Here is a 115343-nt window from a genome sequence, read left to right as displayed (position 1 = left end):
CGCGCCACGCCCCGCAAGTACGCCGCGGTGCCCAGGTGCTGGGCGCAGTCGTCGACGATGCTGACCAGCCGCACCGCCGCCGTCACCGGCGGGTCCCACGCCGCGTCGACGATCCGCGCGAGCTCGTCGCCCGTGACCGTCTCGACATAGCGCAGTGTCAGCTCGTGCACGTCCCGGTAGTACCCCGAGAGAAGTTCGGCGGGCGCGTGGACGCGCGCCGCCTCGTCAGCAGACTGCCCGTATCCCGTTGCGTCCGTTGGAAGATCGAGAGCGAATCGGGCCGCCCAGCCTTGCGCGGTCCAGACCTGCTCGACGCCGGCCACGTCGGCCACCTGCGCGTCCTGTACACGGGCGCTGTGCCAGACCAGCCACGCGATCGAGTTGGCGTGAGGCGCCGGCCGGAAGTCGGCCACGTCGGGCTCGAGACCCGAGGTGACGGCCTCGGCGTGTTCGACGAGGCGAGTGAATGCGTCACGGAGCAGCTCTCGGGAGGACATGCCCCGACGGTACGCCTTCTTCTATCACTTGACATTCATATGAGTAGCTGGTGTTATGAATCGGTGGACGCATTCGCCGTGATCGCCGACCCCACTCGGCGCCGGATCCTCGACTCACTGCGTGCCGAGCCGGCGGACGTGGGAACGCTCGTCTCCACCCTCGGGATCTCCCAGTCGCTCGCCTCGAAACACCTGGGCGTGCTGCGAGAGGCCGGCGCGGTCGACGTCGAGGTGGCCGGTAAGCGCCGCGTCTACCACCTCGCCGAGGACCCGCTACCCGCCGTGCTCGCGTGGGTCACGCCCTACGCACGCCAGTGGTCCATGCGCCTGGACCACCTGTCCACCCTCATCGACGCCGAAGCCAAGGAGCAGCAATGACTCTCGACACCACACTCGAAGACCGCGACGGCACCTGGGTGCTCACCCTCCGTCGCGCATTCGCCCATCCTGCCGAGACGGTCTGGCCGTGGCTCACTGCACCCGATCGCCTGGCGCAGTGGTCACCGGCGGTGCCGGACACCGCTTTCGACACGGTCGGGCCTCGCAGGGTGCGCGAGAACCCAGACGACGAGACGATCTCCGGCGACGTGCTCGCGATCGAACCTCCGCATGAACTCGTGCACCGCTGGGGCGACGACGTACTGCGCTGGCGACTCGAGGACGGCGCCGACGGCTGTGTCCTCACGCTAGAGCACTCCACCGCGCGGCGGGACATGCTGCCGAGTTTCGGTGCGGGATGGCAGATCTGTCTCGACGCGCTGGACCGCGGGCTGGCCGGCAACCCGAGCCGCGCGGTCGGCGTCGACGCCCTCGGCCACGGCTGGGAACAACTGCGCGACGAGTACGCGGTCCTGCTCGGGGTCCGGCCCGGCACTGCGGCGCACCGTGGGGCATCCTGATGACATGGAATTCCGTGTCTTCGTCGAACCCCAGCAGGGCGCAACCTACAACGACCAGCTCGCCGTCGCCCGGACCGCGGAGGCGGCCGGCTACGGGGCGTTCTTCCGTTCCGACCACTATGCAGCGATGAACACCGAGGGCCTCCCCGGCCCGACCGATTCGTGGGTCACCCTCGGCGGCATCGCACGCGAGACATCCACGATCCGCCTCGGCACCCTGGTCACGTCGGCGACCTTCCGGTTCCCGGGTCCGCTCGCGATCTCAGTCGCCGAGGTGGATCAGATGTCCGGTGGCCGTGTGGAACTCGGTCTAGGCGCCGGTTGGTTCGAGCGGGAGCACGCCGCGTATGCGATCCCGTTCCCCGATGTCAAGACGCGCTTCGACCGGTTCGAGGAGACCCTGCGGATCGTGGTCGGGCTGTGGGAGACGCCGGTGGGTTCGACGTTCGACTTCCCCGGTGAACACCTCACCGTCACCGACTCGCCCGCGCTGCCCAAGCCTGTGCAGACTCCGCGTCCGCCGATCGTGCTGGGCGGTGCCGCGAAGAAGCGCGGCGCCGCACTCGCCGCCGAACTCGCCGACGAGTTCAACGTCCCGTTCGTCCCGGCCGACGAGGCCCGCGCCGCATTCGGACGCATCGACGCCGCGTGCGAGGCGCGCGGCCGGGATCCGAGGTCGATCGTGCGGTCGGCTGCGCTGGTCCTGTGCGCCGGTCCCGACGAGCCGACCATCGCCCGCCGCGCCGCGGCCATCGGCCGCGAGGTGAGCGAGCTGCGAGAGAACGGCCTCGCCGGCTCGGCGGCGGAGATCGTGGACAAGCTCGGCGCCTACGCCGATGCGGGGGTCACCCGCGTGTACTTGCAGATCCTCGACCAGTCCGACCTCGAGCACATCGAGTGGGTCGCGGCCGAGGTCATGCCCCAGCTGTAGCCGACGGCGGTCCAGATCTCGGCTGGAGCGGGTGGGCATCGCCCCCACAGCGATGCCCACCCGCTCCGGCCGTGATCCGGGCACACGGTCTATCCCTGCGCCGTGGGCAGCACGATCATCGAGGCCACATTGACGTTCGCGGGAAGCGAGGTACTCCACACGACGGCGTCTCCGATCGCCGACGCGGGAATCGGTGGATTATCGATGGTGAACTGCCGCAGAAACTCTCGAGCGTCCGGGTCGGACATGTGGTCGCCCAGCTCGGATTCGGTCATGCCCGGCTCGATCGCGTGCACCCGGACGCCACGGGGCCCGAACTCGGCGCGCAGATTGGTCGTGAGGTGCGTGACCGCCGCCTTGGTCGCCGTGTACACCGCGTAGCCCGGCAACACCATGTGCGCGCCGATGGAGCTGGTGAGCACGAGGTCCGCCGGACCGTGTGCGGCCGCCGTCGTCAAGTCGCCGATCGTCGCGCGGGCGGTATTGAGCAGACCGGTCACATTGACCCCGACCATCCGATCCCATTCGCCGACGTCGGCGGTGTCGAAGGGCGCGGCCAGCATCGCTCCCGCGTTGGCGAACACGAGATCGAATGTTCCGACCTGCGCCCGGAGCTCGCCCACGGCGGCGGCGAGGGCAGCCCGATCGGTGACATCCGCGGCGGCATAGGCACCGTCGACCTCCCGTGCGACCGACGCGATTCGGTCGGCGCGGCGCCCGATGAGCGCGACGCGGGCGCCCGCGGCGGCGAGGGCGGCGGCGGTCGCGGCGCCGATACCCGTTCCGGCGCCGGTGATGAGTGCTGTGCGGTTCTCCAGATTCGTCATGCGGACAACGATCGCGGGCGACGGCGCACACAGACAGACCGCGCCGCTCACGGGTAGTCGCACTACCTGGCTGGCCCTGCCGCTCTCGGTACGGTGGTGCATGTGGAGAACCAGCTGGGTGAATTCCTGCGCGCACGCCGCGAACGCGTGGACCCCGCGTCACTCGGGCTGCGCACCATGGGCGTTCGCCGCACGCCCGGGCTACGACGCGAAGAGGTCGCGGCGCAGGCGGGTATCAGCGTCGAGTATCTGGTCCGCCTCGAACGCGGGCGCGACCGCAGGCCGTCTCCCGCCGTCGTCGCCGCACTCGTGGACGTGCTGCAGTTGGACGCCCACGGTGCCGCGCACCTCGCCAGGCTCGCGGAGCTCCCACCCGACCGCGGCGGCGACGTCGTCGACGAGATCGCGCCCGTGCTGCGGCGACTCATCGACTCGTGGCCCAATCCCACCATCGTCACCAACTCGCTGTTGGACCTGATCGGCACCAACGCATCGGGGGAGGAACTGCACCGCGGCATCGGACTGGAGGTCGGCGACAACATGGCGAGGTCGCTGTTCCTCGATCCCCAGGCACGCGAGGTCTTTCTGGACTACGAGACGGTGACGACGGAGACCGTCGGGAACCTGCGCGCACTGTCGGGTTCGAATCCGTCGCATCCGCGCCTGATGGCGCTGGTGGGTGAGCTCTCAGTGCGCAGCGAACTGTTCGCGCGACTGTGGGGCGGCGGCGAGGTCCAGGGAAAGACCAACGGGCACAAGGTGATCGCCCACCCGGACCTCGGCGTGTTGGAGCTCGAGTGGTCGACGCTGGAGGTCGCTGCGGCGCCGGGGCAGCTCGTCGTCGCCTACCAGGCGGCGGCCGGTACCGCGTCCGAGCGCGCGCTGGAGCGACTCGCAGCACAGGCCGTCGCCCGCCCGCGGGCCGTCCGCGAGAAGTGACGGCGCGCAGGTCGCTGCGAAACGGATCCGGCCCGCCCCTCGTCGCGGGGCGGGCCGGATCGTCTCGGTCGGTGCGGAGCCGGGTTAGAAGCCCATGTCTCCCATGCCGCCGGTCGGGTCCGCGGGAGCCGCGGCCTTCTCCGGCTTGTCGGCGACCACGGCCTCGGTGGTGAGGAACAGTGCGGCGATCGACGCGGCATTCTGCAGCGCCGAGCGCGTCACCTTCACCGGGTCGTTGATGCCGGCGGCCAGCAGGTCCTCGTACTCGCCGGTGGCGGCGTTGAGGCCGGTGCCGGCCGGGCTGTTGCGCACCTTCTCGGCGACGACGCCGGGCTCGAGGCCCGCGTTCACCGCGATCTGCTTCACCGGGGCGTCGAGCGCGACCTTGACGATATTCGCACCCGTGGCCTCGTCGCCCTCGAGGGACAGGCCCTCGAAGACCTTGCCCGACTGAGCGAGAGCGACGCCACCACCGGCGACGATGCCCTCCTCGACCGCAGCCTTCGCATTGCGGACGGCGTCCTCGATGCGGTGCTTGCGCTCCTTGAGCTCGACCTCGGTCGCGGCACCGGCCTTGATGACGGCGACGCCGCCGGCCAGCTTCGCGAGACGCTCCTGCAGCTTCTCGCGGTCGTAGTCCGAGTCGCTGTTCTCGATCTCGGCACGGATCTGCGCGACACGGCCGGCGATGGCCTCCTGCGAGCCGGCGCCCTCGACGATGGTGGTCTCGTCCTTGGTGACGACGACCTTGCGCGCCTGGCCCAGCAGCTCGAGACCAGCGGTCTCCAGCGAGAGGCCGACCTCCTCGGAGATGACCTCGCCACCGGTGAGGATGGCCATGTCGGCCAGCATCGCCTTGCGGCGATCACCGAAGCCGGGCGCCTTGATCGCGACCGACTTGAAGGTGCCGCGGATCTTGTTCACCACGAGGGTCGACAGAGCCTCCCCGTCGACGTCCTCGGCGATGATCGCGAGCGGCTTGCCGGACTGGATGACCTTCTCCAGCAGCGGCAGCAGGTCCTTGACGGTCGAGATCTTGCTCGACACCAGCAGGACGTAGGCGTCCTCGAGCACGGCCTCCTGACGCTCGGCGTCGGTGGCGAAGTAACCCGAGATGAAGCCCTTGTCGAAGCGCATACCCTCGGTGAGCTCCAGGCTCAGGCCGAAGGTCTGAGCCTCCTCGACGGTGATGACGCCTTCCTTGCCGACCTTGTCCATGGCCTCGGCGATGAGCTCGCCGATGGCGGGGTCGCCGGCGGAGATGCCGGCCGTGGCCGCGATCTGCTCCTTGGTCTCGACCTCCTTGGCGGACTTGAGCAGCGACTCGGTGACCGCATCGACGGCCTTCTCGATGCCGCGCTTGAGGCCGAGCGGGTTGGCACCGGCCGCAACGTTACGCAGGCCCTCGCGCACGAGCGCCTGCGCCAGGACGGTAGCGGTGGTGGTGCCGTCGCCAGCGACGTCGTCGGTCTTCTTGGCGACCTCCTTGACGAGCTCGGCACCGATCTTCTCGTACGGGTCGTCCAGCTCGATCTCCTTGGCGATGGACACACCATCGTTGGTGATCGTGGGGGCGCCCCACTTCTTCTCGAGGACGACGTTGCGACCCTTGGGGCCCAGCGTCACCTTGACAGCATCGGCGAGGGCGTTCAGGCCCCGCTCGAGACCACGGCGGGCCTCTTCGTCGAACGCGATGATCTTGGCCATTGCGAAGTGATTCCTCCAGTTAGGACCGGGTAGGCCCATAATTTGGACACGTCTGTCTAGGTCGAATCGGTGCCCGCGACGGACGACCCGGCGTGTCACCCCCGCGTGTAGCGGAGGGCCCGGCCTCACCTTCCCGACCTAGCACTCACATAGATCGAGTGCTAGGTCCGTTTTAGCACTCACGCATGGCGAGTGCAAGGTGTGATCGTGGCGCGGGCTACATGGCGCTACTATCCAGGCATGGCTAGCCCTGTACTGGAGTCCACCATCGTCATCGACGCGCCCGCCGAGAAGGTCTGGAAGGTCGTCTCCGACCTGCAGGCGATGAGCAAGCGCAGCCCGCAGTGCCGCAAGGTCATCGTGCGCGGCGGCGATATCGGCCTCGGCACCAAGATGATCAACGTCAACCGTAAGGGCTGGCGCGTGTGGCCCACCAATACCGTCGTCACCGCGTTCGACGAGAACGAGAAGGTCGCTTTCCGCGTCGTCGAGAACAACACGACCTGGAGCTACACCCTCGTGCCCGACGGCGATCGCACCACCGTCGTCGAGCGGCGCGAGGCCCCGAACGGCAAGACCTCGGCGGCGAGCGCGTTCCTCATCTCCACTCTCATGGGTGGAACCGAGCCCTTCGAGCGCGAACTGCTGGTCGGGATGAAGCAGACCCTGGCCGCGATCAAGACGGAGGCCGAGGCGGACTAACCACTACGGGGGCGTCAAGACCGTCATTTGGCGCCTTTGAAGATCAGGTACTCCGCGGACGTCGCCTGGATCGCCTCCTCCTGCTGGTTGGTGCTGTACTCGGACATGTACCGACCCACGGCGAGTAGGCAGTAGATCGCGTGCTGGTCGAGGTTCGAATAGAGTTTGATGTTCATACAACGCGCGTCCGGCACGCCCGGCACCGCGATCGCCTTGACCTCCGCGTAGGAATCTCGAGCCTCCGCCATGAAACGGTCCCGCAGCAACGCGGCACCCGTCGCGTCGCGGGCACGGTAGACCTGGTTGGCGCCGTAGCCGACGATATCCACGCCTGCATCCGTGAACGCCTTCAGATCCGTGGTCAAGTGGTCCTGGTCCCAGATCGCGGCCTTCGCGGACGCCCACCCGTCACGGTCGCCGTTGCTCGGCGGCAGGGTGAGGGATGCGATCCCGTCCTTATCCGACGGCAGGGTCGTGAACTCGTCGACAGGCGTCGGGGCGAACCCGTCGACGGCCTTGGTGAGTGGATCCAGGTATCCGGCGATCTGATTCGGCGTGGCCTCCGTGTAGAACCCGATCACGTACTGCTTGTGCGCCACGAACGCGACCGTCTCCTTACCGGAACTCCCCCAGTCCTGCGTGTACGCGGTCGACGAGCCGTACCCGGGGACGGTGGTGGGGATCTTGGCCGGGTTGTCCTTGTTCGACGACGGTGTCATAAGCCGATTGTCGGTAGCCGCCGCCGTGGCTGCCTGTTCGCTCGGCATGCGCAGGAGCGCGACGGTGGCGCCTCGCACGTTCTTCGACGACGTCGCCGGAGCGGGCTTGGAGTCGTTCGCGCCGACCATCGCCCCGACCTCGCGCCCCGCGAACACCGGCGCGACCTCGCTGCCGAAAATGCTGCCCACCGACGCCTCCCCCGATTCGAGTGCCCCCACGCCACTGTGGCCGTGGTACTGGAACGTGGGATCCAACGTCGTCAGCGGCGGGAACAGCTCGGTCATCCGCCTGCCCTCCTGCATCTTGCCGGTGGCCTCGGTGCTGGCCGGGATCACCCGCTTCTCCGTGGCGAACGAGCCCGTCCTGAGCATCGAGGCGAGCCCGCTGGGATCGGCCTCGGGGGTGCCGGTCACCGTCGTCGCGCACCCCGCGAGGAGCGCACACGACGACACGACCGCCAGAATCTTCCGCATGGTCACCCAGCCTTCTTCAGAATCAGATAACCGGCGGCGGTGGCCTGCTTCGCCTCCGTCGGCTGTATCGCCTGGTACTCGGCGAGGTAGCGCCCCACGGCCACCACACACAGCGAGAAGCCGTCGCTATCGGTCTTGATCGCAAGACAACGACTTCCGGGCACGCCGGGCACGTTGCTCTCTTCGGAGCTCGCGTAGTAGCCCTTGAATTCGGTGATGAACCTGTCCCCGAGCAGCACCGCGCCTGCCGCATCCCTAGCGCGGTAGACGTTGCTGCCACCCATGCCGACGAGATCGACCCCCGCATCGGCGAAATCCTTGGCGGCCGCATCGGTATTCGCCATGAAATGCAACTGGCCGCGCTGCGTCGACCACCCGTACTCCGACGGAACCCGCGCCGCGGAGTACTTGCTGGGGAGCGTGCGGGTCTCGATGCCGTCCCTGTCCGGTGGAAGGGTCGTGAGCCTGTCGTCGGCGGTCGGGGTGAAGCCGTCGAGGGCCTCGGTCTGGCGCCGCAGGAAGTCCTGCACCGCACCGGCTTTCGCGCTTCCGCTCCACACCACAACGACGAAACGCCCGTGCTGCGCAAGTGCAACTGTGCGAGTCCTGCCGGAGTCGGTCTTGGTGAACGCCTTCGCATTCGGGAAGCCGTCGACGGTTACCGGAATCTTGGGCGGCGACGTGTATCCGAACTGTGTGCCGTCGGATCCGAGGACGCGCGGATCGGCGACTGCCTTCGCCGCGTCGGCCTCCGAGGCCATACGAACGACACCCCCGATCAGTTCGTGGAAGTCGAGGCCCTTGGCTCCCGGCGCCTGGTCCCGCGCATCGACGGTCACGCCGAACTGCATCGCCGACAGCGCCGCGCCGACGCCGCTACCGAACGCAGACGCCAGGCCGTCGCCGGTCACGACAGACATCCCCTGCATGTACTTCATCGCCGGGTCGACGTCCGAGAGCGTCGGGATCACCTCGAGCATGCGCCGCGTCTCGAGCACCTTGCCCTCAGCTTCCGACGGTGCCGCGATCGTCCTCGGGGACGTGGGGAACGAGCCGGTGTCCAGGGCGGCATCGACGGCACTCCGGTCCGCGATCGGGGTACCGGTCACCGTCGCCGTGCATCCCGTGAGCGTGAGGAGGCACAGCGCTACACCCGCCAGCAGCTCCGTGCGCACCGTCACGCCTTGCTGAGTATGAGGTACGCGGCGGAGGTCGCCTGCTTGGCCTCGGCCTGCTGGATCGCCCCGTACTCGGCCATGTAGCGGCCGACGGGGACGACGCAGTAGTTGGTGGTACGGAGCACCGTCTTCCATGTCACGCACCGTGCCCCGGGCACGCCGCCGACGTTGTACTCGGTGGCACCGGTGTAATACGACTTCGACTCGGTGATGAAACGGTCGGCGAGCAGTTTCGCGCCCGCGGCGTCCTTGGCCCGGTACACGTTGTTGCCGCCCACCCCGATGACGTCGACGCCCGCGTCCGCGAAGTCCTTCTGCCCGTCGGTGATGCTGGTCTGTGCCGCTACGAGACCACGCGCCGTAGACCACCCGTAGGTGTCGAACGACGCCCGCTCGGGCGCGAGAGTCAAGGCCCCGACGCCGTCCCTGTCGACCGGGAGCGAGGTCAGCTTGTCGTCGGCGGTCGGCGTGAAACCGTCCAGGGCCTTGACCTGTCGCCCGAGGAAGTCGTCGACGGCCGCGGTCTTCAGGCCGCGTGTGTAGACGACGATGACGAATCTTCCGTGGGCGAGGACGGCCATCGTCTGGGACGAGTCGCTGCTGGTCTGCGTGAACGCCTTCGCGCCGGCGGTGCTGACCGGGACGGGCACCTTAGGCGGCTGCGTCACCCCGAACTGCGGATCGTCGGTGGCCATGACGCGCGGATCAGCGACCGCGCTGGTCGCGTCGGCATCGGATCTCATGCGGACGACGGCGGTGTACAGATCCTTCTTCGGCAACCCCGTCTGGCTCGGCGACTGATCCTTCACGTCCACGGTGATCCCGAGCTGCATGCCGGACAGCGCGTTGCCGATCCCGCTGCCGAAGCCCATCTTCATGCCGACCGCGGTCGCCGAAGCGACCCCGTTGGTCCACTTCAGACTCGGATCGATCTCCGTACCCAACGGGACGATCTCGAGCATCCGCCGCGCCTCCAGCGCCCTCGCCTGCGCCTCCGTGGGCGGGTCGATCGTGCGCTTGGACGTGCTGAACGAGCCCGTGTCCAGCATGGCCTTCAAAGCATTCATATCGGCGACGGGGTTGCCGGCGACGGTGGTCGCACACCCGGTCAGCATCAGTGCCGCGGCCCCCACCGCAGCGAACGACGTCGAACGACGCATCGAACCTCCCCTATGAGTTCCCGTACCCAACCTAGCGGTGCGGCCGCACGTGTGCGAGCACATGCACCGAAATCACGTGAGGCCCCACACCCTCATGAGCAGGCCCGGGAGGTCGCCGACGCCGTCGACGACGTAATCGGGCACGAGGCCGAATTCGTCGCTCTCCACCGCGTCGAGGGCGGCCTGGCGGAACTTGCCGGTGCGCACGAGGACTCCGCGCATGCCCGCGACCTGCCCGGCGAGGACATCCGCGCGCACGTCGTCTCCGACCATCACCACCGCCGACGGGTCGAGCCCCATCAAGTCGGCCGCGGTGCGGAATCCGACGGGCGACGGCTTCCCGATCACGGTCGGAGTCACGCCGGTCGCGCGGCACAGCCCCTCCAGATACAGCCCGGTGTCTATCCGCTGGCCCTGAGCGGTCGCCCACGCCATCGAGCGGTGCATGGCGACGACCGGGACGCCGGCCAACAGGAACTCGAACACGCGACTCAACGCGTCATGCGTGAACGCGGGCCCGGCGCCGCCGAGCACCACCACGTCCGGATCCGCGTCGACGGTCTCGAACCCGTCCCCGAGATCGTCTTCGGGCCCGTCGGTGAGCACGTGCACGCGACGCCCCCCATACCGGGTGCGCAGGTACTCGCCGGTCAGCCGCGCAGCGGTGACGATCTCCGACACGTCGACGTCCAGACCCGCTGCGCCGAGCGCCTGCGCGATCTGCGCGGCGGTCTTCGACGTCGTGTTGGTGAGGAACGCGCGCCGTACCCCCTGCTCACGCACCCACGCGAGCGTCTCCGCGCCGCCGGGCAGCGGCTCCCACGAGGTGACCAGCACCCCGTCGATGTCGAAGAGCACTCCCCGCTCTCGCCTGTCCCGTCCGAACGCCATACCAGTGAAAATAGACCCGCCGCGTTAGCAGCAGGTTTCACACCCGGACACCTCGCTTTCACCGTATGGGGGCCGGTCGTACGGGTCGTTTCATGCCCGCCGGCGGCCTGGCAAGCTGATACGCATGGAGACAGCAGCCGTACGCGAGGCCGTGTCCGGTCTCATGGCCACAGCCCGGGACCGGCTGGCAGCACTGGTCGCATACCCGTCGGTGCACGATTCGGCGGAGTTCGGCCCGCGGCCGGCCACCGACGCCGCGACGTGGGTCGCGGGAGCGTTCGCGGACGCGGGCGTGGAGAACGTCGAGCGGATCCTCACGTCCGACGGCTCGGTGGCCGTACTGGGCCATACGCCGGCCCCGCCCGGCCGGCCGACGGTGCTGCTGTACAGCCACTACGACGTCCAGCCTCCGGGCCCCGCGGACGAGTGGGCGTCGGACGCGTTCACACTCACCACGCGCCGCGGACCCGATGGCGCCGAGCGCTGGTACGGACGCGGATCCGCCGATTGCAAGGGCAACGTCGTAGCCCACCTGACCGCGCTCGACGCAGTGCGCGCAACGTCCGGTCTCGGAGTGGGCGTGCGACTGATCGTCGAGGGCTCCGAGGAGGCGGGGGGCGAGGGCCTGGAACACCTGGTGGCCGAGCGTCCCGACATCGCACAGGCCGACCTGATCCTTATCGGCGACACCGGCAATGTCGAGGTCGGCGTCCCCACACTCACTACCGCGCTGCGCGGGGTCGTCAACATCGAGGTCGCGGTGTCCACCGGCACCACCGCTCTGCACTCCGGCATGTTCGGCGGAGCCGCGCCGGATGCCCTCGCATCCCTCGTCGCGCTGCTCGCCACCCTGCGGGATGCCAACGGGAACACCACGATCGACGGTCTGGACGCCTCCGGAAGATGGACCGGGGCAGCCTATGACGACGCCCGCTTCCGCGCCGATGCACAGGTACACGAAGGCACGTCGGTGTTGGGGTCGGGCACCATCGCCGACCAGCTCTGGGCGCGGCCCGCGGTCACGGTCATCGGCCTGGACGCGCCCGCCACCGCGACCGCGGCGGCGGCCATCCAGCCGCGTGCAGCAGCGCTGCTGAACCTGCGCGTGCCGCCCGGCGTGGACCCGCGTGCCGCAGGCGACCTGCTCGCCGAGCACCTCCGCGCACACGCTCCGTGGGGCGCACACGTGACGGTCACCGAGGAGGCCGCGGGCGAGCCGTTCGCCGCCGCGACCGATGGGCCCGGCTACGGCGCGCTGCGGGAGGCACTGGCGGAGGCCTTCGGAGCCGATGTAGTGACCAGCGGCCAGGGCGGCTCGATCCCGCTGTGCACCGCGCTGCGCACAGCCGCACCGCATGCGGAGATCGCCCTGCTCGGGGTAGAGGAACCGCGGTGCCGGATCCACGCGCCCAACGAATCCGTCGACCCGCGCGAGCTCGAACGGATCGCGCTCGCCGAGGCCCTGCTACTCACGCGGCTGGCGGAGCCGGGCACCGCGGAGACCGAGCGCGCGGGTGCGTAGATGATCCCGGTAGACGCGCATCGCGCCACCGTCGCCGCCCTGGTGCCGCCGCCCGGCACGGAGGACGTACCCCTCACAGCGGCCGTGGGCCGGGTGCTCGCGAGTGATGTCACGGCGCCGATCCCGTTGCCGCCCTTCACGAATTCGGCGATGGACGGCTTCGCGGTGCGTGCCGCCGAGGCCACGGCGGAAGCGACGCTGCCCGTCGTGGCCGACATCCCGGCCGGTCGCACCGACTCGCTCACGCTGACACCCGGGACCGCGCACCGCATCATGACCGGCGCGATGCTGCCCGACGGTGCCGACGCGATCGTGCCCGTCGAGGCCACCGACAGTCCGCGGGGCGCGAGCGCACCGCCGGCTACGGTGACCTTCACGGAGTCCGCTACCGAGGGCCGGTTCCTGCGCCACGCGGGCTCCGACGTCGCGGCGGGCGATGTCGCTCTGGCGGCGGGCACCGTCGTCGGACCCGCGCAGGTCGGCCTCGCATCCGCGCTGGGGCTGGCCACCGTCCCCGCACGCACGCGCCCACACGTCCTCGTGCTGTCCACGGGATCTGAGCTCGTCGCGCCCGGAGAGCCGTTGCCCCACGGCCGCATCTACGAATCGAACTCGGTGATGCTGGCCGCCGCAGTCACGGCCGCGGGCGCGACCGCCGAGGTGCTGCGGTTCGTGCCCGACGACCCGGCCCACCTGCGCCGCGAGCTGGGCGAGCGACTGGACGCCGACGGCCCGGCCCCCGTCGACCTCGTCGTGACCAGCGGCGGGGTCAGCGCGGGTGCCTACGAGGTGGTCAGGGAGGCTCTGGCCGATCGCGATTTCGGCGAGGTCGAGTTCGTCAAGGTCGCGATGCAACCGGGGATGCCGCAGGGCGCCGGCCATGTACTGTCACCAGGCGGCCGCCGCGTCCCCATCGTCACGCTCCCGGGGAACCCCGTCAGCGCGCTCGTATCGTTCGAGGTCTTCCTGCGCCCGCCGCTGCGCGCGGCGCTCGGCCTGCCCGATCGGCCGTCTCGCACAGCGGAACTGGGCTCCGGCATACGTTCCATCCCTGGTAAGCGGCAGTTTGTCCGGGCCAGGCTCACGCCGGAGGACCGAAACCGTAACGAATCGGTGATTCCAGTCGGTGAACACGGCTCTCATTACCTACGCTGGATGGCGTCGGCGGACTGCCTTATCGACATCGCGCCCCAGGTTGTAGCACTCGACCCGGGCACGGTCGTCACCGTCATTCCCCTCGCCGACTGACGTAGACGGAGGTTTCGACATGCTCACATCGGCAGATACCGTTCTCCTCGCCAGCGGCGGAGTCGACAAGGTCGGGTGGATCGCCTGGATCATCATCGGCGGTCTCGCAGGGTGGATCGCCAGCAAGTTCATGGGTACGGACGCCCAGCAGGGCGTTCTGCTCAACATCGTGGTCGGCATCGTGGGTGGCCTGCTCGGCGGCTTCCTGCTCAAGCTGATCGGAGTGGACGTCGCCGGCGGCGGCTACTTCTTCACGTTCATCACAGCGGTGGTGGGAGCGTGCATCCTGCTCTTCATCGTGAAGCTGGTCACGGGTTCGCGGGCCAAGCGTTGACGTAGGCCACGGCCCTATGCCGCTTCGGCGGGGTTGCTGTCACAATGAGTGCCGACTTTGCACGCAGTGAGAGGACCCCGCCGAAGTGGCACGCCGCCCCAAACCGCCGGTCGACGGCCACCTGACCGAGCACTCGACCGGTCTCGAGCACATCGTCGAGTTGGTGCGCCACACGGTGCCGCCTATGCACGCCGCGGGCGTTCCGTTCGTCGCCGCGCCCCTCGCGGTCGCGGTCGTCGGCCACCGCCGCCGGTGGATCCGGGTCCCGGCTCTGGCCGCCTCCGCCGCCTGCGCCACGTTCTTCCGGCACCCGCGCCGCGTGCCCCCTTCCGCACCGGGCCGCGCAGTAGCCCCCGCCGACGGCGAGGTGACCCTCGTCGACACCCACGTCCCGCCCGCCGAGCTCGGCCTCGGCGACCTACCGCTCCCCCGCGTCTCGATCTTCCTCAGCGTCTTCGACGCGCACGTGCAACGCGCGCCGCTTGCGGGCACCGTCGAACTGGTCCAGCACCGCCCCGGCTCGTTCCTCTCCGCCGACCTGCCCGAGGCCAGCGACCGCAACGAGCGCACCTCCGTGCGGCTGCAGACCGAGCACGGCCCGATCGGCGTCGTACAGATCGCGGGCCTCGTCGCACGCCGCATCCGCACCGACTGCGCCCCCGGGGACGCTCTGGCGCTCGGCGAGACCTACGGCATCATCCGGTTCGGCTCCCGCGTCGACACCTACTTCCCCCAGGGGACCACCCTCGAGGCGTGGCCCGGTCAGCGCTCCGTCGCGGCCGAGACCGTGATCGCGCGGCTCACGTGAGAGCTGAGCCCGAGCCGCGCCCCATCGGCGTACTCATGCTGCCGTCGATCCTGACGATCGGCGCGGTGTGTGCCGGCCTGACCGGCGTCCGGTTCTCGGCGACGGGCAACATCGACGCCGCGGTCGCGCTCGTGGCGTTCGCAGCCATCCTGGACGGCCTCGACGGCCGCATAGCGCGGCTGCTCGGCGCGTCCACCAAGATCGGTGCCGAACTCGACTCCCTCGCCGACGTCATCAACTTCGGCGTGACGCCGGCACTGATCCTGTACTTCACGGTGCTCGGCCACTCACCCATCGGCTGGATCGCGTGCCTGATCTTCGTGGTCGCGATGGTGCTGCGGCTCGCGCGCTTCAACGTGCTCGACGACGATCCCACGGCCCCCGCCTATACCAAGGACTTCTTCGTCGGCGTCCCCGCGCCCGCGGGAGCGCTGCTGGCCCTCGCGCCGCTCGCGCTGCAGCAGCAGCTCGGTCGTGGCTGGTGGGTCTCCGTGAGCGCCGTCGTGGTCTGGACACTGATCATCGGGGCGCTCACGGTCTCCCGCATCCCCACGTCGAGCTTCAAGAGCATGACCGTGCAGCCCGCCAAGGCGGCCGGGGTGCTGGTGGTGACCGGAGCGTTCGCGGCGCTGCTGCTCACCTACCCCTACGTGGCGCTGCTCGCGGTGGTGTCCCTGTACCTCCTGCACATCCCGTTCGCCTGGCGCTCCAAGCGGTGGGTCGAGGCGCGCCCCGCGGCTTGGGAGACGAAGCCGGCCGAGCGCCGCGCCATGCGGCGCCAACAGCGCCGGGTCCTACCGCGCCGCACCACACCGGTGCGGCGGTCGTCGTCCGCGCGCCTCGGCCTGCGCCGCCCGCCTGCGCGCCACAACGAGCACAACGAGACCGACGAGCTCTGACGCTGTCCTAGGCTGGTCCGCGTGCCGCAGCTGTCGCTCACCGTCCGCCTCCACGCATCCGCGCTCGAGACGCGGCGCGGCGTGGTCCGTATCCACCCCGAGGCCCTAGCCGCGTTGGGTCTGCGCGAATGGGACGGGGTGGAGCTGATCGGCGCCCGCCGGACCGCCGCCGTCGTGGCCGCAGCACGGGACATCCCGCCCGGCATCGCACTCCTCGACGACGTCACCATCACCAACTGCGGGTTGCGCGAGGACTCGACGGTCGCGGTCACCCCGGCGACGGTGTACGGCGCGCGCACCGTCCGGCTCCGCGGATCGAAGCTCGCGTCCGCCGCGCTCGACTCCGTGACCCTGCGGCAGGCACTGCTGGGCAAGGTGGTCGTCGCCGGAGACGCGGTCTCGCTGCTCCCCCGCGACCTCGGCCCCGGCACGTCCAGCGCGACGACATCGACGGCGCTCTCCCGCCTCGTCGGAGTCGGCTGGACGACGGAGCTGCTCACCGTGACCTCCGTCGACCCGGCACCCGGGCCCGTCTCGATCCAGCCGAACACCGCTGTGCTGTGGGCGGATTCAGGCGAGGCGCCCGAGACGGCCGCGCACTCCGCGCCACTCGTGGTCGCCGCCGATCCCGCTCCCGGGACCGCCCGGTCCGGGCCGGGATCGACGCCCCGTCGGGTCGAGGACCTGGTCGGCGTGGATGCGCAGGCCGCGCGACTCACCGAGTGGCTGACGCTCGCGCTCGACGAGCCCGAGTTGCTCAGCCGGCTCGGCGCATCCGGGCAGCTGGGCGTGCTGATCCTCGGACCCACCGGCGGCGGCAAGGCGACGCTCGCGCGGTCCGTGGCCGCGGGCCGCCACCTGACCGAGCTCGACGGTGCCTTCACCGGCGCGCTCGAGCCGCAGACGCGCCTCGCGCGCGTCCGTGACGCGGTGTCGCGCGCGCAGGCAGAGCCGGGCGTGCTACTCATCCGTGACATCGAGGCTCTGCTCCCCGCCGAACGCGAGCCGGTGTCGACCATGATCCTCGAGGCCCTTCGCTCGGCCGTCGCAACGCCGCGACTCGCGCTGCTGGTGACGGCGTCGAACCAGGACGATGTGGATCCGCGGCTGCGCGAGCCCGATCTGGCGGATCGCACGGTGACCGTGGACCTCCCGGACGCGAAGGCGCGCGAGGGGCTGCTCCGCCTGTTACTGGCAGACGTACCGACCGAGGGGCTCGACCTGCACGAGATCGCCCTTCGTGCACCGGGATTCGTGGCAGCCGATCTAGCTGCACTGTGCCGGGAGGCGGCTCTGCGGGCCGCCGCGCGCGCTGCCGGAGAACAGGACTCCGAGCCCAGCCTGACGCAGTCCGACCTCGACGGTGCCCTGACGGTGATCCGCCCGGTATCACGCTCCACCGAGGTGTCGGTGGGCGCGATAACCCTCGACGACGTCGGCGACATGGCAGAGACCAAGCAGGCGCTCACCGAGGCGGTCCTGTGGCCGCTGCGGCACCCCGACACCTTCGCGAGGCTCGGCGTGGAACCGCCGCGCGGCGTCCTGCTGTACGGCCCGCCGGGCTGCGGCAAGACGTTCGTGGTGCGCGCGCTCGCGGCATCCGGGCAGCTGTCGGTGCACTCCGTCAAGGGCGCGGAGCTGATGAACAAGTGGGTCGGCGAATCGGAGCGCGCGGTGCGCGACCTGTTCGGCCGGGCACGGGCCACCGCACCGTCCCTCGTGTTCCTAGACGAGGTGGACGCGCTCGCGCCGCGCCGCGGGCAGGGGACCGACTCGGGCGTCGGGGACAAGGTGGTGGCCGCCCTGCTGACCGAGCTCGACGGTGCCGAGCCGCTCCGCGACGTCGTCGTGCTGGGAGCCACCAACCGGCCGGACCTGATCGATCCCGCGCTGCTCCGGCCGGGCCGTCTCGAGCGCCCGATCTTCGTGCCGCCGCCGGACGCGGAGGCCCGCGCCGAGATCCTGCGGACCGCGTCCCGCAACATCCCCCTGGACGAGGTCGACCTGGATGCGCTCGCCACCGAACTCGACGGCTACTCGGCCGCGGACTGCGGAGCCCTGCTGCGCGAGGCCGCGCTCACCGCGATGCGCCGCGACATCGACGCGGCCACCGTGACCGCGGCCGACGTCGAGGCCGCGCGAAAAGTGGTACGACCGTCCCTGGACCCGCGGCAGGTCGCCGACCTGGCGGCGTACGCGGAACGGCGGTGACCGCAGAAACCCCGGCGTCGCGCGCCTGCGTGGACGCAGGCTCCACCGAGGCGCGGGAGAGCGCTGTTTCTACGAGTCACCGATGTGCGCGACGCCGGATCAGGGTTCGGATATCGTCCAGCACCGCCTCCCAGTCGTGGACGACATCGAAGTACGTCAGCCGGAGCGTGATGTAGCCGCCCATGGTCGACATCCGATCGCGGCGACGATCATCCGCATAGGCGTTCCGATCGGTGTGGTGGGCGCGGCTGTCGCACTCGATGATCAGCCGGTTCCCGACCAGGATGTCCACCGTGCCCACGCCGTGCAGGTACACCTGGATGTCGAGGTGGATTCCCTCGGATCGCAGGCGCAGCCGAACCATGGTCTCGGTTCCGGAATCGGCCCGCCCGTCACAGCGGGCCAACGACTTCGCGGCGGGCAGCCCGGGCAGCCACTCGACGAGCTGATCCATGGTGGCGAGCCGCATGTTCAGCACCGAATCGCACAACACGATGAAGTCCTCGGGTGGACGGCAGCGCGCGGCGGCCCGGAGCGCATCAGGCAGCGGGTCGCAGGCTGCGCGGATCGGAGCATGCGGAACCGGGCACCACACCACCCCCTTGCGGGCGTCGGCGTAGCGCGTCCGCCGGGCGTGGACGCCGTACCCCTCCGGCACCCACACCCCACGCAGTCTCAGCGCGGACACACAGGTCAGCGCGCCGCCCGCTGCGACCGCCGCGATCAGGTCGTCCGGCGGCGAACCACCCGCGTACCAGCCACGGCGGATCCGCCGCAGTCCGTACACCTCCGGGCGGCCGTCCAGCCCTGCGGCGCGGAGATCCCGCGCACGCACCACCCCGGAACCGGCGCGCAGCAGCCGCTCCACGTCATACATCGATACCCCCGTACCAATCCCCGGTACGGGTGATATCACGCGATCGCGGCGACTGTCACCACCGTCCGCAGAAACCCCCACGGCGCAGGCCGGTATAGACGCACAGTCCACGAAGCCGCGTCACAGCGCTGGTTTTGCGGCTACTCCTTGCTCACCTGATAGTTGACGGCGTTGGGAACGCCGTTCGACTCGCTGCCGGGGGCGACCGCGGTGACGGAGACGAAGTAGCCGTGACCGGTGACCTGGAGGGTGCGGGTACCGCTCTCATCACCCTCGCTGCTGACGGCGAATCCACCGTCCACGAGCTTCTTCCGCGCAGCGGCGAAACCATTGACGTCCGCCTGCACGGTCACCGAGTAGACGTCGGTGCCGTCCTGCGAGCGCTTCGACGCAGCGATCAGCGAGCCCTCGACCAGCGGCACGTGGCCGGAGGGGAATCCGTCGGGAAGCGACACCGTCGCGGGCGCGGACGAGGGCTGGGAATCGCCCCCGCACGCGGCTGTTCCGGCGACGAGCGCCGCCCCCAGCATCGTCGCGGCGACTGCTCGCCGCACCGTCGGGCCTACGGTCACGTGCACCTTCCTCGGTGTTCCTTCTCTGCCGGTAGGATGTCCAGAGTCGACACCCCGCCCTCAAGCAGACGGAGTGCCCTTTGCTCATTGTCCTTATTTGCCTGTCCCTGGCGACCCTAGCCGCACCCGTCTTGACGAGCCTCCTCGGCGCGCGGGCGTTCCTCGGCTTGGCGCTGGTACCCGCGGGCGGCCTGGTGTGGGTGTTCACCCAGTGGCCGACCGCGGGCGGTCCCGTTCGCACCGAGCGCCTGCCGTGGGCGCCGCCGCTGCACATGGACCTGGACCTGCGGCTGACCCCGCTGGCGGCGATCATGTCGGTGCTCGTGCTCGGGATCGGTGCCGCGATCCTCGTGTACTGCGCGGGCTACTTCGCACACAGCAACTCCCGTAAACTGCCGGTCTTCGCCGCCGAGCTGGTGGCCTTCATGGCCGCCATGTTCGGCCTCGTGACCAGTGACAACACGCTCCTCATGTACACGTTCTGGGAGCTCACGTCGGTTTTGTCGTTCCTCCTCGTCGGCTATTACGCAGAGCGCGCCACCAGCCGTCGCGCGGCGACCCAGGCCCTGCTCGTGACGACGCTCGGCGGGCTCGCGATGCTCGTCGGGCTGATCGCACTCGGCGAGCATTACCACACCTATCTGCTGTCGGAGACGATCGCGCGCGCCTCGAGCGGCTCGATCACGATCGGCGTCGAGGTCGCGGTCGCGCTCATCCTCCTGGGCGCGCTGTCGAAATCCGCGATCGTGCCGTTCCACTTCTGGCTGCCCGGCGCGATGGCGGCACCGACACCGGTATCCGGCTACCTGCACGCCGCGGCCATGGTGAAGGCCGGCGTATTCCTGGTCGGCGTCCTGGCACCCGCGTTCGCCGACCTCGATGCGTGGCGAGTTCTGGTGCTCGGACTCGGCCTGTTCTCGATGCTGCTGGCCGGGTGGCGCGCACTGCGCGAGTTCGATCTCAAGCTGATCCTCGCGTTCGGCACCGTCAGCCAACTCGGCTTCCTCATGGTCCTGATGGGCGTGGGCGGACGGGACGTCGCGCTCGCGGCCACCGCGATGCTGATCGCGCACGCGCTGTTCAAGGCGACGCTGTTCATGGTGGTCGGCATCGTCGACCACGCGACCGGGACGCGTGACATCCGCCGCCTCTCCCGCCTCGGGCGGGCGCAACCCGTGCTCGCGCTGATCGCGGCGGTCGCGGCCGCGTCGATGGCCGGCCTACCGCCGCTGGCCGGCTTCGTCGGCAAGGAGGCCGCGCTCGAGACGCTGATGCATGCGCACTCGAGCCCGTCCTGGGTCCCGACGGTGCTCGTCGCGGGCGTGGCCATCGGCTCGGTCCTGACGATGGCCTACAGCATCCGCTTCCTGTGGGGCGCATTCGGCGACAAGGGACAGGCGCGGCCGTCGAGCGCCGTCGCCGGCATGCACGCACCCGATGCCGGATTCCTCGCCGCGCCCGCGTTCCTCGCCCTGTGCTGCCTTGCGGTCGGGCTCGCGGCGAGACCCCTCGACCGCCTGCTCAGCGTCTACGCCGACGCCGAATTCCCCGCGTCCGCCCACCCCTATCACCTGGCCCTGTGGCACGGCGTGAACACACCGCTCGCGCTCACGGCGGCGATCGTGGTGCTCGGCATCGCGATCGCGCAACCGGAGAGCCTGCTGCAACGGCTGCGTCGCAAGGACAGCCCCTTGCTGGGCAACGCCGACCGCCTGTACGACGCCGCGCTGCGCGCGGCCGACTGGCTGTCGCTGCGCATGACGCAGGGCACGCAGCGTGGTTCGCTGCCCCTGACCCAGGCCACGATCCTGGTCACGCTCGTGGCGCTGCCGGTCGCCGTACTCGCTGCGGGCACCCGCGCGCATGGCGACGTACACGCGCGCCTGAACCTCGCATTCGCTCCTATCGCGCTGGTCATGTGCGCCGCGGCGCTCACGGCCACGGTGTTGCGCAACCGCCTGGCGACGGTCCTCGTCGTAGGCGTTACCGGCTACGGCTGCGGCATGGTCTTCGCGCTCTACGGGGCACCCGACCTCGCACTCACCCAGTTCCTCGTCGAGACGGTGACGCTGGTGGTCTTCGTCCTGGTGCTGCGGAAGCTGCCGCCCGAGGCGCCGATATTCGGCAACCGGCCCACCCGCGCAGCCCGGGCGCTACTCGGCGTCGCCGTGGCGCTGATGGCGATCGGCGTCGGGATCGCCGCCCGCATCGCCCGCACCGCACCGTCGGTCGCGGACCGTCTGCCGGGTCAGGCGTACGAGTTCGGGTACGGCCACAACACCGTCAACGTGATCCTGGTGGACATCCGCGCGTGGGACACGTTCGGCGAGGTCTCCGTGTTGCTCGTCGCGGCGACCGGGGTGGCGTCGCTGGTCTTCCGCAACCGCCGCTTCGGCTCGGCGCCCCGCGTCGCGGACGTGGCCGAGCGGGTCGACGTACCCGCCGACTCCGGGACCACCTGGCTACGCGGCAGCGTGCTGCGCGACCCCCGGCACCGCTCGCTGGTGCTCGAGGTGACGTCGCGGCTCGTGTTCCCGACGATCATGGTCCTGTCGCTGTACTTCTTCTTCGCCGGCCACAACAACCCGGGCGGCGGCTTCGCGGGCGGCCTCACCGCGGGTCTCGCGCTGGTGCTGCGCTATCTCGCCGGTGGGCGATACGAGATCGGCGAGACCATCCCGCTCGACGCGGGCAAGATCCTCGGCACGGGCCTCCTGCTGTCGGCGAGCGGTGCCGTCGTCTCGCTGCTTCTCGGCGCGCCCGCACTGTCCTCCACGACCCTCTCGCTGGACCTGCCGGTGTTCGGCCACGTCAAGCTCGTGACCGTGCTGATCTTCGACGCCGGGGTCTACCTCATCGTCGTGGGCCTCGTGCTCGACGTGTTGCGCAGCCTCGGCGCACGGCTCGACCTCGAAGGGCCCGCCGGCTCGGCCACGTCGGCGATCCCCGTGCAACGCGCGACCGGCCCGCTGAACCCGGGAGGCCGCGCATGATCGTCGATATCGGCCTGTATCTCGCAATAGGGGTGCTGCTCGCGACGGGTGTCTACCTGCTGCTCGACCGCAGCCTGACCAGGATGCTCATGGGCCTGATCCTCGCGGGCAACGGCGCGAACCTGCTCCTGCTGACCCTCGCGTCGCCACCCGGTCACCCGCCGATAGAGGGCTTCTTCTCGTTCGGCCGGGACTCGGCAGCAGATCCTCTCGCGCAGGCGATGATCCTCACCGCGATCGTTATCACGATGGGCATGTCGGCGTTCATCCTGGCGCTGGCGTACCGCTCTTTCACCATCAACACCGACGACGAGGTGGACGACGATCCCGAGGACACCAAGGTCCTCGAGCGCGACGCCGACCGGGCCGACGAGGATCCGGACTTCGACGCGTCGGACGACCCCGTCACCGGGTTGCCGTCGGCGGCGGGCGACGCTTTCGGGCCCGACGGACATCGGCTCAGCCCGGAAGAGCTGCGCCAGGCGCGGGTCGACGCGCTGGACACGGGCGCGGTGCCCGTGCACGACGTGAATGCCGACGATGAGAGGGGGGACCGATGAACGCCGACGTCATGCGAGGCCTCATCCCCCTCCCGATGGTGATTCCCATCGTCGCCGCCGCGTGCACGCTGATCCTCGGCCGCCACCCGCGACTGCAGCGCATGGTGTCGATGGTGTCGCTGACGGTGCTGGTCGGGGTGTCGGCGCTGATGCTGCACTTCACGCACTACCACGGCACCGTCGCGCTGCATGTGGGCGGCTGGGGTGACCGCGACGGCCACGGCAGCCCACTCGGTATCACGCTGGTCGTCGACCAGCTGTCGGCCCTCATGCTGCTGGTGTCGACGGTGGTGATCCTCGCGGTCCTCGCGTACTCGGTCGGACAGGGTATCCGCGACGGCAACCAGGACCAGCCCGTCTCGATCTACTTCCCGACGTACCTGGTGCTCACGGCCGGCGTCTGCAACGCGTTCGTGGCCGGCGATCTGTTCAACCTGTTCGTATCGTTCGAGATCCTGCTCGCGGCGTCGTTCGTGCTGCTCACCGTGGGCGGCAGCGCGGACCGGGTGCGGGCCGGTGTCTCATACGTCATGGTGTCGATGGTGTCCTCGCTGGTGTTCCTGCTGGGCATCGCGTACGCGTACTCGGCGACGGGGACGCTCAACCTCGCCGATATGGCGGTCAAGCTCGCCGACGTCCCGTCCGGCACGCGGAACACCCTGTTCGCGGTGCTGCTGGTGGCGTTCGGGATCAAGGCAGCGGTGTTCCCGCTGTCCACGTGGCTCCCCGACTCGTATCCGACGGCGCCCGCACCCGTCACCGCGGTGTTCGCCGGCCTGCTGACCAAGGTCGGTGTGTACGCCATCATCCGGGTGCACACGCTGCTGTTCCCCGGCGGTTCGCTGGACGACGTGCTGATGATCGCGGCCCTCTTGACGATGATCGTGGGCATCCTCGGTGCCATCGCCCAGACGGACATCAAGCGCCTGCTGTCGTTCACACTGGTCAGCCATATCGGCTACATGATCTTCGGGATAGCCCTGTCCACGCCGCTGGGGCTGTCGTCGTCCATCTACTACGTGGCGCACCACATCCTCGTGCAGACGACGTTGTTCCTGGTGGTGGGACTGATAGAACGGCAGGCCGGCGCGGCGACGCTGCGCCGGCTCGGCGGGCTCGCCGCCGTCAGTCCCCTGCTCGCGCTCCTGTTCTTCCTGCCGGCGCTCAACCTGGGCGGCATCCCGCCGTTCTCGGGATTCGTCGGGAAGGTCGGGCTGCTGCAGGCGGGCGCGGAGAAGGGATCGATGCTCGCGTGGGTCCTCGTCGCGGGCGGGGTGATCACCAGCCTGCTCACGCTCTACGCGGTCGCGCGGGTGTGGACCAAGGCGTTCTGGCGGGCTCGTGCCGACGCGCCCGAGGGGCTCGCGGGCGCGCGTCCGGAGGCGCTACTCGACGACGCCGACGTCATCGAGTACGACGACCGCGAGGACCCGGGCCGGATGCCCGTAGGCATGGTCGTCCCGACGACCGCCCTGCTCGTCGCGGGGCTGCTCGTCGCCCTGTTCGCCGGGCCGATGTTCACCGTGACCGACCGCGCCGCCGAACAGCTGATCGGTCGGGACGACTACGTCCACGCCGTCCTCGGGGTGGACTATGCGGGCGCACGGAACAGGTTGGCGGGTGCGGAGGCCGGGCACGCGGCAGCCGGGGCGCCCGGGCACGACTCGGTCGGCCACGGAGCGGGGGGTTCGCATGGCTAGGCGGATCGTCGAGCGAGTCTTCCCCGACTGGCGTGATGGGCGCGCGATCGCGCTCAAACTCGCGCAGGTCGTGTGGCTCACCGTCGTGTGGATGATGCTCTGGGGCACGCTGTCGGTCGCGAATGCGGTCGCGGGCGCGGGTGTCGCGCTGTTGATCCTGGCCGTCCTGCCTCTGCCGCCGGTCCCCGTCGAGGGCCGCCTCCACGTACTGTCCCTGCTCAGGCTCCTCGCGGTGTTCACGGTGTTGATGCTGCGGTCGTCGCTACAGGTCGCGTGGTTCGCGATCCGGCCGTCTCCCCCACCGCTGTCGGCGGTGTTACGCGCCAAGGTGACGGTGAAATCGGACCTCGTGCTCACCCTGCTGGTGGACGCGATGAATCTGGTGCCCGGAACCGTGGTCCTGGACGTGGACGCCGAGCGGCGCCTGCTGTACGTGCACGTCATCGACGTCGGGACCGAGAAGGGCGTGCGCGGCTTCTACCGCGACACCGCGCTCATGGAGAAGCTCTTCGTGGCGGCGTTCGAGCGCGATACCGAGTGGCATCCGAGCCCGATGCACGGTATCGACGACGAATACCACCACGTGACCGCCGAGCAGCGCACGCACGTCGGCGAGCCCCGGCACGTCGCGGAGCCCGAGCACCACTCCCGCGGGAAGGAGAAGCCGTGACCGTCGTGTACACCGTCACCGCCGCGATCCTGGTGGTCGCCGCACTGGTCACCACCTACCGGCTGCTGGACGGGCCGAGCACCCTGGACCGGGTCGTCGCCGTCGACACGCTCGTCGCGATCGCCATGGCGGGTCTCGCCGTCTGGGCCGCGTTCAGCCAGAACTCGACGGTGGTGCCCGGCATCGTGGCGCTGTCCCTCATCGGATTCGTGGGCTCCACGTCGGTAGCCCGCTTCCGTGTGCCCGACCAACCGGGGAAGGACCAGACCGGTGGCGGATGGACGTCCCTGGGCCGAGGCGACTCCGGAGGTCGGCGGTGATCGCCGACGTCTGCACCGCCGTCTTGATGCTGAGCGGCGCGATGCTCGCGCTGACCGCCGCCGTCGGGATCGTGCGCTTCCCCGACACGCTGACCCGTATGCACGCCGCGGCGAAGCCACAGACCCTGGGGTTGATGCTCTGCCTCGGCGGCGCGGGGATCAAGCTGGCACATGAGGCCGACGTCTGGATGCTGCTCCTGGCGGGGCTTTTCACGCTCGTCACGGCCCCGGTCGTCGCGCACCGCGTGGGTCGCGTCGCCTACCAGGAGCAGCGCCTACACGATGCCACCATCGATCCCGACGACATGGAGACCGGCGCCCGCGACTGAACGGCACGCGCGGATCCCGGTCCGCTCCAGCAGATCTCGCAGTATCGCGATGCGCTCTCGGCGCGAGACCGTCCCCGCGAACAGCGCCGCTACGGCCCGACGCGCTACGGGCCGTCAGGGATGACGAGCTCGCCCGTCACCTGGCGGACCACGTCGCGGTAGACCTCCGGGCTGCACACTCCGCCGGCGACCGCGCGCTGACGTTGGTATGCGCCGCCCCGCCGAGGGATGTCGAGGACTCCGGCGAGCTCGCGTTCGCAGCCCAGCCGCTGCGCGACCGGACCGAGGGTCTCGATCAGCTCGGCGAGATCGTCGGTCATGAGGCGCTCGGTGTTGTCGGCGTCGAGGATCACGATAGCGTCGAGGCCGTAGCGCGCCGCGCGCCACTTGTTCTCCTGCACATGCCAGGGCTGAAGCTCGACGAGCTCCTCGCCCGCGTCGAGCCGCGAGTCCAGCCACACGATCAGGCAGTGGATCAGGGCGACGAGCGCCTCGAGTTCGGCGAAGTTCGATACCCCGTCGCAGACCCGCACCTCGATGGTGCCCAGGTGGCAGGCGGGCCGGATGTCCCAGCGGATCTCGTTGAGCTGGTCGATGATCCCGGTGGTCTTCTGATCGTGGACGAACCGCTCGAACTCCGACCACTCGTGGAAGTGGAACGGCAGGCCGGCCGTGGGCAGCTGCTGGAACATCATCGCGCGCGTGCTGGCGTAGCCGGTGTCGTGGCCGCCCCACATAGGCGAACTCGCCGACAGCGCGAGCAGGTGCGGGTAGTAGGTGAGCAGGCCCGAGATGAGGGGCAGCACCTTGTCCCGGTGGTTCACACCCACGTGAACGTGCACGCCCCAGATGAGCATCTGTCGCCCCCACCACTGGGTGCGGGCGATGAGTTCGTCATAGCGCGGCGAATCGGTCAACGCCTGCGCGGTCCACTGCGCGAACGGGTGGGTGCCGGCCCCGAACAGGTCGACTCCCATCTCGTCTGCGACGCCGCGCACCACGCGCAGAGAATCGGCGAGGTCGGCCATCGCGCCCGCGGTGGTGTCGCAGACGCCGGTCACGATCTCGATGGTGTTCTGCAACAGCTCGGAGTGCACCTGAGCCGTCACGCGCTCCTCGGCACGTACGCCGTCGAACAGTTCCGCCGCGCGTCCCGCCAGATCACCCGTCTCGCGGTCTACCAGCGCGAGCTCCCACTCGACCCCGAGCGTGGGCCTCGCGGACGCCTCGAATTCGACGGGCTCGACCCCGCTGGCGATGGCTACCCGGCCTTGATCACGCCGCAGGCGATGCGCGCCCCGGCGTCCCCGGTGTCCATAGTCGACTGGTCCGGCACCGGCTGACCGGGCGTGATGTTGGCGTACTTGGTGGCCGGGACGTTCCCGAAGTTATCGGGATCCGCATGGACCATGATCGACGTTCCGGCGCCCGAAGTCAGGTCCGAGACCTTGAACGCGCTGGTGGTGGTCACGGTCTCACCGGTGCCGTTGGAGTTGACATAGATCGAGACGAGATCGCCGCTGGCCGGGTGCCCGGTGTGACCGCTGACCTGGAAGTGGCTACCGGCGGATAGGAATGCGCCGGGCGCCCCGCCCGAAGGCGCCGTCGAGGGCGCCTCGCACTTGCCGACCGAGTGGACGTGCAGGCCGTGGAAGCCCGCGGGCAACCCGGTGACCTTGACGTCGACGACGACCACGCCGTCCTTCTCGGTGAACGTCGCCGTGCCCGCGGAAGAGCCGTCGGCCTTCTTGAGCGGTGCAGTGGCCGCTTGGGACCTACCCCCGGACTCGGTGCCACCGCCCGAACCGTCGCTCTCACCGTGGCCGCCCTCGGCCTTCTCCCCGATCGGCGCGTCCGAGGGCACCTTGTTGCCGGAGACGACGACGGGGGCGTCCTTCTTCACATCCGACGCCTGCTCATCGGCCGCACACCCCGCGAGTCCGACGACCGCGAGCGCTAGGGCGGGCAGGACCAGAGCACGGGACCGGGACATACGCTTCGTCATCGACGACTCCTTCACGCTGCGGCTGAGATCGAGCTCATCATATTCGGCGCCCTCGTGCCCGTGCGCGCCCGGTTCGCCTGGCAACGCGTTCGCCCCTACTTGGCGACGACGACCACCAGGCCGCCCGCGCACTCGTCCATACCCTCGGGACGTGCGGCGGTCGCGGCGTCGGGTTTGAACGCGGCGGCCGCGCTCTTGGCCGCATCCTCCTGGCCGTCGCCGAAGTAGACGGTGGTGGCCTTGGGGCTCGGCCGACCGCGCCACGGCTGCGGCGCGCCCTTCACGTCGACCTTCGCCTTCTCGAGCGCCGCGACTGCCTCCTTGGCGTCCGCCGACGCGCCGGACTCTGCGAACACGCAGGCAGCGGGGGTGGCCGGTGCCGCGGAGGATTCGGCGCCACTCGGCGCCGCAGCCGACGACAACTTCGCGGCCTGCGCATCCAGCGCCGCGTTGGCGCTGTCGTTGCGCGTCATGAACTCGTGCGTGCCGAGCGCCGCGAAGGCGATGGCGAAGAACACGAGGATCATGATGACCGCCCGGACGGGGATCGCGCGCTGACGTTGCTGTGCACTCACGCCCTGCACCCTATATGTGTCGGGAGATATCAGGACGGCTCGAAGCCGAGCTTGCGAGCGGCGCGCGCCTTCTGGCGGCTCGTCCGCACGCGGCGCAGCCGCTTGACCAGCATCGGGTCGAATGCGAGCGCCTCGGAGCTGTCGACGAGAGTGTTGAGTACCTGGTAGTAGCGCGTCGCCGAGAGTCCGAAGAGCTCCTTGATGGCGTCCTCCTTGGCGCCCGCGTACTTCCACCACTGCCGCTCGAACGCGAGGATATCCTTGTCGCGCCTGGTCAAACCGTCTTCGATGGTGTCGTGATCGGGCTGCGCGTCGTTCTGCGCGGCCGTCGCGCCCTCCATGCGTTCCCCTTCGCATTCGAAATGACAAGCGTGTGATTCGAGATGATCTAACCACGCAGCGGCCGCTCGGGCGTTGTAGACATGCCTTAAATTGGTCGCCATGGCCATCCTCCCCATCTGCATCGTCGGCGAGCCCGTCCTGCACCGAGCCACGAAACCCGTCGAGCTCGACGCCGACCGTCGGCCGAGCGCCGAGGTCGTGACGCTGCTGGACGACATGTTCGAGACGATGGACCGCGCGAACGGCGTAGGACTCGCCGGGAATCAGGTGGGCCACGACCTCCGTCTCTTCGTCTACGACTGCCCCGATGAGGAGATCCGCGAGCGCCGACGCGGAGAGGTCATCAATCCCGTACTGGAGACGAGCGAGATCCCCGAGACCATGCCGGACCCGGACGACGAGGAGGGCTGCCTCTCCGTCCCGGGCGAGCAGTACCCGACGGGGCGCGCCGACTGGGCCCGCGTCACCGGCACCGACCGCGACGGCAACCCGGTCGAGATCGAGGGACACGGGTTCTTCGCACGCATGCTGCAGCACGAGACCGGGCATCTGGACGGCTTCCTCTACGTCGACGTCCTTATCGGACGCAACGCGCGGAAGGCGAAGAAGGCGATCAAGAAGAACGGCTGGGGCGTCCCCGGCCTCACCTGGACGCCCGGCACCGTCGAAGACCCCTTCGGCCACGACGCCGAGTAGCCACGATGACCGAGCCCTCGGTAGGCGACCGGGTCGTGGTCCGGCGTCTGTTGCCGTCGGGGCAGGCCACGGACGTCATCGGCACGCTCGAGGCGGACGGCGACCCGCTCGTGGTGGTACGCGAGGGTTCACGGGTCCCGATCCCACGGGCGGATGTGGTGGCGTACAAGGCGATTCCCGCGCGCCCGATCCGGAACCGCGATATCCGCGCGCTGACGCGTGCGCAGGCCCGCTCATGGGCTTCCACGGAGCGTGCCGAGATCGACGGCTGGCTGTGCCGGTCCGGCGGCGGGCTGCCCGGCGGCCGGGCCAACTCCGCCGCTCCGCTCGAGCCGGTCGACTCACTGGAGGGCCCGCGCGCCTGGTACGCCGACCGAGGCATTCCGCTGCAGGTGCAGTGGGTGGACCGGCTGATGCCCGGCCCGCGGCCCGAGCTCGAGCGGCCGTCGGGGGTCTTCGTGGTCGACCCGCGCGCGATCGCCGCTCGGAGCGAACGGGTCTCGTGGGACGACGGTCCACCCGAGGCGTGGCTCGCACTGCAGTCCGGGGCGGCGACGTCGGCGGCATGGGTGTCATCGGTGCTCGGCTCGGTCGCGTTCGGCTCGCTCACCGTCGGCGGTGCCACAGCTGCTGTGGCACGCCTGTCGCTGACGCGCGACGGAGACACGCCCGACGACGGCCTGCTGTGGTCCGGCATCGGATCGCTCGTTGTCGGGGAGAGCTTTCGAAGGCAAGGCCTCGCAACGGAACTCGTGCGCGACCTCGCCAGGGAGGCGTTGTCCCGCGGTGCCGACCGCTGTTTTCTCGAGGTCCTCGACACCAACGCACCCGCTCGCGCCATGTACACCGCCCTGGGCTTCACCCAGCATCACACCTACGGCTACCGGCTCGTACCGTGACCGCCTTCAGAAGCCGTGTGGCATGCCGCCGCAGGGCGCAGCGGCGGCGCCCGGCTTGATTTGTCTCCCGCGCGCCTCGAAGATGGTGCGGGTGACCGACGGTGCGCTAGACAAGAATTCGCCCGCGCCGCGAGGGCGCCGGACGGGCACTCGGGGCATGCCACGGTCGGCCCGCGAAGACGAGATCCTCACGGCCGCAGTGTCGGAGTTCGCTGCCGCGACGTACGCCGGGGCGCAGGTGACCGGAATCGCGGCCAGGGCACAGGTGTCGAAAGCACTCGTGCTCGGATACTTCGGTTCCAAGGAGAAGCTGTACATCGCGTGCGTCGAGAAGGCCGGGCCGATCGTCTTCGACGCGGTGCAGGCGGGACTCGACGCGAGTACGCGAGATCGAGCCGCCGACGGCGAAGGTGCGGATTCGGTGTTCAGCCGAGCCGCCGGTGCCGTCGCCACATCGCTGTTCGACGCGCTCGAGGGACGGACCGGCCTGTGGGCGCTGCTGCACGACCGCACCGTGCCGCACGGCGAGGCGCGGTCCACGGCGCGCGCGCATCGGCAGCGACTGCGTGCACAGGCGAGCGGCGGCGTCGCAGACGTCCTCCGCCCGGCGGGGATGACCGATCCGCTCGACCACAGCGCCGCAACGCTGGTGTGGGAGAACATCGTCACCGCACTCATGGAGTGGTGGCGCCGAAACCCCGGCGAGCCCGCCGAGGCCATGGGCCGGCGGGCACATCGCATCTTCGTCGCCCTCGCCTACCGACCGGGCTGACGCCCGGCGCCCACTATCGGGCCTATGAAGCGTTGGCCGCCGCGACAAGCTCCTGATACTGGGGGTAGCGCGAGATGAATCTCCGGACGTATGTGCAGACCGGGATGATCCGGCGGCCGCGGGCCGCGGCATCGTCGAGCACCCCCTGCACCAGCGCACGCCCGAAGCCTTGCTGGCCGAACTTCTCCATCACCACGGTGTGCAGCAGGATCACGTCTCCATGATCGGTGATCTCGTATCCCTCGACACCGATCAATTCGTCGCCCGACCAGACCTCGAACCGGTCCCGGACCGGGTTGTCGAAGAGCCGAAGCGGCTCGTCCAGCTCGAGGGTCGGCGGCGGAACCTCTACCGACTGCACCATGAAAGCACCTCCTGTGATCCGTGTCACGCCCACCGTACCCCGGCCCGCCCCGCATGGACGCGCCGAGCGCGAACCCGCCCCATCCTTCTCGAGGCGTACAGTTCGGACATGCTCCTCGTCGCAAACGGACTTGCGCGGACATTCGGAAGACATCAGGCGGTCACCGATGCGACCGTCGCCCTCACCGCGGGACGCGTGACCGGCCTGGTGGGGCCCAACGGAGCCGGCAAGACGACGCTCCTGCTCATGCTCGCCGGGCTGCTCAGGCCGACGTCGGGCACGCTCGAACTCGACGGCGCCCCGCCCGACCCGACGGCGTTACGCGCCCGCGTCGGCTGGATGCCCGACGTCTTCGGCACCTGGGACACCCTCACGCCGGTCGAGATCCTCCGCACGTTCGGACGCCTCTACGGTCTGTCCCCGGACGCGGCCCGCGCCCGCGCGGCCGAGTTGCTCGAGGACGTCCACCTGGCCGAGTACGCCGCGCGCCCAGCGCAGGAGTTGTCCCGCGGGCAGAAGCAGAGGCTCGGGTACGCGCGGGCACGGGTGCACACACCGTCGGTCCTGCTACTCGACGAGCCCGCGTCCGGGATGGACCCCCGGTCGCGTCGGGAGCTACGAGACTCGTTGCGCGCCTTCGCCGGACAGGGCGGCGCAGTGCTCGTCAGCTCGCACATCCTGTCGGAGCTCACCGAGATGGTGGACGATGTGGTGATGATGACCGGCGGCCGCACCAGCGCCCCGCCGGACGCCACGGCCCGCACGTGGCGGGTCCGGTTGGTCGGCGAACTCGCGCCGAAGACCATGCCGTTCCCCTCCGAGGTCGCCGCCGCCGCCTACCTCTCAGAACAGATCACTGCGGGCGCGCGGGTCGCGGAGTTCACCCCCACCTCCGCGCTGGAGGACTCGTATCTCGCACTGGAGGCCGATCGCACATGAGGGCATGGTGGGGAGCCGTCGGGATCGTCGTCGGGTTGGAACTGCGCCAGCGCACCCGCGCCACACGGTGGAAAGTGATGCTGGCGGTCGTGTTCGCGGTCGTGAGTCTGGTCGTGTTCGGAACGATGTGGTTCGCGATGTCGCAATCCCATATCGGTTCGGACGCCTACGACGACTGGGCTATCAACCTCTACTTCATAGTGCTCGGATTCGTCGGATTCCTGGGGCTCGTGATCGCGCCGACGATGACCGCCACCGCCATCAACGGGGACCGCAAGGACGCGACGCTCGCGCTGGTGCAGGCCACGCCGATCAGTGCCGCACAACTAGCGGTCGGGAAGCTGCTCGGGGCCTGGGCGGCGTCCACGGCGCTGCTCGCCGTATCGCTGCCATATCTGGTCTGGGCGGTGGTCGAGGCACCGTATCCGGTGTTGGACTCGATCCTCGGCATAGTCGTGGTTGCGCTCCTGTTCGGCTGCTGCTGCGGAATCGGGTTGGGCTACTCGGCGCTCACCGCGCGACCGGTCGGGTCGTCCGCACTCACGTACCTGACGATGCTGTTCCTGCTCGGCGGTCTACCGATCGTCGTCGCGCTGCTCACCCCCGCCACGAGGGACCAGGTCACGGCGATCCGCCCCACCTGGACCGCGCGGAGCAACGACAGCGCCGGATGCGTGGAGCGGGCGAGGCAGGTCACCGTCGAGCACACGGAACGGATCGCGTGGCTGATGGCACCCAACCCCGCGGTGGTCCTCGCCGACGCCGCCGCACATCGCGACCCGGGAGTGGCGATGTGGGCTCGGAGCGTGAGCTACACACCGCACGACGATCGCCCGGCGTCCCCGACCGGGCTCGGCGAGCTCGCGCGCGAGTACTCGCGTCTGCGTACGGGCCCGAACCCCGACCAGAACGCCCGCTGCGTCGTAGTCGACGGCCAGACGTCATGGTCCAGTTCGACGGCCTATGACGACGCGTACGACGGCAAGGGCCTCCACCTAGGCGACACCTGGTACCGCGGCCTGATCGTGGACCTGCTGATCGGCGGGATCGGAGTCGGGTTCGCGATCCGCCGGCTCCGCGTTCCGGCCGCCCGCCTGCCACGCGGCGTGCGTATCGCGTAGCCGGTGCCGCTCCACCGCGGGACACGACCGGCCGGTGTGCGTTACCCTCGATGACGCAAGCCACACGGGAGCTCGTCGCACGAGCTGAGAGGACACCTGGAGCGGGTGTCGACCGTACGAACCTGTCCGGGTAATGCCGGCGTAGGGAGCAAGGAGTCCCACTATGTCTCTATCGTCCGAATCCGTTGTCTCCGAGGTCACCTGCGGCCCGATCGAAGGGTCGAGCAAGCAGTACGTCGACGTCGACGGCATGCGGGTGCCTTTCCGGCGCATCGCGCTCACCAACGGTGATCATCACGACGTGTACGACACGTCCGGCCCGTACACGCAGTACGCATCGGCCACAGAGGCCCACGACCTGCAGGCGGGCCTACCGAAGACCCGAGACGATTGGACCCATCCGTCTGAAATCGACGGTGCATCCACCCAATTGGCCTGGGCGCGTTCCGGTCTCATCACGCCGGAGATGCGCTATATCGCAGCTCGCGAGGGATTCTCGCCGGAGTTCGTGCGTGACGAGGTCGCCGCCGGACGCGCAGTGATACCCGCCAACCACCGGCACCCCGAATGCGAGCCGATGATCATCGGAAAGGCCTTCGCGGTCAAGGTGAATGCGAATATCGGCAATTCCGCGGTCAGCAGCTCCATCGCCGAGGAGGTGGAGAAGATGGTGTGGGCGACCCGGTGGGGTGCCGACACGATCATGGATCTGTCGACCGGCAAGGACATACATGAGACCCGCGAGTGGATCATGCGCAACTCGCCGGTGCCCGTCGGAACCGTACCCATCTACCAGGCACTGGAGAAGGTCAAGGGCGATCCCACCAGGCTCACATGGGAGATGTACCGGGACACCGTGATCGAGCAGTGTGAGCAGGGTGTGGACTACATGACCGTGCACGCCGGCGTCCTGCTGCGCTACGTGCCACTGGCGGCGAACCGGGTCACGGGCATCGTCAGCCGCGGCGGCTCGATCATGGCCGCGTGGTGCCTCGCGCATCACCAGGAATCGTTCCTGTACACCCACTTCCGCGAGCTGTGCGAGATCCTGCGCAGGTACGACGTGACGTTCTCCCTGGGCGACGGGCTACGCCCCGGCTCCATAGCGGACGCCAACGACGAAGCCCAGTTCGCGGAGCTGCGCACCCTCGGCGAGCTCACCAAGATCGCGAAGTCCTATGGCGTGCAGGTGATGATCGAGGGACCAGGCCACATCCCGATGCATAAGATCGTGGAGAACGTCCAGCTCGAGGAGGAGCTGTGCGAGGAGGCTCCGTTCTACACGCTCGGCCCACTCGCGACCGACATCGCGCCCGCCTACGACCACATCACGTCCGCGATCGGCGCCGCCATGATCGCTCAGGCCGGAACGGCGATGCTCTGCTACGTCACGCCCAAAGAGCATCTCGGCCTGCCGAACCGGGACGACGTCAAAGTCGGCGTCATCACCTACAAGATCGCCGCACACTCCGCGGATCTCGCCAAGGGGCACCCCGGCGCGCAGGCCCGCGACGACGAATTGTCCAAGGCGCGCTTCGAGTTCCGCTGGGTCGATCAGTTCAATCTCTCGCTCGATCCGGACACGGCGCGCGAGTACCACGACGAGACGTTGCCCGCCGAGCCTGCGAAGACCGCGCATTTCTGCTCGATGTGTGGGCCGAAGTTCTGCTCGATGCGGATCAGCGCCGACGTCCGGGCGTACGCCGAGGAGCACAACCTGGTGACGCAGGAGGACATCGACCGTCAGCTGGCCGCCGAGATGGCCCACAAGTCAGACGAGTTCGTCGCCGGGGGCGGCCAGGTGTACGTGCCGCTGGAGACGGTGACCGCCGGCCGGAGCGAATGACCGAAGCTGCCGTGGTCCGGGAGGTCCCGGCACCGTCGGGCCTACCCGGCGCGGTGCGGGGAGATACGCCGCACCGCGTACTTACCATCGCCGGATCGGATTCCGGTGGCGGAGCGGGTATCCAGGCCGACATGCGTACGTTCGCGATGCTCGGCGTCCACGCGTGCGTTGCGGTCACGGCGGTGACGGTGCAGAACAGCATCGGCGTCTCGGGCTTCGTCGAGATGGAACCGTCGGTGGTCACTGCGCAGATCCGCAGCGTCGCAGGAGACATCGGCATCGAAGCGGCGAAGACCGGCATGCTGGCGTCGACCGGGATCATCGAGGCGGTGGCCGCCGCCGCCGACGATGCGCGGATCGGCAGAGCCTTCGACACTCCCCTGGTGGTCGACCCCGTGGCCGCGTCGATGCACGGCGACTCGCTGCTCGCCGCCGAGGCTCTCGACGCTGTGCGCACCGTGCTGATCCCGCGCGCCACCGTCGTCACTCCGAACCTCGACGAGGTCCGGCTCATCACCGGCCTGGACGTAAACGACGGGGCCTCCCAACGTGATGCCGCGCACGCACTACTCGACCTCGGTGCGCGCTGGGCGCTCGTGAAGGGTGGCCACCTCCGCTCATCGCGGGACAGCCCGGACCTGCTCTCGGACGGACGCGATCACATCGAGCTCAGGACGCAGCGGGTGGGCACCCCGCACGACCACGGTGCAGGCGATACCCTGGCCGCCGCGATCACGGCCGCGCTGTCCCACGGTGTGTCGGTGCCCCGAGCCGTTGCATTCGCCAAGGCGTGGGTCACCGAGGGTCTGCGCTGGGCGTACCCGCTCGGCGCCGGTCACGGCCCCGTCAACCCGCTGTGGCGCGTCAGCGCGCCGTAGCGTCCCGGAGATCCCGGCGACGGGCCTCGGGCCGGTGCTACGTCATGCCGCGGTGCGCACGGTCAGGACACTCGGGCCTCTGAGGTTGATCCGGCGGTTCCACTGCATGTCGACCGGCTCGGCCGTCGGGAATCGACGTACGAACTCCACAAGCGCGCACCGGGCCTCCGCGCGGGCGAGAGCCGCGCCGAGACAGTGGTGTACACCGGCGCCGAACGACAGGTGGCGCCGCGCGTCGAGTCGATCGAGACACAGCACGCCGGCGTCGGGACCCCACACCTCGGGGTCGCGGTTGGCAGATGCGATCGATCCGATCACGAAGGATCCCGGCGGGATCTCCCGATCGGCGACAGCCAAGGGTTCGACTGTGATGCGCCGCATGAGGTGCACGGAGGGTGCGTACCGCAGGATCTCCTCGACGGCGTTCGGGGCCGCCTCCGGCCGCCGACGCAACCAGCCCGCCTGCTCGGGATGCTCGAGCAGCGTCGCGATCCCGCCCGCGATGAGGTTCGCCGTCGTCTCGTGCCCGGCGATGTACAGGAACATCACCTGCGCCACCAGTTCGGACCCACTGAGAACGCCATCGTCGCTCGCATCGATCATGCGGGTCAGCAGGTCGTCGCCCCGGTTCGCCCGCTTTCGGGCCACCATCTCCGCGGTCGTGTCCGTCAGCGTGTCGTTCGCATCGCGGATGCGTGCCTGCAGGGTCGGGTCCGACGACGGCTCCAGGCCCAGTACGAGCACGGCGATCAGGTCGCGCATGCGATCGGATGCCACCGGAGGCACGCCGAGGATCTCGGAGATCAGCGTGAACGGGAGCGGGAAGGCCAGTTCTGCGATCACGTCGGCGGTGTCGACTGCCTGGATCCGGTCCAGAGCCTCCGCCACCAACTCGCCGATCCGGGCCGCGCGAGCCGCGACCGCCCGGGTGGTGAACGCCGCCGCCGCGACACCCCTCAGGCGATCGTGTTCCGGCACATCGCGATCCAGCATCGACAGACCCGACATCATCCTGTTCGCCGTGCCGAGCGTGCGGCTGTCGCTCTTGAAGTCGGGGATGTGCCGCAGGTTCCGCTCATCGACCGAGTGTCCCGATCGCTGCAGCGCCGCAACGTCGGCATACCTGGTCAGCACCCAGAACCCCTGCGGATGCCGGTACGCCGGTGTCGTCGCTCGCATCGCGGCGTACGACGGGTGCGGGTCGAACGCGAATCCGGCGCCGAATACGTCCGGGGTGCAGCGGCCGTCGGATCGGGTCTCCGTCATCCGCGGTCCTGTGGTATCCGCACATTGCGGAACGTGGCGAGTCCGGTCGCGCACACGCGCCCGGACTCGTCGAGCAGGTCCGCCGCGGCCACCGAGACCGTCTTACCGCTCGATACGACGCGGCCGCGAGCGATCACCTCGTCGCCGCCGACCGGGGCCACGAGCTTGATCGTGTAGTCCAGCGTCACGTTGACCCAGCCCTCCGGAAGCAGGGTGCCGGCAGATGCGCCCGCCGCGAAGTCCGCCAGGGATCCGAGGATCCCGGCCTGAACATGACCCGTGTGCTCGGTCAGCTCGGGTCTGATGCTTTGACGCAGCTCCACCGAGCCGGCGTCGATGGACGCGATGACGAAGCCGAGCGACCGCGCCGCCGGCATGGTGGTGAGCACCGCGCGGATGGCGTCTGCGTAACGAGGATTCGGCGGGGTATGGGTTGTGGACATCACGGCGCTCCTTCTGCGGCGGCGAACTCTCTGTCGTGGAACATCTTCCTCGCGTGGGACCGGCGGACCTTGCCGCTGCTGGTCTTGGGCACCTGTCCGGCGGCGATCAGCCGCAGGTGCCGAATGGTCACGCCGTGCGCGGCTATCACCGCCCCGCGGACCGCCCTCTCGACCGCAGCGAGCTCGACGCATTCCGCGGATGACCGGATCTCGGCGACGACGACGAGTTCGTCGCCGGCCGACCCGTCGGCCGGTCGGACGTCGCCCACATCGTCCGAGACCGCGAAGGCGGCGCACCCACCTCCTCGTACCGCGGAGTGTGCGCCCGCAACGGTGGCCTCGATGTCATGCGCGTAGTAGTTGCGTCCCCGGATGATGATCAGATCCTTGATCCGCCCGACGACGTAGACCTCGCCGGAGCCGTCCATAACCCCGAGATCGCCTGTGCGGAGCCAGGATCGACCCGGGTTACCGTCGATCTCGGCGCGCATCGTCGACTCCGTGAGGTCGGGACGCCGCCAGTACCCCTGCGCCACCTGCGCACCCGAGACCCAGACCTCCCCGACGCAGTCCGATTCCACCGGACTCCGGCTCTCCGGATCGACGATGAGCACGGTCGTCCCCGGTACGGCGGTGCCCGAGCCGACCAGTTCCACCCCATCGTCCGCCGGACGCCAGCGGCGGGCCGACAGATCCTCCACCGCCACCCGGCGCGTGCGCGGCCCTCGTCCGGCACCGGATGCCGTCACGAGCAGCGTGGCCTCTGCGAGTCCATAGCACGGGAACATCGTGGTCGCCGCGAATCCATACGGCCCGAACGTTTTCGAGAACCTGGCGACGGTATCAGCGCGCACCGGCTCGGCGCCGTTGAACGCGACCTTCCAGTGGCTCAGGTCGACCCCGTCGCGGATGCCCTCACGCCCCGCCTGCCGGACGCACGCCTCGAACGCGAAGTCGGGGCCGCCGCTGGTCCGGGCGTGGTATCGGCTGATCGTCTCCAGCCAGATCAGCGGGCGCCGGATGAAGGTCAACGGCGACATCATGATCGCCGTCGCGCCCACATACAACGGCTGCAACACGTTCCCGATCAGGCCTTGGTCGTGGAAGAAGGGCGCCCAGCCCACCACTGTCGAATCGCTGTCGTGGCCGAACACGTCGCGGATCATCTCCTGGTTCGCGATCAGGTTTCGGTGCGCGACCATCACGCCCTTGGGAGCCGCGGTCGATCCGGACGTGTACTGCAGGAACGCCAACGTATCCGGCGAGATGTCGGACCGCACCGGGTGGGCGCCCGGAGTGAGCGGCGGTATCTCGTCCACCGACACGTGACCGAGTCCGGTCATGCGGTCGACCGCCTCTCCGTTCCACTGACGTGTCGCGGAGTCCGTCACCACCACCGCGGCTGCGCAGTCCACCGCGACGGCTCGAGTCGCCGCCGGGGGCGCGTCGCCGTCGAGCGCCGGTGCCGGGGGGTTGAGTGGCACCGCGACCATGCCCGCATACAGACACGCGAAGAAGCCGACGATGAAGTTCAAGCCGGGCACGAACACCAGCAGTGCGCGCTCGCCGGGCGGATACGACGCCGCGAGCCGGTCGGCCAATGCGCCTGCGCGTCTGTACAGCTCGCCGTATGTGAGCTCCTCGATCTCCCGGCCGTGCCCGTCGACGAACACGTACGCGCGTCGATGCGGGGTCGTGGCCGCTCGCTCGGCGAGGATATCCGTGATCGGGGCGCGCCCGTCGCCCCACATGCCGCAGGCAGTCATTCGCACCCTCGATCCGTGTCCGTGGCACCGGTGTCCCGCAGTCCGGCGATGAGTACGTCGGATATGGCGGCGCGGTGCCGCTGGTGGAAGAAGTGATCGCCGTGGAAGATCCGCGTTCCGAACGATCCTCCGGTGTGCTCACCCCACGCCAGCGCCTCCCATAGATCGACCAGCGGATCGCCTCCGCCGTGACACACCGTGATGGGGATCTGCAGGGTGGGCCCGTCGCCGTACTGGTACGACTCGCAGAACGTGAGATCGGCGCGCACCAGATCGAGTGCGTACCTGAGGAACTCCGGTGTGTCGGTCATCCTGCACCAGGCGTCGTCGATCTCCGTGAGGCTCTCGAGGAACTCGTCCTCCGGAAGCGTGTGGATCAGCCTCCGGCTGGCCGGGAGGTGCGGCGCACGCCGACCGGACACCACCAGATGGGTGGCCGGGATACCCAGATCCGCCAACGAGCGCGCGAGCTCGAATGCGACCAGGGCTCCCATGCTGTGTCCGTACAGCACCGTGGGGAGGTGGTCCAGCCGGGCCAGCTGTGCCGCCAGTCCCGCCGCCGCGTCGGCGACACTGGACAGCGGCTTCTCCCGAGCCGCCTCCTCACGCCCGGGCAGGCGCACGCGCACGAAGTCCACATACGCCGGGAACAGGTCTCGCCAGCGAGCGAACGATGCAGCGCCGGCACCCGCGTGCGGCAGGGCCACGACCCGCCCCGCACAGCGCTCGACTCCGCGGCTCTCCAATCGCAGCCATGTCTGCGGACGCTCACCGGTGGACGTCATCGGCGGGTCCCGACCACGGACAGCCGTCGCGGACCGCGCACGATGAACCCGTCGTCCTGCCATTCCGGTTCACCTGCGGACTCGACGACGAGTGTCCGGAGGATCCGATCGAGCGTCACGCACGCCGTCGTCTCGGCCAGCGCGGCTCCGAGGCAGCCGTGCAGGCCGTAGCCGAAAGCCACATGCTTCTCCTCTGGACGATCCAGCCTGAACGCATCCGGTTCATCGAACGCACTCGGGTCACGGTTCGCCGCCGCCAGGCAGAGCAGTACTTGATCGCCGGGTCGGATCGTCTTGCCGCCGACGACGTCCTCGACGGTCGCCTCGCGTTTGGTCATCTGGAGCGGACTGTCGTAGCGCAAGGTCTCGCGCACGACCGATTCGACGAGTTCGGGCCGCTCACGAACGGCAGCCGCCGGCCCCGGATTCGACAGCAGCGCGACGACGGCGTTCCCTATCAGTGCAGTGGTCGTCTCCGTGCCTGCGACGAAGCACATCACGCAGATGTGGGCGAGCTCCGCATCCGAGAGCCTGTCCGTCCCACCCACGCGCGCCGCGATCAGCTCGCTGATCAGATCGTCGCCGGGCCGGGTGGTGCGCCGGGTGATCACTTCGGCGAGCGCGTCCGTGAACTCGCCGACCACCGAACCGACACGGGCGTAGTCGGATTCGCGCATAAGGCCCGGCTCGAGTAGGTAGCGGATGTCATGAGTCCAGTCGCTCACGTGCTGCGTTACCTCGGTGGGCAGCTGCATCCAGTCGCACAGCACGGCCACCGGCACCGGGCCCGCGATCGTCGAGATCAGGTCCACCCCGGCACCGATCCGGGGGGTCAGCGCATCCAGAGCACGCTGCGCCGTCAACCCGATCGTGGGGCGCAGGCGATCGATGCTCCGCCTGTCGAAGAGTCGGTTGACCAATGCTCGAAGCCGCGCATGATCGGGATTGTCTGTGAACACCAAGGACTTCCGACCGAGCTGCACGATCCGTTCGGCATCGGTGCGGGACTGCTCGTCGAGACGGTCGGCGCGCCGCTGCACCAGCCGCGGGATCAGGGACGACGAGTAGGTCGGATCGCGCAGCACACGCCGCACGTCGTCGTATCGGGTGAGCACCCACGTGCCGAGGCTGCGATGTACCGGATCAGACTGGCGCAGAGCATGATAGGCCGGGTACGGATCGGCCCGGAAGTCCGCTGCGAACGGGTTGAAGACGGCCCGCGAGGACCGCGTCGGCGACGCACCGACGCTCACCGGTCCGCCCCCGCGACGGCATGACCCACGCGGTACGGCCGGAGCACCATACGTAGTAGGCAGATCTTGCCCGCCCGGAAGCCGACCGACGACATCAACAGATAACGCAGGTACTTCTCGACCGTCTCGGTGCCGACGAGCTCGATCGCCTCCCGTCTGGTGCGTCGCAGGCGATCCGCCCACTGGGCGCAGGTCCACGCGTAGTCGAGGCGGCCGTTCTCGAGCCGCTCGATCTCGAACAGGCCCTCCGCAGCCGCGACGATGTCGGCCAGCGTGGGCAGTTCGGCATCGGGGAAGATCTCGCGCTGCATGAACCCGTTCGCGTCGGCGGGCGACATGTTCGCGTAGGCGATCGTCTGCAGCGACAGCGCGCCGCCGTCCATGAGCCATTCTCGACAGCATTCGAAGAACGCCCGGTAGGCGGCCCGCTTCTCCTCGACGGTCTGGTCGGGCCGAGCGAAATGCTCGAAGGCGCCGATCGAGATCACGCCGTCGAACTCGCGCTCGGGCCGATAGTCCCGCCAATCCACCACGTGCACAGCGGTCTTCGCTCCTCTGATGCCCTGGATGTAGGCGGCCTGCTCGGCACTCAAGGTGAGTCCGACGGCCTCGGTCACCGTCGGATAGGATGCGGCGCGCGCGAGTACCGCCCCCCACCCGCAGCCGACGTCGAGGACCCGCGAGGCCCGGCGGACGTCGATCGCGTCGAGGTGGGCCTGCAGCTTGCGCTCCTGGGCCTGGTCCAGGCTCTCCCCCGGCCCGGACGGCATCGCGCAGGAGTAGCTCAGAGTCCGGTCCAGCCACAACCGATAGAAGTCGTTGCCGACGTCGTAGTGGTACCGGATGGCCGCGGCGCGTGCGCTTCGGATCGTCTCGGAGGAAGTCACGAGAGCCTGTCGTGGAGGTGCTTCGACACCGCGTTCAAAGTCGGGTGATCGAACAGCGCGTCGGGCGGAAGCTCGACCCCGTATCGCTGCTCGACCTCGATCAGCAGTGCCACCGCGTGTGCGGAGTCGATGCCGAGTCGATCGAATGTCGTGTCCGGGTCGACGTTCTCGGGCGCCGTCTCCAGCAGGTCCGCCAGATACAGCCGACACCACTGCACGATCTCCTCGGCGGTCGCCGGCGGCTCGCCGGCGGACGGCTCCCCGGTGCCGAGAGAGGCGGCGGTTCCTTCAGACGTCATGGTTTCCTCGATTCCTTGATCGGTGTGGTGTCGTGCGGCGTCCGGTCTGCGCCTCAGCTCGCGGCGATTCGCTTCGATGCGCGTCGCTCGGCGGTCGGCAGGCCCACGTCCCACGCCAGCCCCACGGCCTCCAGCGACCTGATCACCCAGTAGCCCGGGTCGAAGCGGTACCAGTTGAGTCCGAACGATGCGGACTCGGGGAACGCGTGGTGGTTGTTGTGCCAGGACTCGCCCAGCGTCACAAGCGCGAATATCCCACCGTTGCGGCTGTTCTCACGCGAGGCGTAGGGGCGGGTCCCGTACATGTGTAGGAACGAGTTGATAGCCCACACGATGTGCTCGAGCACGAAGATCCGCACCAGACCACCCCATAGCATGCCGCTCAGCACTCCCCACCAGCTCCAGGTGACCAGGCCTCCCACCGCTGCGGGCAGCGCCAGACCGAGCACCACCCAGTAGTTGTACAGCCGTGCGACCCGCACCAGTGGCCTGTTCTTCAGGAGGTCGGGCGCGTAGTGCACGATGTTCGGATATTCGTGTCGCCGCATCCAGAGGAAATGCGAATGCGCGAGCCCGCGGATACGCCCGACCAACCCATCGCCGTCGAGGTTCGGCGAGTGCGGATCGCCCTCAGCATCGCTGCACTCGTGGTGTCGCCGGTGCAGTGCGACCCACGAGATCACCGGCCCCTGCGCGGCCATCGACCCTAGAACGGCGAGCACCACCACGACCGACGGCGCGGCCTTGAAAGTTCTGTGTGTGAACAGCCGGTGGTATCCGACCGTTATCGCCAGGCCGGTCAGTAGCCACATCGCCCCGAGCAGAGCCCAGTCGACCCAGCTGATGGGATGCACGAACGCCAGCACGACGGCGACCGCGGTCCCGATGATGGGCAGCACGTCGAACAGTAGGAAATGGCGGCGTTGCAGTCTGTGGATGTACGGATTGCTCACGGTCTTCCTGCGAGGCTCGCCCGCGGCCGCTGCCGGTTGGATCATCTCGTCGTCACCTCGTTACTAGGGTTCTCTGCCGGCCTGGTCTGGCATGTGTAGTCGAAGAAGACCTTTCCCACGACGGAGCCCGCGGCGTCGCGCAGCACCGCCTTCGCATCGATATCGAATCGGTGCCGCTGTGGAAGGGTGCCGATCGTTCGCGCGATTCGGGCGTCCACCGACGCCGTCGCCCGAACGGATCCGACGGCGGGGCGGAGGAACAGGGCACGCGAGTCGCGTACCACCATCCATTCGATCCGATCGATGTGCGTCGCTGCGCTCCCCACGAATGCCGCGGCGGCCGCGAATTCGGCGCCGAGATACTGCGCCGCGGCGTGCACGGTGCCGACATGGTTGTGCAGCCTCACCTCGCCGGGGACGTCGGCCACTGCACGTTCGCGGTCCAGCTCTGTGATCGTCACTCCCGCGTGTTGTGTGAAGGGTGCCAGGCCGTTCGCGACCCGCCGTAATTGCTCGAAATCCGGCGACTCACCGCCGTATGGCACGAACGGGTCGTATGCCTGCCCGAAGAAGCTCACAGGTCCAGCACCACCAGATCGCCGTACGCCCGCGAGACGCACACCATCATCGACGTGCCGGCATCCTTCTCCACCGCAGTCAGTACCGAGTCACGGTGCAGCACAGAGCCTTCCAGCACAGTCGTCTCGCAGCTCGCACACGTTCCCGCTCGACAGGACGTCATGGGTGCGACCCCTGCCCGTTCCAGGACGTCCAGGATCGACTCGTCCGAACCGACGTCGAGGGTGAGCCCGGAACGCGCCAGCCGCACCGTGAACGCCCGGTCGGATCCATCGTCCGCATCGTCCGAGGCGCGCGGGGCGAACCGCTCCACGTGCAGGACGCCTGTGCCGGCGAGCGCCTCCGCCGCCGCCAGCAGCGGCTCGGGTCCACAGCAGTAGACCCGGGTGCCGGGTGCGCCGGCGGCGAGGATCTCGGCCAGCGGCAGCAGGCCGTCGCGGTCCTGCGGCACGATCCGAACCCGCTCACCGTGTACGAGCAACCGATCGGTGTACGCCATCGACCGGCGTGTGCGGCCGCCGAACCACAGCTGCCAGTCGGCCCCGCGGGCCGTCGCGTCCTCGATCATCGGGAGGAGCGGAGTGATCCCGATCCCGCCGGCCACGAACACGTACCGACTCGCCGGCACGAGCGGGAAGTTGTTCCGCGGCGCGGAGACGTCGAGGGTGGCTCCCGGAGCGACGCGATCGTGCAGGTACGCCGACCCACCTCGTCCGGACGACTCGCGCAATACCGCCACGCGGTAGTGGCAGCGGTCGTCCGGGTCGCCGCACAGCGAGTACTGCCGGACGCCGACACCCGGCAGGTGGAGGTCGACGTGGGCACCGGGCGCCCACGGGGCGACGGCGCCCCCGTCCGCCCGATTCAGGGTGAATTCCACTATGTCGCTGGCAAGTTCACGACGGTCGACGACTGTCATCTGCGTTGTCGGCACAAGGTCTCCTCGATGGTGCGTTCACCAGAACCGTGGCCGACGACCGGGCTCTCCGCAGCCGCTGGGCCGGCAGTCTGTTCGCGCGATCGCGGATGACTATCGAGCGGGCCCGGCGCGGCCGGCGTATCGACAATGAGCTTGCCCGGCCGAACACCGGACCAACGGAGGTAGCCTTGACCACCCACATCTCGTCGACGCCCAGCGAGGGTCGCGTTCTCACCGACTTCGCCGCAGCGTTTCCCGAACTCGACCACGCCGCGCCGGACTACGGTTACCTGCGCTCGGTGGCGCAGGACCTCGTTCCGTTCGGTCGCCTGGTCGGCACGGAGGTCACCGAGATCGGCGCCGATCGCGCCGTGGTGACGCTCGGAGCGTCCGGCGGCGTCGTCAATCACATGGGGACCGTGCATGCGGGAGCCCTATTCACGGCAGCGGATATCGCCGGCGCGCTGGCGTTCGTGGGTGCCGCCGCACCGCGGCTGTTCGCCGTCGAGCGGCTCGTGCTGCGCGCCAGCACCGTCACCTACCGGCGTCCTGCGACCGGGACGGTCCGAGCCGTCGCAGTCGTCGACGAGCGCGAGCTGCGCGAGCTGCTCGGCGATACCGCCGGCGGCCGACACGACCTGACCGCCAAGGCGGTCGTCCTCGACGGCGACGACGTGGTGACCTCGAAGTTCGTCTTCGACTACGTGTGCGATGTGGTCGGCGCGCCGGAGTCCGGCCGATGACCGCCGCCGGGACCGTCGAGAAGATCGCGCTATCCGCCGACGACGGCACGGAGTTCACCGTCCGGCTGCTGCCGGGCGACCCCGGAACACCGATCGTGCTGGTCCTACCCGCGATGGGAATGAAGGCCAAGCACTATCTGCCGGTGGCCGAAGCCCTGGCCGCGACCGGACTCAACGCCGCAGTATGCGACCTGCGGGGACAGGGCGACAGCCGGCCGATACTGGCGGAAGCCGACGACTTCGGTTACCGGGAGATGCTCGAGGTGGATCTGCCCGCGATCGTCGGGACACTCCGGGACAGGTTCGAGGGTGTGCCCCTGTACCTCTTCGGCCACAGCCTCGGTGGGCAGCTCTCACTGCTGTACGCCGCGTCCCACCCGGACGAGATCGCCGGCATCGCCGTCATCGGCACCGGCACGGTCTATTGGCGTGCATTCGATCTGCTCCGGCGACCCATCATCCTGGCGCAGACGCAATGGATCGGTGCGGTGTCGCGGCTGACCGGGCGTTGGCCGGGCGGTGTCGCGATTCCGGCGCCAATGGCCGGCGGCGTCATGATCGACTGGTCACTCCAGGCCCTCACCGGGCGGTACGTGGTGCGCGACGGCACGCGGCGGTACAACGACCTGCTGGCGCGGATGGACCGGCCCGTCCTGGCTATCTCGCTCGCCGACGACTCGCTCGGCCCGAAGAGCACCGTCGAGTACCTGCTGCGCCGGATGCCCGTCGCCGCCATCAGTCACTGGCATCTGTCCGGCGCCGCGCCCGTGCGGGCCGGCGACCATTTCGCCTGGTTGAAGGACTCACCCGCGCTGGCCGTCCAGGTCACGGCGTGGGTACGGGCCGCCGACGGCGCCGGGCGCGAAGAACGAGGTACGAACGGATCGTGAGTTCCATCGAACTGGTATCGGCGACAAAACGATTCGGCCGCGCGACCGCGGTCGACTCGGTCGACCTGCGGATCGACGACGGCGAGTTCGTCGTCCTCCTCGGCCCCAGCGGATGCGGCAAGTCGACGCTGCTCCGGATGATCGCCGGCCTCGCCACTCCGACCAGCGGACGGATCCTGATCGACGGGCGCGACGTGACCGGGTCGCAGCCGCGCGAGCGCGAGCTCGCGATGGTGTTCCAGAGCTACGCGCTGTACCCGCATCTCAGCGTCGCGAAGAACATCGGTTTCCCACTGCGCGCCCGCCGTCGATCGCGCGCTGACATCGCCGCCGCCGTCACGCGCGTCGCCGAGATGCTCGGACTGACGGACTACCTGTCGCGCCGCCCGGCCGACCTCTCCGGCGGTCAGCGCCAGCGGGTCGCGCTGGCGAGGGCGATGGTGCAGCAGCCCGGTGCGTTCCTCATGGACGAGCCGCTCTCGAACCTCGACTCGCAGTTGCGCTCCGCGACCCGGACCGAGCTCATCGACCTGCACCGCCGCATCGGAACGACGTTCCTGTATGTCACGCACGACCAGGTGGAGGCGATGACGATGGCCACCCGGATCGTGCTGCTCAACGCTGGGCGGGTGGAACAGATCGGCACGCCGACCACCCTGTACGACCGCCCCGAGTCGACCTTCGTCGCACGGTTCCTCGGTGCCCCGCCGATGTGCCTGTTCGACGGAGTGGCGCGCGGCCACGACGGGCGGGTCCACGTACACGCGGATCGGATTGCGTTGCCGCTCGACCTGGCGGCGCCCGCTCCCGACACCGGGGAGCAGGCGGTGACCGTCGGAATCCGCCCGGAACGCCTGCGGATCGATCCCGGCGGTCCCATCACCGCAACGGTGACGATGATCGAGAACCTCGGAAGTGACGAGGTTCTGCACGTCGGCTGCGGCGACACGCGGCTGCAGGTCCGCACGCCCCGCCCGGCCGGTGTCCGATCGGGCGACGTGATACGGCTGGACGTCTCCCCGGCCGACATCCATCTGTTCGACCCCGAGACCGGCCGCCGGCTGCGGCACCGGACCGACCCACCCCGGCGGACGGCCCCGAACGCCGATGGCCGAGACCACCCCGAGATGGCGACATCTGCTCTCTGACAGCCGGTCTCATCCCCGCCAGACCTGCCGCGCCCATCACCCCACACATCCGAGGAGTGCATCCGTGAAGTCGATCATGCCTGTTCCCCGCCGCACCGCCGTGCTGCCGATACTCACCGCGGCCGCGCTGCTGCTCTCCTCCTGCGGCTTCGGGGCGTCGACCTCGTCGTCGAGTTCCAGCGCGCAGGTGCCGGAACTCGCCCCGGACCAGAAGGTGTCCATCGTCTTCGAAAGCTACAACTACGGCCTCGCCGGAGCCTGGACGGACACGTTCAACTCCCTGATCGCCGCGTTCTCGAAGCAGCACCCGAACATCACCGTCAAGGCGCAGAAGCCACACGGAAACAGCCCCAACCCCGCCGCGGACGCCGTCTCGAGCGTGCAGACGCAGTCCGTCGCGGGCTCGCCCCCGGATGTGGCTCAGCTCGGCTTCGGTGACATCGACTTCACCATCCATCAGCTCGGTGCCCAGTCACTGGACGGCCTGGTGGGCAAGAAGGCCGTGCAGCAGAACTTCGACGGCGAAAAGTACCCGTACGCACCGTCGGCCCGCGGGCTCGGCGACTGGAACGGCACCACCTACGGCGTCCCGTTCGTCTTCTCCACGCCGGTGCTGTACTACAACGCGACCTTGTTCCAGCGGGCCGGACTCGATCCGGCCAAGCCTCCGACGACGTGGGCCGAAGCGGGCCGGGACGCGGCGGCCATCAAGGCCCAGACCGGAAAGGGCGGCCTGTACATCGACTGCCTGACCAAATCGGCCTCCGACTGGTGTTATCAGAGCCTGATCCGGTCAGCCGGCGGCCAGGTCATCTCCGACGACCGCAAGACCCTGTCGTTCGCGGACCCCGCCGCATTGCAGGTTACGCAGATGGCCCAGGGACTGGTGAAGTCCGGTGCGACGCCCAACTACACCCAGCAGCAGGGATACGAGAGTTTCGCCCGCGGTGATACGGGGATGCTCCTGGAGAGCAGTTCGCTCCAATCCACGTTCATGAAGGGTGCAGCCGGCAAATGGGACCTGCGGGCGGCGAAGATGCCCGGATTCGGCTCGGCGCCTGCGGTTCCCACCAACTCCGGCGTCGCCCTCTTCGTCTTCTCCAAGGATGCCGCGAAGCAGCGCGCGGCATGGGAGCTGATCCAGTTCCTGACCAGCAACGAGGCGTTCACCACTATCGCGAAGGGCATCGGCTACCTGCCGCTGCGCACCGGGCTCGTGAACGACCCCGCCTACCTCGCCCAGTGGGCCGCCGCCAACAAGGGACTGCTGCAGCCCAACCTCGACCAGCTCACAACGATGAAGCCGTGGCTGTCCATGCCCGGCAACAGTTACAAGCAGATCCAGACGAACCTCATGACCGCCGTCGAGAAGGTCGTCTACCAGGGCGCCGACCCGAAGCCGACCCTGACCGCGGCACAGAGCCAGTCCACGTCCCTCCTGCCGGCCCGATGAGCACCCCGGACTGCACCGTCGTCCAGCTGACGGATACGCATATCGTCCCCGCTGGCCGGCTGCTGCGCGACGTCGTCGATACGACCGGCAACCTGGAGGCCGCGCTGGCGGGACTGGTCGATTCGGGCCAGCGGGTCGATGCGCTCCTGGTGTCCGGTGATCTGACCGACGGCGGCGATCCGAGCGCCTACCGCAGGCTGCGTGAGCGTGTCGAGCCGGCCGCGGCCGCGCTCGGCGCGATCGCGGTGTACGCGATGGGCAATCACGACGATCGCGCGCACTTCCGGGCGGAACTGCTGGGTCCGGACGACACGAGCGACGACCACGGGAGCGAGCAGGGCGACGCATCGTCACCCGCACCGCACGACGCCGTGTATCAGCTCGACGGGGCCCGCCTCATCGTCCTCGACAGCACCAGCCCGGGCCGGCACGAGGGATGGCTCGAAACGGGGCAGCTGGAGTGGCTCGCGGACGTACTGGCCACGCCGGACCCGTCCGGGGCGAGCCTACTGGTGCTGCACCACCCGCCGCTCCGATCCGCTGTCACGACGGTGGACCTGCTGCGGCTGCGCGGTGCCGAGGCGTTGGCGCGCGTCGTCGCCGGCACCGACGTGCGGATGATCCTCTGCGGCCATGCGCATCTGACCGGAGCGGGTTCGCTCGGCGGAATCCCGGTATGGATCGGGCCGGCGCTGTCCTACCGGATCGATCCGATGGCCCCACAGGGCCGGCACCGTGGCTTCACCGGCTTCGGTTACAGCCGCATCGACGTCTTCGACGGGACCGCGGTGGCGACCGCTATCGAGGTCACACCCGCCGAGACGGTCTACGACGTCCCCGAGTCGCAGACCATGGCGACCCTGAGGGAACTGGCGGTCGTACATGACTAGTGGGCCGATCTTCGTCGAGATCGACCGGGACCCGCCCGACACCGTGCGTCCCGCCGCGCCGCCCGCCGACCGGGCGGCGCGTCCGCCGTCGGCGCGCCGGCTGTTCGGCGCGGCCGAACCGTATCTGTACCTGGTGCCGGCCGTCGCATTGCTGGTGGTCTGGACGTACCGTCCGCTCCTACAGGCGGTCCAGCTGTCGCTACATTCGTGGAATCTACTGCCGACGAGCCCGATGGTCTGGGTCGGCGGCCGCAACTACCAGCGCCTCGTCGACGTGCCCGAGGTCGGCGACTCCGCCTGGCGCACCGTCGTCTTCATCGTCGGCCTGCTGCCGTTCTCGGTACTCCTGCCGGTCGTCGTAGCGTTCGCGACCCGCGATGTGACCGGCCGTGCGCGCGTGATCTACCAGACCGTGATCTTCGCCCCGTTCCTGGTCGCCCCGGTCGCCAGCGCCGCGGCGTGGCGATGGCTGCTCGAACCGCAGTCGGGAGTCGTCGACCGCGTCCTCGGAGTGCGTGTGAACTGGATCAACGACGCACACACCGCACTGCCGGTCATCGTCGTCATCACCGGCTGGCACATCATGGGTTTCGCGGTGCTCGTGGTGTCTGCGGGGATGTCCGGAATCAGCCCGGACTACCGCGAGGCCGCACGCGTAGACGGGGCGGGACGCTGGCAGATCGACCGCTGGATCACGCTGCCGCTACTGTCGCCGACGCTGGCGTTCCTGGTACTGCTCACGGTGCTGCTCAGCGCGCAATGGACCTTCCCGCTGATCGACACGCTCACCCAGGGTGGGCCGTCGGAATCGACGACGAACATCTACTACCTGCTGTGGCAGTACGGCTTTCAGACCTTCGATGCCGGCCTCGGCGCTGCCGCCGGTGTCGTGCTGTTCGTGGTCTTCGCCGCGTTGGCCGCGATCCTGGTCGTACTGACGGAACGGATGACATTCCATGACGACCGCTGACGCCGAGGACCTCTCTACCCGATCGGTGCATCGGTTGCGCGGGCACCTCGTGCTGGCCGCGACCGCACTCGCGTGCGGGTTCCCCATCTATTGGCTCGTCGCGACCTCGCTGCGCAGGCCCGCGGATCAGTACTCGTCCGCCCCGCTGCCGTGGCCCCTGTCCGTGCAGAATTACGTGGACGCGGCCGGGCAGACCGACGTAGTGCGGCTGTTGGCCAACACGCTCGCCGTCGCTGTGGCCTCGACCGTCACACAGATGTTGATCGCCCTGCTCGCGTCGTACGCCTTCGCCATGTACGAATTCAGGCTGAAGCGGCTGCTCTACCTCGCGTTCGTGGGCACGTGGCTGGTGCCGTTCCAGGTCACGATGTTGCCGAATTACGTACTGCTGCACCGGCTGGGAATGATCGACTCGCTGGTCGGCGTCGTGCTGCCGACCATGTGCTCGGCGCTGGCCGTGCTCATGATGCGCCAGCACATGGAGTCGTTCCCGAAAGAGCTGGTCGCCGCCGCGAGGATGGACGGACGGTCGTCGTGGTCGATCCTGTGGACGGTGGTGGTGCCGAACCTGCGGCCCGCGCTCGCGGCCCTGTCGATCCTGCTGTTCATCACCGCGTGGAACGAATACTTCTGGCCCGCCGTGGTGTTGCAGCGCTCCAACTCGGTGGTGCAGCTGGGGCTCCGCAGTTTCATGACCGCCGAGGGGACCGACTGGGGTGCCATGATGGCGCTCGCGGGCATCACCTGTGTCCCGGTATTCGTGTTGTACCTCGCACTGCAGCGGCAGATCGTGAACGCGTTCGTACGGTCCGGGCTGAAATAGCCCGGCGCGGCGCGCTTCACCTCTGCGGCTGCGGCCACACCGTCGTTCTCGGCTGTGCGGTCGGACCATGGCCCGCTCGATGGTCCGTTCGGCCACCGCTGCGTCGGTCGGTAGGTCCACCGGCGGTCCGCCGCCGGTGGACCGGTACCGTCACCGCGCCGCGCGGCGCAGCGGGATCGGCCCGAACTCGGTGCACGAGGACGGAAGCCGCACACCGGCTGCGCGCAGGGTCATCACCCTCGTGGCGATCGCTGCGCCGTGCATGAGCCGGTCTGCGATCTCGTCGACATGGCGGTCGGCGACCGACTCGAGGTCCGAGCCCGCAGCCCATCGGTTGAAGGCGCCCATCGCCGGACCGCACCAGATCTGGTAGTCGGTGATCCGGCCGGGATCGCCGCGCATGCTCCACCCCGACGACAGCCCGAGGTACCACCGGAACACCAGCGCCATCCGCCGCTTCGGATCGCTCTCCGCTCCGGTGAGCTGGGCCGGGTCGCGCTCCGAGAAGTAGCGGATGCACTCGTCCCATACGCTGTCGAACGAGCGGCCGAGAATCGTGCGCTCGATGTCGTCGCGTAGGTCGGCAGGCAGAGCCTCCAACCCGTCGTACGCCCGATACACCTCGTACAGGCGCTGCGCCCGCGTCGCGAACATCGTTCCGCGGCGCAGCACCTGAACCTGCACCCCCATCTCGAACATGTCCGACGACGCGGTCATGACCGTGTCCGCCACGTCCGCGGCGGCGAGGAGCCGCTTGGTCGCATCGGACTGATCCGCCTCGACCGACGCCTGGTTGACCGATCCGGTCACGATGTACGCCGCGCCCATCGCGAACGCTGCCGCGGCTGCAACCGGCGTCCCGAGGCCGCCGGCGGCGCCGATGCGTACCGCTCGCGCGGCCGGGAACTCCTGCGCGATCCGATCGCGCACCGCGATGAGTTCCGGAAGCAGGACGACCAGCGGCCGGCGGTCGGTGTGCCCGCCGGAGTCCGCTTCAGCGGTGACGTCGTCGGCCACGGGAATCGTGGCGGCGAGTTCGGCCTGCTCGGCGGTGACGTCACCAACCTCGACCAGGCGCCGCACCATGTCTATCGGGGCAGGGCGCAGGAACAGTTCGGCGACCTCGGCGCGGGAGACCTTGGCGATGAGCCGATTCCGGCGCACCACGCCGCTGCCGCCGGCCTCCAGCCCGGCCAGGCGATACCGCAGCACCTGCGGGGTCAGGCTCATGAACGCCGAGGCCTCGACGCAACGCACCTCGTGCCGCAGACACGAGTCCACGATCGCTCGCTCCAGCGCCGGTTCGGTGGGACTGTGAATGAGATTGCACGCGAACGGCTTCGTGCCCAGTCGAGCGGCCAGCTCGGCGAGTGCGGCATCTACCCGATCGGGGACGACACCGGCTGCCCCGTAGCTCGCCAGGTATCCGGACCGGGCCATCCGGGTCACCAGTGGCACCGACGCGATCCCGTTCGCCATGGCTCCGGCGGCATATGCGGCCGCCACACCGTGGAAGGACCGGAACGAGCCCTCACCCAGCGACAGAGGCGATATCGGGGGCGCAGCCGCCAACACCTGCGCCCCGGCGGGCGGTTCGTGAGTGGCGCCGACGCCGCTCGGGCCGCGCACGATCCAGCACGGGCGTTCGAGATCCATTACGACCGAGCGGATCTCGTCGGCCCGCGCCGCGATGCGGCCCGGCATCGACGTTCGAATGTCCAATCCGCCGCTCATCGGTTGCCTCCTCGGTCCCGCAACTCGACTCCGAGGTCGGTCAGTTCGTAGATGCGGAGGCCGGGCTTCCACAGCGAGGCATCGACGGTGACGACCACGGCGTCGTCGCGCACCTCCACCGACTTGATGTGGGCCTCGAACTCGCATGACCCGTCCGTCGGCAGGAACTGGCCGCGATACTTCCAGGTGAATGGAATATTCTGCGGCAGAGCGAATGCCGGCACCGCATACGAGTCCCCGTAGCCGGCGTCGAGCATCCACTCCTGCACGGCCTGGATCACGGTCTCGACACCCAGCGACCCGGGGATGACCGGGTCGAGGTGGAAGTGGCGCTCGAAGTACCACTCGTCGCCCACAATGGGGCGGACGGCATGCAGATAGCCGAGTCCGTACTCGCCGCCTCCGTCGACCACATCGACGGAGTCGAGCAACGCGAGCTTGTCCCGCGAGCGCGGCAGCGGACCGCCGGCTCGGCGCCGAGCTTCGATGTCGATGCGCCTCGAATGCGGCGGATCCGCTCGCGTAGCCTGCCACGGCGGCCGCGGCGCACCGGCATCCAGCCCCGTTTGATTCGCGAGCGCCTCGTCGCTGAAGTAGCCGAACATCGTCTCACCACGGTAGAACGGCTCCCCGTCGACCGAGAGTGTGTAGTCGAAGGTCTGCAACGAGGACCCGGGCAGGATCGTGGTACTGAGCAGACGCGAGTGCTGACTGATCGTCTTGTCCCGCAGATCGATCCGGCGCAGCACCGTGGCGGTGCCACCGAGGTTGCGCAGCCGCGCCGCCGCGCCGGGGTCGACCAGTGTCGGCCCGGCGAAGTATCCCATCAGGAGCGCCGCCTGGAGCGACGTCTCCATGTAGACGAAGTGCGGCATCGACTCGTTGGCGGTATCGGCGTAGTACCAGGAGTCGGCGGCTGCGTCGTATTCCGTGTCGTACTCGGCCACACCCTCGAAACTCCCACGCCGCCCGTCGAATCGCAGGACGCGGTCCACCAGCAGCAGTCCACCGGTCGGCAGGCGGGTCGCGCGCCTGCCCGTGTAGCCGGCGTATTCGGGCCCCATCGCGATCCCCTGGTCGCCACGGGATAGGTGTGCCATATGGAATTCGTTGAGCAGCAGCGTCTCGCCGTCAATACTCAGTCTCGCCGAGGGAGTCGGCGGTGCACCCCCGGGCCCGGGGCCGACCTGCGCACCGGTCCGCTCGCAGACCTGCACCACGACCGGCACCCGCATGCCTCCGGCGAACTCCGCTACGGCGGTCAGGTGTGGCCGGGGAACGAGATCGATCTGATGCACGTGCAGGCTGAATTCGCCCGCCGGTATCGGTTCGTCCACCGGCACGGCCGCTTCGACGACCGGGTTCGGGATGCAGGTCGAGAGGCCCACCGCCGCGGCGAACACCGCCGCGGCGGAGGCGACCGCGGGAACTCCGTTCGAGAGCGGGCGTGCGATCAACGCACCCGCGCCGTACGCGCCTCCGCGGAGCGAGAGCCCGCGAACGACGTCGAGTGTGCACTCGCCCTCGAATCCTGCAGCAGTCAACAGCTCCACGATGGCTTCGCGACCGATCTCGGCCGCACGGGGGCGATTCAGGGGTTTGAACGAGCCCTCCGGTGCCGGCTCGACCGGAAGGGCGTGCTGGACCGAAAGGGCAGCGGCATCGTGACGGAACACCTGCCCGCGTGCGACATCCCAGTGCCGACGCTGCAGCCTCGCCTGCGCAATGACGGCCGCGCGGTGCGCCCGCAGTACGGCCCGGCGCAGCTCGGACAGCGGTGCCATCGCGACCGCTCCAGCAGCGGCGGAGGACTGCGCGTGCGATGTCGCCGTCACCTGGTCGCGGACGGATGCCGCCGCAGACCGCTCAGCAGGGGACGCCGGGGCAGCGGCCGAGTCGACTGTGGACGTGCTCGACGGCGCCGGGTCGAACGGCTGCCCCTCGAAATCGATCGCCGGCTCGTCCTGCATCGCGTCGGGCGGCGGCCCGTCGACCGTGACGGATGTGCTCATCATTCGCTCCACTGCTTCACTGATTCACGGAACAACTCGGACAGGTCCGGCGTCGTCACCACGGAGACGTCGGTCAGGCGCTGCAACAGCGTCCCGGCGCGGTCGATGACCGACACGTCGACCGTCAGTTCGGCGCCGGCCCGACGCGGGTGACCCACCACCACGACGAACGGCTCCGAGACGGGTAGCGGTGCATGATATTCCCAGGCACCGACGGCCAGCGGCAGACACGCGCTACCGAGTAGCCGGTACCCCAGCACGGGCGGTACCTGCAACACCAGGTCTGCGAGGATCGGATGATGGAGGGCACCCCGGTAGCCGTCGATGCCTACCGGCACCGCGTCGAGCGCGCACTCGACCACCAGTTCCTCATCGGATTCGGCCAATATCCGCCGCATTCCCTGCAGGGCAGGGCCGTGGAACTGGATGGCACGCCGGTACAGATCGGCGGCATCCACTCCTGCGCCCGGCCAGGTCCTCATCGGTGAGACATGCTCGACCGGTGCTTCTTTCGATTCGCCTACGGTGAGGTTCGCACGGTATCGGGGCACGATGGCACCGTCCGGTCCACTGGTCGTCATATCCACCTGCACTGCGCCCGCGACACGGTCGCGCAATGTCACCGCGACGTGGTCGATCGGCGAGTCGAACACGATGCCCCGCAGCACGTGGAAGTCGTCGACCCGCCTCACCACGTGCCCGGGCCGCGAGCGTTCGACGGCGTTGACCATCGCGCCGATCGCGAACGTGGCTGGCAGAACCGTGCCGGCGCCTACCCGATGTGCCTGGAGCGCTGCGTGTTCCGCGAGCCGGCCGAGTAGGCGGACGATCGTGCCGGTCGGCGCCGGTGGCGCCGACGAGCTCAACGGCGCCGCCACACCGATCAGGACGGAGCCGTCGTCCGATCGTGCCGTGGCGTACTGCTCGACGAACGCCGCCGCACCTCGCGCGGGCGCGAGCAGTGCCACACCGCGCGACAGGAAGTGCTCTCGCAGAGCCGCATCCACCATTCCGCCATCCCAGGCTCCCCAGTCGACGGCGATCGCATGCCGGCCGGGCCGCGCCCGGCGCCATTGTGCCGCGAACCGGACCAGGGCCTCGTTCGCCGTGGCGTAGTCGGCCTGCCCGGCGTTCCCGTACAGACCCGCCACAGACGTGAAGAGCAGCATGCTGTGCAGCGGGGACGCTGCGGCATCCGCGTCTAGAGCGGCCAGGACGTTACCCAACCCGGTCAGCTTCGGATCGAGAACCGATGCGATTCGAGCCTGTGTCTTGGCGGGTAGCAGGGAATCGGCGAGCACCCCGGCGCCATGCACGACTGCCGTGATCTCCGCGCGCAGCGGTCGGAGTGCGGCCTCGACCGCGGCAGCGTCGGCGACGTCGACCGAGACATAGCGGGCCCGGGGCCGGTCACCGTCACCGTCGTCGAGTCGGTCGACCAGCGCGCGTATTCCGCGCGCCGCCGAGATCGTTCGGCACATGCGACCGATCTCGGCCGGCGTAGCCGGCCCGTCGCCGGCGGCGACCGCCGCTGCGCGCAGATCGTCGTCGGCGACACCGACCGCCCACCGGGGCTCGTCGTCGAGAGCGGTTCGGCCGAGGAGCACGAACCGCGCGGACGACCGCGCGGCCAGCTCCTCGACGCAGGTCGCCGTGACACCGCGCGCGCCACCGGTGACGAGCACGACGTCATCGGATGTCAGCACATCCGGCGACGGTTCGTCTGCGATCGGCGTGGTGGTCGGACGCGCGAGCGCATATCTGCTCGGCACCACCGTGCGGCGCCCGCCCATCGGATCGATCCCGACCTCGAGCACATCGAGGGCGGCGTCCATGAGTTCGTCCACTACGGCCGCGGCCGCATCCCGATCACCCGCGGCAGGCGCGACGTCGACGGCCCGGCAGAACACACCGGGGAACTCTGCCGCCGCGGTCTTCACCAGGCCGCCGACGCCGCCGATCGCGGCGGCCACCGGATCGGTGCCCTCGTCGGACGATGCCGAGTCGCGACTCAGGCCCAGGCCGCCGTCGATCGCCGTGACCGTCAGGAAGGCAGCACGCGAGCCGGTGTGCACGGCTCGTTCCTGCAACGCCGGCAGCGCGTGCTTGGCGACGAGTATCGCCGCCTGAAGGCGTGCGGACAGCTCGGCCTGATCGCGCGGGCGCTCGACGAGGAGGATGCAGGCGTCCACCGGGTTCGGGCCGGATACGGCATCCTCCAGCGCGTCCTCTGCGCCGCCGGCGGGCGCGGTGTCGGCGATGTCGACGTTCGCGGCGTCGACCGACCAGCCCTGCGCCGCCAGCGCCGATTGCAGGGCGTCTGCGCCGGCGCCGGCGCCCAGGACGACGATCCGGGCGCTCGGCGCGGCGGAGTAGGCGTCGAGAAGCCGGTCCGCGGAAGGAATCTCGATCAACTCTCGGATGTGCCGCAGCGGGGCCGCTGCGGCATCAGCTTTTGGGTGGACATCGCCTCCGCCCGCGAGCAGCAGTTCCACGATCTGGTCGAGGGAGCGCACCGTGCCGAGTTGTTCCGGTCCAAGTGCAGGCATCTGCGGGAACCGCTCCTGTACGACGCCGAGCACCTGCACCCGCTTGATCGAGTCGACTCCGAGATCGGCCTCGAGATCCATTGTGGGATCGACCATCTCGACGGGGTAGCCGGTCTTGTCCGCGACCACCTCACGCAATGCCGTTCGTACCTCGTCGGCCGACACGGCACCGGCCGCGGTCGCGACGGGCGCCGCGCCGTTCAGCGTCGGTGGCGACGGAACCTCCGGGGGCGCGGGTGGGGCGGACGCAGGCTGGGCGGCTGACGCCGCCGGGGTACGCGCCTCCACCGCAGGAGCGGCGGGTGCGGGAGCGACGCCGGCCGGAACGACCGCCGCAGGGACCACGGGAGCGGCCGGCACCGCGATCTGCGCCGCGACGGTCCCCGTCGCGGCGCGGCGCGGAGCGGCTGCTCCGGCGGGCGCGCCGGCCTCAAGCGCGGCCAGTTCGGCGAGCACCTCGCTGGCGCGGGAGTGGCTCTCGCTGATCGCGACACCGTGCTGCGATACGGCACCCACCGCGTTCAGCGTCGCGGGATCGACGGTGCCGCGATTGAGCGCGCTCGCAAGGTCTCGGGCGATCGCCAACTGCCCCTCGAGGTAGTCGCGGTGATTCTGTATGTGTCCCCCGAGAAGGGAGTCGTGTTCGATCCCGGCGGCGGGCGGCGCCGGCTGTGGGTCGGTCGGGTGGGCGGGACTCATCGCGATCTGATCCTCCGTGAGATCGTTCCGGTCGAGGGGGTGCGGCGAGGTCGATCCCGCCACGGGCGCGGTGCCTGCGATCACATAGCCGTCGTCGAGCGCGGCCCGGTACGCCTTGCGGCGGGCGGGTGGTACGTATTCCGGGGCGGACAGGCTCACCGTCATCGCACCGGGTTCGCGCGGCGTCTCCGGATCCGCCGCATAGCGATCGATGTCCGAGATCGGTAGGCCCAGAACGGCGAGCTGTACGGCCGCGCGCTTGAGGGCGACGTCGCCGTCGCCCATGGGACCGGCGTCGGTCGGCACGGCCACCACGTCGTCGCCGAGGGTTCGCCCGACCAGCGAGGTCAGCGCCTGCTTGGGTCCGAACTCCACGAATACGGTGAACCCGTCCTCGCTCATCTTCTCCAGCGCCGCCACGAATTCGACCGGCCGGAGCAGCTGGTCGATGAGCGTTGCACGGTTCGCGGCGGGGTCGTCGCCGTAGTGCGCGCCCGGCGCATCGGCATAGACGATGCCGTCGGGCGCCGAGATGATCACGTCCTGGACGGCGGCCTCGAACCGCTCCACCGCATGACCGACGTACGGCGTGTGGAACGCCCCGGAGACCGGCAGCCGGCGCGTCGTCCATCCGCACTCTGCCGCGGCCGCCTCGACCGACTCGACGGCCCGGGTGCCGCCGCCCACCACCACCTGGTCCGGGGCGTTGTGATTGCACACCCATACATCGGTGTGGTCGGCCAGCATCTCCTCGACCTCGGCGCGGTCCGCCGCGATCGCGAGCATCGTGCCTGGGTCCTCCACATCGGGCGACGCCATCGCGGCACCCCGTGCTCGCGCCGTCCGGATGAAGTCCGACTCGGTGATGGCACCCGACGCCCAGAGCGCCGTGAGCTCGCCGAAACTGTGGCCACAGAAGCCCGTCGGCCGCAGGCCGAGGTCGTGCAGGAACCGATACTGGCCCGCGGCGAGCGCGCCGATGGCCGGCTGGGCGAATTCCGTACGCCGCAGCACCGCCTCCTGGTCGGCGCGTTCGGCGTCCGAGAACGCGGGCGGCGGGAACACGACCGGGGCCAGCCGGGTCGGCGCGTGGGCGAACGCCGCATTCGCCCGATCGAAGGCCTCGGCCACCTGCGGAACACTCAGCGCCGCAGCGGATCCCATATCGACGTACTGGCTGCCCTGGCCGGCGAACAGTGCGGCGACCCGGACATCGGATCGGCCCTGTGCCCGGAAGTACACGCCATCGGGGTGCCGCCAAGAGCTGCGGCCGTCCTGCGCGATCAACTGTTCGACCGCGACCTCGCGAAGATACTCGGCATCGTCGCGCCCGATCGCCACGAAGCCGACCCGCGCGTGCGACTCGGGCACGATCTCCGTCGTGGGTGGCTGCGTTCGCACCGTATCGACCAGTGTCGCGCTATCGGGTGCGTGCCACAGGTACGCGCGGGCGACATCGTGTGTGGCCCGGACCTCGGCCCGGCTCGACGTCGCCTCCTCCAGCACGACGTGGAAGTTGGTGCCGCCGAATCCCATCGCCGACGCCGCGGCGCGGCGCACGGGGCGATGCGGGTCGCGGATCCAAGGTCGCGTCCGGGTGTTCACGTAGTACGGGCTCTCGGCGGTGACCGCGGGGTTGGGCCGATCGACGTTGATCGTCCCGGGCAGCACCTTGTGGTAGAGGCCCAGTGCGAGCTTCATGACACTGGCGGTGCCCGCCGCCCCCTTGGTGTGACCGATCTGCGACTTGACGCTACCGACGGCGGCGAACCGCCGGTCGTCGGTCGCGTCGGTGAGCAGGCCGCCCAGCGCTGTCAGCTCGGTCCGGTCGCCCACCGCGGTTCCCGTGGCGTGCGCCTCGAACAGTTCCACCGACGACGGGCAGCACTCGGCGTCCCGGTACGCGCGGTCCAGCGCGATCCGCTGCCCTTCCGCCCTCGGCGCGTAGATGCTTTTCGAACGGCCATCGCTGGACGAGCCGATCCCCTTGATGACGGCGTAGATCCGGTTGCCGTCGCGCTCCGCATCCGCGAGCCTGCGGAGTGCGAGCATGGTGATGCCCTCACCGAGGAGGGTGCCATCGGCGGACTCCGCGAACGGCTTGATGCTCCCGGTCTTCGAAAGCGCGCCGACCTTGCTGAAGCACATGTAGATGAAGATCGAGTTCTCGGTGTCCACGCCTCCGGTGATCATCGTGTCCGCGCGCCCGTCCTGCAGCTCGGCGATCGCCGTACGGATCGCGGCGAGCGACGCCGCACAGGCCGCGTCGACGGTGCAGTTGATGCCGCCGAGCCCCAACCGGTTCGCGACGCGGCCGGCGACCACGTTGGCGAGCAGGCCGGGAAAGGAGTTCTCCTCCCACGGCGCGAACGCCGCGACGAACTTGTCAGCTATCGCATCGGCATCGGTATCGCTCAGACCGCAACTTCGTGCAGCCTCCTTGAGCACGGGCGTCGACAAGCGCGCCGCGAGCGGATGCATAAGCGGTACAGGGCCGGTGGTGCCCAGGACGACACCCGTGCGGGTCGGGTCGTACCACGCCGAATCCGTCGCGCCGGCGTCGGCCAGCACGTCGCGGGCGACGCCGAGGCTCAGGGTCTGCATGGTGCTGGTGACCTCGAGCTGGTTTGGTGGCATCCCGAACTCGACAGGATCGAACGCCACGTCCGGCAGGAAGGCGCCGCGCCGCGAGTACGTCTTGTCCCGTGCGTCCGGATCGGCGTCGTAGTAGTCGTCCAGGCTCCACCGAGACGCGGGCACCTCGTCGGTGCAGTCGACTCCGTCGACGATGTTGCGCCAGTACTGGCGGACACTGGCGGCCTTCGGCAACAGCGCGGACATGCCGACGATGGCGATCGGGTTCTGTGCCAGTCGGCGGGAGCCGTCGGGCACATGGTCGTCGGATGTCGAGGCAGGCGTCGGCCCGTGGCTTGCGGGCGATGTCACGATGTGAATCCTCCGATTCGAGCCGCGCTCAGGCGGCGATGGTCGTCGCTGTATGCATGGCGATCAGTTCGCGCACGCCGGAGGCGAACTCCTGGTGTCCGCACGGACTCGGATGCAGGCCGTCCGGGCTCCACATCTCGTCGCGCTGCCAGCCCGGATCGGCGGCGATGTCGAGCAAGTGCGCTCCGGACTCCGAGACCGACTGCGCCAGAATCTCATTGGCGGCGTCGAAGCGGTCACGCAACAGGTCCCGGAACGACTCGGGCACCGGCAGGCGGGCGGGGATGTCGGGGTAGCTCGCGGTGAACACGAGACTGCCCGAATCGCTCAGAGCGTTCAGGACGGTCCCGATGTTGCGGGCGAACCGGTCCTCGTCATAGTCGGAGACCAGGTCGTTCACACCGACGACCACCCCGGCCAGCCGGGCGCCGCATGCCGCCGCCGCGGGAAGCTGATCGGTCACCACGCGGTCCGTCGTAGCCTGGTATGCGCCCAGGTTTCGGATTCGGCTCGATCGGACCCCCAGCTGCGTCGCCAGCCGCGGTACCCAGCCGTGGTACCGACCATTGCGCGTGTCACCTCGGCCCTCGACGAAGCTGTCGCCGACGACCACCAGCTCCACCGCGCTCATACCGGCATCAGGTGGCGATCGGCCACCGGCAGGTCCACCTCGGCGTACAGCTTCGCGAGCGCATCGGGGTCGAAGAACTCCTCCGCGGACACGCCGCCGCCGATGTGCGCCAGGAATTTGGTGGTGTAGGCGGGACTACGGCCCGCCGCGCGGAACACCGAGTCGTAATACGGTGTCAGCGACAGCTCGGAGATGCTCACCGTGAAGTCGAAGCTGTGCATGCTCATCGCGTCGCGTTCGAGTTCATAGGACTCGAGTGCCTCGTCCATCGGGCGCTCGCCCGTGAGTCCCTGGTGGATGCGTTCGCCCAGCAGCTGGGCGTGCTTGAACGCGTCGGTGATGCCGAGGCCGGTGAACGGGTCCTTGTGGTACCCCGCATCGCCCACCAGTGCCCAGCCGCGCCCGTGCGAACGACGGAAGTAGTTGTCCGGGTACAGCATCGGGCGGAACGGTTCGACCCGCTTGCCCGCGTCGCGCAGTTGCGCCCCGCGTTCGGAGTCGATCGCCTCGACGATCTCCTGTACGCCGCCGTCGGGGTCGGACCGGAAGTCCCGGAAGCGGTCCCGACGCCGCATGACGGCGAGCAGGCTCAGCCCGTCGTTGGTAGGCCACGAGCCGAACTGCTGCTCACCGAAGCCTGTGCGGTGCTGCATGCCCCAGTCCAGACCCGAGTAGTACGAGTAGTAGATGAAACAGCCGGCGGGCTCGTGCCGGTACATCTGCGCGTCCACCGCCTTGGCGACCGTGGAGTTCGCGCCGTCCGCGCCGATCACCAACGGCGCCCGGAACTCGCGATCGCGATCGCCCTCGGTGCCCCGGATACCGACCACGGCGCCGTCCTCGATCAGCACCTCGGTCATTGCGAAGCCCTCGATCACCTCTGCCCCGGCCTCCCGGGCGGCGTCGACGAGGATCGGGTCCAACGCCGTCCGGCGGGGGCAGTACACCGCGTCGATTCCCTTGATGGGATCGGGGAAGCCGCTGAGTACGATATCGGTGTAGGTGAACTCGAGGTGACGGACGGGCGGGCAGCCGGTCGCGAGGACACGGTCGAGAAGTCCCCAGTCGCGTAGGTGGGCGAGGCCCGCCTGATGAATGTAGTGGGTGGATACGGTATCGCTGGGAAACGTGACCCGGTCGACGACCAGAACGCGATATCCCCGTCGAGCCAATAGCATCGCCAATGGCGAACCGGCGACTCTGGCGCCGACAACAATGACGTCGTACATGTCCTCGAATTCCCCTCTTTCCGTGCTGTCTTCTCATGCTGTAGCGCGGCTATTCGAAAGGCGTCCCGAATGCTCTGTCATCAGTTTCGCGGAACCGCTCGGGGATCGCCGGGCCAGGCCCCGGTACCCATCGGTCAATCGGTCCGTTCTATCGACGCTGGACCGACGCGGAGGTTTAACGTGATGTTCGCCCGCACGTCGATTCGGCGTTTACGCGCGGACGCCGTACATCGCGTCGATATCTGCACCGAACGCTTCGGTGATCGCCGCACGCCTGAGCTTGAGCGATGCGGTCAGCAGACCGTTCTCCACAGTGAAGTCCCCGTCGACGACGCGGAAGGTGCGGATGGACTCGGCGCGCGAGACGAGTCTGTTGGCATCGTCGACGGCGCCCTGCAACTGCTTCCGGAGGATCACACCCGCGTCGCCCACGCCGTCGACCGGTAGGCCCGCGGACCAGCTCGCATACGCCGCCGGATCGATCGTGATAAGTGCCGCGACGAAGGCGCGCCCCTCCCCGACCACCATGCAGTCGGCTACCAGGGGGTGCAGGCGGATACGGTCCTCGAGGACGGTCGGCGCCACGTTCTTGCCGCCCGAGGTGATCAGGATCTCCTTGCTGCGGCCGGTGATCCGCAGGTACCCGTCGCCGTCGAGCACACCGACGTCGCCGGTGTGGAACCACCCCTCGTCGTCGACGACCGGGCCCGGAACGCCCCAGTACCCCCCGGTCACATTGGCGCCCCGCACCAACACCTCCCCGTCGTCGGTGGTCGCCACCTCGGTGCCGGGAATGGGGCGCCCCACCGTGCCGATTCGGTTGGTGGACGGCGCGCTCACCGTGACAGCCGTCGCCGCCTCGGTCATCCCGTAGCAGTTCAGCACGGCGACGTCGGCCGCGGCGAAATAGTGCACCGTCGACTCGTCCAGCGATGCCCCGCCCGAGATCACGTGGCGCAGGCGCCCACCCAGCAGGGCCGCGAGGTCGTCGCCTCCGGGCCGCGCCTTCCGGATCTTCTCCAGCGCATACGGCACCAGCGCCAGGAACGTCGGGCGGGCCTGCGGCAGCAGCTCGATCAGGGCGGGTATCCCCGGGGCGAGACGGGTCTCGGAGCGCCCGATAAGGCAGCAGAACAGGATGGTCTGACCGAACACGTGCGCCAGCGGTAAGCCGATGACCGTCGACGCCTGAGCGCCGGCGCCTGTGAACACCGCCTCGGCCTGCAGCACGGTGTTCGCGGCCGACGCGTACATGTTGCCGTGCGATATCGTGCAGCCTTTCGGCGAGCCCGTCGTACCACTCGTGTAGACGATCATCGCCACGTCCGACGGCTGTATCGAGTCGGTCCGGACAGGGAGCTCGGGATGCCGAGCGGGCGCCCAGGCCGCGGACTCCGCGAACGTCCAGACCCGTCGCGCCCCTGCGGATCGCAGGCGGTCCCTGTCTTCGACCGTCTCGCCGAAGGCCGCGACAGGGCCCGCGTCGCTCAGTATGTGCTCGATCTGCGTAGCCGACGACGTGGGGTACACCGGCACCACGATCGCACCGATGGCGAGCACGGCGAGGTCGATGACGACCCAATCGACGCCCGTTCGCCCGAGCACCGCGATCCGATCGCCGGGCTCGACCCCGAGATGGATCAGGGCGCTGCCGAGTCGCTCGGCCCGAGCCACGACCTCGCTCGCCGTGAGCGCTATGGACTCACCGGTCAGGCACGTCATGTCTGGTTGCGATTCCGCCGTGCGGACGACGACCGAGAAAAGGCCGCCGGTTTCTGTGAGAATGCGTCCGGTACCGGTGGATGAGATTCTGTTCATATTCGAATTCTCTCCATCCACGAGGACAGCGGCAATATCGAATCATCGACCGGACGAGAGAATTGATCTATCGACCGTGCCGTATCCGGCCTACGCTCCCTTGTCTCCTTCTTCGTCCAGGCAGCCCAGGAATGCCTCCACCGCCGCATTGTCCTCGTCCCTACGCCACACCGCGTAGAGATCGACTGTGGGCACCGGATCGAACAGTGTGACGGGAACGGGATTGGGGCCCGACGCGCCCGATCCGATGACCACGGCGCGCGGCAGCGATGCGAATCCGACGAGCGACGTCACAGACACCACATGCGCTGTCGCGCCCGGGTCGTCGGCGGTCTGGGTGATGTTGAGTTCGATCTGCGAATCGGCGGCCGCATTGAAGATCGAGTCGTACATCGCCGGTGTCTGTTCTCGATGGAAGAGCAGGCAGGACTGCGATGCCAGCTCGGCGAACCGGACACCCTTGCGGCCGGCCCAGTTGTGGCGACGTCCCACCATCGCGACGATCGGTATGTCGGGCAGCACCCGTCGGTATCGGAGATCGGCTGTGCGCGGCCGCCCATAGGCCAGCGCGATGTCCAGCGAGCCGTCGCTGAGTGCCGCGAGCTGGGGGCCGGTCCGCTTCTCCCACAGCGAGATGACGATGTCGGGATGGTTGTCGTTCATGCTGGTCATCACGCGCGGCAACACGTGCCGCCCGGCCGGGAGGTTGTAGCCGACGTTGACGACCCCCGACTTCCCGGCCGCCGTCGACTTCGCCATGCGAGTCGCCTTCTCGACCTGCTGGACCACCAGCCTCGCCTGCACCTCGAACTCGCGCCCAGCCGAGGTGAGCTTCACTTCATGCGAGCTTCGCTGGACCAGTTGCACGCCCAGCGACTTCTCCAGCTTCTGTAGCTGCGCGCTGAGCGACGGCTGGGTCAGATGCAACCGGTTAGCCGCACGACCGAAGTGCAGTTCCTCGGCTATGGCGATGAAGGACAGCAAGTGTCTGATTTCCATGGCATCTCCAGCCGGCTACCCATCGGTCGTGTCGGCGCCGACGCTAGCTCGCTGAGATAGCCTCCCGGTGAACGGTGATGGTCGCATCCCGCACGCCGATATGTCCTGTTGGGCCGGCGGTCAAGGCGCCGAGCCGATCATTCGATCTTGCAATGCCGCGATTGTGTCGGGGCTCACACCGACGGCGGAGAGGTAACCGGCCACGTCACCGAACCGCGCGGTCATCGCCTCCGTCGCGGCTGCCAGGTACTCCGCGCGTACACCGAGGAAGTCCCGTGACAGCTGCTCTGCGTCGGCTCTCCTCCGCACCACCATGTCCCGGAGCGGCCCGATCGCCTCGTTACTGCGCAGATAGTCGGAGGACACCACCTCCTCGGATGCGCCGAACATCCGAAGAAGCGTGGCGATCAACCAACCGGTCCGGTCCTTGCCCGCCGTGCAGTGCACCAGCACGCTGCCCCCCTCCGCGAGGACCCCGGCGACAGCCGCTAACGCGGCCCCCGCCCCGGGCAGCTCGGGGTACGTGCGGTACACGTCGGTGAGGTAGCCGACGGGGTCGGTCAACCGACGCGGCGACGGCGCCCGGCCGCGCGCGGGGTCGAACGGGGTCGCGTGATACCGGACGTCGCCGGGGAGCTCGTCGGCGCCGTACGCCTCCTGCTCGATCGGACCGCGCAGATCGAATACATCTGTCACCCCGAGCTCGACCAGCGTCCGCCTGCCCCTGTCGTCGATCTCGCCCAGGTGAGCGGACCGGAAGAGCGCGCCGCTGCGAACCACTCCGTGCGGAGTCGCGATACCGCCCAGGTCTCGGAAGTTGAACGCGCCCGAGATCCGGAGCGCGTCGTTCGTCGGGTCTGCCGTCACGGGTATCGAGTATGACGCGATGCCGGGCCGGAACGACAGCGTGCGCCCTAGGCACGGGTTCCGCCTGGCGCCGGCCGGATGCCCACCAGGAACGCGGCGACGGCCGCATCGGCCCGCGGCCGGTCACCGGTGGCCAGCAGATCGAGGAGAGCACCGCGCAACACCGCCAACGCCAGCGTGCGTGCGGCTTCCGCGCCGGGTGTCGCCCGCTGCGCTGCCGGCTGCGCCCGCGCCAGGAGGTCTAGCCAGTCCGCGACGGTGGTGGCAGCGAAATCGCCCCACGGACCATCGCCGCTGACCGACCGACCGTATGCCTCGGCCCACAGCCTCAGCACCGGCTCGTGGGCGGGGTCGGCGAGCCACGTCCAGACACGCTCGACGGTCTCGGGGAGATCCCCGGACACCTCGAGGCCCGCTAGCGATTCGAGCTCGTCCTGGCGCGCTCGCACCAACAGCCGACGTATGACGCCCTCTTTGCTGCCGAAGAGAAAAAGCAGCACCCGTGGGCTGGATCCGATGCCCGCCGCCAGCGGACGCAGGGACAGATCGCTCAGGCCATGGGCGAGCACGTAGGCGTACGCCTTCTCGACGATCTCCTGCTCGCGGGCGGAGGGGGTTGTCGCATCCTTCTGCATCCGTCTATTCTGGCGTACTGAAACGACTGTGTCAGTAGGAGCGGCTATGACGGCGACGATCCGGGAGCTCGGCAGTCCGGGCGACCTCGGCTGGGTGGTAATGACCAATGGGGAGGTCTACGCCCGGGAGTACGGGTGGGACGCGACGTACGAGGCGCTCGTCGCCGGGATCGTCGGGGCCTACGCCACCGACCACGACCCCGCGCGCGAGCGCGGCTGGATCGCCGAGGTCGACGGCGCCCGGGCCGGGGCGGTCTTCTGTATGGCGGACGACGAATCGACGGCGCGACTGCGGCTGCTTCTCGTCGATCCCCGCTTCCGCGGCCACGGCGTCGGCGCAGCACTCGTCGAACAGTGTGTGGGGTTCTCACGCGAAGCGGGGTATCGGCGAATGGTGTTGTGGACGAATTCGGTTCTCGGCTCCGCTCGACGCATATACGAGGCCGCGGGCTTCGGACTGACGTCCGAGCGACGACATCACAGCTTCGGTCACGACCTGGTCGGACAGGACTGGACCCTCGAACCTCTAGTGTGACGCGCATGGATCTCCTCCCCCTGCCCGCCCCCGGAGCCACCCCGATCTGCGTCATGACGATCGCCGGATCCGACTCGGGCGGCGCCGCGGGACTGCAGTCGGACCTGCGCACGTTCGCCCTGGCCGGGGTGCACGGCACGTGCGCAGTAACCGCGGTGACCGTGCAGAACAGCCTGGGTGTCACCGGTTTCCACCCCGTCCCGCCACCGACGGTGGCCGCCCAGATCCGCGCCGTCGCCTCGGACATCGGTGTGAGCGCCGCTAAGACGGGCATGCTCGCAGATGCAGGCATAATCGCAGCCGTCGCCGATACCGCCTCGGATATCGGTCTGGGACAGCGGATCCCGTTCCTCGTCGATCCGGTCAGCGCGTCCCACCACGGAGAACCACTGCTCACCCCCGAGGCGTTCGAGCTACTCGTCGGACGCCTGTTCCCGCTCGCCACGATCGTGACGCCCAACCTCGACGAGGTCCGGCTACTCACCGGCATCGATGTGGTCGACGACGCTACTCAGCGCGACGCCGCGCGTGCCCTGCACGCCACGGGCCCGCGCTGGGTGCTCGTCAAAGGCGGGCACCTGCGCACGGCCGTCACCAGCACCGATCTGCTGTACGACGGCTCGGACTTCGTCGAGTTCGAGGCGCAGCGCATCGAGACCCAGCACGACCACGGCGCCGGCGATACGCTCGGGGCCGCAGTCACCTGCGCGCTCGCCGAGGGGATGTCCGTACCCGACGCCGTGGCATTCGGCAAGGAGTGGGTGACCCGATCGCTCGCCGCCGCGTACCCGCTGGGCGCAGGACACGGCCCCGTCAGCGCGTCCTGGCGCCTCCGCGAGCAGCCGCCGGCGTGACCCGCGCGCGTCGGGCGGCGGAACAGCCTCGGGCGTAACCGATCGCCGTCAGGCGTCGCGCCGCGCCACCACGAACCCGCCCACGGCGAACGCCACGACCGCGAACGCCGCGAAATACAGGCCGCTCACCGGACCCGGCCAGTGGAACTCGCCGGGTGTCACGTGCAGGAAGTGCTGCAGATTGAGGAAGGGCAGGAAGGGTGCCACCTCCTTGACCTTCGGAATCGACGACACCACGTTCTCGGCGAGCACGAAGTACAGCAGCAGCACAGTCACGGCTCCCGCCGCATTGCGGATCAGCGCTCCGATACCCACGCCCACCGCCGCCACCAGCGCGGCCGCGGCCGGTACCGCGAGGTAGATCGACGCGCCCCGACCGATGAGCGACACCGTCCCGTCGCCTCCCCCGACGGCCACGAAGGCCAGCAACTCGACCACCACGGTCACGAAAGCCGCTACCGCACACGTCACACACACCACGATCAACTTGGCCACCAACGCGATCCATCGGTTCGGAACCGCGAGGAAGGTCGCGCGCAGCGTCCCGAACCGGGCCTCCGTCGTCACGCTGAGCACACCGACGAGCCCGCACAGCACCATCCCGATCCCGGGCAGACCCGCGAAACCGACGAGCGGCAACGTCGCCAGGGTCAACACCGCGCCGTTACCACCACTCCCGCCGGTCAGCGTGTCGTCGTAGCCTCCGACGGACGTCGACCGCATCGCGATGCCGATCAGCAACGTGATGCCCACGGACGCCACGAACATCAGTGCTAGGCACCACTTGGTGGCGCGCACGGTCGAGAGCTTTATCGCCTCCGCGCGAAGGGCGCCGCGCATCAGGCGGCCCTCCCGCCCGCGAACTCGACGGCGCCAGCGGTGAGCCGCAGGTAAGCCTCCTCGAGAGACGAGGCGTGACCCGCAAGCTCATGCAGGACGATCCCCTCGGCGGCGGCCACGTCCCCGACGACGTCCGTCGGCACATCCGTTACCGTCAGCACCCCGGGCTCCCCTGTTGGAGCGCAGGAGATCCCGCGCTCGGCGAGCGCGCGGCCGAGGTCGTCGGCGCGCGGGCTCCGCACGCGCACTGCGCGATCCGAGTACCGCGCGATGAAGTCGGCCATCTCGCCGTGCCATACCAACCGCCCGCGGCCGATGATCACCACATCGTCCGCGGTGAGCGCCATCTCGGCCAGGAGATGCGACGATACGAATACCGTCCGACCCTGTGCTGCAAGAGCTCTCATGAAGTTGCGTACCCACACGATGCCCTCGGGATCGAGCCCGTTGACCGGCTCGTCGAACAACAACACCGGGGGATCGCCCAGCAGCGCGCCGGCGAGGCCGAGCCGCTGCGACATGCCCAGCGAGAATCCGCCCGCCTTCTTGCCCGCGACCGACGCGAGGCCGACGGTCTCGAGGCACGCGTCGACCCGCTCGGTCGGCAGGCCGCTCGCCGCGGCGAGCCAGCGCAAGTGGTTACGCGCGGTGCGGTTGGGATGCACCCATTTCGCGTCGAGTAACGCGCCCACCTTCGTCAGCGGCCGGTCCAGCCGCGCATAGGGCACGCCACCGATGGTGGCCGCACCTGCCGTCGGCGTGTCCAGCCCGAGCACCATCCGCATGGTCGTCGACTTACCCGCCCCGTTCGGCCCGAGGAATCCGGTCACCCTGCCGGGCCGCACGGAGAACGTCAGGTCGTCCACCGCACGCACCGTCCCGTAGGCCTTCGTGAGCCCCGCCACCTCGATCATGTCCGCTTCCCTACCATGTGCCCGAGTCTGCCAGAGCCCACACTCATCACGTCAACCAATGGTTGACGTGATGGTGTCGTCAACCTATGGTTGACGCCATGAGCAACCCCATCCGTCTCGACGACCTCATCGACTCCGTACACAACCTGCACCCCGGCGGCACGCCGCTGGACCATCTGTCCGACGCCGTCCTCGTATCCGACCGGCTCGGCGAAACCGCCGACCACCTCATCGGCCACTTCGTAGACCAGGCGCGCCGCAGCGGCGCGACGTGGACGGAGATCGGTGCATCCATGGGCGTCACCAAACAGGCCGCGCAGAAACGCTTCGTCCCGCGCGACGTGGCCACCGACTTCACCACGAACGGGCCGTTCACCCGCTTCACCGATCGCGCCCGGCGGTCCGTCGTCGCCGCGCAGGCCGGAGCGCGCGCCGCGGGCAGCCCGACCGTCGGCACCGAACACCTGCTCGTCGGGCTCCTCTCGGAACCCGATGGTTTCGCCGCCAAGGCGCTCGCCGACGCCGGCGCGACCGAACAGAAGATCCTGGGCGCGATCGCCGCGGAGGCCCAGCCGCCCGTCGACGGTCTGCCCGAGCAGATCCCCTTCGACACGCCCGCCAAGAAAGCGATCGAGCTGACCGTACGCGAGGCGCTCCGCCTGGGGCACAACTACGTCGGGACCGAGCACATCCTGCTCGGGCTGCTCGCCGCGCCCGGCACAAACGCCTACCGGATCCTCGCCGACCTCGGCGTCACCCACGAAGGCACCGAGGCGTTCGTTCTCGCAGCACTGGAACGGATAGTCGGGCAGAATCGATGAGGTGCGCGCGCTGATCGTCGACGATGACGTCCATGCGGCCGAGACCGTACGCCGCACGCTGGCCGCGGACGGCTGGAACGTCACGGTGTGCCACACCGGCACGGACGGCCTGTGGCATGCGGTCGAAGTCGGCTGCGACGTCGTGGTCCTGGACATAATGCTCCCGGGCCTCAACGGGTTCCAGTTCCTGGCGCGGCTGCGCGCACAGCAGGTGTGGACACCGGTTCTGATGCTCACCGCCAAAGATGGCGAGTGGGATCAGGCGGAGGCGCTCGACACCGGGGCCGACGACTACCTCACCAAGCCCTTCTCCGTCGTGGTCCTCAAGGCGCGGCTCCGCGCACTGCTGCGTCGTTCGACGGTGCCGCGGCCGGCGGTCCTCACCGCGGGTGGCCTGGCGCTCGATCCGGCGCAGCGGCGGGTCACTCGCGGCGAAGACGAGATACCCCTCACCCCACGCGAATACGCGGTTCTGGAGTTCCTCATGCGCAATGCGGGGCGGGTCGTGGCGAAGGGGGATATCCTGCGCTCGGTCTGGGACGAGAACTACGAGGGCGACGAGAATATCGTCGAGGTGTACGTCGGCTACCTCCGCAAACGCATCGACGCACCGTTCGGCACACACACGATCTCGACCGTGCGCGGTGCGGGCTACAGGATCGCCGAGGGCGCCTGAGCCACGGGCGCGGGCAGCGCGAGCCTGAACGCCGCACCGCCGCTGTCGGAATCGTCGACGGAGACGGTACCGCCGTGTGCGACCGCGATCTCCGTCGCGATGGCCAGGCCGAGCCCCGAACCGCCGCCGTGCGCTCGCTCGCTATCGAGGCGTACGAAGCGGTCGAACACGCGAACGCGGTCGGCCTCCGGAACACCAGCGCCGTCGTCGGCGACGGTGATCCGCGCCCCACCCGGCATCTCCTCCAGAGTCAGCACCACCTCGCTGCGCGCGTGCCGCACCGCGTTGTCGACCAGGTTCCGCAGGCATCGCGCTATCGCTGTGGCGTCGCCGGTGACCCGCACGGGTACGACCCGGGTGCGCACCATCGGCCCGCCCGTCGCGCGAGCCGCAGCGGCCGCCGCCAGGACGACGTCGTCCAGATCCACATCGCCGAGTCGCAGCTCGAGCCCGCGCTCGTCGACCTTCGCCAGCAGGAGGAGGTCGTCGACCACGGACCGCATACGGGTCGCCTCGGGAAGCAGCACCTCCCGCACGGTGTCGACCGTGACGTCGGTGTCGGTGTGATCTGCCAGGTCGAGGATCCCGACGAGGGTCGTGAGCGGCCCGCGCAGCTCGTGCGAGGCGTCCCCGAGGAATCTGACCTGGGAATCGTGGCTGCGCTCCAGTCGCTCCAGCATGCCGTTCATCGTTCGTGCCAGGACGGCGATCTCGTCGTCGGACTCGGGCACCGGGACACGGGACGCGAGGTCGGTCGAGGTGAGGACGGCGACCTCGCCGGTTATCCGGTGGACAGGCCGCAGCGCGCGCCCGACGAACGCGTGGATCGCGAGCGCCACAATGGCTATGACCAGTGGGAACTCGATCGCGAGGATCGCGGCCGTGACCCAGACGCCGCGACGGTAGGGCCCCGCCGCAACCGCCACGATCACGGTGTACCGCTGCCCCATGAACTCCGCGCCGGCGGCCGCACCGCAGAGGTCACCGCCGGCGCCTTCGACCTCGAAACGGCTCACCGAATCGGGTGCGACGGACTGCTGAACCAGCGGGGATCGCGCCGTCTCCGGTGAGGAGTGGACGACGTCGCCGCCCGAATCGAGTACCTGCACGAGGTCCACACCCGTGCTCGGCGTCAGGTCGGCGGCGCGCACGGAGCCCAGCCCGCCGTCGGTGATCTGCTCGGCGACTGCGTACGCGCGTGCCGACGTCGACCGGTACATCGTCCGGTTTTGAGAGGAGTAGGACATGCCCACCATCACGGCCGCACCGGTGATCATCGCGCACGCCACGATCACGGTGGCGACGACCGTCGACTTCAACCGGACGCCCCACCGAACCCGCGTCCGACGTGATCCCATGGTCTCACCAGCGTATTCGCTCCATGCCATCCCGCCCAGCCCCCGATCTCAGTGAGCTTTCAGCGTCAAGGGGCCAGGCTGTGTCCATGGCCGCTCTCGTTGCAGACCGGATAGTGGATTCGTTGTACGCGTACGGTATTCACTCGGTCTTCGGCGTCCACGGCGCCAACTCCGAGGATCTGTTCGCGGCTGCACTCACATCCGCCCCGTATCGGGCCGGCGACCTGTCCGTCACTGTCGCCAAACACGAGTTCGGGGCGGGAGCGATGGCGGACGGCGCAGCGCGCATGACCGGCGCACCCGCCGCGCTCGTGACGACGTCGGGCGGCGGTGCGATGAACGCCGTTCCAGCACTGGCCGAATCGTACGAGTCGAGGGTGCCCGTGCTCGCGGTGATCGGCAGCGCGCCCCGCCCCGGCGAGGGCCGCGGCGGCTTCCAGGACATGTGCACCGCGCCGCTCACGATCGACGCGCCGGCCGTGTTCCGCGGCGTCACGGGCTTCTCTGCGCGCGTCACATCGCCCGAGATGCTCGAGCCCGCACTGGATGGTGCCCGGGCCGCCCTCGAGCGCGGCCTACCCGCCGCTCTCCTGGTCCCCAAGGACGTTCAGCAGTCGCCGGCTACATCGCCGGTCCCGACGACGCGCGGCGCCCGCCCGGATCCGGTCGTCCCACCCGAGGTCGTCGAACTCCTCGCCCGTGCCCGTCGACCGCTGCTGTTGCTCGGCGAGGCCGCGTCCCGCGCGCGGCTCGGTACCACCCTCGCACCCCTGTTGGCAGCCACCGGCGCCGTCGTCGCCACCACCCCGAACGGCCGCGACGCCTGCCCCGCGAACGCGGTGTTCGTCGGCGTGAGCGGCGTGATGGGACACCCCTCCACGGCGCGCGCAGCGGCCGAGGCCGACGCGATCGTCGTGCTGGGCGGGCGCCTGTCCGCAACCGACCGCGCGGGCCTGGACCCGTATCTGGATCGGGCAGTGCACATCGACGCGGATCCGCCGCTGCGGCCCGTCGCACTGCACGTGCAGGCCCAGGACCTGAGTGCCTGGACGACAGCGCTCGTCAAGGCGGTCGCCGAGGCGACCGCTCGCGTGTGCCGTCCCTGGACGGACGCGGCTCCCGAGCCACTGCGACCGGAGCAGCCCGCGGACATCGGGACCACATGCGCGGACGCGGTCGCGGCCGTGGCGACCGCGCTCCCGCCCGAGGCTCTCGTATTCGCGGATGCGGGAAACGCGGGAGCCGCTGCGGTGCACCGTATCCCGGTCTCCGCGGGGCACCGTTTCCTGGTGGCACTCGGCATGGGCGGCATGGGCTACGGCATCGCCGCCGCGGTCGGAGCGTCGATCGCCACCCGGCGCCGCGCGGTAGTGGTCGCCGGCGACGGCGCGTTCTATATGCACGGCATGGAGCTACACACGGCCGTCCAGTACGACGCACCCGTAACGCTCGTGGTACTCAACAACGATGCGCACGGGATGTGTGTGACCCGCGAGAACCGTTTCCAGCCCGGTGTTCCGGGCGTGAACACGTTCCGCCACACCGATATCGGCGCGGGGCTCGCGGCCATGTTCCCATCCCTGACGGTGCGCACCGCCAGCACGCCCGAGGGTGCCGCAACCGCGGCGCGCGACCTGCTCGACGGCCGGACCGGCCCCAACGTACTGGTGGTCGACACCGATCCCCGGGAGATACCACCGTTCGCTCCCCTACTGCCACAGGAGGTCTCATGAACCTGTCGGAAATCGAGGGCACGATCCGGATCGAGTCCCACCCACGTCCCGTGGCGACGCCGATCCTGCTGGACCGCATCCGATCCGTCTACCCGCACGAGCAGGTCTTCGGCGACTACTGCACCGTCCAGGGCTACGTCGACGCGCCGCCCCGCGAGCTGTACGACTGGCTGTCCGACACCCGCTCGCTCGAGGAGTGGACGTACAGCTTGCGCGGGTTCCGCCAGACGGGGGAGCCGGGCCTGTGGGTCGCGCGCGACATGCTCGGTGACGAGACCGAGATCTACACGCGCACGATCGCTAATCCAGAGGCCATGACCGTCGACTACCACTGCGCATGGGACCAGGGCAAGCACCTGTGGATGGTCTACCTGATGCGCGTGATCGACGCACAGGTAGTGCTCGACCGCCCCGGGTCGGTCGTGCTGTGGACCAACTGTCACCACCCGTTCTACGACGAGAACCCCTATCCGGAAACCGCGCCCGAGGGGCGCCCGGTGTGGGTCGGCGACTTCTGGGACATCTTCGGCGCGGGGCACCGACTCGAGCTCGACAATCTCAAGGCGATCGCCGAGTATCGGCACTCGCGCGGCCTGCCGCTCACGCCGGAATGGAGCCTGTCATGACCCTCTCGCTGTTCGACGTCGCCTCCTACCTACCCGAGAACCGCGTTCCTGCTTCGTATTTCGAACAGTACGCAGGCGAGGACGGGCTGAGCGGCAACGCCATGTTCAACGCGCCCGCGTACCGGCATCACGCCGCCGCAGGCGAGACGAACGTCGATATGATGTGCGCCGCGATCGCCGAACTCACGGCGCGGCACGGGGATTCCGTTCTCGAAGGGGTCGACCTGGTCATCTCCCACTCGCAGCTGCCCGATCTGCCGGTCGTCGGCTGCGGCGGCGACGTTGCGAAGCGCCTGGGTATCGCACCGCCGTTCGTACTGGACATCCACAATGGCGGCTGCGCAGCGCTGATCCTGATGCTGCGCATCACCGAAGGCCTGTTCGCGACCGGCGCAGCGTCGAAGGCACTGCTGCTCAACGCCACCAATGCGGCCGGCAACATCTTCACACAGACGCGGGTGCGCTCCCTCTCGCAGGCGGCGATCCCCGGCGACGGCGCTTCCGCGGTGCTCGTCTCGTCCGACGGCCCCACCGAGGTCGTCGAGGCAGCGACATACCAGCACAGCGAGTACGCGGGGGACATGACCGCATCGGTCGAGCCGCACCGGCGCTACTGGGAGCCGGGCGACGGCCAGCTGCACGTGGGATTCACCGAGTCGAAGATCGCCAAGGTCCTGGCCCGCGGCAACAGGCAGGTGCCGCAGGCGGCACTGGACGTCGCCGGGCGCCACGGCATGCGCGGCCCCGACATCGGGCACCTCGTGACCAACCAGCCCAACCGCATCTTCCTACGCAACTGGCGGGAGGCCCTGGAGTTGCCGCAGGAGCGCCACCCCGACACTTTCGACGAGTGCGGGAACCTCTTCGCCGTCGGCGTGCCGCACACCCTCGACACGGCGATCACCGAAGGCCGCATAGCCGCGGGCGACACCGTGATGCTCGCCGCGTTCGCCCACGCCGGCGACTTCTCAGCCGCAGCCCTACTACGATTCGGAGGCCGCCCGTGACGGAGCAGCTCCTACCCTCGGCAGCGCCCGCGACGCCGTCGCCCATCCGCTTGTCGCTCAACGAGTCCCCGTACGGCCCGACCCCGTCCGTGCTGCGCGCGCTACGCGCCTGGGCGATGACGGCGAACCGATACCCCGAGTTCGTGCCGGACCGGCTGCGCGGCGTCATCGCCGCGCACGTGGGCGTACCGCCGGAATGGGTCACGGTCGGGCCAGGGGCTACAGGACTGTTCGAGCGGATCCTCGCCGAGGCCGCGCACGGCGACGAGATAGTGGGCGCGACACCGACCTTCGACGGGTATCCGATGTTGGCCAACGCCGCCGGCGTGCCCTACCGGGGCGTCGCGTTGCGGCCCGACGGCACAGTCGATGTCGACGCGATCGCCGCCGCCGTCACGAGCCGCACCTACGCGGTCGTGCTGTGCTCGCCGCACAACCCGACGGGCTCCGTCGTCGACCCGGATGCGCTCATGCGCCTGCTCGACGGCGTCCCGCCGCGAGTGCGGGTGATCCTCGACGAGGCGTACCTCGAGTTCGCGGAGCACGCTCTCGGGCTCGATCCGCTGCAGACGGGGGTACTCGCCGCGACGCGTGCGAATCTCGTTGTGCTGCGGACGTTCTCGAAGGCCTTCGGACTGGCCGGTGTCCGCGCCGGCTACGCATTCGGGTCCGGCTGGGCCGCCGCGGCATTGCGTGCGGCGGAGACGCCCTTCTCGGTGGGCCCCGCGGCCGAGGCCGCGGTGCCCGCCGCCCTCGATGCACTCGCCGAGGTCCGGCGGCGCGTGCACCGCATCGTTGCGGAACGGGAGCGCCTCGCGGCCGGCCTGCGAGCCGCCGGTGCGAACCCGCTCCCCTCGATGGCCAACTTCCTGTACCTCCCGGCGCGCGAGCCCGCAGAACTGAGCGATCGGCTCGCACGCGCCGGGATCCTGGTGCGCTCGTGCGCGACCGGCGTCCGCATATCCGTCGGCACCGCGCACGACACCGACGCCGTCCTCGACGCGATGCGCCGACGCTGACGCCCTACGCCTTACGTGGGCGGCCCTGCTTGCGGATGGGCGCTGCTCCGCGCGGCGCACGCCCGGCGTCGTCGAGTGCCCGGCGCAGCAGGAGCTCGATCTGCGCATTCACACTGCGCAGGTCATCGGCCGCCCACTTCGCCAGGGCCGCATAGACTTCCGGGTCGATGCGGAGGGGCACCGACTTGCGCACCCCCGGGCGGGCCGAATCGGCCATCAGGCGTACAGACTCCCCGTGTTGACGACGGGCGTCGTACGGCTGTCGGAACACAGGACCACCAACAGGTTGGAGACCATCGACGCGCGACGCTCGTCGTCGAGGGTCACCACGCCCTCCTCCTCGAGCTTGGACAGTGCGTTCTCCACGAGTCCGACCGCGCCCTCCACGATCTTCTCGCGCGCCGCGAGCAGCGCGGAGGCCTGCTGCCGCTGGAGCATCGCCTGCGCGATCTCTGCGGCGTAGGCCAGCGACGATATACGAGTCTCGACGATCTCGATACCCGCGAGTGCGGCCCGGGCAGCGACCTGCTCGGCGAGTTCGTCCGCGACGATGTCCGTCGAGCCCCGCAGCGACGTCTGGCCGGGCTGGGCATCGTCGCCGTCGTACGGATGCGTGGTACTCACGTGCCGCAGCGCCGACTCGGCCTGGGTGGCGATGAACTCCTCGTAGTCCTCGACCGCGAAGGTGGCCTGTGCCGTGTCGGCCACCTGCCACACTATGATCGCTGCGATGTTCACCGGATTACCCACGGCGTCGTTGACTTTGAGCTCGGCGGTCTCGAAGTTCCGGACGCGCACGGAGAGCCGCTTTCGGGACGTGAACGGCGGCACCACGCCGAGGCCCGTCGCCCGAACCGTGCCCAGATAGCGGCCGAACAGCTGCACCACCAGCGTGTGCCCCGGGGCGACGACGACCAGCGTGGTCGCAAGGATCAGGCCCACGATCACCATGATCGCGGCGGGTGCCACCAGAAGCGGAGTGTCCGAGGACATTCCGCCGATGAACACGCCCACGGCTCCCACGAGAAGTACCAGTATCAGCGCGACGACCGCAATCGCGACACCCGTACCGCCGTACGGAGCCGGCCGCTCGCGAACCCCGACCCGGGTGCCCTCGCGGCCCACGGGCGTCGATTCCACAGTCACGGGATCGTCGGACATCGCGGCCTCCTAGATAGTGATATCAGTTTTTAAAGTGATATCACTATTCAGGCCCGACGACAAGGTGTCTTCACGAAACGGGTCTGCACCGGCACCATCCCGCGTATATACGGGACAGGCGGCCTCAGGCCCTGGTTCGTGACACGTCCGCCCCCACGCGGCCCTCCATCGGCGACGACGCCTGCGCCCAGCGACGCTGCGGCATGCGGCCGGCGCCGCGCGCCAGCCACCCGGCCTCGACGGCGAGGCGCATCGCGCGGGCCATCGCGGCGGGGTCCTCGGCACGGGTCACCGCCGACGCGAGCAGCACCGCATCGCAACCGAGTTCCATCGCCCGGGCGGCGTCGCTCGCGGTGCCGATCCCGGCGTCCAGGATCACGGGGACCGTTGCGCCCTCGACGATCATCTCGATATTGTGCGGGTTCAGGATGCCGAGGCCGGTCCCGATCGGCGCGCCGGCCGGCATCACGGCGGAACACCCGACGTCCTCTAGCCGGCGCGCAAGGATCGGGTCGTCGTTGGTGTACGGCAGCACGACGAACCCGTCGGCGACCAATTCTGATGCAGCCCATACCAGTTCGTTCCCATCGGGGAGCAGCGTACGGTCGTCGCCGATGACCTCGAGCTTGACCCAGTCGGTGCCCAACGCCTCGCGCGCGAGCCGGGCCGTGAGCACGGCCTCCGCGCGGGTGAGGCAACCGGCGGTGTTCGGCAGCGGCGTGATCCCCAGCTCGTGGACCAGACCGAGTACCCCGCCCCCCTCGAGCAGGCTGGTACGGCGCAGCGAGACAGTGGTCAGCTCGGTGCCGGACGCGACCAGTGCCGCCCGCAGATGCTCCAGGTTGCCGGTACCACCTGTGCCCGTGACGAGGCGCGATCCGAACTCGCGTCCCGCGATGGTCAGCCGCTCACCCACCCTGCACCGCCGTGAGCACATCCACGTCTGCGTACGGGGACAGCGGCTCGCCCCACCTCGAGCGCGGGAACACCTCACCCCCGACGGCCACCGCTATCCCCCTATCCGGCAGCCCCATCGACTCCAGCAGCCCGGACACGGTCACCCCGTTGGCCACCTGCCGGTCTTCTCCGTTCACGGTCAACTCCATGCCGTCTCCTTCGCTCCCGAGTCCGCAACCGGCGCACCGGATCCCGTCACCATCTCGCACACCCGCGCCGCCGTCACCGGCGCGAGCAGGATCCCATTGCGTCCGTGGCCGGTAGCGGCGATCACCCGCCCGCCGATCCGATCGATGACCGGCACGTTGGCGTCGGTCCCCGGCCGCAGTCCCGCGGACACCTCGGCGAGTTCGTACTCCCGTAGGAACGGCAGCACCGTGAACGCGTCCTGCAGCAGGTCGATCACCGGCCCGACCAACGGGCTGCGGTCGTGATCGTGCTCGTACTGCGTAGCGCCCACCACGACTCCGTCCGAGCGCGGGACCACGTACACCGCACGGCCGTTGATCTTCGCGCGGACGGTCACCGTCGGAGGCGGGAGGCACAGGTGTCCGGCGCGCAGGCGTACCACCTCCCCCTTCACGGGCCGCACACCCAGCTCCGGCGCCAACGCACCGGAATCCGCCCCTGCGCAGAGGATCACGTGATCACCCGGGACGTCGCGGAGCGATTCGACGCGCGAGCAGACCACCCGCACCCCGGCGGCGGCGCACGCCGCCGTCAGCGCGCGGTACACCGCGCGGTTGTCGACGGCGAGCTCGTCGGGCGCCGTCGCCGCGGCCCGCACCCGCTGCCCGGCGCCCGGCACCGCAGCCATCGCCTCGGGCACCGCCACGGACGACAGGCCGCCGGAGGCCGCGCCGACCATGGTCGCGAGCTCCTGCGCGTCGCCACCGTCGGCCGCGAGCCAGACGGTTCCGCGCGCCGTGAACAGCTCACCATCCGCGTACCCGGCAAGCTCGCCGGCGAAACCCGGCCACAGCCGCAGGGATTCGATGCCGAGGTCGAGCAGAGCCTGCTCGCCCGGCCATGCCTCGGAGTACGGTGCGAGCATCCCGCCGGCTACCCACGACGCCCCTGAGCCCGGCTCTGGATCGAAAACCGTGACGTCGCAACCGGACCGGGCGAGCGCCCATGCGACGGACAGGCCGACGGTTCCGGCGCCGACCACGCCGACGGATGCCATACGAACTCCCTTCCTGCGCCGGCATTACCCGGATCAGGTCTGACGGTCTCCGTGCGCGTGCCCGCCCGGACTCTCAGCCCCGAGGCGCCCTTACTCGGGCGGGCCGGTGGCTCCCGTGTACTACGGCCAACACCCTACTCCCCCACGGCCGTGGAGGACGGCTCTACGGTTGAGCCATGACCACCACCCCACGCGAACGGCTCGGCTCGGCAGTCCTGTACCTGTGCACCGACGCGCGGCGCGAGCGCGGCGACCTGCTCGACTTCGCCGCCGCCGCACTCGACGGCGGCGTCGACATGATCCAGCTGCGGGACAAGGGATCCGAGGGCGAACGCCGATTCGGCCCCCTGGAGGCCGCCGAGGAGGTGCGCCTCGTGAACCGGCTGCGGGAGCTCGCACATGCCCGGGGCGCGCTCATGGCCGTGAACGACCGCGCCGACATCGCCCGGGCCGCCCATGCGGACGTGCTGCACCTCGGACAGGACGACCTGCCGGTGCCGTACGCCCGGGACATCGTCGGCGCCGATGTCGTGATCGGCCGCTCGACCCACTCCACCGAGCAGGCCGTGGCAGCCGCCACGGAGCCCGGCGTGGACTACTTCTGCACGGGTCCGTGCTGGCCGACCCCGACCAAGCCGGGCCGCGATGCGCCGGGTCTCGATCTGGTGCGGGCGACGGCCGCGGCGAATCCGCAGCGTCCGTGGTTCGCGATCGGCGGCATCGATGGGGAGCGGCTACCGGACGTACAGGCGGCGGGCGCGGAGCGCATCGTCGTCGTCCGCGCGATCACCGGGGCGACCGACCCTGCGCAGGCGGCTCACGATCTGAGATCCGCCTTGCATCGGGCCGGGCCGAGGGGCTAGATTCGCCGCGATGATGCACGCGGCCCGACTTCTCGTAGTCCGCCGCAGCAGGCTCTGATACCAGACCGACCGCCTGCTGCGGAGTCACCGCCTGCCTGGTCACACGGCAGAGTCACCGTTCGGTCAGCCCCTCAGCCTAGGAACAGCGCACCGCCATGACCACGCCGACCAGCATCGACACCGACTGCCCCTTCTCGAACCGCTACCATCAGCCGCTTCCGCGGGGTCTACGCGAGGCCGCGCGCGGCATGTCGTGGGAGGACTTCCGGGACGCGTACGCCCCGCCCGCCGACCTCGCCGTCGACACCATGACCTGCCGGCATGCGCCGGACGGATCCGTGCAGCTCACCGTCGGGCTGCGCCGGGCGGGTACACGCATGCACCTGACCGCCGAGGGGGCCGGCCCCGTCGCCGCTACGACGGCACTGCTGTATCGGCTCGGCCGCCCGGTCGAGGTCCTCGAATTCCACCAGCTCGCCGTCGCGGAGGGCACCGCCACGTTCCTGCGCACAGGCGACGGCCGCACCGGACGGCAGCACTGGAACTTCGCGATCGCGCACGACCCTGACGAGAGCGCTGCTCGCGCCCTGGTCGGGGCCGCGACGCGCGACTAGCGGTATCAGAGAAGGGCGCGGAGCGACGGCCACGCGGCCGCGAAGGCCGGGTGCAGCAGCAGGTCTGGAACCTCGTCCACGGGCACCCACTCGAGCGCCGTGGACTCCGCGTTCGGCGTGAGGCGAGGGCGTTCTGCGACACGCGCGAAGACCGTCGTGTACGTCCACCCCGCGACCGAGCGGGCCGTCTCGACCTCGCGTAGGACCTCGACGTCTCCGGGTCTCAGCCCGGCCTCCTCGTACGCCTCACGGAGCGCGGCCTCGGACGCCGTCTCGTGCGAGTCCCGCGCCCCACCGGGCAGTGCCCACGTGCCGCCCTGGTGGCTCCAAGCGGCCCGATGCTGCAGGAGTATCGCGGCCGGATCGTCGGCGCGCACGAGGAGACCGGCGGCACCGAACCGGCCCCAGAAGCGGGAACCGTCCGGGTCGAAGACCCAGCCGTTCCCGTCACCGTTCATGGGCCCACCGTACCGGCCCCGGGCCGCGCCCGGCAGGCGTGTAATGCCACGCCCCCGCTCCGCGATGACAGTATCGTCATAGGTCGGGTGAGACATATACGCGATGGAAGGGATCAGGGGACGGTGACGGCCGAGACGTCGAGGTACCGTCAGCTGTACCCGTTCCGGCGCACTCTCCAGGAGTCATCGGTCCTCGCCGAGTTGCGCGAGTTCTTGACCTCGAGCCCCGGGAAGCTCGTGTCGTCGGCGCTCGTGCTGTGCCTCATGTGCCTGTTCGCGGGATGGTTCACGGCCAACGGTCAGCTCGAGCGCACCGGGGTCCTCCGGTCGAACCTCTCGGACTTCGAGCCTCGCGCCAACGCGTCCCAGGTGTTGTACAGCTCGCTGTCGACGGCGAACGCTTCCGCCAACGCCTCGTTCATCTCGACCGGGAAGACGAACGACGAGCTGCGCGCCGACTACCTCGCCGCCATCGCAACCGCGGGCCGGGCCGTGGTCACGTCCGCAACGAGCCTTCCCGCGGACGAACGCAGCGCGCACGCCAGCCTCAACACCATCGCCACGTATCTGCCCGTCTACACCGGCCTCGTCGAGACCGCGCGCAGCAACAACCGCCAGGACGACTCCGTGGGTGCCGCTTACCTGGCATCCGCGTCGACCCTCATGCAGCAGCAGCTCCTGCCCGCAGCCGAGAGCTTCTATCACCAGGAGAACGAGTCGCTCCGCACCTCGCACGACAGGTTCGCCGACCCACCGTGGGCGGTGTACGGCGCCCTGCTGATCACCGCGCTGTGCATCCTGGTAGCGCAGCGGCACCTCGCGCGCCGGACGCGGCGCAACCTCAATCTGGGCCTGCTGGTCGCCGCCGCGGCGACGACGGTGGCCCTCCTCTGGGTGGTCATCGCAGGCCTGACGTCGGTCTCGTTCTCGGCGCGGGCCGAGTCCAAGGGCGCAGATGCCATCGACTCCCTCACCCTCGCGCGCACACTCACACAGAAGGCGCGCTCGACGGAGACGATGGCACTGGTCCAGCGCAGCGCCGGCGCCGCCGCGCCCAGCGCATCGTTCGAGCAGTCCCTCGACGCGGCCCGGGCCAGCCTCGCGAAGGTGGGCAGGTCGGACCCGGCGGTCACCGTCGACGTCGACGCCGCCCGCGCGGCCGCCGGCCGCTGGGCCGCCGCGCATCGCACGATCACGGAACGCGAGACGCTCGGGGACTACGGCGGCGCCACCGCGCTGGCCATCGGCGACGGACCCGACTCGGCCGCCCTCGCCTACCAGTCCCTCGACGACCACCTCACGCACGCTATCGAGCGCGCGCGGACCCTGTACCGGGACAACGTCAACACGGCGCGCGCGGCCATCGCGTTCTCGGGCCCCAGCGCGTTCACACTGTGCGGCGCGGCGATCATCGGCATAGCGCTCGGCTACTACCCACGCATCCGGGAGTACCGGTGAGTGCCCGGGACGGGGCGGGCGCCCGGCGGTGGGCCGCCGCAGCGATCGCGGTCGGGCTCGTATGCACCCTGTCGGGTTGCGTCGTGCCCGCCGGTGAGCCACCGTCGGACGTGGTCACCTCGTTCGCGCCGCCCCCGCCCGGCAACGCGTCGACGGTGCCCGCCAACGCACCCGTGCCGGCCGAAGTCACCATGTGCCCTGCCACGCCGCTGCCCAGCCCGCTGCCCGAGCCCGGAATGATGCCGCCGAACACCACCATGGCGAAGATCGCGCAACGCGGCCGCCTGATCGTAGGCGTCGACATCGGGGCCAACCTGCTCTCGTTCCGGGATCCGCTGACGGGGACCATCGACGGTTTCGACGTCGCGGTCGCGCGGCAGATCGCCGCGGCGATCTTCGGGGATTCAAGCCGGATCCAGTTCCAGATCCTGAGCAGTGCGGACCGGCTCACCGCACTGCAACAGGGCTCGGTCGACGTCGTGGTGAAGACCATGTCGGCGACGTGCGAGCGCGCGAAGCAGGTATCGTTCTCGGCTACGTACTTCCTTGCACAGCAACGGATCCTGACCCCACGATCGGCACCTGTGGCGAGCGTGGGCGAACTGTCTGGGCGGCGCGTGTGCGAGGTGCGGGGCACCACGTCGGTGGACCGCGTGCGGCGGGCGGTGCCGAGCGCGCAGGTAATCGAGGTGGACTCGTGGGCCGACTGTCTGGTCATGCTGCAGCAGGGGATGGCCGACGCGACCTCCACCGACGACGCCATCCTCGCCGGATTGGCCACGCAAGACCCGAACCTCACGATCACGGGGCCCGACCTCGGTCAGGATCCGTACGCGGTCGGCGTGGCCAGGCAGAACGTCGACCTGGTGCGGTTCGTCAACGCCGTGATCTTCCGCATGACGCAGGACGGCACCTGGATGCGCCTCTACAACCAGTGGTTCGGCTCGACTCTGGGGCCGGTGTGGTCCCCGCCCGCAACGACCTGGTCGGGAGGGTGATATGACGAACGACGAAGCCGCCCAACAGGACCCAGGTCCAGCCACGCAGCCCGCAGCCGATCCGATCCCCGAGTCCGGGCCGCCGACCGAGGCGACGGTCACCGACGGGCCGCCGACCGAGGCGACGTCGGTGCCTCCCGTGTTCACCGACCGCGCCGTCGGCGGTCCCCCGCAGGACGCGGGCGACACCGGCGACAGCGACGAGGACGCGTTGCCCGAGGTCGGCACCCGCGTCACGTACGTGCCACCACCCGACATGCCGACGCAGGCGCAGCCGCGCACCGAGCCGACGCAGGCGCAGCCGCACACCGAACCGGCGCCGACGGGCCCCGCTGCTGGAGAGCCGGTCTCGAAGGCCACGGCGCCGAGCCCTGCGCCGCGGGCGGCTCCGAAGCAGAAGCCGATGCGGACACGTACCCGGGGCGATTCGTCACCCACACCGTACGACTCCGGCATCGACACCGGTCGGACGCTCGCGACCAGCCGCATCTCCAGCCTCGGCATGCCGGCCACACGGATCTCGGGACGGCGGCGCGTGGGCGGCGGACTGGTCGAGGTCCCCGCCGTCACTGCGGTGGACCCTGCCGACGCGATCCGAACCAACCCGATCATCGCCGAGGGCCGCCGCTTCTGCTGGAACTGCCGCCGCCCCGTAGGACGGGATTCGGGTGGCGAAGCCGGTGCACTGGTGGGGAACTGCCCGCACTGCGGCGCCCACTTCTCCTTCGAGCCGGCGCTCGAGCCCGGCGACATCGTCGCGGACCAGTACGAGATCCAGGGCGCCATCGCGCATGGCGGCATGGGTTGGATCTACCTCGCCACCGACCTCAACGTCGTGGACCGCCCGGTCGTGCTCAAGGGGCTACTCAACTCCGGCGACGCTCAGGCGCAGGCCGTCGCGGTCTCGGAGCGGCGCTTCCTCGCGGAGATGACACATCCGTCGATCGTGAAGATCTACAACTTCGTCGAGCATCCCGACCCGGACGGCACCCTGATCGGTTACATCGTGATGGAGTACGTACCCGGCAAGACGCTGAAAGATATTCTGGCCGATACGGATACGCAGGTGGAGGTGGAGCAGGCGATCGCCTACATCCTCGAGATCCTGCCGGCGCTCAGCTATCTGCACTCCCTCGGTCTCGCGTACAACGACCTGAAGCCGGACAACATCATGATCAGCGAGGAGGACGTCAAGCTGATCGACCTGGGCGCCGTCGCACCCCTCGACGGGTACGGATACATCTACGGCACACCGGGTTTCCAGGCGCCCGAGATCGCGAAGACCGGCCCGACGGTCGCCTCGGACATCTACACCGTCGGCCGTACGCTGGCCGTGCTGACGGCGCATGTACCGATGGAGAAGGGCCGCTACACGGACGGTCTGCCGTCACCGTCGTCCGAGCCCAACCTCGAGCGCTACAACTCTCTGTACCGCCTGCTGGTCAAGGCGATAGACCTCGACCCGGCGCGCCGCTTCACGACCGCCGCGGAACTGACCGATCAACTGCTGGGCGTTCTGCGCGAATGCATCTCGACCAAGTCGGGCAGCGCGCGGCCCGGCCTCTCGGTGGTCTTCACGCCGCAGCGGTCGACGTTCGGCACCGAGCTGATGCTCAAGGCCGTCGATCCCGATCCGGACGTGCACCAGGACTCGCTGCTCGAACAGGAGGTGCTGGCTGCGCTGCCGATCCCGATCGCCAACCCGAACGACCCCGCGGCCGGCGTCCTCGCGCTGACCATGCGGTCCGATCCCACGCAGATCCTCGACTCGCTCACCGAGCTGCGCGCGACGATGGCGGGCACCGTCGAGATCGATCTGGCTGAGGCCCGCGCCCACCTCGAACTCGGTGAGGTGGACGCCGCGGCGGACCTGCTGGAGGGGCTCGCCGCGCGCGAACCGAACCGGTGGCAGGTGGCGTGGTACCGCGGCGAGACGGCCTTGATGGAGGGGCGGTACGCCGTTGCGTACGACCACTTCGAGTCCGTCACGGATCAGGTCCCCGGTGAGGCCGCGCCCAAGCTGGCCGCGGCGGTTGCCGCCGAGTTCTGCTGTAGCACCGGCGAACCCGATCACGAGGCGTGGTTGCTACGGGCTCGCGAGCGCTACGAGCTGGTGTGGCGGACAGACCGCGGCATCCTGTCGGCGGCGTTCGGCGCGGCGCGGATGCGGCGGGCGGCGGGTGATGTGGCCGGCACCGTCGAGGTCTTGGACCAGGTGCCGTCGACCAGCCGGCACTACCACTCGGCACTGTGCTCGTCGGTGGTGACGCTGGTCCACGGGCGCGACCTCGGCGACATCACCGAGCCGGAGTTACGGGAGGCGGCCCGGCGCCTGCGCACGCTGCCGAAGTCGGAGTGGCGGCGTCTGCAACTGCGCGCGCTGGTGCTCGGGGTGACGCTCGGGTGGGTCCAGCACCGGAATCAGCACGGGCGGTTGAACGATCGTCCCAGCTTCCTCGATCACGAGCTCACCGAGGTGGGACTGCGCCGGGCGACCGAGCACGCCCTGCGCGATCTCGCAGCGCTAGCCGAACGCAAGCGCCAGCGACACGCTCTCGTCGATCTGGCCAACGCGATCCGCCCCCGGACGATGTGGTAGCCCGGCCGCGCGCTCTCGCGAGCACCCTGTCACCGATGCTCGGCGGAGTTCCTCGTAGAACCCGGACGGAGCACGCACCATCCGGTGGCTACCGCTGGTCTCCCTCCAGCGCCACGTCGGTCTGTGCCCACAGCAGGTCTTGATATTCGACGATCCTGGACTTCATCGAGGCCGGGACGATCGTCCGATAGCGGCTGTCACCAGTCGCTACTCGCACTATCGTGTCGATGCAGCCCTGCGGGTCGATCTGGTTCGCTAGGAAGTCGGAGAAGTCGTGATCGGACTGCGGGGCCCGCTCGATCAGTCGCTCATTGAACCCCGTTCTGAACGGACCGGGCTCGACCACCCGAACGTCGATTCCGTGTGGCAGCAGTTCCTGATACGAGGCTCGCGCAACGACTTCGAGCGCGTGTTTACTGGCGCCGTAGGCGCCGGCGCCGGGGGCTACGAAGAGCCCGGCGACGGACGTCACGAACACGATCCGGCCCTGCCGGCCGGCCGAGATCATGCGCCGTGTGAAGAGTTGAGTCAGCTTGAGTGTGCCGAAGACGTTGACATCGAATGTGTGACGTACGGCCTCGATATCGGTCAACAGAATAGGCCCCTCGGCGCCGGTGCCGGCATTGTTGATCAGCACGGTCGCCTCGAGTCGTGCCGCTCGCGCGATGTCGTCGTCGTCGAGTAGGTCCAGCCGCAGAACTTCTGCGTGCTGTCCGTTCTCTGCCAGGGCGGCTCGAGTCGTCGCGATCTGTTCGTCACGTTCCACCGCCGCGAATACCCGATGGCCCGCCGCCGCGAGCGCGGTGGCCGCCCCGAGCCCGAAACCAGATCCTGCTCCGGTTACCAGAACTGCTGCCATGATGCGTTGTTCCTCTTCACGATCGGTGATTCATATCGAGTGACCTGATACGGATTCACTCCGGAACGACGGGCATCTCGAGTGATGTGCCCGCCAGCGACCGCGCACGGAGTGCATCGCCCGCGTCTCCGTACGGGTAGCCCGAGATCGGTTTGCTCGCGCGGTCCAGGGTTTCGATCTGTTGTGGCGACAGTCTGATCGGTATCGCCGCGAGGTTGCCTCGTAGCTGCTCGAGCGTCCGGGCACCCAGGAGGATCGACGACACCCCGCGTCTGGCCCGGAGCCACGCCAATGCAACCGCCGACGGTGACCCCTCGACCTCCTCTGCGATGCTTCGCACGACCTCCAGAACCGACCACGATCGCCCCTCGCGGGTCTGAGATGCGTACATCGCGCCCATCACCGGGTCGCTGAGCCTGGTGTCGGCGTCGGGGTCCGTTCCGGCTCGGTACTTGCCTGTGAGGATGCCACCTGCGAGGGGAGAGAAGATCAGGGCTCCGACGCCGTTCTCGATAGCCGCGGGCAGGAGTTCCCACTCGACCTGCCGAGCAAGAAGGTTGTATTGCAACTGGACCGTGACGGGGCGTGCCAGGCCTTCGGCAGCGGCCGTGTCGACGGTCTTCTGGATCTGCCAGCCGGTGAAGTTCGATATCCCGCCGTAGCGGATCTTTCCCGACCCGACCGCATCACTGAGAAAGGCCAGGCTCTCGTCTATCGGGGTGTGGGGGTCCCAGGAGTGCAGCTGATACAGATCGACGGTATCGACCCGAAGACGACGGAGGCTGGCCTCCAGTGCGCGCGCGAGGTGCCGCCGGGACGAGCCGCCGCCGTTCGGATCCGCACTGGTAGGGAATCGTGCCTTGGTCGCGAGCACGATCCGGTCGGTCGTCGTCGCCCCACTCCGCCGCAGCCACTCGCCGATGATCTCTTCGGTCACGCCGCGTGCGTAGACATCGGCGGTGTCGATCAACGTGCCGCCTGCCTCGATGAACAGGTCAAGCTGTTCGAACGCCTCCGCTTTCGGCGTCGTATCGCCGAAAGTCATTGTGCCGAGCCCGAACTCGGACACCGCGGTTCCCGATCTTCCGAGCGTGCGATATTCCATGTGGCCTCTCCTCGACCTGGTCGGCTTCCGCGCCGCTCACACCGCTCCGCGAGGGAGACCTGCGCGGAGCGTGGTAGGGCCCGGGATCGCAGCTGCGTAGATCCCGGGTGCGCCCCCGACTACTGCGAGCTTCGTGGATGCCTTTTCATCGGGCGGCACGTGTTATGTAGCGCATCCCGTGGTCAGAACCATATGCGGTACCGCACACCTATAGGCCGGCTGAAGGGATCTGACAGGTTGGAGGTCTCCGGTGCAGGATTGTGCCGCGTCCGACCCGTCGAATCACGGATTGTGCGCACGTTACCGGCCGCGCCTCGATCGGTCCCGGCAGCCACCACCTCCACCCTTTCAGCCCGACGCCGGGCCGCGGCAGATCAGGCCTCGTGCACGTGCCGCCGGCCGATGGGCACGATCAGCGGTTTGTCGCTGACCGGGTCCTCCATGACCCGCGAACGCAGCCCGAACACGTCGTACAGGAGTTTCTCGCTGATCACATCACGCGGTGCACCCTGCGCTACCACGGCGCCGTCGCGCATGACGATGATGTTGTCGCTGTAGCGGACCGCGAGGTTGAGGTCGTGCAGCACCATCACGACCGTGCGGCCGGAGTCGGACAGCTCGTCGACCAGGTCGAGGACGTCCAGCGCGTGGGACAGGTCGAGGTAGGTGGTCGGCTCGTCGAGCAGCAGCATGTCGGTGCCCTGCGCGAGGGTCATGGATATCCACACGCGCTGCCGCTGCCCACCGGACAGTGCGTCGACCGGTCGGTCGGCGAGGTCCCGCACACCGGTCTGCGCGAGCGCCGCGTCCACGACATCGGCGTCGTCGGAGGACCACTGCCGCAACCACGACTGGTGCGGGTGTCGGCCGCGTGCAACGAGATCCGCGACGGTGAGGCCCTCGGGCGCCGACGGTGTCTGCGGCAGCAGCCCCATCTTGGTGGCGACGTCGCGCGTGCGCATCTTCGCGATGTCCTGGCCGTCGAGCACGACGTGCCCGGCTTTGGGTTTGAGCAGCCGGGACAGCGCGCGCAGCAGTGTGGACTTACCGCACCCGTTGGGACCGATGACGGTGGTGACGCCCGCGGCGGGGATGTCCAGGTGAAGGTCGGAGATGATCAGCCGATCTCCGTATCCGACGGCGATGCCGCGCGCACCGAGGCGCGAGATGGTCTCTGTCATTTCTTGGACGCCTTCAGGTTGTTGCGGACGAGCAGGTACACGAGGAAGGGGCCGCCGACGCCCGCCGTGACGATGCCGACGGGAAGCTGAACGGGCAGTATCACACGCGCCACGAGGTCGGCGCCCGTCAGCAGGAACGCCCCGGTCAGGGCCGCGGGGATCAGCGGCGGGGCGGGCAGCCGGGTCAGGCGCATCGCCACCTGCGGCGAGACGAAGGCGACGAAGGCGATCGGTCCGGACGCCGACACCGCGATCGCCGCGAGCAGCACCGCCGCGATCAGCAGCACCGCGCGCGTGACGGTGAGAGGGACGCCGAGCCCGCGGGCGACGTCGTCGCCGAGCTGAACCGCCTTGAGCGCGAATGCCGCACCGAGCGCGACGACCGCGGCGATACCGCCGACCACCGCGACCGCGGTGACCTGCGACCACGTCCGGGCCTCGAGCGACCCGACCAGCCAGGTCTGCGCGCGCGCCGCATCGCGGATGTCGGCGCGAACGATCATCCACGTGATGAGCGCCTGCATGAGCGCAGTGATCGCGACACCTATCAGGATCAGGCGCATGCCGTCGATACCGCCACGGAACGCGAGGACGTAGACCAGCACGCCCGTCAGCAGGCCGCCCACCAGCGACGCCGCCGGAAGCCCGACGCCCTCCGTGACGGCGGCGGCGAGACCACCGGTCGAGGTCACGAGGAACACCGCGAGCACACCCGCACCGGCTGTGATGCCGAGGATGTCCGGGCTGGCGAGCGGGTTGCGGGCGATCGACTGCACGATCGCGCCGGACATCCCGAGCGCGGCGCCCACGAGGACGCCCACGAGTGCCCGCGGCATGCGGAGGTCGTGCACGATGAACACGGTCACGCTGTCGCCCTGCCCGAAGATCGCCCGGACCACATCGACGAACGAGAGCGGGAAGTCACCCAGCCGGATGCTCAGGCAGAACACGACGAAGGTGCCCGCAGCGAGGACGCCGCTGACCAGTACCGGCCAGGGCCGCAGAACGAACGAGAGGACGGGACCGAACCGGGCGGCGCGGGGCAGCGGCGGGACATCGGGGCGCGTCTGCAGATCGGAGCTCACAGCTTGGCCGCCTTCCGCCACCACACCAGGACAACGAAGAACGGCGCGCCGACGAGGGCCAGCACGATGCCCACCTCCAGCTCGCCGGGCCGCGCGACTACGCGGCCGATTATGTCCGCGGTCAACAGGAGCACGGCACCGATCAGCGCCGAGTACGGCAGCAGCCACCGGTGGTCGGGGCCCGTGATGAACCGTGCGACGTGCGGCGCCATGAGGCCGAGGAATGCGATCGAACCGCAGGCCGCCGTACCCGCTCCCGCGAGCAGCGTGACGGCGACGATGCCGAAGCCGCGCGCTAGCCCGACGTTGAGGCCGAGTCCCTTGGCCACGTCGTCGCCCAGGTTGAGCAGGTTGATCGCCGGACCGTTTGCGAACGCCAGCAGGAGCCCGAGTATCAGGAACGGCGCGGTCGCGACGATGACGTCGTAGCCGCGACCGGAGACTGCGCCCGCGTTCCAGAAGCGCAGGGCATCGAGCGTCTGCTGGTCCGAGAGCGCGACCGCGGAGGTCATCGCCGACAGGAAGATCGAGACGCCGGTGCCCGCGAGGACGAGCGTGAGCGGCGACGCGACGCCGGAGCCCACGCTGGACAGACCGAACACCACCACGGCCGCGATCGCGGCACCGAGGAATGCGAACCACACGTACTGCAGCGGGTGGTCGAGCCTGCCGAGGTAGACGGTCACGACGACGGCGAATGCCGCCCCCTGAGTGATGCCCAGCAGGCCGGGGTCCGCGATGGGATTCCGCGTATGGCCCTGCATGAGCGCGCCCGCGACCGCCAGGGACGCCCCGACCAACACCGCGAGCAGCGTACGCGGCACCCGCAGGGTCTGGACGATGATCGCAGCCTCGTTGAGGTCCCTGTTCGCGACGCCCGGCCCGGTCGAGTAGCGGTAGAACACCGCGTCCCAGACGGTGCCCGGCGAGATCGCGCGGGACCCGATGGCCAGCGATGCGATCACCGTGACGGCGAGCGCGGAGACCAGAACCACGATCCCTACGAGGCGGCGCCGACGACGCCCCGCGCCGGCCCGGCTCGCGCCCGCGCGCCCGGCCGCGCCACCTGCCGGTGCGTCGGCTGCGGACTGTTTCAGACTCACCCCAGCGATGATAGGTTAACCTTTCCTACTCGCTTGCATGAGCCTCCTCACCGGCGTCCACGCGGGCGGTCGCCACGTGCCCGCTCCGGCGCCACCGCCTCACGGCCTAGGTTCCGGAGAGATACACCTGCGTGGGAGCAGTCCGCCCGCGGAGCACTGTCGCCGGTCCGGGCCGCCAGCGGCCGGCCTCGTCGACACCGGCGGCGATCACCGCCGGGGCCGAAGCCCAGGGAACGGAGGGGTCGGCCTTCGCGGCCGACGAGAGGCGGGCGGCCTCGTTGACCGGATCACCGATGACGGTGTATTCGAAACGGTCGGCAGCACCCACGTAGCCGGCGACGACCACGCCGTAGGACACGCCGCAACCCGCCCCGATCTCCGGCACCTCGACGACGAGGCGCCGCGTCATCACCCGCGCAGCGGCCAGGGCACAACCCGCGGGATCGTCGAGTTCGGTCGGCGCACCGAAGATCGCCAGGACCGCGTCGCCCTCGAACTTGTTGACCAGTCCACCGTGCCGGCCCACCTCCTCGACGACCACGGCGCAGAATCGGTTGACGAGCGAGACGACCTCGATCGGCGGGCGGGTGGCGGCGAGCGTCGTCGAGCCGATCAGGTCGATGAAGATGACTGCGACGGTGCGCTCCACGCCACCCAGTGCGGGCGCGGACTCGATGCTCGCGCGCGCCACCTGCTCGCCCACCTGCCGCCGGTAGAGGTCGCGCACCACCTCACGTTCGCGCAGCCCGCCCGCCATCGAATTGAACCCGGCCTGCAGGACCCCTAGGATCGACGCGTCGTAGACGGTGACCTCCGCCTCGTAGCGGCCGCGCTCCACCTTCGCCATCCCGTCGATCACGTTGCGCAGCGGCGCGGCCACGCGGGACTGGTTGAGCAGGGTCATGGTGATGCCGGTGACCGCCGCCACCGCTGCGAGCACGAGCGCGCTCATCGCGAGCTGCGTGATCGTGACGTCGCCGACGATCATCGCGAACACCATGATCATCGTGATCCCGAGCAGCGGCAGACCCGAACCGAGGGCCCACGCGCCAAGGGACCGGGTGAGCAGCCCATGCGTACGCTCGGACGGCACGTGGGTGCGCAGCACTATCGCGGCGACGGGGCGCATGCAGAACTCCGCGAGCTGGTACACGACGCCGCACACGACGAAACCACCGAGCACGCTGATCCCCACCACCTTGGGCACGAGCCGCAGGTCGTGCGATCCGTACAGCACACCCATCAGGACGGCGCCGGACAGCCAGCAGCTCAGCTCGACGGTTATGAGCCAGCGCGGCAGGTTCAGGGCGCGGCTCGCGTCGCGATCCGACGGCACGCGGTCCCGTTCCATCCACGCGAGGCGATGCCAGATCACGGTGATACCGATGACATGGGCCGTCATGAAGGCCGCCGCGATGAAGGCGGGCACGACCACCGCGTTGACGAGGAGCAGATCCGGAGCGAACACGCTGGGCGCCGGGATCCCGACAGTGATCAACAGTACCGCGAAGCCTGCGCCCACGGCGTTGGCCAGCCAACTGGTCAGGACGAGCAGAGCGGTCACGCGCACGCGCCGCGCGCGCCTGCTCGCGCCCCGACGGCCGAGCAGGACGGAGCCGAAGTCCCCGCCCGCCTGGCGCATCAGACGGCCACTGCGTCTCGGGCTATGGCCAGCTCCTCGTTCGTGGGTACGACGAGCACGGCGACGTCCGAGCCGTCGACGTCGATGCGCGTCGGCTCGGTGATCCGGCCGGTGCCGGACGGTCCGGCGTTGCGGTCGCCGTCGACGGCGATGCCGAACCGCTCCAGCCCTGCGAGCGAGTCCGCCCGGATACCCGGATCGTTCTCGCCGACGCCGGCGGTGAAGGTGATCGCGTCGACGCCGCCCAACTCGATCATGTAAGCGCCGATATACCGCCGCAGGCGGTGCACGTACACCTCGTACGCGAAACGCGCGGACTCGTCGCCGTCCGCGATGAGTCCCCGCACGGAACGGAAGTCGTTCTCCCCGCACAGCCCCTTCAGTCCGGAGCGGCGGTTGAGCAACTCGTCGATCTCGTCGACGCTCAGCCCGATGGCGCGACGCAGGTGCAACACCAGCCCCGGGTCGACGTCGCCGCTGCGGGTCCCCATGACCAGCCCTTCGAGTGGGGTCAGGCCCATCGACGTATCGACGGCGCGCCCGCCGCGCACGGCCGATGCGGACGCGCCGTTGCCGAGGTGCAGGACGATCTGGTTCACCTCGTCGGCGGGGCGGTCGAGTAGACCGGGGACGAGTGACGAGACGTAGCGATGCGACGTGCCGTGAAAACCGTAGCGGCGCAGGTCGTACTGTTGCGCGAGCTGCTTGTCGATGGCATACGCCGCAGCCTCCGCGGGTAGGTCGAAGAAGAACGCCGTATCGAAGACCGCGACCTGCTTGGTGTCGGGCAACAGCTCGCGTGCGACCTCGATACCCTCCACGTTGGGCGGGTTGTGCAGCGGTGCGAGCGTGGAGAGCCTGCGGATCTCATCGACGACGGCGTCGTCGATGATCGTAGGACGGTGGAAGCTGCGGCCGCCGTGCACCACTCGATGCCCGACGGCGGCGAGTCCGTCGAGGTCGATCCCCTTCTCGCGGAACTCGTCGAACACCTGGCGCAGCGCGACCCGGTGATCAGGGACCACCTCACCGATCCGCTCGACGATTCCGGAGACGAGCACCTCGCCCGAATCAGGGTGCAACAGTTGATACTTCAGCGACGACGACCCCGAGTTGAGGACGAGCACGGTGGGGTCTGTGGTCACTTGCTTCCCTTCGCCTGCGCCTGGATCGCGGTGATCGCGACGGTGTTCACGATGTCTTCTACCAGGGCTCCGCGCGAGAGGTCGTTGATCGGGGCGTTGAGCCCCTGCAGCACAGGACCGATCGCGACCGCACCCGCCGACCGCTGCACGGCCTTGTAGGTGTTGTTGCCGGTGTTGAGGTCGGGGAAGACGAGCACCGTCGCGCGCCCCGCGACGGGCGAGTCCGGCATCTTCGCCGCGGCGACGCTCGGCTCGACTGCGGCGTCGTATTGGATCGGGCCCTCCGCCAACAACTTCGGTTCACGCTCGTGCACGAGCCGCGTGGCCTCTCTGACCTTCTCGACGTCGGCGCCCGAGCCCGACTCACCCGTCGAGTACGACAGCAACGCCACGCGCGGATCGATGCCGAACTGCGCAGCGGTCTCCGCAGAACTGATCGCGATGTCCGCGAGCTGCTCCTGCGTCGGATCGGGCACGACGGCGCAGTCGCCGTACGCGAGAACCCTGTCCGGCAGACACATCAGGAAGATGGACGACACGGTCGAGACCCCGGGCTTGGTCTTGATGATCTCGAAGGACGGCCGGATCGTATGCGCCGTCGTGTGAGCGGCCCCGGAGACCATGCCGTCCGCGAGTCCTAGATGCACCATCAGCGTGCCGAAGTACGAGACGTCCTGGACGGTCTCGTGTGCACGTTCCAGTGTCATGCCCTTGTGCTTGCGCAGCTCGTAATAGGTCTGGGCGAACCGCTCGACGAGGTCCGTGGCGCGCCTCGGATCGATCACCGTCACCTCTTCGAGGTCTACGCCGAGCTCCGCCGCCCGCGCACGCACCCTGGACTCCGAGCCGAGGATCGTCAGATCGGCGACCTCGCGGCGCTGCAGGCGGCCCGCGGCGCGGAGGATGCGGTCGTCGTCACCCTCCGGCAGCACGATGTGCCGGCGGTCGGCGCGAGCGCGCGCGAGTAGCTGGTACTCGAACATCTGCGGGGTGACGACCTCCGGATTGGATACCTGGAGCGTGTCGAGCAACTCGTCTGAGGGGATGTACTTCTCCACGAGTGCCGTCGCGACGTCGATCTTGCGGACGGACTGTATTCCCACCCGTCCACGCGTGTCCGCGGCGATGCGGGCCGTGTCGTAGGTCCCCTGCGGGACCGAGATGATCGGCACGGACGGGGCGAGCCCCTCGACGAGGGTCCCGATCATCGGGTGCGGCGTGTACCCGCCGTTCAGCAGGATACCCGCGAGCGAGGGGAAGTTCGAAGCGCGGTGCGAGTTCACCAGCGCCAGAAGGACGTCCGAGCGATCCCCGGGCGCTACGACGGCGACCCCCTCGGTGAGACGCTCGAGGATGTGTTCGGCGGTCATACCGCCCACCAGGACAGACATCGCCTCGCGCGAAAGGAGTTCCGGGTCGCCCCACAGCATCCGGCCGCCGAGGGCGTCGAGGAGCTCGCTCATCATCGGCGCCACGAGCACGGGCTCCTCGGGCAGAGCCCATGCGGGGCGATCCGTGGCGCGTAGCGCAGCAGCGGTGTCCGCCAGGCGATCCGGAGCGGTGCGGTTGGCGACGACGGCCGCCGTGTGCGCGTGGTTGTTGCGGATCTCGGTCATCGCCTGCTCCGCGACGGCGGCGACCTGCTCGGGCGTCCGGTCCAGCGCCTTCACAGCGAGGAGGATCGAGGCGCCCAGGTTCACCGCGATGCGCGCGTTGAAGGCGAACTCCGTCGGCGTCGTGACGTCCGTGTAGTCCGACCCGAGCACGAGCACGAAGTCACACCGGTCCTCCACCGCGTGGAACCGGGTGACGATCTCGTTCAGCGCCGCGTCCGGGTCCTCGTGCACCTGCTCGTAGGTGACGCCCACGCAGTCGTCGTAGTCCAGGTCCGCGGTGGCATGCTCGAGCAGCAGTTCGAGGATGTAGTCGCGCTGCCCGGACCCCGTGACCCGGGGGATGGGCCGGAACACCCCGATGTTCCAGCCAGTGGAGGCCAGGAGGTTCATCGCGCCCAGCGCGATCGTGGACTTGCCGGTGTCCCCTTCGGAGGACGCTATGTAGATGCTGCTCGTCTTCGGGCGCGCGACCATGGGCACCACTATCCCATTCTCACGCCCCGATACCCGTCAGTGGCTCATGGCACGGTACGTGTCAGCGGACGACGAGCGCACAATGAAGACCGTTGCGAGTAGCGAGGAGGCATCGTGCAGCAGAGCTGGGAGTCGGACAGGCCCGCCGGTGCGGGATACCCGTCCGGCCTGCCCGCCGTCACCGTCGGGCGCGCCGAGGCCGTGCGGCGGCTCGCAGAGTTCGAGCGGACCGTTCCGCTCGAGGCCGGCACGGACCGGGCGGGTGCGGAAGGGCTACGCAGGGCCGCGGTGTGCCTCGCCGTCACCGGCGACGAGACGACGGGCGACGGGCTCCTGCTCACGTTCCGCAGCGCCCGGCTGCGCGGCAACCCGGCGCAGTATGCGCTACCCGGCGGTCGCCTGGACCCGGGCGAGACGCCCGAGGAGGCGGCCCTGCGCGAGTTGCACGAGGAGGTCGGGCTCGCGCTCGGCCACGCCGCCGTACTCGGCACGCTCGACGACTTCGTGGCCAGGTCGGGCCACCTGATCACCCCGATCGTGGTGTGGGCGGGACACGTGGGCGAGCTGGCGCCCAAACCCGACGAGGTCGCGATGATCTACCGGGTCTCCCTCTCCGAGGTCGACGCCGAGTACCGCACAGTCGAATCCGATGTGGGCCCCGTCTTCCAGTGGCCGTTCCGTGGCGCGTTCGTGCACGCACCCACCGCAGCGATGATCTATCAGTTCCGGGAGGTCGTCCTTCACGGACGCGCCACTCGCGTGGGCGACCTCGGGCAGCCCCGCTTCACCTGGACCTGATCAGTACCTCCCGGAGAGCAACGCACCCGCTCGGGGGACCCTCGTCTCCAGCCCGAGAGTGGCGAGGATGCGGTGCACGGTCGCGGTCGCCGCGGTCAGCACCGGCAGGCCGAGCTTGTCCTGCACCGCCTCGATCGCGGGCAGCGACGGCATCTGGACGCACGCAGACAGCACTACGGCGTCGACCCCGGTGGTGTCGAGGCGATCCACGTGCCGGATCAGATCCGCGGGATCCAGGCGCCCCACCTCGAGGTTGTCCGCGACCTCGAGGCTGACGGAATCGACGACATCGATACCCTCCGCACGGATGTAGTCGACGACCATCGTGGTGAGCGGCTTCATATAGGGCGTGACGATTGAGATCTTCTCGACCCCCATCGCCTGCACTCCTTGGATGAGAGCGCCCGCCGAGCTGAGAACGGGTGTCGGGACGCCGTTGCCCTGAGCGGTCTCACGCAACCGCGATTCGGACGCCCGGTGGTAACCCGGCCCCTGGGCCATGATCGCCACCAGGCACGCGTAGGCCAGGACGTCGCACCGGGCGTCGCTCAGCTCGAGCGCGCACCGGTCGCTGTCTCCGTCCATCCGCTTCAGCGACTCCGGGTCGACGTGCAGCATTCGCATGCGCGCCGAGTGGAAGGTGAACGCCTCATCAGGGAACAACGCGCCACGCGCGTTCAGCATTGCCGGTACCTCGGTCTCCATCGTGGTGTTGGAGCTGGGCACGATCTGCCCGATACGAAAGGCGGACATGGGTTCTCTCCTCGAATAGGTGTGTGTACGTGTCGTCGCGGGTCACGTGGCGAGGTCGGCGGCGCCGGTCTCGCGCAGCGTCGTCACGAGCCCCGCGGCGGCCAGATAGGTGACGGCCGCGACGCAGTAGGTCGCCGTGAAACCGAGGACGGGCACCAGCGCGGGCACCAACTCGATGCCCGCGATCGCGCCCACCCGGCCGAAGTTGAAACAGAAGCCGGCAGCGGTCGAGCGGATCTCAGTGGGGAACAACTCGGCATACCAGGCGCCGAAGCCGCTGAAATACCCGGTGAAGAAGCCGAGCAATGCACTCATTGCGCCGATCAGGACGACGTTGCCGGTAGTCCACGCGAGTGCTCCGCCGGTGAGCGGGATCAGTCGTACACCGAGGGCGAACAGCGGCACGGCGATCGCGATGCCGGTGAAGAACACGATGAATGCCCGCCGCTTTCCCACCCGCTCGGCCAGGACGCCGTACAGCAGGTACCCGAGCGTGGCCCCCACACCGGTCCACACCAGGAACACGGGCGCCTGGTCCACCTTCACGTGCAGGACGCTCTGCAAGTACGTCGGGGTGAACGTGATGATGATCCAGTAGCCGAACATGCCCAGCACGGACACGCCCAGCGCACGCAGGGTGGTACGACGCTGCGCCGGCGCGAAGATGGCCATGGGGCTCACGGAAGCCGTTGCCGCGGAACGGTTGCGGCGGCTCTCGAGCCACACCGGCGACTCCCGCACCGTCACGGCGATGACCAGCGCGATGATGTATGCGGGTACCGCGGCGACGACGAACAGCCGCCGCCATGAGGACGGGTCGGCGGGGTCCAACACGTTCCAGGCCAGCACCGCGGCGAGCAGCGTGCCGCCGGACCAGCCGGTCTGCAGGACCGCGATGGCGCGGGTTCGGGCGTGTGGCGGCCACGTCTCTCCTACGAGGGCGACGGCCGCCGACCAGAGGCCGCCGACGCCGATGCCCACAAGGATCCTGTACATACTCAGTTCGCCGACGCTGTCGGCGAACCCGCACATCAACGTGCCCGTCGCATAAGTGAGCACCGAGACCACCAGGGTCGCTCTGCGCCCGATCCGGTCGGCGAGGTAGCCGAGCAGGTAACCGCCGATTCCTGTCGCGAGCAGGAACCACGCGACCGAGGACACGACGTCCGCGAGCGTTGCGCCGAACGCATGGGACACCGCGAGGATGACGAAGCTGAACACCGCCGCGTCGACGGCATCGAACAGCCACGCGGCCCAGGATCCGCCGAGCGCGGCGTACCTGCGCACCGGAGCGACAGCTCCGTCAGCGGCGGCCCGCTCCTGTTCTCCCACACCCATCGGTGAAAACCTCTCCGCGAACGGCACCGACCACACCGTCGTAGCCTGATGTCCGAATTCGCTCGTCGAGAAGACAGTAGAGGCAACCGAAGTCCCTGCACAGCGCCGTTTTGCGACGGTGCCATCGCAGATCGCGATGGCGGGGAGGTTCAGTGCTCGGCGGCCCGCAGGTGCTCGAGGAACAGTCGGGAGGCGGGTGCCAGGGCATCCGCACGCCGCACACACACCGACAGTTCGCGGTCGGCCCAGGCCTCGTCGAGGTGCAGAGCCCGGACGCCCGTCAGCGCGAAGTGTGCGAGGTTGGCGGCCGGCAGCACACCTACCCCTAAGCCGCACTCGACCATCCGACACAGCGTGTCGTAGGACGACACCTCGACGGACGAGCGCAGTGCAGGTCCCTCCCTGCCCGCCGCCGTGAGCATCTGTAGCCGTAGGTGCGTCCCGGTGCGTAGGACGACGTGCTCGAACTCTAGGGTCTCGACGAAGGTGACCGACTTCCTTTGCGCCAGAGGATGATCAGCGGACACAAGCACCATCAGGCGGTCACGACGGAACGGGTACACCTCGATGTCGGCGTGATATGGCAGTGTCGTGAAGACGCCGATATCGGCGAAGTTGTCGCCGATGGCCTCGGTGATCGACAGGCTGTCGCGCTCGAGGATCTGTAGTCGAACCCGAGGGTGCAGATCCGCGAACGACCGCACCAGGGGCGGTAGCGCCGTCGACACTGCGGAGATGTTGGCGAGTACACGTACGAGCCCGCGAGAGCCGTCGGAGTACTCCCTCATCCGCGACACCAGATCATCCATGTCGCCGAGCACCTCGCGAGCGGCTACCGCGAGGAACGCTCCCGCCGCCGTCGGACTGATCCCCCTGTTCGTGCGGACGAGCAGCGCCGTGCCCAGGCGTTCCTCGAGGTCACTCAGCCGCCTACTCACGGCCGCCGCAGCAAGATGCTCGCGCGCCGCGACATCCGTGATGGTGCCCAGTTCCACCACCCGCACGAACAACCGCAACGACAGCGGGTCCAGTGTCGCGGTCCCACGCTGTCCCGTGTCGGGTTGCGGCGTCATCATCGACGATAAGATACGCGCGGCCCGCGCGCGTCGAGGGTGAGACCGCCGCAGCGAGGCAGCGGGCTACGCGAGCTTACGCAGCCGGGGCTCCAGATCGGACTTGAACAGGTCGAGGAAGCGGCGCTGATCGTGCCCGGGGGCATGGAACACGAGGTGGTTGAGGCCGGCGTCGGTGTACTGCTTGACGGCGGCCACGGCCTCGTCGGGGTCTGACGCGACGATCCAGCGCTTGGCGACCTGCTCGATGGGCAGCTCATCGGCGAGGCGCTCCATCTCGCTCGAGCTGCCCACGCTGTGCTTCTGCTCGGCGGTCAGGGACAGCGGCGCCCAGAACCGCGTGTTCTCCAGTGCGGCCTGCGGGTCCGGGTCGTAGCTGATCTTGATCTCGATCATCTTGTCGATCGATGCGACGTCCCGCTCCGCCTTCGCCGCGCCCTCGGCGACCGCGGGCATCAGCTTCTCGGTGTACAGGTCCATCCCCTTGCCCGACGTGCAGATCACGCCGTCGCCGGCGCGCCCCGCGTACCGGGCTACGACGGGACCACCCGCGGCGATGTACACCGGCACCGGCGTGTCGGGAATGTCGAACAGCACGGCGTCCTGCGTGTGGTAGTACTCGCCGTCGAAGTTCGTCACCTCGCCGGACCACAGCTCGCGCATCAGCCGCACGGATTCACGTAGACGCGCGAAGCGCTCCTTGAACTCGGGCCACTCGCCTTGGAAGCCGGTGGCGTATTCGTTGAGCGCCTCGCCGGTCCCGGCGCCGAGGAAGATCCGATCGGGGTACAGGCACGCCATGGACCCGAAGGCCTGGGCGATCACTGCGGGGTTGTACCGGAACGTCGGCGTCATCACCGATGTTCCTATCTGGACCCGCCGCGTCCGCTCGCCCACTGCGGCCATCCAGGCCAGCGAGAACGGCGCGTGCCCGCCGTTCACCCGCCACGGCTGGAAGTGGTCGCTCACGGCGACCGAGTCCACGCCCGCGGCCTCCGCTGCCACCGCGATCTCGACCAGCTCACGCGGCGCGAACTGCTCCGCCGACGCCTTGTATCCCAACTTCAACTCCGCCATGGATCCGAGCCTACTGCGGACTCCGTGTCCTAGGCTGGACATAAACCATTATTCAGGTTTTACAGTCGACTGCATGAGTATGGAATCCGTCGCGTGGACCAGCCTGTACCGCGGGACCCACAATGCCGAGACCCCCGCCCGCCGGCCCCGCGAGACACTGCGCCGCATGGGCCCGTTCGTCCGCCCACACGCAGCTCGGCTCGCGGGCTTCCTCACCCTGTCCGTCCTCTCGGCGCTCACCGCAGTCGCCACTCCCCTGCTCGCGGGAAGGGTGGTCAACCACATCGTGGCGGGCGGACCCGCGCACATCGTCGTCGAGATCGCCGTCGTCATCGCGGTACTCGCGCTCGCGGGCGCCGCCGTCGACCTAGGGTCGCGACAGCTCTCCGCACGGATCGGCGAAGGCCTCATCTACCAGCTGCGCACCGAGGTCTTCGACCACGTGCAGACGATGCCCGTCGCATTCTTCACACGCACGCGCACCGGTGCGCTGGTCTCGCGTCTCAACAACGACGTGCTGGGCGCGCAGCGCGCGTTCTCCGACACCCTCGCCGGCGTCGTCACCAACGTGGTCACGCTCGCACTCACGCTGGGTGTGATGGTGTCCATCTCGTGGCAGATCACCGCCCTCGCACTGATCCTGCTGCCGGTCTTCATCGTTCCGTCGCGCAGCATGGGCCGGCGCATCGCGGCGATGTCGCGCACTGCGGCGCGGCACAACGCGTCCATGAGCGACCAGATGACGGAGCGCTTCTCCGCGCCCGGCGCCACGTTGGTGAAACTGTACGGACGTCCCGAAGCCGAGTCGGAGGAGTTCGCGCGGCGTGCAGCCGGTGTGCGGGAGATCGGTGTGCGAACAGCCATGGCGCGCACCACGTTCGTCACGCTGCTGACACTCGTTTCGGCGCTGGCCCTCGCCCTCGTGTACGGCCTGGGTGGATTCCTCGCACTGGAGGGGCGCCTGCAGGCGGGCTCCGTCGTCGCCCTGGCGCTGCTGCTCACCCGGCTGTACGCGCCGCTCACGTCGCTCGCGAGTGCGCGCATGGAGGTCATGACGGCCCTCGTATCCTTCGAGCGGGTCTTCGAGGTCCTCGATCTCGAGCCGATGATCGCCGACGCCGACGACGCCGTGGACCTGCCGCGCGGCCCCCTCACTCTGGCCTTCGACGGTGTGCGCTTCGCCTACCCGTCCGCCGATCGGGTCTCGCTCGCGTCGCTGGAGGAGGTCGCCCAGCTGGACAACCGCGCGGGAACAGAAGTGCTGCATGATGTCTCGTTCGCGGCACCCGCGGGCAGCATGGTGGCTCTAGTCGGCAGTTCCGGAGCCGGCAAGTCGACGATCGCCCAGCTCGCCACGCGCCTGTACGACGCGGACTCGGGCGCCGTGACCCTGAACGGCGTCGACGTCCGCGACCTGAGTGCGCGGTCGCGCCGCGCCGCCGTCGGGCTCGTGACCCAGGACGGGCACCTCTTCCACGATTCGATCCGGGCCAACCTGCTCCTCGCGGCTCCCGACGCCACCGACGATCAGCTACGCGGCGCGCTGCGCCGGGCACGGCTCGAGGACCTCGTGGACGCGCTACCGGAGGGGCTGGACACCGTCGTGGGCGAGCGCGGATACCGGCTCTCGGGAGGCGAGCGACAGCGCCTCACCATCGCGCGGCTGCTGTTGGCACAGCCATCACTCGTGATCCTCGACGAGGCCACGGCACACCTGGACTCGACCTCCGAGGCGGCCGTGCAGGCCGCCCTCGCGGAGGCTCTGGCGGGGCGGACGTCGCTGGTGATCGCCCACCGGCTCTCGACGGTTCGCGACGCCGACCTGATCCTCGTGCTGGAGCGGGGCCGGATCGTCGAACGCGGCACGCACCCCGAGCTACTCGCCCGCGGCGGTCGCTACGCGGAGCTGTACCGCACGCAGTTCGCCGACCAGGCCGCGTGAGTTCGGCATACCATGCGGCATGAGCTCACCGACCGCAACAGACCTGCCCCACCTGCGCCGCTGCGTCGAGCTCGCTCGCGAGGCCCTTGCAAGCGGCGACGAGCCCTTCGGTTCCCTCCTCCTCGAAACCTCGCGCGTGCGCATCGAGGAGCGGAACCGGGTGAACAGCGGCGACGCCACCCGCCATCCGGAGTTCGAGATAGCACGTTGGGCTGCAATGCATCTCACTCCGGACGAGCGCCGCAACGCGGTCGTCTACACCTCGGGCGAGCACTGCGCGATGTGCAGCGCCGCCCACGCGTGGGCGGGACTCGGCGCCATCGTCTACGCCGGGAGTGCAGCGCAGCTCACCCGCTGGCGGCACGACTGGGGACTGGGCGAGAGTCCCGTTGCGCCCCTTACGATCCGTGAGGTCGCGCCCGGAATCCACGTGCGCGGTCCCGAGCCCTCCCTCGCCGACGAGCTGCGCGAGCTGCACGCCCGCAGCGCGGGAATCGCCGGGTGAGGCGGGACCCGTGCACGGGTCGGGCTCGCTGTGCGCCCGTTACGCGGCGCCGGTCCCGGCGGGCTGCTCCGCATGCGCGGCCTCGAGGTCGTCGAGGCGCTCCCCGACGAACTCGACGACCGTGCGGTACGCGTCCAGGGATTCGCGCGTCGCGCCGATCGCGACCGGGAAGGCGTGCACCTGGCCGTCGTAGACGTGCAGTTCGTTCTCGACACCGGCTCGGTCGAGCGACTCGGCGAGGTTGCGCGCGTCGAGCTCGAGGGCCTCGCGATTCGCGCATGTGACCACGGTGGGCGGGAAGTCGGCGGCGGTCTCGTCGGTCGTCATGTCCTCCGGGCCGTCGAGTGCCTCGGGACCCTGCGCGAAGATCGCCTGCAGATGCGCGATGCGACGGATGGGCAGCATCGCGTCGTACCGGCCCGAGCGCCGCGGGTCGGCCGCGATGTTGAGGAACGGTGAGAACCCGATGAACGCGGCTGGTCGGGGCGCTCCATCGCGTGCGGCGTACTCGATGACCTTGGCACTGACGTAACCGCCGGCCGAGTCACCCGCGACCACGACGCGATCGAAGCCGTCGTCGAGCAGTTCCCGGTACGCCTGGTAACCGTCGTGCGCGGACGTGCCCACGCCGCCGTCGGGGTACTGGCGGTATTCGACGTTGTAGACCGGCACACGCAGACCCCGCGCGAGCATGACGGCGATCCGCCGGTGGGAGTCCAGGTTGCCTGCGATGAAAGCGCCGCCGTGGTAGTACGCGAGCGCGGTGTCGGGCCGCATGTCGACCCCGATCGGCACGATCTTCTCGGCGGGCACACCGGCGATCGTCGTCTGCTCGATCGTGGCGCCGCGCACGGACTGCGGCACCTTCGCGAGCCACGGCTCTACGGTGCGCAGTAGATCGAGCCGGCGCATCGGGAAGAACCGCATGACGGTCTTCATCACGATCCGGACGAACCAGAACAGTACGAATGCGCGGACGCTGCGTCCGCGATGGGCGATCACCGGCATGGCGACTACTCCTAACCAGGGCGTGCGCGTGGCGCGGCGGCACACATGCCGAGCCTCACGATCTCTCTCTACACTCACAACGTCCGCCGGCGCGGCGGACATACCCGTATCGGCCCGGAATTGACGATCGTCACGTCGACGTCCGACTGCTCGACCGCCGCTACCCCCGCAGACCTGACACAATCGTCCCGCACAACTTCCGCACGCTCGCCGACGCACCGGAGGATCCGCCGCAGTGGGTAGAAATCCCATCCCCGACCAGTACCTACTGTCCGGCCTAGCCGCCGAGCCACGCACGCTGGTCGATGTCCTCCACGCATGCGTAGAGGCATATCCCGAGGAGCCCGCGGTCGACGACGGCGAGCTGGTCCTGACCTATTCCGAGCTGTGGGACGAGGTCACGGAGGGCGCCGAGTTCCTGGCCCGCAACGGCGTGCGCACCGGGGACCGCGTGGGCGTCCGGATGCCGTCCGGGCACCGCTCGCTGTACATCGCGATCCTGTCTACGCTGGCCGCGGGCGCCGCATACGTGCCCGTCGATGCCGACGACCCCCAGGAGCGCGCCGACCTGGTGTTCGGCGAGGCCGACGTAGCGGCCGTCTTCACCGGCACTGGCCTGTGGCGCTCGGACCGTGCCAAGGAGCGCGGCGAGGGCGCCCCGCGGCACCCCGGCCCCGACGACGACTCGTGGATCATCTTCACCTCGGGTTCGACCGGCACACCGAAGGGCGTCGCGGTCTCGCACCGCAACTCGGCGGCCTTCGTCGACGCCGAGGCGCGCCTGTTCCTCCAGGAACAGCCCCTCGGCCCGGGCGACCGCGTACTCGCGGGGCTGTCGGTTGCCTTCGACGCCTCGTGCGAGGAGATGTGGCTCGCATGGAGGCACGGCGCGTGCCTGGTCCCGGCGCCACGGTCACTGGTCCGCTCGGGCATGGACCTCGGCCCCTGGCTGGTGTCGCGGGACATCTCCGTGGTGTCGACGGTGCCGACGCTCGCCGCGATGTGGCCGGCCGAGGCGCTGGAGGCGGTGCGCCTGCTCATCTTCGGAGGCGAGGCCTGCCCACCCGAGCTCGCGCAGCGGCTCGCGGTCGATGGCCGGGAGGTGTGGAACACGTACGGGCCCACGGAAGCCACCGTCGTCGCCTGCGCCGCGCCGCTCGACGGCACCGGCCCGGTGCGCATCGGGCTGCCGCTGCGGGGGTGGGATCTGGCCGTCGTCGACGCCGGCGGGGAGCCCGTGGCGGTAGGCGAGACCGGCGAGCTGGTGATCGGCGGCGTCGGGCTGGCCCGCTACCTCGATCCGGCGAAGGACGCCGAGAAGTACGCGCCCATGGAGACCCTCGGCTGGGACCGCGCCTATCGTTCCGGCGATCTCGTGCGGCTCGAAGAGGAGGGCCTACTGTTCGAGGGCCGAGCCGACGATCAGGTGAAGGTCGGTGGCCGCCGCATCGAACTGGGCGAGGTCGACAACGCGTTGCAGAACCTCCCCGGCGTCGCCGGTGCCGCCGCCGCGGTGCGGAAGAACGCGGCCGGGACATCGATGCTCGTCGGGTACCTGGCCTCGACTGATCCGGATTTCGATCTGGGCGCGGCGCGTGCGCAGCTCGCCACGCTGCTGCCGGCGGCGCTCGTCCCGCGGCTCGCCCTCGTCGACGAGCTGCCGACGCGCACGTCGGGCAAGGTCGACCGCGACGCGCTGTCCTGGCCGCTCCCCGGCCTCGGCGATGCGGAAGCCGGCGACCTGGACGGGACAGCGGCGTGGGTCGCCGAGAAGTGGACGGGGATCCTGGGCGCCGCGATCACCAGCGAGGATGCCGACTTCTTCGCTGAGGGCGGCGGCTCGCTGAGCGCCGCACAGTTGGTCACGGCGCTACGCGAGCGGTACCCCGAGGTCACCGTCGCCGACCTCTACGATCATCCGCGGCTCGGATCCCTTGCCGCGCGACTGGATTCGCTGGACCCCGCCGAGACCACAGAACCGCGCATCGTGCGCCCCACACCGCGCTCGACGGGCATCGCACAGATGGTCCTGTCCATCCCGCTCACCACGTTGACCGGTCTGCAGTGGCTGACGTGGCTGGCGATCGCGAACAACGTCTTCGCGGCCGTCGCCGACGTACCCTGGGTTCCCACTCTCGGCTGGTGGGCCGTACTGGTGATGTTCATCCTGTTCATCACGCCGCTCGGACGCATGACGATGTCCGTGGTCGCCTGCCGCCTGCTGCTGTCGGGGCTCCAGCCCGGCGTGTACCGGCGCGGCGGACCCGAACACCTTCGACTGTGGATCGCCGAGCGGTTCACCGAGGCGTCGGGCGCCGCATCGCTGTCGGGGGCGCCGTGGATGATCTACTACGCCCGTGCGCTGGGAGCCACCGTCGGCCGCGGAGTGGACCTGCACACCCTCCCACCCGTCACGGGCATGCTCGAACTCGGCGACTTCGCCTCGGTGGAGCCCGAGGTGGACCTCGCGGGGCACTACCTGGACGGCGACGAGCTGCACGTCGGCGAGATCCGGATCGGTGAGGAGGCGTCCGTCGGGGCGCGCTCGACGCTGCTGCCGGGCACGCGGATCGGCCGGCGCGCCGAGATCGCACCGGGTTCCGCGGTCTTCGGGAAGGTCAAGGCCAAGCAGCACTGGGCCGGGTCGCCCGCTGAGAAGATCGGCAAGGCCGAGCATCCTTGGCCGCAGGAGCGGCCGCCGAGGCGCAGTTTCTGGGTACCCGTGTACGGGGTGAGCTCGATCCTGCTGGCGGCACTGCCGATGGTCGCGATCACCGCGGGGCTCTCGTTGATCGGCTGGACCGTGTCGGGCACGTCGACACTGCGCGAGGCTGCGACCGGCGCACTCCCGGCTCTGCCCGTCGCTGCGGTCGCGGCGCTGGTCGTGTATGCGCTGTTCACGCTGATCGCGGTGCGCCTACTGTCGATCGGGCTGCGGCCCGGTTACCACGCCGTGCGCAGCCGCATCGGCTGGCAGATGTGGGCGACCGAGCGGCTGATGGACGCCGCGCGCACGTTCCTCTTCCCGCTCTACGCCTCGCTACTCACGCCGGTGTGGTTCCGTCTGTTGGGCGCCTCCGTCGGCAAGGACGCGGAGATCTCGACGGCGATGGTGATCCCTAAGTTCACATCGATAGGCGACGGCTCGTTCCTGGCGGACGACACCATGGTCGCCTCCTACGAGCTCGGCGGCGGATGGATGCGCATCGACGAGGCCAAGATCGGAAAGCGCGCGTTCCTCGGGAACTCCGGCATGACCGGGCCTGGGCGCCGGGTGCCGAAGGACTCGCTGGTCGCGGTGCTGTCGGCGACCCCGTCGAAGGCCAAGAGCGGGACGTCGTGGCTGGGCTCGCCGCCGGTGCGCCTGCGCCGGACCGCCGGCTCCACGGACTCCACGCTCACCTACCACCCGTCGACGGGGCTGCGGGTCGCCCGCGGCATCGTCGAGACCGCGCGGCTGCTGGCCGTGTTCGTGAGCTTCGGGTTGGGTCTCGCGGTGCTGGTCGGCCTCGAGTACTTCGCGGTGAACCTCGGGTGGTGGGTGGCCGGGCTCCTGTCGGGCGTGACACTGCTGGTCGCCGGGGCATGCGCGTGCTGCGTAGCCGCTTTCGCGAAGTGGCTGGTGGTGGGCCGGATCGGGCGTGAGCAGCACCCGCTGTGGTCGTCGTTCGTGTGGCGGAACGAGCTCTCGGACGCCTTCGTCGAGTGCGTCGCCGCGCCGTGGTTCGCGCATGCCGCCACCGGCACCCCGATCCTCAACCTGTGGCTGCGGATGCTGGGGGCCAAGATCGGCCGCGGCGTGTGGTGCGAGACGTACTGGCTGCCCGAGGCCGACCTGGTGACGCTCGGTGACGCGGCGACGGTCTCGCGTGGCTGCGTCGTGCAGACGCACCTGTTCCACGACCGGATCATGGCCATGGACACCGTTGTCCTAGGGCGCGGCGCCACCCTGGGGCCGCACTGTGTGGCGCTGCCCGCGTCGTCGGTGGGCGACGGCGCGACGGTCGGGCCGGCGTCACTCGTCATGCGCGGCGACTCGGTGCCCGCCGACACCCGCTGGCAGGGGAATCCGATCTCCCCGTGGACCAAGAGCGACAAGAAGCGCAGCAGGGACTGAACCGCGTCCAGCCGGCGACCACGAACTGGCGCCGCTGCGTGGACCGTCGACTAGCTCGGCTGAGAGCCGGGTGTCGCGGCGGCACCCCGCGCCGCCCGCGACGCGGCGCTGATCCGCGTGATCAGCTCGCGCGCCTCGGTGAGTTCGCGCTCGGTCACGGCGGCGCCGACCGCGTTCGCCCACGCGTGCTGCGCCTCACGCAGCCGGCCGAGGGTCCCTCGGCCGAGCAGCGTCGGCGACACCAGCTTGGCGCGCTTGTGCATCGGGTTGGGCAGATATTCGGCCCAGCCACGGGCGACGAGGTCGTCGGCGACCCGCTGCACGCTCTGCCGGGCCAGGCCGAGCCCGACCCGGCGAGCGATCTCGGCGACCGGCAGCGGTTCGTCCAGCGTGGCGCCGAGGACCTGCCACTGGGCAGGACTCAGGCCCGCCGGCCGGGCGATGGCCTCGGCTGCGGCGAGGAACTCGCCGTTCAGCTCGAACGCTGGGAGCACCAGGTCGGTGACCGCATCCCCTGCGTGTGAACGGCTCATGCGCTGGTGAGCGCGTCGAAATAGCGGCGCTCCCCCGTCGTGTACAGCCCGTACCACGCATCGAGCACAGGCGGCGGGAAGGCGCCGACGGCATCGAATACGGCGCGCGCGAAGTCGACGGGGAACATCGCCGGCGCCGTGATGACCCCACCGTCGGTGACGACACGCTCCTCCCGGTACCGCCCGGCACCGCGGTAGCCGGCCGCCCCCGCGAGGAAGTCGCGAGCGTTGGACGTGTGGTCCACGCTGTCGAGTTGCCCGTCACGCGCCAGCCCAAGAGTCGCGCCGCAGATGGCGGCCACCGTTCCGCCCTGCTCGCGGACGCGGCGCGCGAGCAGCAGCGCGTCTGCATGCCCGTCGCCCCAGGTCTCGGCTCCGGGCAGGATCAGCAGGTCCGGGACCCCGACCTCGTCGAGCGCCCGGTCCGGGAGCACTGCGATGCCGCCCTTGCTGCGCAAGGGATCCCGTGCCTCGCCGGCGGTGGCGACGCTCAGGTCGGCCCCGTTCTCCCGTGCCCACGCGAGCCCCGCCATGAGGAATCCGTACTCCCAGTCCGCCATCGTCTCCGTCACGTACAGCACCACGTCGGTCACGATCCGCCTCCAAATTATTGACAGCCTGCTGTCATTATTCAGCCATGACAGCCTGCTGTCAATATCTGTCGATGCGCACCCGGCTCATCCGGCGAGCGTGCTCACGCGCAAGTAGAGTGGGCGAGCCGAGGAACCGAATACACCGAGAGGATGTGCCTGCGTGGCGCGTAAACCGGCCAAGAAGACCGCAGGCGGCAACGGCGGCGTAGGCGGGCCGGTGACCGGCACCCACTCCATCGTGCGCGGAATCGACCCGTACCTGCCGAACAACGGCAACACCGGCTATCGGGTGTCGCGCTACGACCTCGAGATCGACTACAAGGTGCCGAGCAACCGGCTCACGGGACGCGCAACGATCACCGCGACGACGACGGTGCCCCTCACCCGGTTCTGCCTCGACCTCGCGGACACCATGAAGCCCACCAAGGTAAGCGTCAACGGACGGCGCGTGGCACGATTCGCGCAGCGCCGCGGGAAACTCGAGATCACACTCCCCGGCGAGCTCCCGGCGGGCGCAGCGATGACCGTCGGCATCCGGTACGGGGGCCCGCCCGGCCCCATCCGCGGCCAGTGGGGTGAGGTCGGCTGGGAGGAGCTCACCGACGGCGTGCTGGTCGCGTCTCAGCCCAACGGCGCGTCCAGCTGGTTCCCGTGCGACGACCATCCTGCGTCCAAGGCGTCCTATCGGCTGGCGATCACCACCGATTCGCCGTACCACGTCGTCTCGAACGGAGTCCTGGTTGCACGCAGTACGTCCGCAGGTCACACCACCTGGGTGTTCGAGCAGGCGGCCCCGATGGCGACCTACCTCGCAACCATCCAGATCGGCCAGTACGAGTACCTGAAGATCGCGGACAAGCCGACACCGATCCGCGCCGCGATTCCGGCCCGGCTGCGCGGTGAGTTCGCGCGCAGTTTCGACCGGCAAGAGCAGATCATGCGCGCGTTCACGCATTGGTTCGGCCCGTATCCTTTCCCGCAGTACACCGTGGTGGTCACCGACGACACACTGGAGATCCCGATCGAGGCGCAGGGCGTCTCCACGTTCGGCGCCAACCACTGCAACGGCAGCCACGACTCCGAACGCCTCATCGCGCATGAGCTCGCGCACCAGTGGTTCGGCAACTCGCTGACCCTCACCCGATGGAAGGACATCTGGCTGCACGAAGGGTTCGCCTGCTACAGCGAGTGGCTGTGGGCGCAGGAGTGCGGCAGCGGCACGACGCAGGGCATGGCGGCGCGCTACTACCGTCGGCTGGCATCCTCGCCACAGGACATCGTGCTCGGCGACCCCGGCCCGGCCGATATGTTCGACGACCGCGTCTACAAGCGCGGCGCACTCACGTTGCACGCGCTGCGGGTCGAGATCGGTGACGCGAATTTCTTCGCGCTGCTGCAGGATTGGACCGCCAGGTACTGGCACACGTCGGTGTCCACCGAGAACCTGGTGAGCCTGGCCTCCGCCTTCAGCCCGCACCCGCTCCGCGACTTCTGGCAGCGGTGGCTCTACGAGAAACCACTGCCGCCACTGCCGGTCCTGCCGTAGACACGCGCTGTCGGCTCCGCTACGCAATAGTCGACGTATCGAAGGTGGGGGCGCGTGGTATCGGCAGGTCGGACAGCGACCAATGGGCCACCTACTTGCTACGAACTTATTTATGTTCTTACAATGATTGTATGACTACAACCATCGCGGAGCTGAGCGCGCGAAGGAAGCAGCTCGTCCTGCTGACGTGCTGTCTGTCCCTGCTCATATCGTCGATGGACGCGACGATCGTCAACGTCGCTCTGCCGGCCATCCGCACCGACCTACATACTCCCGTCAGCCACCTGCAGTGGGTCGTCGACGTCTACACGCTCACGCTCGCGAGCCTGCTCATGCTGTCAGGGGCGGCCGCCGACCGATTCGGGCGTCGCCGGGTGTTCCGAATCGGCTTGGTCGCCTTCGCCGTCGGTTCGCTGTTGTGCAGCCTGGCGCCGTCGATCGGCGTTCTCATCGCGGCGCGTTTCGTCCAGGCGATCGGCGGCTCGATGCTCAACCCCGTGGCCATGTCCATCATCACGACGGTGTTCACCGGCCGCGTCGAACGCGCCCGCGCGATCGGCATGTGGGGCGCCGTCGTCGGGTT

General features: G+C 69.4%; 107 protein-coding genes and 2 riboswitches (2 of these 109 running past the window's edge). Of the genes, 50 read left to right on the top strand and 57 right to left on the bottom strand.

Annotated elements, in window-relative coordinates; genetic code table 11:
* On the bottom strand, positions 1-497 hold the 5' portion of the coding sequence (locus P0W64_RS03620) for a mycothiol transferase (RefSeq protein ID WP_275478696.1). It extends 19 nt beyond the left edge of the window; only the first 497 of its 516 coding nucleotides appear in the window; it begins with the start codon at positions 495-497; its stop codon lies beyond the left edge, outside the window.
* A 63-nt stretch (positions 498-560) separates the two neighbouring features.
* Between P0W64_RS03620 and P0W64_RS03615 the strand changes: the two genes are divergently transcribed.
* Genes P0W64_RS03615 through P0W64_RS03605 form a run of 3 tightly spaced genes read left to right on the top strand, consistent with a single transcriptional unit; the run spans position 561 to position 2327 of the window.
* Complete coding sequence (locus tag P0W64_RS03615; protein WP_275478695.1) at positions 561-875, top strand: metalloregulator ArsR/SmtB family transcription factor; 315 nt, start codon at positions 561-563, stop codon at positions 873-875.
* Positions 872-1396, top strand: coding sequence for an SRPBCC domain-containing protein (locus tag P0W64_RS03610; protein WP_275478694.1), 525 nt, complete (start codon positions 872-874; stop codon positions 1394-1396). Before P0W64_RS03615 ends, P0W64_RS03610 begins: the two co-directional genes overlap by 4 nt.
* A 4-nt stretch (positions 1397-1400) precedes the next feature.
* A complete protein-coding gene (locus P0W64_RS03605; RefSeq protein ID WP_275478693.1) occupies positions 1401-2327 on the top strand; it encodes an LLM class F420-dependent oxidoreductase in 927 nt (308 codons plus the stop codon).
* 89 nt (positions 2328-2416) lie between these two features.
* On the opposite strand, the gene P0W64_RS03600 is transcribed toward P0W64_RS03605, so the two are convergent.
* A complete protein-coding gene (locus P0W64_RS03600; RefSeq protein ID WP_275478692.1) occupies positions 2417-3154 on the bottom strand; it encodes an SDR family NAD(P)-dependent oxidoreductase in 738 nt (245 codons plus the stop codon).
* A 102-nt stretch (positions 3155-3256) separates the two neighbouring features.
* Here P0W64_RS03600 and P0W64_RS03595 point away from each other — a divergent pair, with 102 nt between their 5' ends.
* The gene (locus P0W64_RS03595; protein WP_275478691.1) at positions 3257-4093 is read left to right on the top strand and encodes a helix-turn-helix transcriptional regulator; all 837 of its coding nucleotides are present in this window, start codon (positions 3257-3259) and stop codon (positions 4091-4093) included.
* An 84-nt stretch (positions 4094-4177) separates the two neighbouring features.
* On the opposite strand, the gene groL is transcribed toward P0W64_RS03595, so the two are convergent.
* Positions 4178-5800 (bottom strand): chaperonin GroEL, encoded by a 1623-nt coding sequence (gene groL / locus P0W64_RS03590; protein WP_275478690.1) that lies wholly within the window; start codon positions 5798-5800, stop codon positions 4178-4180.
* A gap of 240 nt (positions 5801-6040) precedes the next feature.
* Between groL and P0W64_RS03585 the strand changes: the two genes are divergently transcribed.
* Positions 6041-6502: an SRPBCC family protein gene (locus P0W64_RS03585; RefSeq protein WP_275478689.1), complete on the top strand. Its 462-nt coding sequence runs from the start codon at positions 6041-6043 to the stop codon at positions 6500-6502.
* Positions 6503-6525: 23 nt separating this feature from the next.
* Here P0W64_RS03585 and P0W64_RS03580 read toward each other — a convergent pair whose 3' ends face one another.
* From P0W64_RS03580 to P0W64_RS03565, 4 genes are all read right to left on the bottom strand, one after another.
* Complete coding sequence (locus P0W64_RS03580; RefSeq protein WP_275478688.1) at positions 6526-7695, bottom strand: hypothetical protein; 1170 nt, start codon at positions 7693-7695, stop codon at positions 6526-6528.
* Positions 7696-7697: 2 nt separating this feature from the next.
* Positions 7698-8876 (bottom strand): hypothetical protein, encoded by a 1179-nt coding sequence (locus P0W64_RS03575; protein WP_275478687.1) that lies wholly within the window; start codon positions 8874-8876, stop codon positions 7698-7700.
* Positions 8873-10033 (bottom strand): hypothetical protein, encoded by a 1161-nt coding sequence (locus tag P0W64_RS03570; RefSeq protein ID WP_275478686.1) that lies wholly within the window; start codon positions 10031-10033, stop codon positions 8873-8875. The genes P0W64_RS03575 and P0W64_RS03570 overlap by 4 nt, the downstream gene beginning before the upstream one ends.
* Positions 10034-10105: 72 nt before the next feature.
* A complete protein-coding gene (locus tag P0W64_RS03565; protein ID WP_275478685.1) occupies positions 10106-10924 on the bottom strand; it encodes an HAD-IIA family hydrolase in 819 nt (272 codons plus the stop codon).
* 124 nt (positions 10925-11048) lie between these two features.
* Here P0W64_RS03565 and P0W64_RS03560 point away from each other — a divergent pair, with 124 nt between their 5' ends.
* From P0W64_RS03560 to P0W64_RS03535, 6 genes are all read left to right on the top strand, one after another.
* Positions 11049-12446 (top strand): M20/M25/M40 family metallo-hydrolase, encoded by a 1398-nt coding sequence (locus P0W64_RS03560; RefSeq protein ID WP_275478684.1) that lies wholly within the window; start codon positions 11049-11051, stop codon positions 12444-12446.
* Positions 12447-13694, top strand: coding sequence for a gephyrin-like molybdotransferase Glp (gene glp, locus P0W64_RS03555; protein WP_275478683.1), 1248 nt, complete (start codon positions 12447-12449; stop codon positions 13692-13694).
* A gap of 19 nt (positions 13695-13713) precedes the next feature.
* Entirely contained in the window at positions 13714-14028 is a 315-nt protein-coding gene (locus P0W64_RS03550) for a GlsB/YeaQ/YmgE family stress response membrane protein (protein ID WP_275478682.1), read from the top strand.
* A gap of 85 nt (positions 14029-14113) precedes the next feature.
* Positions 14114-14836, top strand: a complete 723-nt coding sequence (locus P0W64_RS03545) for a phosphatidylserine decarboxylase (protein ID WP_275478681.1) — start codon at positions 14114-14116, stop codon at positions 14834-14836.
* Positions 14833-15735, top strand: a complete 903-nt coding sequence (gene pssA / locus P0W64_RS03540; RefSeq protein ID WP_275478680.1) for a CDP-diacylglycerol--serine O-phosphatidyltransferase — start codon at positions 14833-14835, stop codon at positions 15733-15735. Before P0W64_RS03545 ends, pssA begins: the two co-directional genes overlap by 4 nt.
* A 21-nt stretch (positions 15736-15756) precedes the next feature.
* Positions 15757-17946, top strand: coding sequence for an AAA family ATPase (locus P0W64_RS03535; RefSeq protein ID WP_275478679.1), 2190 nt, complete (start codon positions 15757-15759; stop codon positions 17944-17946).
* A gap of 76 nt (positions 17947-18022) precedes the next feature.
* Here P0W64_RS03535 and P0W64_RS03530 read toward each other — a convergent pair whose 3' ends face one another.
* Both P0W64_RS03530 and P0W64_RS03525 read right to left on the bottom strand, forming a co-directional pair.
* A complete protein-coding gene (locus tag P0W64_RS03530; RefSeq protein WP_275478678.1) occupies positions 18023-18823 on the bottom strand; it encodes a DUF559 domain-containing protein in 801 nt (266 codons plus the stop codon).
* Between the two features lie 140 nt (positions 18824-18963).
* Positions 18964-19395 (bottom strand): hypothetical protein, encoded by a 432-nt coding sequence (locus P0W64_RS03525; protein WP_275478677.1) that lies wholly within the window; start codon positions 19393-19395, stop codon positions 18964-18966.
* Between the two features lie 80 nt (positions 19396-19475).
* On the opposite strand from P0W64_RS03525, the gene P0W64_RS03520 reads away from it, so the two are divergent.
* From P0W64_RS03520 to mnhG, 6 genes are read left to right on the top strand one after another with little or no spacing between them, the layout of a single operon-like run.
* The gene (locus P0W64_RS03520) at positions 19476-22388 is read left to right on the top strand and encodes a Na+/H+ antiporter subunit A (RefSeq protein ID WP_275478676.1); all 2913 of its coding nucleotides are present in this window, start codon (positions 19476-19478) and stop codon (positions 22386-22388) included.
* Positions 22385-22948, top strand: a complete 564-nt coding sequence (locus P0W64_RS03515) for a Na(+)/H(+) antiporter subunit C (protein ID WP_275478675.1) — start codon at positions 22385-22387, stop codon at positions 22946-22948. The genes P0W64_RS03520 and P0W64_RS03515 overlap by 4 nt, the downstream gene beginning before the upstream one ends.
* Positions 22945-24648, top strand: a complete 1704-nt coding sequence (locus P0W64_RS03510) for a Na+/H+ antiporter subunit D (RefSeq protein ID WP_275478674.1) — start codon at positions 22945-22947, stop codon at positions 24646-24648. The genes P0W64_RS03515 and P0W64_RS03510 overlap by 4 nt, the downstream gene beginning before the upstream one ends.
* Complete coding sequence (locus tag P0W64_RS03505; RefSeq protein ID WP_275478673.1) at positions 24641-25318, top strand: Na+/H+ antiporter subunit E; 678 nt, start codon at positions 24641-24643, stop codon at positions 25316-25318. Before P0W64_RS03510 ends, P0W64_RS03505 begins: the two co-directional genes overlap by 8 nt.
* The gene (locus tag P0W64_RS03500) at positions 25315-25638 is read left to right on the top strand and encodes a monovalent cation/H+ antiporter complex subunit F (RefSeq protein ID WP_275478672.1); all 324 of its coding nucleotides are present in this window, start codon (positions 25315-25317) and stop codon (positions 25636-25638) included. Before P0W64_RS03505 ends, P0W64_RS03500 begins: the two co-directional genes overlap by 4 nt.
* On the top strand, positions 25635-25967 hold the full coding sequence (gene mnhG / locus P0W64_RS03495; RefSeq protein ID WP_275478671.1) for a monovalent cation/H(+) antiporter subunit G: 333 nt from the start codon (positions 25635-25637) through the stop codon (positions 25965-25967). The genes P0W64_RS03500 and mnhG overlap by 4 nt, the downstream gene beginning before the upstream one ends.
* Before the next feature lie 104 nt (positions 25968-26071).
* Here the strand turns inward: mnhG and P0W64_RS03490 are convergent, their stop codons facing one another.
* The 4 genes from P0W64_RS03490 to P0W64_RS03475 all read right to left on the bottom strand — a co-directional run bounded on the left by P0W64_RS03490 (position 26072) and on the right by P0W64_RS03475 (position 28888).
* Positions 26072-27226 (bottom strand): glutamate--cysteine ligase, encoded by a 1155-nt coding sequence (locus P0W64_RS03490; RefSeq protein WP_275478748.1) that lies wholly within the window; start codon positions 27224-27226, stop codon positions 26072-26074.
* 2 nt (positions 27227-27228) lie between these two features.
* Entirely contained in the window at positions 27229-27972 is a 744-nt protein-coding gene (locus P0W64_RS03485; protein WP_275478670.1) for a superoxide dismutase family protein, read from the bottom strand.
* 95 nt (positions 27973-28067) lie between these two features.
* The gene (locus P0W64_RS03480; protein WP_275478669.1) at positions 28068-28547 is read right to left on the bottom strand and encodes a hypothetical protein; all 480 of its coding nucleotides are present in this window, start codon (positions 28545-28547) and stop codon (positions 28068-28070) included.
* A gap of 29 nt (positions 28548-28576) precedes the next feature.
* Complete coding sequence (locus tag P0W64_RS03475) at positions 28577-28888, bottom strand: DUF3263 domain-containing protein (RefSeq protein WP_275478668.1); 312 nt, start codon at positions 28886-28888, stop codon at positions 28577-28579.
* Between the two features lie 100 nt (positions 28889-28988).
* Between P0W64_RS03475 and P0W64_RS03470 the strand changes: the two genes are divergently transcribed.
* The 3 genes from P0W64_RS03470 (at position 28989) to P0W64_RS03460 (ending at position 31256) form a co-directional block, all read left to right on the top strand.
* Positions 28989-29585 (top strand): peptide deformylase, encoded by a 597-nt coding sequence (locus P0W64_RS03470; protein ID WP_275478667.1) that lies wholly within the window; start codon positions 28989-28991, stop codon positions 29583-29585.
* Between the two features lie 5 nt (positions 29586-29590).
* The gene (locus P0W64_RS03465) at positions 29591-30484 is read left to right on the top strand and encodes a GNAT family N-acetyltransferase (RefSeq protein ID WP_275478666.1); all 894 of its coding nucleotides are present in this window, start codon (positions 29591-29593) and stop codon (positions 30482-30484) included.
* Between the two features lie 157 nt (positions 30485-30641).
* Positions 30642-31256, top strand: a complete 615-nt coding sequence (locus P0W64_RS03460; RefSeq protein WP_275486495.1) for a TetR/AcrR family transcriptional regulator — start codon at positions 30642-30644, stop codon at positions 31254-31256.
* A 22-nt stretch (positions 31257-31278) separates the two neighbouring features.
* Here the strand turns inward: P0W64_RS03460 and P0W64_RS03455 are convergent, their stop codons facing one another.
* Entirely contained in the window at positions 31279-31620 is a 342-nt protein-coding gene (locus P0W64_RS03455) for a GNAT family N-acetyltransferase (protein ID WP_275478664.1), read from the bottom strand.
* A gap of 108 nt (positions 31621-31728) precedes the next feature.
* Here P0W64_RS03455 and P0W64_RS03450 point away from each other — a divergent pair, with 108 nt between their 5' ends.
* The 4 genes from P0W64_RS03450 (at position 31729) to thiD (P0W64_RS03435) (ending at position 36404) form a co-directional block, all read left to right on the top strand.
* Positions 31729-32559, top strand: a complete 831-nt coding sequence (locus tag P0W64_RS03450) for an ABC transporter ATP-binding protein (RefSeq protein WP_275478663.1) — start codon at positions 31729-31731, stop codon at positions 32557-32559.
* Positions 32556-33680, top strand: coding sequence for an ABC transporter permease subunit (locus P0W64_RS03445; protein WP_275478662.1), 1125 nt, complete (start codon positions 32556-32558; stop codon positions 33678-33680). The genes P0W64_RS03450 and P0W64_RS03445 overlap by 4 nt, the downstream gene beginning before the upstream one ends.
* A gap of 54 nt (positions 33681-33734) precedes the next feature.
* Positions 33735-33847: riboswitch (TPP riboswitch) on the top strand.
* Positions 33844-35526, top strand: coding sequence for a phosphomethylpyrimidine synthase ThiC (gene thiC, locus P0W64_RS03440; protein WP_275478661.1), 1683 nt, complete (start codon positions 33844-33846; stop codon positions 35524-35526). Its footprint overlaps the riboswitch before it by 4 nt.
* A complete protein-coding gene (gene thiD / locus P0W64_RS03435; protein ID WP_275478660.1) occupies positions 35523-36404 on the top strand; it encodes a bifunctional hydroxymethylpyrimidine kinase/phosphomethylpyrimidine kinase in 882 nt (293 codons plus the stop codon). Before thiC ends, thiD (P0W64_RS03435) begins: the two co-directional genes overlap by 4 nt.
* A gap of 42 nt (positions 36405-36446) precedes the next feature.
* On the opposite strand, the gene P0W64_RS03430 is transcribed toward thiD (P0W64_RS03435), so the two are convergent.
* The 10 genes from P0W64_RS03430 to P0W64_RS03385 are packed head-to-tail and all read right to left on the bottom strand — an operon-like array spanning position 36447 to position 45554.
* On the bottom strand, positions 36447-37670 hold the full coding sequence (locus P0W64_RS03430; protein ID WP_275478659.1) for a cytochrome P450: 1224 nt from the start codon (positions 37668-37670) through the stop codon (positions 36447-36449).
* On the bottom strand, positions 37667-38113 hold the full coding sequence (locus P0W64_RS03425) for a PaaI family thioesterase (RefSeq protein WP_275478658.1): 447 nt from the start codon (positions 38111-38113) through the stop codon (positions 37667-37669). The genes P0W64_RS03430 and P0W64_RS03425 overlap by 4 nt, the downstream gene beginning before the upstream one ends.
* Positions 38113-39879, bottom strand: a complete 1767-nt coding sequence (locus tag P0W64_RS03420) for a fatty acyl-AMP ligase (RefSeq protein WP_275478747.1) — start codon at positions 39877-39879, stop codon at positions 38113-38115. The genes P0W64_RS03425 and P0W64_RS03420 overlap by 1 nt, the downstream gene beginning before the upstream one ends.
* Positions 39876-40664 (bottom strand): alpha/beta fold hydrolase, encoded by a 789-nt coding sequence (locus P0W64_RS03415; protein WP_275478657.1) that lies wholly within the window; start codon positions 40662-40664, stop codon positions 39876-39878. The genes P0W64_RS03420 and P0W64_RS03415 overlap by 4 nt, the downstream gene beginning before the upstream one ends.
* Entirely contained in the window at positions 40661-41917 is a 1257-nt protein-coding gene (locus P0W64_RS03410) for a cytochrome P450 (protein ID WP_275478656.1), read from the bottom strand. Before P0W64_RS03410 ends, P0W64_RS03415 begins: the two co-directional genes overlap by 4 nt.
* Positions 41914-42804, bottom strand: a complete 891-nt coding sequence (locus P0W64_RS03405; protein ID WP_275478655.1) for a cyclopropane-fatty-acyl-phospholipid synthase family protein — start codon at positions 42802-42804, stop codon at positions 41914-41916. Before P0W64_RS03405 ends, P0W64_RS03410 begins: the two co-directional genes overlap by 4 nt.
* On the bottom strand, positions 42801-43103 hold the full coding sequence (locus tag P0W64_RS03400) for an acyl carrier protein (protein ID WP_275478654.1): 303 nt from the start codon (positions 43101-43103) through the stop codon (positions 42801-42803). The genes P0W64_RS03405 and P0W64_RS03400 overlap by 4 nt, the downstream gene beginning before the upstream one ends.
* A 53-nt stretch (positions 43104-43156) precedes the next feature.
* Entirely contained in the window at positions 43157-44101 is a 945-nt protein-coding gene (locus P0W64_RS03395; RefSeq protein ID WP_275478653.1) for an acyl-CoA desaturase, read from the bottom strand.
* Complete coding sequence (locus tag P0W64_RS03390) at positions 44098-44634, bottom strand: DUF4442 domain-containing protein (protein ID WP_275478652.1); 537 nt, start codon at positions 44632-44634, stop codon at positions 44098-44100. The genes P0W64_RS03395 and P0W64_RS03390 overlap by 4 nt, the downstream gene beginning before the upstream one ends.
* Positions 44631-45554 (bottom strand): PDR/VanB family oxidoreductase, encoded by a 924-nt coding sequence (locus P0W64_RS03385; RefSeq protein ID WP_275478746.1) that lies wholly within the window; start codon positions 45552-45554, stop codon positions 44631-44633. The genes P0W64_RS03390 and P0W64_RS03385 overlap by 4 nt, the downstream gene beginning before the upstream one ends.
* A gap of 188 nt (positions 45555-45742) precedes the next feature.
* Here P0W64_RS03385 and P0W64_RS03380 point away from each other — a divergent pair, with 188 nt between their 5' ends.
* The 7 genes from P0W64_RS03380 (at position 45743) to P0W64_RS03350 (ending at position 52471) form a co-directional block, all read left to right on the top strand.
* Positions 45743-46297 (top strand): DUF4442 domain-containing protein, encoded by a 555-nt coding sequence (locus P0W64_RS03380; RefSeq protein WP_275478651.1) that lies wholly within the window; start codon positions 45743-45745, stop codon positions 46295-46297.
* Positions 46294-47187, top strand: a complete 894-nt coding sequence (locus P0W64_RS03375; RefSeq protein WP_275478650.1) for an alpha/beta fold hydrolase — start codon at positions 46294-46296, stop codon at positions 47185-47187. The genes P0W64_RS03380 and P0W64_RS03375 overlap by 4 nt, the downstream gene beginning before the upstream one ends.
* On the top strand, positions 47184-48335 hold the full coding sequence (locus P0W64_RS03370; protein WP_275478649.1) for an ABC transporter ATP-binding protein: 1152 nt from the start codon (positions 47184-47186) through the stop codon (positions 48333-48335). Before P0W64_RS03375 ends, P0W64_RS03370 begins: the two co-directional genes overlap by 4 nt.
* Before the next feature lie 64 nt (positions 48336-48399).
* On the top strand, positions 48400-49788 hold the full coding sequence (locus P0W64_RS03365; protein ID WP_275478648.1) for an ABC transporter substrate-binding protein: 1389 nt from the start codon (positions 48400-48402) through the stop codon (positions 49786-49788).
* Entirely contained in the window at positions 49785-50678 is an 894-nt protein-coding gene (locus P0W64_RS03360; RefSeq protein ID WP_275478647.1) for a metallophosphoesterase, read from the top strand. Before P0W64_RS03365 ends, P0W64_RS03360 begins: the two co-directional genes overlap by 4 nt.
* Positions 50671-51648, top strand: a complete 978-nt coding sequence (locus tag P0W64_RS03355) for a sugar ABC transporter permease (RefSeq protein WP_275478646.1) — start codon at positions 50671-50673, stop codon at positions 51646-51648. The genes P0W64_RS03360 and P0W64_RS03355 overlap by 8 nt, the downstream gene beginning before the upstream one ends.
* Positions 51635-52471, top strand: coding sequence for a carbohydrate ABC transporter permease (locus P0W64_RS03350; protein ID WP_275478645.1), 837 nt, complete (start codon positions 51635-51637; stop codon positions 52469-52471). Before P0W64_RS03355 ends, P0W64_RS03350 begins: the two co-directional genes overlap by 14 nt.
* Positions 52472-52621: 150 nt before the next feature.
* On the opposite strand, the gene P0W64_RS03345 is transcribed toward P0W64_RS03350, so the two are convergent.
* From P0W64_RS03345 to P0W64_RS03305, 9 genes are all read right to left on the bottom strand, one after another.
* Entirely contained in the window at positions 52622-54205 is a 1584-nt protein-coding gene (locus P0W64_RS03345) for a PfaD family polyunsaturated fatty acid/polyketide biosynthesis protein (RefSeq protein ID WP_275478644.1), read from the bottom strand.
* The gene (locus P0W64_RS03340; RefSeq protein WP_275478643.1) at positions 54202-56217 is read right to left on the bottom strand and encodes a beta-ketoacyl synthase; all 2016 of its coding nucleotides are present in this window, start codon (positions 56215-56217) and stop codon (positions 54202-54204) included. Before P0W64_RS03340 ends, P0W64_RS03345 begins: the two co-directional genes overlap by 4 nt.
* Entirely contained in the window at positions 56217-62411 is a 6195-nt protein-coding gene (locus P0W64_RS03335) for a type I polyketide synthase (RefSeq protein ID WP_275478642.1), read from the bottom strand. Before P0W64_RS03335 ends, P0W64_RS03340 begins: the two co-directional genes overlap by 1 nt.
* 28 nt (positions 62412-62439) lie before the next feature.
* Entirely contained in the window at positions 62440-63042 is a 603-nt protein-coding gene (locus tag P0W64_RS03330; protein ID WP_275478641.1) for a GDSL-type esterase/lipase family protein, read from the bottom strand.
* The gene (locus P0W64_RS03325) at positions 63039-64271 is read right to left on the bottom strand and encodes an NAD(P)/FAD-dependent oxidoreductase (protein ID WP_275478640.1); all 1233 of its coding nucleotides are present in this window, start codon (positions 64269-64271) and stop codon (positions 63039-63041) included. The genes P0W64_RS03330 and P0W64_RS03325 overlap by 4 nt, the downstream gene beginning before the upstream one ends.
* 210 nt (positions 64272-64481) lie before the next feature.
* A complete protein-coding gene (locus tag P0W64_RS03320) occupies positions 64482-66089 on the bottom strand; it encodes an AMP-dependent synthetase/ligase (protein ID WP_275478639.1) in 1608 nt (535 codons plus the stop codon).
* 90 nt (positions 66090-66179) lie between these two features.
* Positions 66180-67088, bottom strand: a complete 909-nt coding sequence (locus P0W64_RS03315) for a LysR substrate-binding domain-containing protein (protein ID WP_275478638.1) — start codon at positions 67086-67088, stop codon at positions 66180-66182.
* 120 nt (positions 67089-67208) lie between these two features.
* Positions 67209-67955, bottom strand: coding sequence for a tyrosine-protein phosphatase (locus P0W64_RS03310; protein ID WP_275478637.1), 747 nt, complete (start codon positions 67953-67955; stop codon positions 67209-67211).
* Positions 67956-68002: 47 nt separating this feature from the next.
* On the bottom strand, positions 68003-68590 hold the full coding sequence (locus tag P0W64_RS03305) for a TetR/AcrR family transcriptional regulator (RefSeq protein WP_275478636.1): 588 nt from the start codon (positions 68588-68590) through the stop codon (positions 68003-68005).
* Positions 68591-68636: 46 nt separating this feature from the next.
* Here P0W64_RS03305 and P0W64_RS03300 point away from each other — a divergent pair, with 46 nt between their 5' ends.
* Positions 68637-69125, top strand: coding sequence for a GNAT family N-acetyltransferase (locus P0W64_RS03300; RefSeq protein WP_275478635.1), 489 nt, complete (start codon positions 68637-68639; stop codon positions 69123-69125).
* A 5-nt stretch (positions 69126-69130) separates the two neighbouring features.
* Complete coding sequence (gene thiD / locus P0W64_RS03295; RefSeq protein ID WP_275478634.1) at positions 69131-69979, top strand: bifunctional hydroxymethylpyrimidine kinase/phosphomethylpyrimidine kinase; 849 nt, start codon at positions 69131-69133, stop codon at positions 69977-69979.
* A gap of 48 nt (positions 69980-70027) precedes the next feature.
* Here thiD (P0W64_RS03295) and P0W64_RS03290 read toward each other — a convergent pair whose 3' ends face one another.
* Positions 70028-70819, bottom strand: coding sequence for an ABC transporter permease subunit (locus P0W64_RS03290; protein WP_275478633.1), 792 nt, complete (start codon positions 70817-70819; stop codon positions 70028-70030).
* Positions 70819-71733 (bottom strand): ABC transporter ATP-binding protein, encoded by a 915-nt coding sequence (locus P0W64_RS03285; RefSeq protein WP_275478632.1) that lies wholly within the window; start codon positions 71731-71733, stop codon positions 70819-70821. Before P0W64_RS03285 ends, P0W64_RS03290 begins: the two co-directional genes overlap by 1 nt.
* Positions 71734-71831: 98 nt before the next feature.
* Here P0W64_RS03285 and P0W64_RS03280 point away from each other — a divergent pair, with 98 nt between their 5' ends.
* Together P0W64_RS03280 and P0W64_RS03275 are read left to right on the top strand one after the other, a co-directional pair.
* Entirely contained in the window at positions 71832-72554 is a 723-nt protein-coding gene (locus P0W64_RS03280) for a Clp protease N-terminal domain-containing protein (RefSeq protein ID WP_275478631.1), read from the top strand.
* A gap of 1 nt (position 72555) precedes the next feature.
* Positions 72556-73230, top strand: coding sequence for a response regulator transcription factor (locus P0W64_RS03275; protein WP_275478630.1), 675 nt, complete (start codon positions 72556-72558; stop codon positions 73228-73230).
* On the opposite strand, the gene P0W64_RS03270 is transcribed toward P0W64_RS03275, so the two are convergent.
* Positions 73206-74588: a HAMP domain-containing sensor histidine kinase gene (locus tag P0W64_RS03270; RefSeq protein WP_275478629.1), complete on the bottom strand. Its 1383-nt coding sequence runs from the start codon at positions 74586-74588 to the stop codon at positions 73206-73208. The genes P0W64_RS03275 and P0W64_RS03270 overlap by 25 nt on opposite strands.
* 86 nt (positions 74589-74674) lie before the next feature.
* Between P0W64_RS03270 and P0W64_RS03265 the strand changes: the two genes are divergently transcribed.
* From P0W64_RS03265 to P0W64_RS03250, 4 genes are read left to right on the top strand one after another with little or no spacing between them, the layout of a single operon-like run.
* Positions 74675-76321: a thiamine pyrophosphate-binding protein gene (locus tag P0W64_RS03265; protein WP_275478628.1), complete on the top strand. Its 1647-nt coding sequence runs from the start codon at positions 74675-74677 to the stop codon at positions 76319-76321.
* A complete protein-coding gene (locus P0W64_RS03260) occupies positions 76318-76947 on the top strand; it encodes an SRPBCC family protein (protein ID WP_275478627.1) in 630 nt (209 codons plus the stop codon). The genes P0W64_RS03265 and P0W64_RS03260 overlap by 4 nt, the downstream gene beginning before the upstream one ends.
* A complete protein-coding gene (locus P0W64_RS03255; protein WP_275478626.1) occupies positions 76944-77954 on the top strand; it encodes a 3-oxoacyl-[acyl-carrier-protein] synthase III C-terminal domain-containing protein in 1011 nt (336 codons plus the stop codon). The genes P0W64_RS03260 and P0W64_RS03255 overlap by 4 nt, the downstream gene beginning before the upstream one ends.
* Positions 77951-78973: an aminotransferase class I/II-fold pyridoxal phosphate-dependent enzyme gene (locus P0W64_RS03250; protein WP_275478625.1), complete on the top strand. Its 1023-nt coding sequence runs from the start codon at positions 77951-77953 to the stop codon at positions 78971-78973. The genes P0W64_RS03255 and P0W64_RS03250 overlap by 4 nt, the downstream gene beginning before the upstream one ends.
* Before the next feature lie 4 nt (positions 78974-78977).
* Here the strand turns inward: P0W64_RS03250 and P0W64_RS03245 are convergent, their stop codons facing one another.
* The 5 genes from P0W64_RS03245 to thiO all read right to left on the bottom strand — a co-directional run bounded on the left by P0W64_RS03245 (position 78978) and on the right by thiO (position 82277).
* The gene (locus P0W64_RS03245) at positions 78978-79190 is read right to left on the bottom strand and encodes a hypothetical protein (protein ID WP_275478624.1); all 213 of its coding nucleotides are present in this window, start codon (positions 79188-79190) and stop codon (positions 78978-78980) included.
* Positions 79190-80134, bottom strand: coding sequence for an SPFH domain-containing protein (locus P0W64_RS03240; RefSeq protein WP_275478623.1), 945 nt, complete (start codon positions 80132-80134; stop codon positions 79190-79192). Before P0W64_RS03240 ends, P0W64_RS03245 begins: the two co-directional genes overlap by 1 nt.
* Before the next feature lie 124 nt (positions 80135-80258).
* Positions 80259-81050: a thiazole synthase gene (locus tag P0W64_RS03235; RefSeq protein WP_275478622.1), complete on the bottom strand. Its 792-nt coding sequence runs from the start codon at positions 81048-81050 to the stop codon at positions 80259-80261.
* Positions 81043-81240, bottom strand: a complete 198-nt coding sequence (gene thiS, locus P0W64_RS03230; protein ID WP_275478621.1) for a sulfur carrier protein ThiS — start codon at positions 81238-81240, stop codon at positions 81043-81045. Before thiS ends, P0W64_RS03235 begins: the two co-directional genes overlap by 8 nt.
* On the bottom strand, positions 81231-82277 hold the full coding sequence (thiO, locus tag P0W64_RS03225) for a glycine oxidase ThiO (RefSeq protein ID WP_275478620.1): 1047 nt from the start codon (positions 82275-82277) through the stop codon (positions 81231-81233). The genes thiS and thiO overlap by 10 nt, the downstream gene beginning before the upstream one ends.
* Positions 82271-82379: riboswitch (TPP riboswitch) on the bottom strand. It overlaps the preceding gene by 7 nt.
* A 74-nt stretch (positions 82380-82453) precedes the next feature.
* Between thiO and thiE the strand changes: the two genes are divergently transcribed.
* Positions 82454-83140: a thiamine phosphate synthase gene (gene thiE, locus P0W64_RS03220; protein ID WP_275478619.1), complete on the top strand. Its 687-nt coding sequence runs from the start codon at positions 82454-82456 to the stop codon at positions 83138-83140.
* A gap of 155 nt (positions 83141-83295) precedes the next feature.
* Positions 83296-83754, top strand: coding sequence for an alpha-isopropylmalate synthase regulatory domain-containing protein (locus P0W64_RS03215; RefSeq protein WP_275478618.1), 459 nt, complete (start codon positions 83296-83298; stop codon positions 83752-83754).
* A 5-nt stretch (positions 83755-83759) separates the two neighbouring features.
* On the opposite strand, the gene P0W64_RS03210 is transcribed toward P0W64_RS03215, so the two are convergent.
* A complete protein-coding gene (locus P0W64_RS03210; protein WP_275478617.1) occupies positions 83760-84212 on the bottom strand; it encodes an NUDIX domain-containing protein in 453 nt (150 codons plus the stop codon).
* Between the two features lie 123 nt (positions 84213-84335).
* Between P0W64_RS03210 and P0W64_RS03205 the strand changes: the two genes are divergently transcribed.
* The 3 genes from P0W64_RS03205 to P0W64_RS03195 are packed head-to-tail and all read left to right on the top strand — an operon-like array spanning position 84336 to position 89267.
* A complete protein-coding gene (locus tag P0W64_RS03205; RefSeq protein ID WP_275478616.1) occupies positions 84336-85670 on the top strand; it encodes a hypothetical protein in 1335 nt (444 codons plus the stop codon).
* Complete coding sequence (locus tag P0W64_RS03200; protein WP_275478615.1) at positions 85667-86668, top strand: transporter substrate-binding domain-containing protein; 1002 nt, start codon at positions 85667-85669, stop codon at positions 86666-86668. The genes P0W64_RS03205 and P0W64_RS03200 overlap by 4 nt, the downstream gene beginning before the upstream one ends.
* Before the next feature lies 1 nt (position 86669).
* Positions 86670-89267 (top strand): tetratricopeptide repeat protein, encoded by a 2598-nt coding sequence (locus tag P0W64_RS03195; protein WP_275478614.1) that lies wholly within the window; start codon positions 86670-86672, stop codon positions 89265-89267.
* Between the two features lie 88 nt (positions 89268-89355).
* Here P0W64_RS03195 and P0W64_RS03190 read toward each other — a convergent pair whose 3' ends face one another.
* The 8 genes from P0W64_RS03190 to pta form a co-directional block, all read right to left on the bottom strand.
* Positions 89356-90126, bottom strand: a complete 771-nt coding sequence (locus tag P0W64_RS03190; protein ID WP_275478613.1) for an SDR family NAD(P)-dependent oxidoreductase — start codon at positions 90124-90126, stop codon at positions 89356-89358.
* Between the two features lie 55 nt (positions 90127-90181).
* Complete coding sequence (locus P0W64_RS03185; protein WP_275478612.1) at positions 90182-91231, bottom strand: aldo/keto reductase; 1050 nt, start codon at positions 91229-91231, stop codon at positions 90182-90184.
* 374 nt (positions 91232-91605) lie between these two features.
* Complete coding sequence (locus tag P0W64_RS03180; RefSeq protein ID WP_275478611.1) at positions 91606-92412, bottom strand: ABC transporter ATP-binding protein; 807 nt, start codon at positions 92410-92412, stop codon at positions 91606-91608.
* Positions 92409-93497, bottom strand: coding sequence for an iron chelate uptake ABC transporter family permease subunit (locus tag P0W64_RS03175; RefSeq protein ID WP_275478610.1), 1089 nt, complete (start codon positions 93495-93497; stop codon positions 92409-92411). Before P0W64_RS03175 ends, P0W64_RS03180 begins: the two co-directional genes overlap by 4 nt.
* Positions 93494-94600, bottom strand: a complete 1107-nt coding sequence (locus P0W64_RS03170; RefSeq protein ID WP_275478609.1) for an iron ABC transporter permease — start codon at positions 94598-94600, stop codon at positions 93494-93496. The genes P0W64_RS03175 and P0W64_RS03170 overlap by 4 nt, the downstream gene beginning before the upstream one ends.
* 106 nt (positions 94601-94706) lie before the next feature.
* Entirely contained in the window at positions 94707-96242 is a 1536-nt protein-coding gene (locus tag P0W64_RS03165) for an adenylate/guanylate cyclase domain-containing protein (protein WP_275478608.1), read from the bottom strand.
* The gene (locus P0W64_RS03160; RefSeq protein WP_275478607.1) at positions 96242-97387 is read right to left on the bottom strand and encodes an acetate kinase; all 1146 of its coding nucleotides are present in this window, start codon (positions 97385-97387) and stop codon (positions 96242-96244) included. Before P0W64_RS03160 ends, P0W64_RS03165 begins: the two co-directional genes overlap by 1 nt.
* The gene (pta, locus tag P0W64_RS03155; protein WP_275478606.1) at positions 97384-99477 is read right to left on the bottom strand and encodes a phosphate acetyltransferase; all 2094 of its coding nucleotides are present in this window, start codon (positions 99475-99477) and stop codon (positions 97384-97386) included. The genes P0W64_RS03160 and pta overlap by 4 nt, the downstream gene beginning before the upstream one ends.
* A 114-nt stretch (positions 99478-99591) precedes the next feature.
* Between pta and P0W64_RS03150 the strand changes: the two genes are divergently transcribed.
* Positions 99592-100275 carry a CoA pyrophosphatase gene (locus P0W64_RS03150; protein ID WP_275478605.1) on the top strand — a complete coding sequence of 228 codons (684 nt, stop codon included), beginning with the start codon at positions 99592-99594 and terminating at the stop codon, positions 100273-100275.
* Here P0W64_RS03150 and P0W64_RS03145 read toward each other — a convergent pair whose 3' ends face one another.
* The 4 genes from P0W64_RS03145 to fgd all read right to left on the bottom strand — a co-directional run bounded on the left by P0W64_RS03145 (position 100276) and on the right by fgd (position 104516).
* Positions 100276-101028, bottom strand: a complete 753-nt coding sequence (locus P0W64_RS03145) for an Asp/Glu racemase (RefSeq protein ID WP_275478604.1) — start codon at positions 101026-101028, stop codon at positions 100276-100278.
* A gap of 42 nt (positions 101029-101070) precedes the next feature.
* Positions 101071-102366 (bottom strand): MFS transporter, encoded by a 1296-nt coding sequence (locus tag P0W64_RS03140; protein ID WP_275478603.1) that lies wholly within the window; start codon positions 102364-102366, stop codon positions 101071-101073.
* A 149-nt stretch (positions 102367-102515) separates the two neighbouring features.
* The gene (locus tag P0W64_RS03135; protein WP_275478602.1) at positions 102516-103442 is read right to left on the bottom strand and encodes a LysR substrate-binding domain-containing protein; all 927 of its coding nucleotides are present in this window, start codon (positions 103440-103442) and stop codon (positions 102516-102518) included.
* A gap of 63 nt (positions 103443-103505) precedes the next feature.
* Positions 103506-104516 (bottom strand): glucose-6-phosphate dehydrogenase (coenzyme-F420), encoded by a 1011-nt coding sequence (gene fgd, locus P0W64_RS03130; protein ID WP_275478601.1) that lies wholly within the window; start codon positions 104514-104516, stop codon positions 103506-103508.
* Positions 104517-104589: 73 nt separating this feature from the next.
* Here fgd and P0W64_RS03125 point away from each other — a divergent pair, with 73 nt between their 5' ends.
* Both P0W64_RS03125 and P0W64_RS03120 read left to right on the top strand, forming a co-directional pair.
* Positions 104590-106458, top strand: a complete 1869-nt coding sequence (locus P0W64_RS03125; RefSeq protein WP_275478600.1) for an ABC transporter ATP-binding protein — start codon at positions 104590-104592, stop codon at positions 106456-106458.
* Positions 106459-106477: 19 nt separating this feature from the next.
* On the top strand, positions 106478-106963 hold the full coding sequence (locus P0W64_RS03120; protein ID WP_275478599.1) for a nucleoside deaminase: 486 nt from the start codon (positions 106478-106480) through the stop codon (positions 106961-106963).
* A gap of 39 nt (positions 106964-107002) precedes the next feature.
* Here P0W64_RS03120 and P0W64_RS03115 read toward each other — a convergent pair whose 3' ends face one another.
* Positions 107003-107971, bottom strand: a complete 969-nt coding sequence (locus tag P0W64_RS03115; RefSeq protein WP_275478598.1) for an alpha/beta hydrolase — start codon at positions 107969-107971, stop codon at positions 107003-107005.
* A gap of 235 nt (positions 107972-108206) precedes the next feature.
* Here P0W64_RS03115 and P0W64_RS03110 point away from each other — a divergent pair, with 235 nt between their 5' ends.
* Positions 108207-112088 carry a Pls/PosA family non-ribosomal peptide synthetase gene (locus P0W64_RS03110; protein ID WP_275478597.1) on the top strand — a complete coding sequence of 1294 codons (3882 nt, stop codon included), beginning with the start codon at positions 108207-108209 and terminating at the stop codon, positions 112086-112088.
* A 50-nt stretch (positions 112089-112138) separates the two neighbouring features.
* On the opposite strand, the gene P0W64_RS03105 is transcribed toward P0W64_RS03110, so the two are convergent.
* The gene (locus P0W64_RS03105) at positions 112139-112621 is read right to left on the bottom strand and encodes a MarR family transcriptional regulator (protein ID WP_275478596.1); all 483 of its coding nucleotides are present in this window, start codon (positions 112619-112621) and stop codon (positions 112139-112141) included.
* Positions 112618-113214 carry a DJ-1/PfpI family protein gene (locus P0W64_RS03100; protein ID WP_275478595.1) on the bottom strand — a complete coding sequence of 199 codons (597 nt, stop codon included), beginning with the start codon at positions 113212-113214 and terminating at the stop codon, positions 112618-112620. The genes P0W64_RS03105 and P0W64_RS03100 overlap by 4 nt, the downstream gene beginning before the upstream one ends.
* Positions 113215-113431: 217 nt before the next feature.
* On the opposite strand from P0W64_RS03100, the gene P0W64_RS03095 reads away from it, so the two are divergent.
* Entirely contained in the window at positions 113432-114760 is a 1329-nt protein-coding gene (locus P0W64_RS03095) for a M1 family metallopeptidase (protein ID WP_275478745.1), read from the top strand.
* A gap of 131 nt (positions 114761-114891) precedes the next feature.
* A protein-coding gene (locus P0W64_RS03090) for an MFS transporter (RefSeq protein WP_275478594.1) crosses the window boundary here: on the top strand, positions 114892-115343 show its start. 922 nt of this gene lie beyond the right edge of the window; the window shows 452 of its 1374 coding nt (coding positions 1-452); it begins with the start codon at positions 114892-114894; the stop codon falls past the right edge of the window.

This window comes from Tsukamurella sp. 8F (genome assembly GCF_029167375.1).
GTDB lineage: Bacteria > Actinomycetota > Actinomycetes > Mycobacteriales > Mycobacteriaceae > Tsukamurella.
The sequence above is the reverse complement of the archived record's forward strand: the minus strand, read 5'-3'. Positions and strand labels throughout refer to the sequence as shown.

What these genes read in the sequence shown, in the direction of transcription:
- P0W64_RS03610 (WP_275478694.1), top strand. Translation starts at nt 872, where the DNA reads ATGACTCTCGACACCACACTCGAAGACCGCGACGGCACCTGGGTGCTC.
- P0W64_RS03605 (WP_275478693.1), top strand. Translation starts at nt 1,401, where the DNA reads ATGGAATTCCGTGTCTTCGTCGAACCCCAGCAGGGCGCAACCTACAAC.
- P0W64_RS03600 (WP_275478692.1), bottom strand. Translation starts at nt 3,154, where the DNA reads ATGACGAATCTGGAGAACCGCACAGCACTCATCACCGGCGCCGGAACG.
- groL (WP_275478690.1), bottom strand. Translation starts at nt 5,800, where the DNA reads ATGGCCAAGATCATCGCGTTCGACGAAGAGGCCCGCCGTGGTCTCGAG.
- P0W64_RS03585 (WP_275478689.1), top strand. Translation starts at nt 6,041, where the DNA reads ATGGCTAGCCCTGTACTGGAGTCCACCATCGTCATCGACGCGCCCGCC.
- P0W64_RS03580 (WP_275478688.1), bottom strand. Translation starts at nt 7,695, where the DNA reads ATGCGGAAGATTCTGGCGGTCGTGTCGTCGTGTGCGCTCCTCGCGGGG.
- P0W64_RS03570 (WP_275478686.1), bottom strand. Translation starts at nt 10,033, where the DNA reads ATGCGTCGTTCGACGTCGTTCGCTGCGGTGGGGGCCGCGGCACTGATG.
- P0W64_RS03565 (WP_275478685.1), bottom strand. Translation starts at nt 10,924, where the DNA reads ATGGCGTTCGGACGGGACAGGCGAGAGCGGGGAGTGCTCTTCGACATC.
- P0W64_RS03560 (WP_275478684.1), top strand. Translation starts at nt 11,049, where the DNA reads ATGGAGACAGCAGCCGTACGCGAGGCCGTGTCCGGTCTCATGGCCACA.
- glp (WP_275478683.1), top strand. Translation starts at nt 12,447, where the DNA reads ATGATCCCGGTAGACGCGCATCGCGCCACCGTCGCCGCCCTGGTGCCG.
- P0W64_RS03550 (WP_275478682.1), top strand. Translation starts at nt 13,714, where the DNA reads ATGCTCACATCGGCAGATACCGTTCTCCTCGCCAGCGGCGGAGTCGAC.
- P0W64_RS03530 (WP_275478678.1), bottom strand. Translation starts at nt 18,823, where the DNA reads ATGTATGACGTGGAGCGGCTGCTGCGCGCCGGTTCCGGGGTGGTGCGT.
- P0W64_RS03515 (WP_275478675.1), top strand. Translation starts at nt 22,385, where the DNA reads ATGATCGTCGATATCGGCCTGTATCTCGCAATAGGGGTGCTGCTCGCG.
- P0W64_RS03510 (WP_275478674.1), top strand. Translation starts at nt 22,945, where the DNA reads ATGAACGCCGACGTCATGCGAGGCCTCATCCCCCTCCCGATGGTGATT.
- P0W64_RS03505 (WP_275478673.1), top strand. Translation starts at nt 24,641, where the DNA reads ATGGCTAGGCGGATCGTCGAGCGAGTCTTCCCCGACTGGCGTGATGGG.
- P0W64_RS03485 (WP_275478670.1), bottom strand. Translation starts at nt 27,972, where the DNA reads ATGACGAAGCGTATGTCCCGGTCCCGTGCTCTGGTCCTGCCCGCCCTA.
- P0W64_RS03475 (WP_275478668.1), bottom strand. Translation starts at nt 28,888, where the DNA reads ATGGAGGGCGCGACGGCCGCGCAGAACGACGCGCAGCCCGATCACGAC.
- P0W64_RS03470 (WP_275478667.1), top strand. Translation starts at nt 28,989, where the DNA reads ATGGCCATCCTCCCCATCTGCATCGTCGGCGAGCCCGTCCTGCACCGA.
- P0W64_RS03465 (WP_275478666.1), top strand. Translation starts at nt 29,591, where the DNA reads ATGACCGAGCCCTCGGTAGGCGACCGGGTCGTGGTCCGGCGTCTGTTG.
- P0W64_RS03460 (WP_275486495.1), top strand. Translation starts at nt 30,642, where the DNA reads ATGCCACGGTCGGCCCGCGAAGACGAGATCCTCACGGCCGCAGTGTCG.
- P0W64_RS03455 (WP_275478664.1), bottom strand. Translation starts at nt 31,620, where the DNA reads ATGGTGCAGTCGGTAGAGGTTCCGCCGCCGACCCTCGAGCTGGACGAG.
- P0W64_RS03450 (WP_275478663.1), top strand. Translation starts at nt 31,729, where the DNA reads ATGCTCCTCGTCGCAAACGGACTTGCGCGGACATTCGGAAGACATCAG.
- P0W64_RS03445 (WP_275478662.1), top strand. Translation starts at nt 32,556, where the DNA reads ATGAGGGCATGGTGGGGAGCCGTCGGGATCGTCGTCGGGTTGGAACTG.
- thiC (WP_275478661.1), top strand. Translation starts at nt 33,844, where the DNA reads ATGTCTCTATCGTCCGAATCCGTTGTCTCCGAGGTCACCTGCGGCCCG.
- thiD (WP_275478660.1), top strand. Translation starts at nt 35,523, where the DNA reads ATGACCGAAGCTGCCGTGGTCCGGGAGGTCCCGGCACCGTCGGGCCTA.
- P0W64_RS03430 (WP_275478659.1), bottom strand. Translation starts at nt 37,670, where the DNA reads ATGACGGAGACCCGATCCGACGGCCGCTGCACCCCGGACGTATTCGGC.
- P0W64_RS03425 (WP_275478658.1), bottom strand. Translation starts at nt 38,113, where the DNA reads ATGTCCACAACCCATACCCCGCCGAATCCTCGTTACGCAGACGCCATC.
- P0W64_RS03420 (WP_275478747.1), bottom strand. Translation starts at nt 39,879, where the DNA reads ATGACTGCCTGCGGCATGTGGGGCGACGGGCGCGCCCCGATCACGGAT.
- P0W64_RS03415 (WP_275478657.1), bottom strand. Translation starts at nt 40,664, where the DNA reads ATGACGTCCACCGGTGAGCGTCCGCAGACATGGCTGCGATTGGAGAGC.
- P0W64_RS03400 (WP_275478654.1), bottom strand. Translation starts at nt 43,103, where the DNA reads ATGACGTCTGAAGGAACCGCCGCCTCTCTCGGCACCGGGGAGCCGTCC.
- P0W64_RS03395 (WP_275478653.1), bottom strand. Translation starts at nt 44,101, where the DNA reads ATGATCCAACCGGCAGCGGCCGCGGGCGAGCCTCGCAGGAAGACCGTG.
- P0W64_RS03385 (WP_275478746.1), bottom strand. Translation starts at nt 45,554, where the DNA reads ATGACAGTCGTCGACCGTCGTGAACTTGCCAGCGACATAGTGGAATTC.
- P0W64_RS03375 (WP_275478650.1), top strand. Translation starts at nt 46,294, where the DNA reads ATGACCGCCGCCGGGACCGTCGAGAAGATCGCGCTATCCGCCGACGAC.
- P0W64_RS03360 (WP_275478647.1), top strand. Translation starts at nt 49,785, where the DNA reads ATGAGCACCCCGGACTGCACCGTCGTCCAGCTGACGGATACGCATATC.
- P0W64_RS03355 (WP_275478646.1), top strand. Translation starts at nt 50,671, where the DNA reads ATGACTAGTGGGCCGATCTTCGTCGAGATCGACCGGGACCCGCCCGAC.
- P0W64_RS03350 (WP_275478645.1), top strand. Translation starts at nt 51,635, where the DNA reads ATGACGACCGCTGACGCCGAGGACCTCTCTACCCGATCGGTGCATCGG.
- P0W64_RS03345 (WP_275478644.1), bottom strand. Translation starts at nt 54,205, where the DNA reads ATGAGCGGCGGATTGGACATTCGAACGTCGATGCCGGGCCGCATCGCG.
- P0W64_RS03340 (WP_275478643.1), bottom strand. Translation starts at nt 56,217, where the DNA reads ATGAGCACATCCGTCACGGTCGACGGGCCGCCGCCCGACGCGATGCAG.
- P0W64_RS03330 (WP_275478641.1), bottom strand. Translation starts at nt 63,042, where the DNA reads ATGAGCGCGGTGGAGCTGGTGGTCGTCGGCGACAGCTTCGTCGAGGGC.
- P0W64_RS03325 (WP_275478640.1), bottom strand. Translation starts at nt 64,271, where the DNA reads ATGTACGACGTCATTGTTGTCGGCGCCAGAGTCGCCGGTTCGCCATTG.
- P0W64_RS03320 (WP_275478639.1), bottom strand. Translation starts at nt 66,089, where the DNA reads ATGAACAGAATCTCATCCACCGGTACCGGACGCATTCTCACAGAAACC.
- P0W64_RS03315 (WP_275478638.1), bottom strand. Translation starts at nt 67,088, where the DNA reads ATGGAAATCAGACACTTGCTGTCCTTCATCGCCATAGCCGAGGAACTG.
- P0W64_RS03305 (WP_275478636.1), bottom strand. Translation starts at nt 68,590, where the DNA reads ATGCAGAAGGATGCGACAACCCCCTCCGCCCGCGAGCAGGAGATCGTC.
- P0W64_RS03300 (WP_275478635.1), top strand. Translation starts at nt 68,637, where the DNA reads ATGACGGCGACGATCCGGGAGCTCGGCAGTCCGGGCGACCTCGGCTGG.
- thiD (WP_275478634.1), top strand. Translation starts at nt 69,131, where the DNA reads ATGGATCTCCTCCCCCTGCCCGCCCCCGGAGCCACCCCGATCTGCGTC.
- P0W64_RS03290 (WP_275478633.1), bottom strand. Translation starts at nt 70,819, where the DNA reads ATGCGCGGCGCCCTTCGCGCGGAGGCGATAAAGCTCTCGACCGTGCGC.
- P0W64_RS03285 (WP_275478632.1), bottom strand. Translation starts at nt 71,733, where the DNA reads ATGATCGAGGTGGCGGGGCTCACGAAGGCCTACGGGACGGTGCGTGCG.
- P0W64_RS03280 (WP_275478631.1), top strand. Translation starts at nt 71,832, where the DNA reads ATGAGCAACCCCATCCGTCTCGACGACCTCATCGACTCCGTACACAAC.
- P0W64_RS03270 (WP_275478629.1), bottom strand. Translation starts at nt 74,588, where the DNA reads ATGGGATCACGTCGGACGCGGGTTCGGTGGGGCGTCCGGTTGAAGTCG.
- P0W64_RS03265 (WP_275478628.1), top strand. Translation starts at nt 74,675, where the DNA reads ATGGCCGCTCTCGTTGCAGACCGGATAGTGGATTCGTTGTACGCGTAC.
- P0W64_RS03260 (WP_275478627.1), top strand. Translation starts at nt 76,318, where the DNA reads ATGAACCTGTCGGAAATCGAGGGCACGATCCGGATCGAGTCCCACCCA.
- P0W64_RS03255 (WP_275478626.1), top strand. Translation starts at nt 76,944, where the DNA reads ATGACCCTCTCGCTGTTCGACGTCGCCTCCTACCTACCCGAGAACCGC.
- P0W64_RS03245 (WP_275478624.1), bottom strand. Translation starts at nt 79,190, where the DNA reads ATGGCCGATTCGGCCCGCCCGGGGGTGCGCAAGTCGGTGCCCCTCCGC.
- P0W64_RS03240 (WP_275478623.1), bottom strand. Translation starts at nt 80,134, where the DNA reads ATGTCCGACGATCCCGTGACTGTGGAATCGACGCCCGTGGGCCGCGAG.
- thiS (WP_275478621.1), bottom strand. Translation starts at nt 81,240, where the DNA reads ATGGAGTTGACCGTGAACGGAGAAGACCGGCAGGTGGCCAACGGGGTG.
- thiO (WP_275478620.1), bottom strand. Translation starts at nt 82,277, where the DNA reads ATGGCATCCGTCGGCGTGGTCGGCGCCGGAACCGTCGGCCTGTCCGTC.
- thiE (WP_275478619.1), top strand. Translation starts at nt 82,454, where the DNA reads ATGACCACCACCCCACGCGAACGGCTCGGCTCGGCAGTCCTGTACCTG.
- P0W64_RS03215 (WP_275478618.1), top strand. Translation starts at nt 83,296, where the DNA reads ATGACCACGCCGACCAGCATCGACACCGACTGCCCCTTCTCGAACCGC.
- P0W64_RS03210 (WP_275478617.1), bottom strand. Translation starts at nt 84,212, where the DNA reads ATGAACGGTGACGGGAACGGCTGGGTCTTCGACCCGGACGGTTCCCGC.
- P0W64_RS03195 (WP_275478614.1), top strand. Translation starts at nt 86,670, where the DNA reads ATGACGAACGACGAAGCCGCCCAACAGGACCCAGGTCCAGCCACGCAG.
- P0W64_RS03190 (WP_275478613.1), bottom strand. Translation starts at nt 90,126, where the DNA reads ATGGCAGCAGTTCTGGTAACCGGAGCAGGATCTGGTTTCGGGCTCGGG.
- P0W64_RS03185 (WP_275478612.1), bottom strand. Translation starts at nt 91,231, where the DNA reads ATGGAATATCGCACGCTCGGAAGATCGGGAACCGCGGTGTCCGAGTTC.
- P0W64_RS03180 (WP_275478611.1), bottom strand. Translation starts at nt 92,412, where the DNA reads ATGACAGAGACCATCTCGCGCCTCGGTGCGCGCGGCATCGCCGTCGGA.
- P0W64_RS03165 (WP_275478608.1), bottom strand. Translation starts at nt 96,242, where the DNA reads ATGCGCCAGGCGGGCGGGGACTTCGGCTCCGTCCTGCTCGGCCGTCGG.
- pta (WP_275478606.1), bottom strand. Translation starts at nt 99,477, where the DNA reads ATGGTCGCGCGCCCGAAGACGAGCAGCATCTACATAGCGTCCTCCGAA.
- P0W64_RS03145 (WP_275478604.1), bottom strand. Translation starts at nt 101,028, where the DNA reads ATGTCCGCCTTTCGTATCGGGCAGATCGTGCCCAGCTCCAACACCACG.
- P0W64_RS03140 (WP_275478603.1), bottom strand. Translation starts at nt 102,366, where the DNA reads ATGGGTGTGGGAGAACAGGAGCGGGCCGCCGCTGACGGAGCTGTCGCT.
- P0W64_RS03135 (WP_275478602.1), bottom strand. Translation starts at nt 103,442, where the DNA reads ATGATGACGCCGCAACCCGACACGGGACAGCGTGGGACCGCGACACTG.
- fgd (WP_275478601.1), bottom strand. Translation starts at nt 104,516, where the DNA reads ATGGCGGAGTTGAAGTTGGGATACAAGGCGTCGGCGGAGCAGTTCGCG.
- P0W64_RS03125 (WP_275478600.1), top strand. Translation starts at nt 104,590, where the DNA reads ATGAGTATGGAATCCGTCGCGTGGACCAGCCTGTACCGCGGGACCCAC.
- P0W64_RS03120 (WP_275478599.1), top strand. Translation starts at nt 106,478, where the DNA reads ATGAGCTCACCGACCGCAACAGACCTGCCCCACCTGCGCCGCTGCGTC.
- P0W64_RS03115 (WP_275478598.1), bottom strand. Translation starts at nt 107,971, where the DNA reads ATGCCGGTGATCGCCCATCGCGGACGCAGCGTCCGCGCATTCGTACTG.
- P0W64_RS03105 (WP_275478596.1), bottom strand. Translation starts at nt 112,621, where the DNA reads ATGAGCCGTTCACACGCAGGGGATGCGGTCACCGACCTGGTGCTCCCA.